This is a genomic window from Nocardia testacea NBRC 100365 (assembly GCF_000308775.1).
Taxonomy (GTDB): Bacteria; Actinomycetota; Actinomycetes; order Mycobacteriales; family Mycobacteriaceae; genus Nocardia; species Nocardia testacea.
Genome location: NZ_BAGJ01000043.1, coordinates 1 through 114,636, shown reverse-complemented (window position 1 = coordinate 114,636; position 114,636 = coordinate 1). Strand labels below are relative to the sequence as shown.

95 protein-coding genes and 3 pseudogenes are annotated in these 114,636 nt (G+C 67.9%); 56 read left to right on the top strand and 42 right to left on the bottom strand.

Annotated features, from left to right (window positions below):
- The first annotated feature begins 27 nt into the window (after nt 1-27).
- Nucleotides 28-18,426, top strand: a complete 18,399-nt coding sequence (locus ON38_RS06295; RefSeq protein WP_039823099.1) for an MFS transporter — start codon at nt 28-30, stop codon at nt 18,424-18,426.
- Between the two features lie 182 nt (nt 18,427-18,608).
- Here ON38_RS06295 and ON38_RS06290 read toward each other — a convergent pair whose 3' ends face one another.
- The 4 genes from ON38_RS06290 to hutU all read right to left on the bottom strand — a co-directional run bounded on the left by ON38_RS06290 (nt 18,609) and on the right by hutU (nt 23,618).
- On the bottom strand, nt 18,609-19,295 hold the full coding sequence (locus ON38_RS06290; protein WP_039823098.1) for an IclR family transcriptional regulator: 687 nt from the start codon (nt 19,293-19,295) through the stop codon (nt 18,609-18,611).
- Between the two features lie 52 nt (nt 19,296-19,347).
- A complete protein-coding gene (locus ON38_RS06285) occupies nt 19,348-20,502 on the bottom strand; it encodes a CaiB/BaiF CoA transferase family protein (protein WP_039823096.1) in 1,155 nt (384 codons plus the stop codon).
- A gap of 16 nt (nt 20,503-20,518) precedes the next feature.
- Nucleotides 20,519-21,670 carry an acyl-CoA dehydrogenase family protein gene (locus tag ON38_RS06280; protein WP_039823094.1) on the bottom strand — a complete coding sequence of 384 codons (1,152 nt, stop codon included), beginning with the start codon at nt 21,668-21,670 and terminating at the stop codon, nt 20,519-20,521.
- A gap of 271 nt (nt 21,671-21,941) precedes the next feature.
- Nucleotides 21,942-23,618 (bottom strand): urocanate hydratase, encoded by a 1,677-nt coding sequence (gene hutU / locus ON38_RS06275; RefSeq protein WP_039823092.1) that lies wholly within the window; start codon nt 23,616-23,618, stop codon nt 21,942-21,944.
- 244 nt (nt 23,619-23,862) lie between these two features.
- On the opposite strand from hutU, the gene ON38_RS06270 reads away from it, so the two are divergent.
- Both ON38_RS06270 and hutC read left to right on the top strand, forming a co-directional pair.
- Nucleotides 23,863-27,270 carry an NAD-glutamate dehydrogenase domain-containing protein gene (locus ON38_RS06270; protein WP_039823131.1) on the top strand — a complete coding sequence of 1,136 codons (3,408 nt, stop codon included), beginning with the start codon at nt 23,863-23,865 and terminating at the stop codon, nt 27,268-27,270.
- Between the two features lie 72 nt (nt 27,271-27,342).
- A complete protein-coding gene (gene hutC / locus ON38_RS06265; protein ID WP_039823090.1) occupies nt 27,343-28,098 on the top strand; it encodes a histidine utilization transcriptional repressor HutC in 756 nt (251 codons plus the stop codon).
- Between the two features lie 84 nt (nt 28,099-28,182).
- Here hutC and ON38_RS06260 read toward each other — a convergent pair whose 3' ends face one another.
- Complete coding sequence (locus ON38_RS06260) at nt 28,183-28,452, bottom strand: ferredoxin (protein WP_039823088.1); 270 nt, start codon at nt 28,450-28,452, stop codon at nt 28,183-28,185.
- Nucleotides 28,449-29,777, bottom strand: coding sequence for an NADH-ubiquinone oxidoreductase-F iron-sulfur binding region domain-containing protein (locus tag ON38_RS06255; RefSeq protein ID WP_051164429.1), 1,329 nt, complete (start codon nt 29,775-29,777; stop codon nt 28,449-28,451). Before ON38_RS06255 ends, ON38_RS06260 begins: the two co-directional genes overlap by 4 nt.
- A gap of 110 nt (nt 29,778-29,887) precedes the next feature.
- On the opposite strand from ON38_RS06255, the gene ON38_RS06250 reads away from it, so the two are divergent.
- Nucleotides 29,888-30,361, top strand: a complete 474-nt coding sequence (locus ON38_RS06250; protein WP_039823087.1) for a hypothetical protein — start codon at nt 29,888-29,890, stop codon at nt 30,359-30,361.
- 17 nt (nt 30,362-30,378) lie between these two features.
- On the opposite strand, the gene ON38_RS06245 is transcribed toward ON38_RS06250, so the two are convergent.
- The 6 genes from ON38_RS06245 to ON38_RS06220 form a co-directional block, all read right to left on the bottom strand.
- Nucleotides 30,379-31,248 (bottom strand): alpha/beta fold hydrolase, encoded by an 870-nt coding sequence (locus ON38_RS06245; protein WP_039823086.1) that lies wholly within the window; start codon nt 31,246-31,248, stop codon nt 30,379-30,381.
- Nucleotides 31,249-31,348: 100 nt separating this feature from the next.
- On the bottom strand, nt 31,349-31,720 hold the full coding sequence (locus ON38_RS06240; protein WP_039823127.1) for a Rieske (2Fe-2S) protein: 372 nt from the start codon (nt 31,718-31,720) through the stop codon (nt 31,349-31,351).
- A 203-nt stretch (nt 31,721-31,923) separates the two neighbouring features.
- Nucleotides 31,924-33,069, bottom strand: a complete 1,146-nt coding sequence (locus ON38_RS06235; protein ID WP_039823085.1) for an amidohydrolase family protein — start codon at nt 33,067-33,069, stop codon at nt 31,924-31,926.
- A 46-nt stretch (nt 33,070-33,115) separates the two neighbouring features.
- Entirely contained in the window at nt 33,116-34,207 is a 1,092-nt protein-coding gene (locus tag ON38_RS06230) for an amidohydrolase family protein (RefSeq protein WP_039823126.1), read from the bottom strand.
- 63 nt (nt 34,208-34,270) lie between these two features.
- Nucleotides 34,271-35,629, bottom strand: a complete 1,359-nt coding sequence (locus ON38_RS06225; protein ID WP_039823083.1) for a cytochrome P450 — start codon at nt 35,627-35,629, stop codon at nt 34,271-34,273.
- A gap of 161 nt (nt 35,630-35,790) precedes the next feature.
- Nucleotides 35,791-36,651 (bottom strand): mycofactocin-coupled SDR family oxidoreductase, encoded by an 861-nt coding sequence (locus ON38_RS06220; protein ID WP_039823082.1) that lies wholly within the window; start codon nt 36,649-36,651, stop codon nt 35,791-35,793.
- 563 nt (nt 36,652-37,214) lie between these two features.
- Between ON38_RS06220 and ON38_RS06215 the strand changes: the two are divergent.
- The 15 genes and pseudogenes from ON38_RS06215 to ON38_RS06145 all read left to right on the top strand — a co-directional run bounded on the left by ON38_RS06215 (nt 37,215) and on the right by ON38_RS06145 (nt 54,244).
- Nucleotides 37,215-38,694 (top strand): annotated as a pseudogene (locus ON38_RS06215) (AMP-binding protein).
- A gap of 111 nt (nt 38,695-38,805) precedes the next feature.
- Nucleotides 38,806-40,458 (top strand): FAD-dependent oxidoreductase, encoded by a 1,653-nt coding sequence (locus ON38_RS06210; protein ID WP_051164425.1) that lies wholly within the window; start codon nt 38,806-38,808, stop codon nt 40,456-40,458.
- Between the two features lie 63 nt (nt 40,459-40,521).
- Nucleotides 40,522-41,385 (top strand): alpha/beta fold hydrolase, encoded by an 864-nt coding sequence (locus ON38_RS06205; protein WP_039823080.1) that lies wholly within the window; start codon nt 40,522-40,524, stop codon nt 41,383-41,385.
- A 1-nt stretch (nt 41,386) separates the two neighbouring features.
- Nucleotides 41,387-43,057 (top strand): bifunctional 3-(3-hydroxy-phenyl)propionate/3-hydroxycinnamic acid hydroxylase, encoded by a 1,671-nt coding sequence (locus ON38_RS06200; RefSeq protein WP_039823078.1) that lies wholly within the window; start codon nt 41,387-41,389, stop codon nt 43,055-43,057.
- The gene (locus tag ON38_RS06195; protein WP_039823076.1) at nt 43,014-43,979 is read left to right on the top strand and encodes a 3-carboxyethylcatechol 2,3-dioxygenase; all 966 of its coding nucleotides are present in this window, start codon (nt 43,014-43,016) and stop codon (nt 43,977-43,979) included. Before ON38_RS06200 ends, ON38_RS06195 begins: the two co-directional genes overlap by 44 nt.
- Complete coding sequence (locus ON38_RS06190) at nt 43,980-45,779, top strand: FAD-binding protein (RefSeq protein WP_083872314.1); 1,800 nt, start codon at nt 43,980-43,982, stop codon at nt 45,777-45,779.
- A complete protein-coding gene (locus ON38_RS06185) occupies nt 45,776-47,080 on the top strand; it encodes an LLM class flavin-dependent oxidoreductase (protein WP_039823074.1) in 1,305 nt (434 codons plus the stop codon). The genes ON38_RS06190 and ON38_RS06185 overlap by 4 nt, the downstream gene beginning before the upstream one ends.
- Before the next feature lie 36 nt (nt 47,081-47,116).
- A complete protein-coding gene (locus ON38_RS06180) occupies nt 47,117-47,947 on the top strand; it encodes a coniferyl-alcohol dehydrogenase (RefSeq protein WP_039823123.1) in 831 nt (276 codons plus the stop codon).
- A gap of 40 nt (nt 47,948-47,987) precedes the next feature.
- On the top strand, nt 47,988-48,977 hold the full coding sequence (locus ON38_RS06175; protein ID WP_039823072.1) for a cyclase family protein: 990 nt from the start codon (nt 47,988-47,990) through the stop codon (nt 48,975-48,977).
- 10 nt (nt 48,978-48,987) lie between these two features.
- Nucleotides 48,988-49,602, top strand: a complete 615-nt coding sequence (locus ON38_RS06170) for an NADPH-dependent FMN reductase (protein ID WP_085995353.1) — start codon at nt 48,988-48,990, stop codon at nt 49,600-49,602.
- A gap of 125 nt (nt 49,603-49,727) precedes the next feature.
- Nucleotides 49,728-50,609, top strand: a complete 882-nt coding sequence (locus ON38_RS06165) for an alpha/beta fold hydrolase (RefSeq protein WP_051164423.1) — start codon at nt 49,728-49,730, stop codon at nt 50,607-50,609.
- Nucleotides 50,610-50,673: 64 nt separating this feature from the next.
- Nucleotides 50,674-51,525 carry an SDR family NAD(P)-dependent oxidoreductase gene (locus ON38_RS06160; protein WP_051164422.1) on the top strand — a complete coding sequence of 284 codons (852 nt, stop codon included), beginning with the start codon at nt 50,674-50,676 and terminating at the stop codon, nt 51,523-51,525.
- A 34-nt stretch (nt 51,526-51,559) separates the two neighbouring features.
- The gene (locus ON38_RS06155; RefSeq protein ID WP_039823070.1) at nt 51,560-51,757 is read left to right on the top strand and encodes a ferredoxin; all 198 of its coding nucleotides are present in this window, start codon (nt 51,560-51,562) and stop codon (nt 51,755-51,757) included.
- Nucleotides 51,758-51,816: 59 nt separating this feature from the next.
- The gene (locus tag ON38_RS06150) at nt 51,817-53,010 is read left to right on the top strand and encodes a cytochrome P450 (protein WP_051164428.1); all 1,194 of its coding nucleotides are present in this window, start codon (nt 51,817-51,819) and stop codon (nt 53,008-53,010) included.
- Nucleotides 53,011-53,044: 34 nt separating this feature from the next.
- A complete protein-coding gene (locus tag ON38_RS06145; RefSeq protein WP_039823066.1) occupies nt 53,045-54,244 on the top strand; it encodes a cytochrome P450 in 1,200 nt (399 codons plus the stop codon).
- Nucleotides 54,245-54,323: 79 nt separating this feature from the next.
- Here the strand turns inward: ON38_RS06145 and ON38_RS36995 are convergent, their stop codons facing one another.
- The 3 genes from ON38_RS36995 to ON38_RS06130 form a co-directional block, all read right to left on the bottom strand.
- A complete protein-coding gene (locus tag ON38_RS36995) occupies nt 54,324-54,701 on the bottom strand; it encodes a hypothetical protein (RefSeq protein ID WP_039823064.1) in 378 nt (125 codons plus the stop codon).
- A complete protein-coding gene (locus ON38_RS06135; RefSeq protein ID WP_085995352.1) occupies nt 54,698-55,165 on the bottom strand; it encodes a hypothetical protein in 468 nt (155 codons plus the stop codon). The genes ON38_RS36995 and ON38_RS06135 overlap by 4 nt, the downstream gene beginning before the upstream one ends.
- Nucleotides 55,166-55,349: 184 nt before the next feature.
- A complete protein-coding gene (locus ON38_RS06130) occupies nt 55,350-55,928 on the bottom strand; it encodes a TetR/AcrR family transcriptional regulator (RefSeq protein ID WP_039823063.1) in 579 nt (192 codons plus the stop codon).
- Nucleotides 55,929-56,016: 88 nt separating this feature from the next.
- On the opposite strand from ON38_RS06130, the gene ON38_RS06125 reads away from it, so the two are divergent.
- Complete coding sequence (locus tag ON38_RS06125; protein ID WP_085995356.1) at nt 56,017-56,850, top strand: class I SAM-dependent methyltransferase; 834 nt, start codon at nt 56,017-56,019, stop codon at nt 56,848-56,850.
- On the opposite strand, the gene ON38_RS06120 is transcribed toward ON38_RS06125, so the two are convergent.
- Together ON38_RS06120 and ON38_RS06115 are read right to left on the bottom strand one after the other, a co-directional pair.
- Nucleotides 56,738-57,808, bottom strand: a complete 1,071-nt coding sequence (locus tag ON38_RS06120) for a sterol desaturase family protein (protein WP_083872311.1) — start codon at nt 57,806-57,808, stop codon at nt 56,738-56,740. The genes ON38_RS06125 and ON38_RS06120 overlap by 113 nt on opposite strands.
- Nucleotides 57,809-57,850: 42 nt before the next feature.
- Nucleotides 57,851-58,597 carry an AraC family transcriptional regulator gene (locus tag ON38_RS06115; protein ID WP_051164421.1) on the bottom strand — a complete coding sequence of 249 codons (747 nt, stop codon included), beginning with the start codon at nt 58,595-58,597 and terminating at the stop codon, nt 57,851-57,853.
- 370 nt (nt 58,598-58,967) lie between these two features.
- Here ON38_RS06115 and ON38_RS06110 point away from each other — a divergent pair.
- Nucleotides 58,968-59,172, top strand: a pseudogene (locus tag ON38_RS06110) (zinc-ribbon domain-containing protein).
- Between the two features lie 68 nt (nt 59,173-59,240).
- Here ON38_RS06110 and ON38_RS06105 read toward each other — a convergent pair.
- Nucleotides 59,241-60,071: an SDR family oxidoreductase gene (locus ON38_RS06105; RefSeq protein ID WP_039823058.1), complete on the bottom strand. Its 831-nt coding sequence runs from the start codon at nt 60,069-60,071 to the stop codon at nt 59,241-59,243.
- Between the two features lie 75 nt (nt 60,072-60,146).
- Here ON38_RS06105 and ON38_RS06100 point away from each other — a divergent pair, with 75 nt between their 5' ends.
- From ON38_RS06100 to ON38_RS06085, 4 genes are all read left to right on the top strand, one after another.
- On the top strand, nt 60,147-61,724 hold the full coding sequence (locus ON38_RS06100; protein WP_039823056.1) for a methylmalonyl-CoA mutase family protein: 1,578 nt from the start codon (nt 60,147-60,149) through the stop codon (nt 61,722-61,724).
- Nucleotides 61,724-62,131: a cobalamin-dependent protein gene (locus ON38_RS06095; RefSeq protein WP_039823054.1), complete on the top strand. Its 408-nt coding sequence runs from the start codon at nt 61,724-61,726 to the stop codon at nt 62,129-62,131. The genes ON38_RS06100 and ON38_RS06095 overlap by 1 nt, the downstream gene beginning before the upstream one ends.
- Nucleotides 62,132-62,218: 87 nt before the next feature.
- Complete coding sequence (locus tag ON38_RS06090; protein ID WP_039823052.1) at nt 62,219-63,175, top strand: LLM class F420-dependent oxidoreductase; 957 nt, start codon at nt 62,219-62,221, stop codon at nt 63,173-63,175.
- 249 nt (nt 63,176-63,424) lie between these two features.
- On the top strand, nt 63,425-64,483 hold the full coding sequence (locus tag ON38_RS06085; protein ID WP_039823051.1) for a CaiB/BaiF CoA transferase family protein: 1,059 nt from the start codon (nt 63,425-63,427) through the stop codon (nt 64,481-64,483).
- A gap of 416 nt (nt 64,484-64,899) precedes the next feature.
- Here the strand turns inward: ON38_RS06085 and ON38_RS06080 are convergent, their stop codons facing one another.
- Complete coding sequence (locus tag ON38_RS06080; RefSeq protein ID WP_157181679.1) at nt 64,900-65,439, bottom strand: hypothetical protein; 540 nt, start codon at nt 65,437-65,439, stop codon at nt 64,900-64,902.
- Nucleotides 65,440-65,564: 125 nt separating this feature from the next.
- A complete protein-coding gene (locus tag ON38_RS37880; RefSeq protein ID WP_281004598.1) occupies nt 65,565-65,693 on the bottom strand; it encodes a hypothetical protein in 129 nt (42 codons plus the stop codon).
- Nucleotides 65,694-66,494: 801 nt separating this feature from the next.
- Between ON38_RS37880 and ON38_RS34685 the strand changes: the two genes are divergently transcribed.
- The 5 genes from ON38_RS34685 to ON38_RS06055 all read left to right on the top strand — a co-directional run bounded on the left by ON38_RS34685 (nt 66,495) and on the right by ON38_RS06055 (nt 70,369).
- Nucleotides 66,495-67,022, top strand: coding sequence for a DUF3558 family protein (locus ON38_RS34685; RefSeq protein ID WP_085995351.1), 528 nt, complete (start codon nt 66,495-66,497; stop codon nt 67,020-67,022).
- Nucleotides 67,019-67,756 (top strand): DUF3558 domain-containing protein, encoded by a 738-nt coding sequence (locus ON38_RS06070; RefSeq protein ID WP_083872307.1) that lies wholly within the window; start codon nt 67,019-67,021, stop codon nt 67,754-67,756. Before ON38_RS34685 ends, ON38_RS06070 begins: the two co-directional genes overlap by 4 nt.
- A gap of 45 nt (nt 67,757-67,801) precedes the next feature.
- On the top strand, nt 67,802-68,296 hold the full coding sequence (locus ON38_RS06065; RefSeq protein ID WP_039823044.1) for a hypothetical protein: 495 nt from the start codon (nt 67,802-67,804) through the stop codon (nt 68,294-68,296).
- A gap of 54 nt (nt 68,297-68,350) precedes the next feature.
- Nucleotides 68,351-69,523: a hypothetical protein gene (locus ON38_RS06060; protein WP_039823043.1), complete on the top strand. Its 1,173-nt coding sequence runs from the start codon at nt 68,351-68,353 to the stop codon at nt 69,521-69,523.
- An 84-nt stretch (nt 69,524-69,607) separates the two neighbouring features.
- Nucleotides 69,608-70,369: an ESX secretion-associated protein EspG gene (locus tag ON38_RS06055; RefSeq protein ID WP_039823041.1), complete on the top strand. Its 762-nt coding sequence runs from the start codon at nt 69,608-69,610 to the stop codon at nt 70,367-70,369.
- Nucleotides 70,370-70,415: 46 nt separating this feature from the next.
- On the opposite strand, the gene ON38_RS06050 is transcribed toward ON38_RS06055, so the two are convergent.
- Nucleotides 70,416-70,640 carry a hypothetical protein gene (locus tag ON38_RS06050; protein WP_039823039.1) on the bottom strand — a complete coding sequence of 75 codons (225 nt, stop codon included), beginning with the start codon at nt 70,638-70,640 and terminating at the stop codon, nt 70,416-70,418.
- A 141-nt stretch (nt 70,641-70,781) separates the two neighbouring features.
- A complete protein-coding gene (locus tag ON38_RS06045; protein ID WP_083872320.1) occupies nt 70,782-70,970 on the bottom strand; it encodes a hypothetical protein in 189 nt (62 codons plus the stop codon).
- Nucleotides 70,971-71,253: 283 nt separating this feature from the next.
- Between ON38_RS06045 and ON38_RS06040 the strand changes: the two genes are divergently transcribed.
- Together ON38_RS06040 and ON38_RS06035 are read left to right on the top strand one after the other, a co-directional pair.
- Nucleotides 71,254-72,147 (top strand): helix-turn-helix domain-containing protein, encoded by an 894-nt coding sequence (locus ON38_RS06040; protein WP_051164420.1) that lies wholly within the window; start codon nt 71,254-71,256, stop codon nt 72,145-72,147.
- Nucleotides 72,144-72,353: a DUF397 domain-containing protein gene (locus ON38_RS06035; RefSeq protein ID WP_039823036.1), complete on the top strand. Its 210-nt coding sequence runs from the start codon at nt 72,144-72,146 to the stop codon at nt 72,351-72,353. The genes ON38_RS06040 and ON38_RS06035 overlap by 4 nt, the downstream gene beginning before the upstream one ends.
- 100 nt (nt 72,354-72,453) lie before the next feature.
- Here the strand turns inward: ON38_RS06035 and ON38_RS06030 are convergent, their stop codons facing one another.
- Nucleotides 72,454-73,071 (bottom strand): hypothetical protein, encoded by a 618-nt coding sequence (locus tag ON38_RS06030; protein ID WP_039823034.1) that lies wholly within the window; start codon nt 73,069-73,071, stop codon nt 72,454-72,456.
- Between the two features lie 327 nt (nt 73,072-73,398).
- On the opposite strand from ON38_RS06030, the gene ON38_RS06025 reads away from it, so the two are divergent.
- Nucleotides 73,399-73,908, top strand: a complete 510-nt coding sequence (locus tag ON38_RS06025; RefSeq protein ID WP_039823032.1) for an anthrone oxygenase family protein — start codon at nt 73,399-73,401, stop codon at nt 73,906-73,908.
- A gap of 40 nt (nt 73,909-73,948) precedes the next feature.
- On the opposite strand, the gene ON38_RS06020 is transcribed toward ON38_RS06025, so the two are convergent.
- On the bottom strand, nt 73,949-74,599 hold the full coding sequence (locus ON38_RS06020; protein ID WP_039823031.1) for a Uma2 family endonuclease: 651 nt from the start codon (nt 74,597-74,599) through the stop codon (nt 73,949-73,951).
- Nucleotides 74,600-75,092: 493 nt separating this feature from the next.
- Between ON38_RS06020 and rox the strand changes: the two genes are divergently transcribed.
- From rox to ON38_RS06000, 4 genes are all read left to right on the top strand, one after another.
- On the top strand, nt 75,093-76,520 hold the full coding sequence (rox, locus tag ON38_RS06015; protein ID WP_039823028.1) for a rifampin monooxygenase: 1,428 nt from the start codon (nt 75,093-75,095) through the stop codon (nt 76,518-76,520).
- Between the two features lie 213 nt (nt 76,521-76,733).
- On the top strand, nt 76,734-77,765 hold the full coding sequence (locus ON38_RS06010) for a VOC family protein (protein WP_245563931.1): 1,032 nt from the start codon (nt 76,734-76,736) through the stop codon (nt 77,763-77,765).
- The gene (locus ON38_RS06005) at nt 77,762-79,009 is read left to right on the top strand and encodes a carboxylesterase/lipase family protein (protein ID WP_039823027.1); all 1,248 of its coding nucleotides are present in this window, start codon (nt 77,762-77,764) and stop codon (nt 79,007-79,009) included. Before ON38_RS06010 ends, ON38_RS06005 begins: the two co-directional genes overlap by 4 nt.
- Nucleotides 79,010-79,147: 138 nt before the next feature.
- Nucleotides 79,148-80,389 carry a cytochrome P450 family protein gene (locus ON38_RS06000; RefSeq protein ID WP_051164419.1) on the top strand — a complete coding sequence of 414 codons (1,242 nt, stop codon included), beginning with the start codon at nt 79,148-79,150 and terminating at the stop codon, nt 80,387-80,389.
- 3 nt (nt 80,390-80,392) lie between these two features.
- Here the strand turns inward: ON38_RS06000 and ON38_RS05995 are convergent, their stop codons facing one another.
- From ON38_RS05995 to ON38_RS05985, 3 genes are read right to left on the bottom strand one after another with little or no spacing between them, the layout of a single operon-like run.
- Complete coding sequence (locus ON38_RS05995; protein WP_245563930.1) at nt 80,393-81,055, bottom strand: TetR/AcrR family transcriptional regulator; 663 nt, start codon at nt 81,053-81,055, stop codon at nt 80,393-80,395.
- Nucleotides 81,052-82,659 carry an AMP-binding protein gene (locus tag ON38_RS05990; RefSeq protein WP_039823025.1) on the bottom strand — a complete coding sequence of 536 codons (1,608 nt, stop codon included), beginning with the start codon at nt 82,657-82,659 and terminating at the stop codon, nt 81,052-81,054. Before ON38_RS05990 ends, ON38_RS05995 begins: the two co-directional genes overlap by 4 nt.
- A complete protein-coding gene (locus tag ON38_RS05985) occupies nt 82,656-83,579 on the bottom strand; it encodes a crotonase/enoyl-CoA hydratase family protein (protein ID WP_039823024.1) in 924 nt (307 codons plus the stop codon). Before ON38_RS05985 ends, ON38_RS05990 begins: the two co-directional genes overlap by 4 nt.
- A gap of 108 nt (nt 83,580-83,687) precedes the next feature.
- Between ON38_RS05985 and ON38_RS33960 the strand changes: the two genes are divergently transcribed.
- The gene (locus ON38_RS33960) at nt 83,688-84,395 is read left to right on the top strand and encodes a DUF6924 domain-containing protein (protein ID WP_051164418.1); all 708 of its coding nucleotides are present in this window, start codon (nt 83,688-83,690) and stop codon (nt 84,393-84,395) included.
- Nucleotides 84,396-84,592: 197 nt separating this feature from the next.
- Nucleotides 84,593-85,462 carry an alpha/beta fold hydrolase gene (locus ON38_RS05975; RefSeq protein ID WP_039823023.1) on the top strand — a complete coding sequence of 290 codons (870 nt, stop codon included), beginning with the start codon at nt 84,593-84,595 and terminating at the stop codon, nt 85,460-85,462.
- 114 nt (nt 85,463-85,576) lie between these two features.
- Here ON38_RS05975 and ON38_RS05970 read toward each other — a convergent pair whose 3' ends face one another.
- Nucleotides 85,577-86,755, bottom strand: coding sequence for a ferredoxin--NADP reductase (locus ON38_RS05970; RefSeq protein ID WP_039823022.1), 1,179 nt, complete (start codon nt 86,753-86,755; stop codon nt 85,577-85,579).
- A 100-nt stretch (nt 86,756-86,855) separates the two neighbouring features.
- Here ON38_RS05970 and ON38_RS05965 point away from each other — a divergent pair, with 100 nt between their 5' ends.
- The 5 genes from ON38_RS05965 to ON38_RS05945 are packed head-to-tail and all read left to right on the top strand — an operon-like array spanning nt 86,856 to nt 91,592.
- A complete protein-coding gene (locus tag ON38_RS05965) occupies nt 86,856-88,259 on the top strand; it encodes a class I adenylate-forming enzyme family protein (protein ID WP_039823021.1) in 1,404 nt (467 codons plus the stop codon).
- Nucleotides 88,237-89,142 (top strand): acyl-CoA dehydrogenase family protein, encoded by a 906-nt coding sequence (locus ON38_RS05960; protein ID WP_039823020.1) that lies wholly within the window; start codon nt 88,237-88,239, stop codon nt 89,140-89,142. The genes ON38_RS05965 and ON38_RS05960 overlap by 23 nt, the downstream gene beginning before the upstream one ends.
- Complete coding sequence (locus ON38_RS05955) at nt 89,129-90,217, top strand: acyl-CoA dehydrogenase family protein (protein WP_039823019.1); 1,089 nt, start codon at nt 89,129-89,131, stop codon at nt 90,215-90,217. Before ON38_RS05960 ends, ON38_RS05955 begins: the two co-directional genes overlap by 14 nt.
- Before the next feature lies 1 nt (nt 90,218).
- On the top strand, nt 90,219-90,986 hold the full coding sequence (locus ON38_RS05950) for an enoyl-CoA hydratase/isomerase family protein (protein WP_039823017.1): 768 nt from the start codon (nt 90,219-90,221) through the stop codon (nt 90,984-90,986).
- 57 nt (nt 90,987-91,043) lie between these two features.
- Complete coding sequence (locus ON38_RS05945; protein WP_039823015.1) at nt 91,044-91,592, top strand: hypothetical protein; 549 nt, start codon at nt 91,044-91,046, stop codon at nt 91,590-91,592.
- A 182-nt stretch (nt 91,593-91,774) separates the two neighbouring features.
- On the opposite strand, the gene ON38_RS36785 is transcribed toward ON38_RS05945, so the two are convergent.
- From ON38_RS36785 to ON38_RS05935, 3 genes and pseudogenes are all read right to left on the bottom strand, one after another.
- A complete protein-coding gene (locus ON38_RS36785; RefSeq protein WP_174372392.1) occupies nt 91,775-92,158 on the bottom strand; it encodes a hypothetical protein in 384 nt (127 codons plus the stop codon).
- Between the two features lie 150 nt (nt 92,159-92,308).
- A pseudogene (locus ON38_RS37395) lies at nt 92,309-92,413 on the bottom strand (short-chain dehydrogenase); the annotation flags it as partial.
- Between the two features lie 160 nt (nt 92,414-92,573).
- Complete coding sequence (locus ON38_RS05935) at nt 92,574-93,338, bottom strand: SDR family NAD(P)-dependent oxidoreductase (RefSeq protein ID WP_039823012.1); 765 nt, start codon at nt 93,336-93,338, stop codon at nt 92,574-92,576.
- A 100-nt stretch (nt 93,339-93,438) separates the two neighbouring features.
- Between ON38_RS05935 and ON38_RS05930 the strand changes: the two genes are divergently transcribed.
- From ON38_RS05930 to ON38_RS05920, 3 genes are all read left to right on the top strand, one after another.
- Nucleotides 93,439-94,587, top strand: coding sequence for a thiolase family protein (locus ON38_RS05930; protein WP_039823010.1), 1,149 nt, complete (start codon nt 93,439-93,441; stop codon nt 94,585-94,587).
- Entirely contained in the window at nt 94,584-95,501 is a 918-nt protein-coding gene (meaB, locus tag ON38_RS05925) for a methylmalonyl Co-A mutase-associated GTPase MeaB (protein WP_051164417.1), read from the top strand. The genes ON38_RS05930 and meaB overlap by 4 nt, the downstream gene beginning before the upstream one ends.
- Before the next feature lie 217 nt (nt 95,502-95,718).
- Nucleotides 95,719-96,201, top strand: a complete 483-nt coding sequence (locus tag ON38_RS05920; protein ID WP_039823008.1) for a tetratricopeptide repeat protein — start codon at nt 95,719-95,721, stop codon at nt 96,199-96,201.
- Here ON38_RS05920 and ON38_RS05915 read toward each other — a convergent pair.
- The 4 genes from ON38_RS05915 to ON38_RS05900 are packed head-to-tail and all read right to left on the bottom strand — an operon-like array spanning nt 96,180 to nt 99,265.
- Nucleotides 96,180-96,590, bottom strand: a complete 411-nt coding sequence (locus ON38_RS05915; RefSeq protein ID WP_039823006.1) for a nuclear transport factor 2 family protein — start codon at nt 96,588-96,590, stop codon at nt 96,180-96,182. The genes ON38_RS05920 and ON38_RS05915 overlap by 22 nt on opposite strands.
- On the bottom strand, nt 96,587-97,669 hold the full coding sequence (locus ON38_RS05910) for an NAD(P)H-dependent amine dehydrogenase family protein (RefSeq protein WP_051164416.1): 1,083 nt from the start codon (nt 97,667-97,669) through the stop codon (nt 96,587-96,589). Before ON38_RS05910 ends, ON38_RS05915 begins: the two co-directional genes overlap by 4 nt.
- A 39-nt stretch (nt 97,670-97,708) precedes the next feature.
- Nucleotides 97,709-98,560 carry an acyl-CoA thioesterase gene (locus tag ON38_RS05905; protein ID WP_039823004.1) on the bottom strand — a complete coding sequence of 284 codons (852 nt, stop codon included), beginning with the start codon at nt 98,558-98,560 and terminating at the stop codon, nt 97,709-97,711.
- Between the two features lie 48 nt (nt 98,561-98,608).
- Complete coding sequence (locus ON38_RS05900) at nt 98,609-99,265, bottom strand: TetR/AcrR family transcriptional regulator (protein WP_030521084.1); 657 nt, start codon at nt 99,263-99,265, stop codon at nt 98,609-98,611.
- 183 nt (nt 99,266-99,448) lie between these two features.
- Between ON38_RS05900 and ON38_RS05895 the strand changes: the two genes are divergently transcribed.
- From ON38_RS05895 to ON38_RS05880, 4 genes are all read left to right on the top strand, one after another.
- Complete coding sequence (locus ON38_RS05895) at nt 99,449-100,447, top strand: acyl-CoA dehydrogenase family protein (protein WP_039823001.1); 999 nt, start codon at nt 99,449-99,451, stop codon at nt 100,445-100,447.
- Nucleotides 100,448-100,569: 122 nt separating this feature from the next.
- A complete protein-coding gene (locus ON38_RS05890; protein ID WP_039822999.1) occupies nt 100,570-101,358 on the top strand; it encodes an enoyl-CoA hydratase in 789 nt (262 codons plus the stop codon).
- Between the two features lie 196 nt (nt 101,359-101,554).
- Nucleotides 101,555-102,064 carry an MTB12 C-terminal domain-containing protein gene (locus ON38_RS05885; protein ID WP_039822998.1) on the top strand — a complete coding sequence of 170 codons (510 nt, stop codon included), beginning with the start codon at nt 101,555-101,557 and terminating at the stop codon, nt 102,062-102,064.
- A 355-nt stretch (nt 102,065-102,419) separates the two neighbouring features.
- On the top strand, nt 102,420-102,965 hold the full coding sequence (locus tag ON38_RS05880; protein ID WP_157181678.1) for an MTB12 C-terminal domain-containing protein: 546 nt from the start codon (nt 102,420-102,422) through the stop codon (nt 102,963-102,965).
- 94 nt (nt 102,966-103,059) lie between these two features.
- Here the strand turns inward: ON38_RS05880 and ON38_RS05875 are convergent, their stop codons facing one another.
- The 7 genes from ON38_RS05875 to ON38_RS05845 all read right to left on the bottom strand — a co-directional run bounded on the left by ON38_RS05875 (nt 103,060) and on the right by ON38_RS05845 (nt 108,987).
- On the bottom strand, nt 103,060-103,887 hold the full coding sequence (locus ON38_RS05875; RefSeq protein ID WP_085995355.1) for an acyl-CoA dehydrogenase family protein: 828 nt from the start codon (nt 103,885-103,887) through the stop codon (nt 103,060-103,062).
- A gap of 51 nt (nt 103,888-103,938) precedes the next feature.
- On the bottom strand, nt 103,939-105,027 hold the full coding sequence (locus ON38_RS05870) for an acyl-CoA dehydrogenase family protein (protein ID WP_039822993.1): 1,089 nt from the start codon (nt 105,025-105,027) through the stop codon (nt 103,939-103,941).
- A gap of 220 nt (nt 105,028-105,247) precedes the next feature.
- Nucleotides 105,248-105,664, bottom strand: a complete 417-nt coding sequence (locus tag ON38_RS05865) for a nuclear transport factor 2 family protein (protein ID WP_039822991.1) — start codon at nt 105,662-105,664, stop codon at nt 105,248-105,250.
- The gene (locus ON38_RS05860) at nt 105,648-106,862 is read right to left on the bottom strand and encodes a metal-dependent hydrolase family protein (RefSeq protein ID WP_039822989.1); all 1,215 of its coding nucleotides are present in this window, start codon (nt 106,860-106,862) and stop codon (nt 105,648-105,650) included. The genes ON38_RS05865 and ON38_RS05860 overlap by 17 nt, the downstream gene beginning before the upstream one ends.
- A gap of 2 nt (nt 106,863-106,864) precedes the next feature.
- A complete protein-coding gene (locus tag ON38_RS05855; protein WP_039822987.1) occupies nt 106,865-107,200 on the bottom strand; it encodes a hypothetical protein in 336 nt (111 codons plus the stop codon).
- Nucleotides 107,190-108,452 carry an aromatic ring-hydroxylating oxygenase subunit alpha gene (locus tag ON38_RS05850; RefSeq protein ID WP_039822986.1) on the bottom strand — a complete coding sequence of 421 codons (1,263 nt, stop codon included), beginning with the start codon at nt 108,450-108,452 and terminating at the stop codon, nt 107,190-107,192. The genes ON38_RS05855 and ON38_RS05850 overlap by 11 nt, the downstream gene beginning before the upstream one ends.
- Nucleotides 108,453-108,456: 4 nt before the next feature.
- Nucleotides 108,457-108,987 (bottom strand): carboxymuconolactone decarboxylase family protein, encoded by a 531-nt coding sequence (locus ON38_RS05845; RefSeq protein WP_039822985.1) that lies wholly within the window; start codon nt 108,985-108,987, stop codon nt 108,457-108,459.
- 344 nt (nt 108,988-109,331) lie between these two features.
- On the opposite strand from ON38_RS05845, the gene ON38_RS05840 reads away from it, so the two are divergent.
- Genes ON38_RS05840 through ON38_RS05820 form a run of 5 tightly spaced genes read left to right on the top strand, consistent with a single transcriptional unit; the run spans nt 109,332 to nt 114,607 of the window.
- On the top strand, nt 109,332-110,705 hold the full coding sequence (locus tag ON38_RS05840) for an ABC transporter substrate-binding protein (RefSeq protein WP_245563929.1): 1,374 nt from the start codon (nt 109,332-109,334) through the stop codon (nt 110,703-110,705).
- Between the two features lie 6 nt (nt 110,706-110,711).
- Nucleotides 110,712-112,838 carry a branched-chain amino acid ABC transporter permease gene (locus tag ON38_RS05835; protein WP_039822984.1) on the top strand — a complete coding sequence of 709 codons (2,127 nt, stop codon included), beginning with the start codon at nt 110,712-110,714 and terminating at the stop codon, nt 112,836-112,838.
- Nucleotides 112,816-113,529: an ABC transporter ATP-binding protein gene (locus tag ON38_RS05830; protein WP_039822982.1), complete on the top strand. Its 714-nt coding sequence runs from the start codon at nt 112,816-112,818 to the stop codon at nt 113,527-113,529. Before ON38_RS05835 ends, ON38_RS05830 begins: the two co-directional genes overlap by 23 nt.
- Nucleotides 113,526-114,233, top strand: coding sequence for an ABC transporter ATP-binding protein (locus ON38_RS05825; RefSeq protein ID WP_039822980.1), 708 nt, complete (start codon nt 113,526-113,528; stop codon nt 114,231-114,233). The genes ON38_RS05830 and ON38_RS05825 overlap by 4 nt, the downstream gene beginning before the upstream one ends.
- On the top strand, nt 114,230-114,607 hold the full coding sequence (locus tag ON38_RS05820; RefSeq protein WP_051164415.1) for a hypothetical protein: 378 nt from the start codon (nt 114,230-114,232) through the stop codon (nt 114,605-114,607). The genes ON38_RS05825 and ON38_RS05820 overlap by 4 nt, the downstream gene beginning before the upstream one ends.
- Nucleotides 114,608-114,636: the final 29 nt, after the last annotated feature.

Here is a 114,636-nt window from a genome sequence, read left to right as displayed (position 1 = left end):
AGCGAGGCCCCGAAGCCGTCACCACCGATGGCCCCCGCCCGTGGCGACGGGCTCGCCGCCGATCTGGTCGAAACCACCACCCTCGGTATGCCGAATCCGGTGATACCGCAGCAGCTCGCGGCTCCCGCGCTGCAAGTGACACCGTCGCCGCAGGCAGATATCTCGGGTACGGACGTGGATATCACGCTCGCGGAGGTTCCCGGCGCCGAGGTCGGGCAGCCGCAGGAAACGGTCCGAGCGTCCACGGGTGATCCGGCGGGAGTGCGCGCTGTTCAGCAGGGTGATCCGGCTTATGCACAGGCTGTTCGGCCGGGCGATCCGGCCGGGGTACCGGTTGCCGGGCAAAGCGATCCGGTGGCCGCCGAATCGCTGCTGCGAATCCACTGGCCCGTGGCGCTCGCGCAATCGGCCACGCACGTGGGCTGGGATACGACCTCCGTCGCGCCACCGGAAGTGGTGCGGCAGTTGGTCCATGCGATGACCTTCGCCGGATTCCGGGCCGCAGCGAACGAGGGTTGGCTGCTGCCCGGGGCTCAGGACCTGGGGGACCGGCTGCGCGAGAAAACCGGCGATGCGCTGCTCGACGGGATGGGGCAGTTGAACACCGCCGAACGAAACACGGTAGCGGAGGTACTCCGGGCACCGTCCGGCAAGCAGCAACCGACCGAGCACCAGATCGACGTGCTGGAACAGCTCATCCGCGCCGTCCACGCACTGTATCGCGCCGACGTGTCTCCCGAAATCGGGGCGCAGGTCTCGAATGTGGTGCGCCCGTCCTCGGCGAGCGCAGGTGAGCGGGCTGTCATCCCCCTCTCCGAAGCTGCCGATCCGGGCGGCACCATTACGCCCGAACTCCTGGTGGCCGCGGATTCGGCGGTTCGCGCGGCCGGTGCGGCGGTGGCTGCGGCCGGGCCGGTACAGGGTAGGGACGAGGAGATCGCGGCTTCGGCGGGGATTACCGGTGCCCGCACGGCTTCGATCGCGGTGCCGAAACCGGATCCGAACTCCACCCGGGATCTCCGGGCCTTGCGGCTGGGAGTTGTGGCCGCCTACAAGAAGCTCGAGGGCGCCACCGACGCCGATCCCGTGGTCGCGGCGCTTGCCGCCTCTCCCCTCGAGTTGTTCGGACGGTTCGTCGATCAGCTGTATCCGAGTCAGCGCACAGTCCTTGCTCTCCGATTCCGGCAGGGATTGACGGAGGACCAGGTCGCCTATGTCCACAACGGCCGGGCCACCACGGAGCCGCACTGGACCGCCACCACCGTCGGTGCCCTCGCCGCCGGTGGGCTACGCCGTCTGGCCCGCACGATCGCCGCGGAGCAGGGTATGCCGGGCACCGGTCGCGCCCTCACGAGCACCGAAGTCGCGGTCCTCGAAGCCACCGCGCGGGGCCTTTCCCGCGCGGTGATCGCCCGGCGCCTGAATCTGCCGCAGCGCACCTTGGCCGCGGTCACCCGGCAGACCGCCCAGAAACTGGGTGTCACCAATCGGGCGGCCTCGGTCGCCGAAGCGGTCCGGAGCGGGGAACTCGACCCCACTGGTTTCCCGGCGCCGGAAGGACGAGCGGTGGTGCGTCTTTCCGAGCGCGAATCCGCGGTGCTGGTACTCACTGCCAAAGGCCTGACGCCTGCGGCTGTCGCGGCGGCACTGTCCGTTTCACCGACCGATGTGCACACCCATCTCGGCGATATCGGCCGGGCACTCGGTACCCATATCCCCGCCGCCATGGTGGCGGCGGGGATCCGATCGGGAGTGCTCGAGGTCAACGGGACCCGATGGTCGCAATGGGACCGGACCGACGGTGGGACAGCAGCGGACGCACCGCATTCGAGCCCACCCGCGGTCGTCACCGCGGACGATGCTCTCGGGACGCCGGCTCCCGTCGACCGCGCCGTGCTCGATGCGCTCGCTGTCGCGTCCAACGACCGGGCCGGCGCGGGCGGCGAGTCGGTCGCGCAGGCGTTGAACCAACGGTACGGGCGGGACAACGTCGGGCGAATCGTAGCGATGCTGGGATGGGATCCGGCCCGGGGTACCCCGCCCACCCAGCTCGTGCGGCTGGCACACGCGATCCACTTCCGTGCGGTGGCGTTCGCCGGCGACGATCGTCGGCCGGTGCCGGCCGGACGGCCTGTCGCCGACCGGCTGTTCGAGGTAGCCCAGAACACGGTGCTCGAATGTCTCGGTGTCGTGTCTGTCCAGGACCGTCGAACGATCGGCGCCGCGATCAACGGATTGCACCGCGGCGACGATCCGACCGAGGAGCAACTCGCCGCGATCCAGCGACTCACGGCTGCGGTGCAACGGCGAGCCCGCCCCGGCGGATCCGAAGACCGACCCGATACCACCGCTGGAAAGAGGATGGTTTCGCCGGCGTCGAAGCCGTTCGTGGGAACGGACAGCGCCTACGCCGAGCCGGGGGTCACCGCGCCGGTGGGCGGCTTCGACCCCGCATTGGTCACCGCGATCGACTCCGCCGCACCCATCGGCTCGCACACCGTCATCGGCCGGGGTGGATCAGGCGACAGGAACAACGGCGTCGCGGCATCGCCGCGTACAGCGGACGGACGAACAAGTCCGGTCGTCCCGGGCAGCCGGGGGCTCTCCGAGGCAGTGGCGCATATCGTGTGCCTGGTCGGCAGTCTCACGCCCGTAGCCGGCGTGGCACCGGAACGAGTCCTCGCCGCCCTGCTGGGCCTCTCCCCGGAACAGGCCGCGGGGATACTGCTCCGGGTGAACTCCGCGCTCGCGGATGCGACCGAAGTGCCCGGGGAATCGCCGGGGCAACCGGGCCTGCTCGCGAGAAAGCTCCAGCTGTCGCCGACCCAGGTGGAGATTCTGCGGTTGCTCGCCGAGGGCCTGCCCGGCGGCACCGGCCGCACGACCGTCGTGCCGCCCGATACTCTGCGCGCTTTCCGAGGCCATGTCGCGAATCTGCCGGGCGCTGCCCTGGCGCGGCCGGAAGTCGAAGTCCTGCGCCTGTTCATGCAGGGCCACTCCGTCGAGTCCGCCGCCAGAGCATTGGATCTCGCGCCCGACATCGTCAGGGGGTACTTCACCAGTGCGGAGCACGGACTTCGAAGCCGGGGAGTGATTCCGACCGTCCTGGCCGCATTGCGCGCCGGGGTACTCGACAGCGACAACACACCGTACGAGGCAGTCGAACTCTCCGGGATCCAGGTACGGGCGCTCCGGGCCGTGGCGGCGGGCATGGCCGATGACGTGATCGGGGCCGGACTGGGCTTGGGGACGCGGCGCAGGCGCCGCCTCATGGCCGAGTTGTACGACAGGTTCGGCGTCGACAGCAAACTGGGATTGGCGCTGGCAGCCCATCGACACGGACTCCTCGAGGAGGTCGAACAAGGCCCTGGACCGGAGCGGGCACCGGGCGCGGCCGAGATATCACCGTCGGACACCGCCGAGGGCTATGTAGTGAGCAAACGAGGCGTCGGAACCATGGTGGCCGCGCGCGAGCAGTGGCCCACAGCGGCGAGCCAGAGCAGCAGCCTGTTCGGGCCCGGTGACCGGGTACCCGCCGTTTCCGGCGCCGAACGCCGCCCGGCGACGAACCCGTGGCAGAGCAAGGTCCTGAGGGGAGCAGCCGACGCGGGCCTCGCCTCGGAGAGCGCGCCGACACCGTGGTCGGCCGGGCAACGCGACGCAGGCAGCCCTCAGCGCGCCGAGTTCTCCACGGCGACGGACCCGGGGACCCCCACGTCGGCCGCGTCGACGCCACGGCGCAGCGCAACGACCCGCCCCGGCGACGAGCCGGGCGTCTCCGGTACTGCCCTCGAGATCCCGGAGCACGTCCGGCTGTGCCTGGTTCAGACCGTTCGCGCGGCGTGGGCGATCGGCTACGACGATGCGGATATCCCCGTCGATGACGCGGAGACCTGGAAGGACTTGACGGACAGTCTGCACGCTACCCCGACGAGGGTCACAGTGCCGGAGGGTTCCGATCCCCGCGCCGCTGTCGCCGGGATCCTCGACATGCTCGAAGACCCGGGCAACGCTGTCGAGGCGGTGGCCTTCGTCATCGACAGCGGTACGGAGGCCCACAGTTTTCTCGCAACGTCGGAAGGCAGGGGCCGAACCCTCATCTTCGACACCACGATTCGTGCCCCGCGCGGTGATTCGGACGATGAACAACCTGTCCGGCGGATGCCCCGGGTGCGCGACCGCGCGACCTGGGAGCGGGACTTCCCTGGCACCTTCCCGCACCTCGAGGACCTCTTCAGCCTGGATTTCGTCCGGGACGGCGGCCGGCTCCGGCCCGCACCCGATACCGATCGTGCCGGACCCACCGATGAACAACGTCGGCATCTGATCCACGGCGAGCCCGGCAGCACACCGGATCCGGCCGAGGAGCCGGTGACGACGCGAAAACTGTTCGTCGTCAACAAACCGTTCATCAATTTGTTGCTCGGCACGCCCACCCTGCCGGGTGGAGAGGTCGGGAACAAGCTGGGCAGTGTCGCCGCGTCCTACGCGGTGCCGTACGCGCTGATGAACGCCGGACAGTCGCCGGCGGTCGCCGCTCTGGCGGGTGCCGGTGCATGGCTTCCGCGCCTTCTCGACCCGCACGCCGGTCGTGTCGCCGATCGATCCGACCGGCGCAAAGTGATGCTCTGGGCGCAAGGGATCGGCGCGGGCGCGGCCGCTGCCATGACCGGGCTCATCCTTTTCGACGCGCCGCACCTCGGCGTGGGGGTCACCGCCGCGACACTGGTCGAAGCCACGGCGGCCGCCTATTATTTCCGCGCTTTCCAGGCGGTCACCGGGGACTTCCTCACCGCGGCCCAGCGGCCCGCGGCCAACGACCTGCGCAACCTCACCGGTTCCACGGCGGAGGCGACCGGTCAAGCACTGGGGCCCGGCTTGGTCGGGATGATTCCCGCCGGGCCGTTCGCTCTCAATCTCTTGTCGTACCTGACGAATTTCGAAAACGTCCGGAGATTGTCCTTCCCGCGCCAGTCCTTCGGTGAGCCGCGGAGTCTGTTCCGCGATATCGGTGAAGGCGCGCGGGCACTGTGGCAGGAGAAGTTCCTCCGGGAATACACAGCCATCGGGACGCTCAACAATGCGGCCTGGGCCATGATGGGTTTCCGTACCGCGACGGTGCTGGAGGCTTCCGATCTGCCGGGCTGGGCCACCGGTGCCGTGGTCGCCGCCCCCGCCGTGGGCGGCATGATGAGCGGCGTCCTGTCCAAGCTGACCCGCAATGTGGAGGCCACCACCTTCTACCCGGTCGCGCTCGCCAATATGGCCGGGTTCTTCGCCCTCCAGGCGGCGACGACCAACCCCGCCGTGATAGCGTCCGCGACCTTCGCGGACTCGCTGCTGATGTGGGCCCTGAACAGCCGGATCGCCAGCTACGAAATGGGCGCCTTCCCCTCGGAGATCCGCGGCCGTGCGGGCGGGGTGAAGGGTCTGTTCCTGGGAGCGGGCCCCGCCGCCGGCATGTTCGCGGCCAGCGCGCTCGTCGGCGGTGCGGCGGCCAACGTACACAGCGGTGACGCCCTGGCCGCCTTGGCCGCGACCATCAGCGCGGTGACCGCCGCCGGCTACGCCGTGGTCCTGTTCGTCCGAAAAGGCCAGGTGTTCTATCGGATCGTTACCCGCGGCCGTGGCCTGTTCGGCCGCCTCGTGAGGCCGGCCGAGACCGAGCCGGCTCACGCGCCCGCACAGGGCCCGGATACCGATCTCGTCGAGAATTGTGCCAAGTTCATCGGCCGGGTGCACCGCGCCATCGGTGCCCCGGCCCGGCCGCCGGCGCCCGACCATGCCGCCGCCGGGGCCGTCGAACTCCTCCGTGAGCTCGAGTTCGACGCCGACCGTCTCGTCACCGCGGCCGGCGAGATCATCCGCGACCTCGAATACGAGACCGACCCGCGCTGGAACGACGAGGACAACTGGCGGATCACCGAGGAAGTCCTCGGCACCCAGTTGCGTCCGATGAAGACCAGGGGCGCCGACCCGGTCGCCACCGCTGTCGAGATCATCCGCGACGGCAAGAACCGCATCGACCGGGCCGCCGTCACCGTCGACGGTCATATCCACTACATCGTGGCCGTCGAAGGACTCGACGGCCGAGACGAGATCCTCGTCTTCGACAGCCTCGTCGAGGACATCATTGTCGACGACACCGAGATCGCGCTGCGAGTCCGCAATGCCGACGGTGACGAGAACGGTGACAACAGATGGCAACCCTCCTACACGTCGTACCGGAAGGCTTTCGCCGCCTACTTCACCACCGAGGGCGGCGTCGCCGTCCCTGTTCGCCGTGACCTCGCCGGATTCCTTCCCCGCCGGCACCCCGTCGAACTCCGCGGCCGCCCCGCCGACGCCGAACTCACTCCCGAACAGATCCGGCAACTGATCGGACAGCACATCGGATCCGGAAATCCGGAGGAAGCCGTACGCCTGATCCGGAAGCAGTACGGTGCGAGGATCCAGGCGTGGGTATCGGCCAATATCGGTGACCCGCACGCGGCGCGGGCGATCACCGACGAGGCGTGTGTGCGTGCTGTCCGCCGCTTCGACCAGGCACGAACCGCGAGCGTCGAGGAGTGGGTCGTCCGTACCGCCCGCAACCTCATCGCGGAGCACCGCGGATTCATCCTGTTCCGGCGGCAGATCGTGGACATCTTCGTTGCCGGTGCGGACATCGATCCGGAGGGGGCGGCCGCCCGGGCACTGGCGGCGGCGGACCGTGGCCGGATACAGGATCACATCCGCTCCGCCCTCATCGACACACAACGCCGGAAAATAGCGGGCCTGTGGTCGCCGGAGGGCACCGAACCACTGCCGGCCGACCGCGTCGAGACCGAAGACCCGGTGCTCTGGGGCGCTGTTCGGAGGCTGGCCCGCGCAATCGCCGCCGAACACACGGTGGCCGGTGTGCCGGATGCGCGCGCAGAGATGCCCACCGAACCCACAGACGTCGAGACCACTCTGCGGGGAGAAGCCCTTGCTATTCCCGTCCTGGGACTCGAGATACTGCAACTCGCAGCCGAAGCAATGCTCCCGGACGAGATCGCCGACGTACTGGGCCTGCCCCGGGCGACTGTGGACGAACATCTGGCCCGCGCGGCCGATGAACTCGATGTCGAGGGTCTCGCCGCCACGGTGGATGCCGCCAAGCGGGCGCATCTCATCGCGGACGACCTCGGTGAGCCGCCACGTTCGGCGCCGAAGGTGCGCGCGGCACCGGCCCACCGGCGGACCCAGCTTCTGGAGTTGATCGCGGCGGGACGGACGAATCGGGAGATCGCGCAGCTCCTCGGCCTGACACCGGGCACCGTCGATGTGTACCTACATCGCCTCGAGAACGAGTTCGGTACCCGCACTCGCGCGGAACTCACGGCAGCGGCGGTCCGCGCTCGAATCATCCGAGACCAGGACGGTTCCGCGCAGGACCAGGCGAGGGTGATCGCCGAACTGGATCAGGTCGACCGAGACCTGATCGCGATGACCGCGAATGGCCTGTCGAACAGGAGGATCGCCGAAGTTCTCGGAATCCACGAGGTCAGTGTGGGCCGCTACTACCGGAGGATCCGCGAAACGCTGGGTATCGAGAGCAACACCACGCTGATCGCGATGGCCGCCCGATACGTCACGACCGGTTTCGCTACGGATGGCTCCACGCTGTCCGAGCGGGAGAGTCGGCTGCTCGGTCTCGTCGCAAGCGGCGTCCCCAATGCCGGAATCGCGAAAGCCCTGGGAATCGGCAACGTACCTGCGGTAAGGGCGCGTATCGCCGCCAAATCGGGTGTCCGAACACTGCACGAGATGGTCGAGATGGGACGTCGCGTCGTCGCGCCGAGCCGGTCCGGCTATGAGGCGATGCCGCTGTCGTCCACGTCGATCGAACCTGTCTACGACATCGAGCTCGCGTGGCCTGAGGTGGATGCCCGCGGCAGGTTCCGAGTGACCGGTGAGCAGTCTTTCAGAACTCGCAAAGGCATCGTCGGCGATCCGTTCGTTCTCCTCACGGACGGAAGGTGGGTCACCGCCGACGCCTGGCACGAAGAACTGCTCGGCGCGCTGCTCGAGCAGGGGGTGTCCCTCGACGAGATCGCCGGTTTCGGGACGTGGCGGATCAGTGGCCGGTTGGAGAGTCTGGATACCTTTTTCCCGGGGTTCGCGCAGTGGAACGGGGATCCGATGAATCCGGCCCAGATTCTCGACGCGCTGGAGCGCAGCCGCGCGGACCTCAGTGTGTGTGAGTTCGATGTGCAGTTCGGCGCCGAGCATCAGGGGCTGATGTGGCGGGACGCGGCAGCGGAAATGCCGGTCGGGCGGATTCTCGACCACTCGGGTGACGCCTACCAGCTGCTTTCCGGCTATTCGTCCGCCGCGGACGCGGCGGGCAACCGCTTCGCGTTCTGGACCGATCTCCTCGTCTGGGAATCATCCGCCGCGGGCGAGTCCATCACCATCCGGGTCAACGCGGCCCGAAGTGAACCCGCCGAGGCCACGTTCGTCCTGCGTACCGAGGGCGACTCGATCACCGCCGCAATCACCGCTCTCCGGCTGGGACAGGATCGAGGGCGGGCCGCGGCGGCGTGGGCGGTGGTACACGACAGGCTGACCGCTTGGCTGAACGAGTCGGGAGTGACCTGGGCACCGGGTAGTGAAACCGGGCCGACCGGGGATATAGCCGCCACTGCCGACCTCCCGGTGCCGGATACTGCGTCCGCACAGCGCTCCGAGTTGGTCGTTCGTGCCCAGCCGGAAGGTCTCTCCAGTCCGCACGCCACGGCGGAAGCCGTCTCCTGGCTGGCCGAGCAGCTGAGTGGTTGGCCCCCCGAACAGGTGGGCCGCGCCTACGCAGAACTCACCGCGCTGGTCGCCGATGCCGTCGAAAATCGGCGGGGCAGAATCCAGCTCGTCGCGGAGACGACGGGGGAGAGCGTACGCGTCACCCTTCTCGATACTCATGCGGCGGCGGTCCCGCGCAGCGCGAGCGGCGGCATTCCGACCCGCACCGGACTTTCCATCCTTCCCAGGATCGCCGCGCCTCTCCCCGGGACCACCTCACTCACCGACGATCGAACATCGATGCGCTCCGGCCTGGAGCTGTTCAAGCGTCATCCGCACGGCTGGTCCCAAGCTGTGTGGTTCGAACTCCCGAAGTCGCCAGCGCTCGGAGTACCCTCCGCTCCGATCTCCACACGAGAACCACGACTCGGCGAATGCCTCGACCGCACAGCGGAATTGATCACGTTGCGGGCGCGTCGCGAGGGTGACAATCGTCCGAACGATTGGCGGAAATTGCGGACCGACCTCGGCGCCCGGCTCATCGATGCCTCGGGCCCGGCCGACCCGTTGCGGGAGATCATCGACAGGGTCAAGGACCCGGCCAACGATATTCACACCACTGTCGTGCTCGTCGATGACGGCGAAACCATGCACGCCTTCACGGTGACCGCCGTCGGTGACACGGCGATCTTCTTCGATACCAATATCGACCACCGGACCAATCCGAACCTCACCGCCGCGGACCGCGAACTGGCCGAGCGGGACCGGCGTATTCCCCGCGTGCAGACCGAAAGCGAATTCCGGAATCGCTTCCCGAAGATCACGGGGATCTTCAAGGCCGAGTACACCGAGGACCCGGCGACCGGGGCACTCGAGGATTTCCACCGGGACCGGCCCGAACCCGCCGATGCCGCGACCCCACGCGACGGCGAGATCACCGGACCACCCCGGGTGGGCGAGAATTCGGGAGATGAAGCCGGCGATTTCGAATTGACCGATGCTCAGGCCGAGGCGCTGTGGGCGCTGACCGAGACCGAGGATCCGCACGGCACCGACGGCGGGTACCGGCTGTGGCTGCTGCCGGACCCCCGAGGTGAGGACACGCAGGCGAAAGTGGCCGTGCGGCGGACGATCGTCACCGACGATACCGACCCGCTCGCGGTCGTCGGCGATCTACTGCATGTCATACCCACCGTGGACGAGGGCGCGGGCTCCGAGGTGTCGCAGCCTCGAATCCTCTATCAGGGCGAGTATTTCGTTGTGCACGAGCAGATCGCCGGGACTCCGCTGACGATGGCCGACCTCGTGAGCACCGATATGTCGTTCCGCGGCGATATCGCCGGGCAGTTGTTCGCGCAGCAGACTGCCGGAGAACGACCCGAGATGTCGGTCGCCGAGTGGGAGACCAGGCTACATATCGCTCTGCGAAGCGTGGAGGCGAAGATCGCGGGCCTGCAACCCGGATCGATGTTGGGACCGGGGTCCGGGCTACTCGGTCTCCCGGCGCTGTCGAGAATGTTCGCTCCGAATCGAGACGCCGAGGCAGCCCAGCGACCGGTACACCTGCGCGGCACCGTTACTCTTGCCGACCTGGTCCGGACGCCGGACGGCACATTCGCGGGCCAGGGGCCGGCGCGACCCGACCTCGGACCTCCCGCCTGGGCATATGCCGCTTTCCTTGTCCGCAACCCGTGGCCGCCCGAGGTTCGGCCGCAAGTGCGATCATGGTGCTGGCAACAGGTGATGCGACAGTACGGTCGGCTCGCGGCAGCGGACTTCGAGCGCTATGTCGCGGTCGAGGCGAGGATCGCCGTTGTCGGCCGGGCACTACAGGTCCCACGGAATCTCGCCGCGCGCAGTGTGCGTAACAGCGACCTCCTGTCGGGATTTGCCCGGGATGTCGCGCTTGTGCACCGTGCAGCGGATCTGGCCCCGCCATCGGAGTCCGAATGCCAGTCCGCGCTCGACCTGCTCGCGGAACGGATCGCCCGCGGCTGGCCCGGCGCACGGGGGCGGTATCTCGTACCCGAGGTCGATGAACCGTTGCCGCCGCGACTCGGAGTACCGATCGGCCAACTGAATGGGGGCACCGACCTCGCGACGCTGTTGCGTCACCGGCAGAACGGGGCACATCGGTTGGAGGTGCATCGAATCGAGGGGAGGCTGTCGATCGAGGGTGGCCTACGCATGCACGCTGTGGTGATGACCGGCCAGGCCGAATTCGGCGACCTGACGATCTCGTTCGAATTGGACGGTAACGGCGATCTGGTCGCGTCCGTGGAACCGGGTCCGGCGTCGGAATTCGTTGCGGAGTACCGGTCTGTCCGCGGTGGCGCGGACCGCGGTTCGTTCCTCGATCTGGTGCGGCGTTTCGTGCGTGGGGCCGAGGCGGATGTTCTACGGATCAGAGTTGCCGACGATCCCGACAGTGCGGTCCTGCACGGCGAGGACCTGCTGCGGCAGGCAGGTTTCGAATCGGCCGACGACGCCGGACAGTGGTTGAGCGAACGCTGCGCGTGGGTACCGGTCGCTGCCGAACCCGTCGCTGCGCGATTGGAGCGACGTCTCACCCCCAGTCAGGTACTCCAGCTGATGGAGCAGGTACGGGTCACCTCCCCGCATGAGTCCGAAAACCAGTGCGGGGTTTGGCATCTTCCGCTCCCCGGCGCCCTGGGCAGCGATTCCGAGCCGATGGTGACGGTCCGGGTCTACCTGGAGGAGGCCCAGCAGCTGGGCTTCGATCTGGACACCACCGTCCTGTCGGCGTCCGAGACGTCCGACCTGTTCCATCAGGCGGGGGTCGGCGGTCCGCGTTCGCTCTACGACTCCGAAACATTCTCGTTCGGGCCGAATTTCCGGACTCGCGTGACAATCCACGAATACGTCTCGGGTCGCGAGGTCAAGGCCGACGAGGGCTGGGAGCGCACCACCGAGGACACCTTCGCGGAACTGTACCGGCTGCACAGCATGACCTCGCCCATGTGGCAACGTCAATGGGACGCGAGGCAGCAAGCTCGGATGATCGAACTGGAACAGGGCGACATCGACCACCGCTTGGATCAGCTGACCGGCGGTGTGCCGCTGTTCGTGACATGGAAGACGACCCTTCTCGGCGAACCGGAGGGCCGGATGGGATACACGCACGGGAACCCGATCCGGCGGAAGATGCGGCGCGGCGCGGACGGCAGAATCGGCTTCACGGATGCGAAACTCGCCCAATACGGTCCTATCGCCTGGGATTGGGCCCGCTACTACCTGGTGAACGACTGGGCCGACGATGCCGAACGTGAGGCTGTCGCTGCCGAGATCCGGACGATCCTCCTGCACCGATACGGCGCCGATATCGGCCCCCACCTGGTGGCGGATTTCCACCGCTATCTGTTGTTGGAGGCGCGCAAGTCGATCATCGGTGACGCCTATCGACTGCCGCGTAAGGTCGCGACGGGGTTGCTGACGGTCGACGAGGCGCTGCCGGCCTTCCATCGGAATATCAACCTGGTCCGTCTCGCGGCGGGTCAGGATTCGATGTCCGAGGACGCTGTTCGTGTGCTCCTGCTGGAATGGTCGTTGCGCACACTGATGCCTGACCAACCAACTGCCGAACGAGCCGAGCAACCGGTCGCTCCCGCGGCGGCGCCGCGGCGGTGGATTCAGCATTTCTTCGCCCAGGCCGACACGTATTCGGGACCGGAATACTCCGACAGGGACCCGACAGCATTGCGGTTCGTGCAACGTTGGGACGGACCGCTGCGACTGGAACCGAGCAGGGTGCGCACTGCCGGGGACATGCTCGTAGTGACCGCCGTGGTCACGCGGGGCACACGCATGAGCGAAGAACGGTACTTCCAATTCACGAAGGATGATTCCGGCCGGATCGTCGCGGACTACATAGGTGGGCCCTCGGCCTCGAAGGTCGACGGCCTCGCGCTCGATTTCGTGCGGGACGCGGGTGCGGAGATTTTGCGGGGGTATTTCTCCGACTTCCCAGGGGCGGCCCGCGCCGGCTTCGACTGGAACAGAGCCCACATCGGCGAGATGGCCGCTGTTCGCGAGGCTCTGCTGAATGCATTGGACCAACTGGAACGTCGTGAGCCGGTCCTGCCCGCTTCGGTAACGGAGATACAGCGTCGGCTGCGGTCGGGTACGGTTCCGACACCGCATGAATTACTCGAGGCCGGTCTGATCGATCTGGGAGTGGATCTCGACCGGATCTCCGAAGCCTGGCTTCTGTGTATCGACGTGGCGTCGGCTCGAGACGGCACATGGCGAGAACCGGACGTCACACCGGATGGCGTGGCACCCGCGGATCCGGCGCCCACACCGGAGACACTGTTCGCCACCATCGAGCGCGAGGGCGCCGGCACGATGGAGTGGGAAGTCGCCGCCAGACAGTTCCTGCGGGCCCGGTTGCGCGCACCGGACTGGCAGGGCCACAGCAAACGTGTGTGGCTCTTCCACGACGAGAACGGCAATCGGATCGTCGTGCACCAGCTGTTGCGGGCGGCCACCGACGACAAGGATCTGACGCGCAATCCGACCTCGGCGCAGCGGGATATCCGCTGGTATCACCGACTGGCCTTCGATGTTCCCGACGCTGTGGAACTCGCCGCCGACGCGACCGATGTTCCGGCCCGGGTGTACCGGTGGCGCGATTTCTATGTGGAGGAATTCGCCGAGGGACGTACTCCGGCGACCACCGACGACGACTGGAATACGACTCTGGACGGCATGTTCGAGGTCAAGCGCCGGCTTTCGGAGGTGGCGCTTCCCGACCATTTGCGTGTGCGGCCGGTCACCGAACATCTGTATCTCTACCTGGACCACCAGCGTCGCAACTACCGTGGCCGCGCGCCCTGGCTGGATCGACTGTTCCGACTGGCGCCGCACCAGGCGTGGTCGCCGGAGACCGATGATCAGGCCTGGCCGCCGAGCCTCAGCCACAACGATATGACCCTGGACAATGTCCGGGTAGCCGAAGACGGCACGATCATGCTGATCGACTGGGATAATGCCACCATCACGCATCCGCTCTGGGATTACGTGACGATGCTGTGGTCGAACTGGCCGCCCGATCGGGTCGACGCGGTCGAAGCCAGAATCCGGGAGGAGGTTCGGAACCGGTACGGACCGCGTGGCGAGGCGGAGCTGGAAAGGCTGCTGCTGATGGCGTGCCTCGATTCGCTCTACGCCGATTCGGTGACCTTCGTCGAGCAGATCGTGAAGGAGCCGGGCCGGGCCGAAACCCTGATCGCGCGGTTCTACTCCGACTATCGGCGGTTGTGCCGGCTGCGCGGCTGGCAGCCGGAAGAACCGGAGGTGGCCCGCACCCTGATACTGGCGGCGGTGAACGGGCTCAACGCCGAACGCGGCCTGCCGCCGCTGCCCGATTCGCCCGTAGTGCGGCCGAGCCGGCCGGCTGCCGGTTCGACCGGGCCGCGGGTCGCCATGCCACCGGCCGTACATCCCGGCGATCCGCTACTCGCCGCCGCGAACAGCGTGGTCGGTCAGCACTACGGACCGCACGGCTACGCCGTCGTACCGACCGATGTGCGGTCGGCCGACGAACCGGGCGGCCGCCGCTTCACCATCTCGGCGACGATCGTCGTCGATGGCGCGCGTGGCCCGGAGGAATTGGGCGATATGCGGTTCCACCTCCGGATGGACGACAGCGGCGATCTCGAGATGATGTTCGATCATCTCGAGATCGACACCGGTTTCGCCGGCGCCCGCTTCCTGCAGTACTTCGTGCCACGTATTCGCGAATCCGTCGGGGCCGGTGGCCGGATCATCCTGCCGGTCCACGGTCCGGCAGGTTTCCGGATGGCCGCGCGGCACGGTCTGCGGATGGACACGGATCCCGAGCATCTGGCCGAATCGCGGGAGAGCACCACGCACCTGTTGAGCGCCGACCTCCGCGGTACGGTTGCCGATCCGATGCTCGACCGGTTCGACCGGCCCGTCGAGGCACGTCCGACATTCGCCGAGCTGGCGAGGTATTTCGGTGTCCTGCCGCACGACTGGCCGGAGAACCGCCGCTGGTGGGGTGTGCTGGAGGGTGCGCCGGCCGGGGCCGGACCGGCCACTTCCGATACCGGGCCGCGGCCGATGACCCGGATGTCGCGGCTGTATTTCACCGTGGACGACCCGACCCTGACCGAACAAGAGATCGACCTGCTGATCACTCTGGTGCGTGACCGCGCCGACTTCGCCGGAAACCACCACGGCGTGTGGGTGATCCCGCTACCGGACGGCCGCCGGGTCGTCGTCCGGGTATCCCTCGACACCCCGAATCCCAACTTCGACCCTCGGATCGGCCTGGTCTTCGGCGAGGAGGCCGCGGTGTCGCTGTGCCGCAGAGCGAATGTCCGGGTTCCGCAGCTGCTGCACAGCGGTGCCCAGGAGGCCTACCCCGAGCGGTACATGATCCACGAGTTCCTCGATGGCCGGCACCCGACGCCGCAGGATCCGCTCCTGCAGACGGCCGAGGCGGTGTTCGGTGCGCTCGATCGGCTCCATGCGTTACACGAGACCGACTGGCGCGACATCACGCTCGAGCAGGATCCGCCCAGGAGCCGGGCCGAATGGGAGCGGCGGATGGCACGGGAGGTGGCGCGAATCCGGCTGGAGTTCGACGAACACGATCGGCTGCACGGTGAACTCGGGCTGCCCGGTCTCTACGAGGTGTTCGCGGTCCGGCCCGCCGCCGACGGCGATGTTCCGCTGGGTGCGCTGCACGGCGATCCGACCCTCGGCAACATCATCTTCCTGGGACCGGAGGGAGCGGAACAGCCGGCGCTGCTGGACCTCGAACTGTCCCAGCCGGGCCCGGCGGTGTGGGATTACGTGGCCTTTGCCGGGCGGAACAGCTGGCAATCGGATGCCGATCGCCGTGCGATCACGGACTGGTGCCGGGAGCGGCTGCGGCGCTTCTACGGCGACGCCGCGGCCGCCGATTTCGATCGTTATCGCGTGCTCGAGGCGTGGAAGTCCGTCGCGGGGGACAGTTTCCGGCTGCCGCTGCTGGTTGCCCGCGATCGGGATTTCCTCGACGAGGCGGCGCGAATCCTGCACCGCAATCTCGCCATAGTGTTCGAAGCGGCGCAGCAGCCGACGCCGACGTCGGCGCAGGTGCGGAACCTGCTGTCGCGGTGGGCGCAACAACCCCTGCCGGGCAACCGCGCCCAGGACCCGCCTCCGGGGGGACGGGAACCGGCGCCGGCCGCGCTGCCGCGGCTGGACCTTCGGGAGTATCTGCGGGCGGGTATCGGGAACCCCGGCGCAGAGGCGACACAGGTCCTGCGGAGCGCCGTCATGGGGCTGAGCCGTGCCGTTGGACCGGCTCGCCTCGAACCGGTCTCGGCCGAGTACGAACCGGTCGGCGACGCGGACCCGCAGGTCCGGAGTCGGATCCGGCTCCGGACCGTGGTGATGGACGGTTCCCGCGAATACGGTGAGGCGACGGTCTTTTTCGAGCTGGACCGGGCGGGCCGGGTCACCGCGAGGCTCGGCGAGGCAGACCCCGACTTCGAGCGCCTCGCCGACGATTACGGTGGTCCGCGTCTGCTCGGGCCCGCCGAGGATCTGGCGCGCCGGATGGGTGCCGACACGCTCGAGACCGTGGTCCGGGGCGCGGCCGCGGCCCGGGCGGCGCGCCACGGGTTCGACTGGAGCCGGCCGGGCGAGCCGGGCGCCCCCGGCACGGCCGGCGTGGAGACCGAGCGGGGATCCGGCGCGATCGGCCTGTTCGGCCGGCGCCTGGCCACCAAGGATCTGACCGACCCTTCGGCGGTGGTCGCGCCGATCGAATATCGCAGGCCGGCCCGGCGAGCACAGGGGAGCGCCCTGCTCGGGGATCTGCTGCGTGACCTCACCAAGCCGCTCGGCGGCCGCCGTATCCAGCTGAGCGAGGCCACCCGGATCCTGATCCGCGCCGAGATGCGGTCCCCCGACACCGTCGGCTATCACGCGCTTGTCTGGTGCGAGGTCGACAACAACGGAAACCCGGTGAAGGTCCGCCGCGTCGTGGCCACTCCGGGCCGCAAAGATCTGGCGGCCAATCCCGTCCACACGAAACTGCTGAGCGACGACCGGCGTTTCCGGCGTATCGAGCTGGACGAGGAGCGCGCGGAGGAGCTGGCCCGGCGGGCGGGCGCTCTGGTACCGACGACGCTTGCGCGCGCGGGCGAGCGATCGTTCCGGAGTATGGGCGCGGGTCGTGTCCCCACCACTACCGATCCGGACTGGCAGCAGACCTTACGTGGGCTGTTCCGGCAGCTGCGACGACTGCAGACCGTCGACCTGCCCGCCGACCTGGTGGCCCGGCCGCTGACCGAATACGAACAGTTGTTCCTGAGCATGCAGCGGGTCAAGTACGACGAACGGCAAACGGTTCTGGACCGGCTGTGGCCGATGCCGCACGAGATCTGGATCCCGGGCGAGAGTTCCTGGAAGGCGGGCCTGAGCCACGGGAACGCGACGTTCCGCAACCTGTGGGTCCGGGCGGACGGCGAGGTGATGCTGGACAACTGGAACCTCGCCGGCGTCCGGCACCAGCTGTGGGACTACGTCGAGATCTTCTGGAATCCGTGGCCGTGGGCGGCCATGGAGCGAGTGGAAACAATGGTGGAAACCGAGATCCGGGACCAGTACGGGGAGTCCGGAGTGCGGGAGTTCCGCCGGCTGCGGGCGATGGCTGTGCTCGACTCGCTGTACGGCGACTCCCATCACTTCGTGGAGAAGATCCGTCGTGATCCCCGGTCGGCCGACACCTTGGTTCGCCGGCTCTACTCCGACTACCGCTGGCTGTGGCAGTACGCCGAGGACAACGGGCTGTGGGCGGCACGTGGGGAGCGGCCCCTGAGCTACCGGCAGGTGTACGAGCTCATGATGTATGCCGCCGACCCGAGTCTGCCCCGGCCCGAGTTGCTCGCCGACGGTCCCGGCACGGCGCCGCGGGCGCGTACCGCTCCGCGTCCGGACCTGTCCGCTGTGCCCAGTATCCCGGACCTGCTCGCCGATCCGCCGCCCGAGCACGAATTGCGGGCGGCGCTGTCGGGACTGCAACAGCAGTACGGCCTCGATCTGGACTTCGAGTTGACTCGGGTGCAATATCTGCGGACCGGGCCCGGGGGCCCGGTGTCCGGCATCCGGATCCGGGGCGCCTTCGTGCTGCATCGCACGACCCCGATCGAAGCGGGCGATCTCGACCTGAGTATCGAGTTCGACGAGAACGGAAGTCTCTCTGCGCGTTTCGACGAGTTGTGGGTCGAGCCCTGGCACGGCGCCACCGGTTGCGGCCGGGATTTCGTTCCGCCCCTGCGCGATTACCTCCGCCGATCGGACGTCGAGGATTTCACTGTCACCGTCCGGGGACGGCGTGGCGCCGCGGCGGCCATCGCGCACGACCTCGACTGGGACTATTCGGATCGGGCCCGCCTCGGCAGGGCCATGCGCGCGTTGGGCGACCATATCCGTTCGAGACTCGCGCTGACCCAGGACGAGGGGTCTCTCTCCCCGGCCCTGCGGGCGCTGCTCTCCGATCTCGACCACGAATCGACCCCGCGCTATCCGACTCCCGCCGAGATCGCCCACCACCTACCGGCGAATGTGGATCCGGCCGAATTCTTCACCGGATTCCACTGGACGGGTCGTACTACCCCGTGAGCTGTCTGCGCCGCTTCCTACGGCGGCGCGCCGCCACGTCACGGCCACCGAATATGTCCGCTGTCGACGATGGTCGGCACGGTGGCGTTGTCGAGGTAGGCGAGGGACGAGCTGTGCGCCCCGAGAGAAACCGCCGATCACATTCTTCTGCGGTGGACCGTCATCCGGCGACGGGCGCACGGTCAGGCCGGGCCGGGGCCGCCGCTCGCGGCGTCGGGCCGCCCCAGTTCGATGGACAACCGGGCGCAGCGGTCGACGAGCACCTGCCCGTGCCCCGCGCAGGTGTCGTCGTCGAGTCGGAAGGTGGGCCCGACGACGCTCAATGCGCCGACGATCCGCCCGATTGCGTCGTAGATCGGCGCCGCCACACCGGTCGAATGGTCCTCGATGGTGTCGTGGGCGATCGCGTACCCGTGCGGCCCCACCTTCCCGAGCAGCGCGGCGCCCACCGCGGTCCCGTCCAGGGGGACGGTCTGCCCGACCCATCCCATGTGCCGGATCGCGTGCGTGCCCTCGACCTGTCCGAGGTATAGAGCGGTACCCCGGGGCCCGGGAGCCGACAGGTAGGTCGATTCCCGGGTGAGCTCGGCGATCTCGGCCATGGCCCGCCGCGCGCGCAGCAGCAGCTGGTTGTCGGCGATGGCCCGGGCGCCGATCTGGAGAAGGCGGGGGCCGGCGCGGTAGACGTTGTCCTCGCCGCGCCGGACGAACTCGGTCTGCTCGAGACTGCGGATCAACCGCAGCGCCGTACTCGTCGCCAGGTCGGCCGTCTTCGCGGCATCGGCGAGAGTCAGCCCGCCGTGTTCGATGATCGCGCCGAGCAGTTCGAAGGTGCGGCTCACACTGCGCGTCACATCGCCGGGTGCCATGTTTCACTCCAATACCGGGGGTGCCGGCGCGGCGGCCGGCCGTGCACCGAATCTAGCGGGGGTGGATCTCGGCGAGGATCTCGTCGTGGTGTTCGTCGAGCAGTGGACTCCGCCGAACCGCCGGTCGGTCGCTGTCACCGAACACCACCGGTTGGCGGACGTAGGACACGGTCCCCGCCACCGGATGCTCGAACGACTCGACAACGCCACGGTGGCGCGCCTGATCCGACCCGAGCGCCTGCTCGACGCTCCATACCTCCGAGCCGGCCAGGCCGGCGCCGTCGAGCACCTCCAGGATCTGCGCGACGGTGCGACCGGCGGCCCAGGACTCGATCTCCTTGCGCAGGGCCGGTTCGTTGCGGGTGCGCGCCGTATCGTCGGTGAAGCGCGGGTCGGTGATCAGCTCGGCCCGGCCCATGGTCCGGGCCAGCGTCTCGAACCCCTTCTGGCCGGCGACCGCGAGAACGAACAGACCGTCGTCGGCGCGGTAGGTGTCGAACGGCGTGGAGACGGGGTGCCGGTTGCCGACCCGCGCCGGTGTCGTACCGGTCGCCTGGAGCTGACTGTGCGCGGTGGGCAGCATCGTGAGCATGCTGTCGAACATCGCCACATCCAGATGCTGCCCGTGGCCGGTGGCGCGGGCAGCCAGCAGCGCGGTGCTGATGCCCCAGGCCGCGAACAGGCCGGCCACGGTGTCGCCGAACGATTCGCCCAGCCGGGTAGGTCCGGAGTCCGGGGTGCCGGTGATGCTCATGACCCCGGACAGGGCCTGCACCACGAGGTCGTAGGCGGCTGCCCGCGACATCGGGCCGTGCTGCCCGAAACCCGAGATCGAGGCGTACACGAGCCGTGGGTTGCGGGCCCGGGCCGCGGCGTAGTCGATACCCAGCCGCGTCGTGACCCCGGGCCGGAAGTTCTCCACCACGACATCGGCGCCGGCGATCAACCGCAGCAGTGTCTCCCGGTCCGCGGTGTCCTTCAGATCGAGTGCGATGGAGCGTTTGCCCCGGTTGAGAATGTCGAAATAGATGCTCTCGCCGTCGCGGAACGGTCCGAGGTGCCGGGAGTCCTCGCCGGCCTTCGATTCGATCTTCACGACGTCGGCGCCCGCGTCGGCGAGCAGTGCGGTGCAGAACGGTCCCGCGAGGACGCGGGACAGGTCGACGACGCGGATGCCGTCGAGTGGGGGCAGGGCAGGAGTGGTCATCACAGAACCTCGGTCTTCAGTAGGCGGTGGAACGGAGCGAGGGCGCGTTGCCCGCGATGGTCAGCAGCTGGATCTGTGAGGTGCCCTCGAAGATGCGCAGGATCCGGCAGTCGCGGTAGAGCCGTTCGATCTCCGATTCGCGCATGAATCCGGCGCCGCCGTGGATCTGGACGACCCGGTCGACGATCGCGGCGCAGGTCTCGGTCGCGGTGTACTTGGCGATCGAGGCCGCGCGCCGCAGATCGAGTCCGGCGTCCTTGGTATCGGACGCCCAGTCGGCGGTGACCCGCGCGGCCACGAGTTCGGCATCGCATTCACCCAGCAGTAGCTGGATCGCCTGGAACTCGGCGATCGGATGGCCGAACTGCCGGCGTTCGGCGGCGTAGCCGCGCCCGAGTTCCCAGGCGCGCAGGGCGATACCGTTGGCCATGGCGGCGACGTCGATACGGGCGCGGTTGAGGGCGGTGAGGGCGATATTGCCACCGCGGCCCTCGGCACCGATCACGGCGTCGTGCGGCAGCACCACATCGTCGAGGTACACCGTGTAGGTGGGCGCGGAGCGGATGCCCATTTTGTCCTGCGGCTCGGAGAAGGTGACTCCGGGTGTGCCCTGGGGGAGGGCGAAGGCCGTGATACCGCGGAATCCGGCGCCGGGATCGGTGGTGGCGAACAGGACGAGCAGATCCGCTTCGCGGGCATTGGAGATGAACGTCTTGGCGCCGGACAGGTGCCAGCCGTCGTCGGCGCGCCGCGCCACGGTGCGCATGGCTGCGATATCGGATCCCGCGTCCGGTTCGGTGAGCGCGAAACCGGCGAGGACCGCGCCGGCGGCCAGGCCCGGCAGCCAGCGGCGCCGCTGCTCCTCGGTGCCCCCCACCAGGATCGGTTCGAGACCTAGGTAGTGCGCGGTGTAGATCGATGCCAGCGCCGCGTCGGCCCGCGCGACCTCCTCGACGGCGACGAGCTGGGCCCGCGTGGACAGTCCGAGCCCGCCGAACTCCTCCGGCACCGAAATGCCCATCAGGTCCATTTCGGCGAGGCGGCGGATCAACCGAGCGGGGAACTCCCGGGTCTCATCGCGTTGCGCGGCCCCCGGGAGGACTTCGGCATTCGCGAACGCGCGGACGGTCGCACGGAATTCGGACAGGTCGAGGGTGTGGGTGGTCACGGGGACTCCTGGGGGAACTGGCGACGAGTTCGCTTAGTTTCATTTAGTGGAAGTCGAATGCCATTAGATGGCATGCAGTTGACTATGGCGTAGCGGGCGGTGCTTTGTCCAGCGCCGATTCCCTCCGGTTCCCGGCCCGGAAACGACGACGAGCGGCAGCGCACAGGCCGGTCACCTGTGCGTTGCCGCTCGTCACCCGCCCGGAGCGGCGCCGAGCGGGCGTGCTCACGCGTTCCGGCGTGAGCGATATGTGGTTATGTGGTGGTGGAGATCAGTCGTTCTCCCTCATCGGCACCCGGACCCCGCGGGTGCGCGCGGTCTCTATCGCATGGTCGTAACCGGCGTCGACATGCCGGATGACGCCCATTCCGGGGTCGTTGGTGAGTACGGCCTCGATCTTGGCGGCCGCCAGGTCGGTGCCGTCGGCGATACACACCTGCCCGGCGTGCACGGACCGGCCCATGCCGACTCCGCCGCCGTGATGGATCGACACCCAGGAGGCGCCCGAGGCGGTGTTGACCAGGGCGTTGAGCAGCGGCCAGTCGGCGATCGCGTCGGAGCCGTCGATCATGGACTCGGTCTCGCGGTAGGGCGAGGCGACGGACCCGGAGTCCAGGTGGTCGCGGCCGATGGCGATCGGCGCGGACAGTTCACCGGCGGCCACCATCTCGTTGAATTTCAGTCCCGCGAGGTGACGTTCCCCGTAGCCGAGCCAGCAGATCCGCGCCGGCAGACCCTCGAAGGCGACCTTCTCGCCCGCCATCTCGATCCACCGGCGCAGATGCTCGTTCTCCGGGAACAGTTCCAGGATCGCCCGGTCGGTGGCGGCGATATCGGCGGGATCACCGGACAGGGCCGCCCAGCGGAACGGGCCGAGGCCCTCTTCGAACAGCGGGCGGATATAGGCCGGGACGAAACCGGGGAAATCGAAGGCCCGGTCGAAACCGGCCTTGCGGGCCTCGTCGCGGATGGAATTGCCGTAATCGAAGACCTCGGCGCCTTTGTCCATGAAGCCCACCATGGCCTTCACGTGCGCGGCCATGGATACGCGCGAGTTCTTCGTGAACTCGGCCGGATCCTTCGCGGCCATCGTCTTCATATCGCCGAAGTCGACCCCGAGGGGTAGGTAGGACAGCGGATCGTGCGCCGAGGTCTGGTCGGTGACGATATCGATCGGCGCGTCCATCTCCAGCAGTGCCGGGAAGACCTCGGCCGCGTTGCCCTCGAGGCCGATGGACAGGGGGCGCTTCGCGTCCCGGGCCTCGACCGCGAGCCGCAGCGCGTGCGCGAGGTCGTCGGCCTTGGTGTCGAGGTACTTGTGCGCGATCCGGCGGTCGATCCGGGTGACATCGCAGTCGACGCAGATCGCGACGCCTTCGTTCATGGTCACCGCGAGCGGCTGCGCGCCGCCCATACCGCCGAGGCCCGCCGTCAGGGTGATGGTGCCCGCCAGGCTGCCGCCGAAGCGTTTGCGGGCGATGGCGCCGAAGGTTTCGTAGGTGCCCTGCAGAATGCCCTGGGTGCCGATGTAGATCCACGATCCCGCGGTCATCTGGCCGTACATGGTGAGGCCGAGATCCTCGAGGCGGCGGAACTCCTCCCAGTTGGCCCAGTCGCCGACCAGGTTGGAGTTCGCGATGAGGACACGCGGCGCCCATTCGCTGGTGCGGAAGACGCCGACCGGCTTACCGGACTGCACCAGCATGGTTTCGTCGTTCTTCAGGATCTTCAGGGTGGCGACCATGGCATCGAAGGCGGCCCAGCTGCGGGCGGCCCGGCCGGTGCCGCCGTAGACGACCAGGTTGTCCGGGTGTTCGGCGACATCCGGATCGAGGTTGTTCATCAGCATGCGCAGCGCACCCTCTTGCTGCCAGCCGAGGGTGTTCAGGCCGGTGCCGCGCGGGGCCCGTACGGGCCGGGCCTCGTGGCCGGGGGAGGTGATGTCCATGGTGCTCCTCGTGGTCGGGCGGTGCTCTCCGCGTGCTCGAGTGGGCGACTGTGCCGCCGGTGCCGTCCGTATCCGGTTCGGCTCGTGTTGTGCGCTGGCTCACGCGCAGTGACGATGTCTTGTATATTCCTGTCTATACAACCTCATGTCAAGGCGCCCTCTGCCACCAGCCCCGCACCCGCCGGTGTCCGACCGGATACCACGGCGACCCGGACGCCCCGTGAAACAAGCGAAAGGTCCCGAGATGCACACCGGCCACACCGAAACCGATCCGACTCCCGCCCCGGACGAACTCGGCGACACGCTGCACCGGGGCTATCGGACCTGGGATCGCCACCTGCTCGCCGGCGCCGACCCCGAGTCCCGCGCAGCGCTCGCCGCGCTGGTCTCCGGACTCCCGGTCGCCTACAAACACGATGTCGCACCGGAGCAGGCCCGGGTCGACCTCGGGGTCCTCGCCGGGCTCACCGACAGCGCGATCGAGGCCCGTCTCGTCGCCGACCCCGCCGGATCGGGAACCCATCGCCTGGTGCTGTACGTCGGCGGGAGCCCGGCCGCGCTGAGTGATCTCGTGCCCCTGCTGCACAGCCTCGGCGCCCGCATCCTGGATGAACGCCCCTACCCACTCGTCTCGCCCGCGAACCTGCCCTGCTGGATCTATGTGTTCACCCTGCGCTACCCGATCGCGCCCGCCGCGGATTCCGGCGAGTTCGCGGTCCGGTTCGGCGCGGCGGTTCGCGCGCTCTGGTCCGGGCGAACCGAGCCGGATCGGCTGGGGGAGTTGATCGCCCGCGCCGGTCTGCGTTGGCGGGACGTATCGGTCCTGCGGGGCTACGCCGAATACCTACGTCAGGCCGGATTCCCCTACAGCAGCGTCTATGTCGCCGATACGCTCTGTCGCCACCCGGCCGTCGCCGCCGCACTGGTCGATTACTTCGCCGCCCGGTTCGATCCGGCAACCCCGTGCGCCGACGGCGGTGAGGCGGCCGCCGCGCGGGTCTCGGCATCGATCGAGGAGGTGCGCGGGCTGGACGAGGACCGGATCCTGCGCGCACTGCTGAGCGTTGTGCGCAACACCGTGCGCACCAATCACTTCGTCACCCCCGAGCCGGAAGTGCTGGCCCTGAAATTCGATTCGCGCCGCATCGAGGAGCTTCCCGAACCCCGGCCCCGGTACGAGATCTTCGTCCACTCGCCGGCCGTCGCGGGGGTGCATATGCGGTTCGGGCCCGTGGCCCGGGGCGGGCTTCGCTGGTCGGATCGGCGCGAGGATTTCCGCACCGAGGTCCTCGGGCTGGTGAAGGCCCAGGCGGTGAAGAACGCGGTCATCGTGCCGGCCGGCGCCAAGGGCGGATTCGTACTCCGCCGGCCCCCGGTGCCGACCGGGGAAGCCGACCCCGATCGCCGAGCCAGGCAGGTCGCCGGTACCGCCGGATATCGCGCGTTCATCCGCGGCCTGCTCGACCTCACCGACAATATCGACCGCGCGACGGGTGAGGTCCGCCCACCGCGCGGTGTGGTGCGCCACGACGGCGACGATCCTTATCTGGTGGTGGCCGCGGACAAGGGCACGGCCACCTTCTCCGATATCGCCAACGAGGTGGCGGCCGAATACGACTTCTGGCTCGGGGACGCCTTCGCCTCCGGTGGTTCGGTGGGCTACGACCACAAGGCGATGGGCATCACCGCACGTGGGGCGTGGCACAGTGTGGAGCGCCGCTTCCGCGAAGCCGGCCTCGATATCGGCGAAGCGGGTTGCACGGTCGCGGGTATCGGGGACATGAGCGGGGACGTCTTCGGCAACGGCATGCTGTGCAGCGAGCACATCCGCTTGGTCGCGGCGTTCGATCACCGGCACATCTTCCTCGACCCGGATCCCGACCCGCGGCGTTCGTATGCCGAGCGCGCCCGGCTGTTCGCGCTGCCGAGATCCTCGTGGGCGGACTACGATTCCACGCTGATCGGCCCGGGCGGCGAGGTGCTGGACCGCACATCGAAATCGGTGCGGATCACCGCAGAGGTCCGGCGGGTGCTCGGGCTCGGGAACGAGGTCACCGAACTGACACCGCCGGAGCTGATCCAGGCGATCCTGCGGGCACCGGTCGACCTGTTGTGGAACGGTGGAATCGGAACCTATGTCAAAGCCACCGCGGAATCACATGCGGAGGTCGGGGACAAGGCCAACGACGCGGTCCGGGTGAACGGCCGCGAGCTGCGGGCGCGGGTCGTCGCGGAAGGCGGAAACCTCGGTCTCACGCAGGCGGCCCGGATCGAGTTCGCCCGCGCCGGTGGCCGAGTGGGCACCGATGCCCTCGACAATTCGGCGGGTGTGGACTGTTCCGACCGCGAGGTCAACATCAAGATCTTGCTCGACGATCTGATCGGATCCGGCGCGCTGAGTCCGCAGGCGCGGCCGCGACTGCTCGCCGAGATGACCGATGAGGTGGCCGAACTGGTGCTGGCGGACAATATCTCCCAGAACGAACTGCTCGGTACGGCGCTGGCCGACGCGCCGCAGCAGGCCGGGGTACACGCACGCCAGCTCGCGGCGCTCGAGGCAGCCGGTGAACTGGATCGCGCCCTCGAAGTTCTGCCCGACGCACGGGCGATCGCGGTGCGGCAGCGGGTCGGCGAAGGATTGTCGGCGCCCGAACTGGCGACGCTGGCGGCCCACGCCAAACTCGACCTGAAACGTGCCCTGCTGGCCGGTGAACTGGTCGATCACGAGGTGTTCCGGCCCGTGCTGCGGGCCTACTTTCCCCGGCCCCTGCGTGAAGCGCACGCGGAGGCCGTCCATCGGCATCCACTGCGCCGTGAGATCGTCGCCACCGCGTTGACCAATACGGTGGTCGACCGCGGCGGCATCACCTATGCCTTCCGGCTCGCGGAAGAGGCCGGCGCGAGTGCGGACGACGCGGTGCGCGCGTTCAGCGTCGCGACCGCGGTCTTCGGACTGCCGGAGCTGTGGGCGTGCATCGCGACCGCGTCCGTACCGAGCGCGCTCGCCGACGAACTGGTCCTCGTCACGCGCCGGCTGCTCGACCGCGCGGCCCGCTGGCTGCTGCAGCGCCGACCACAACCCTTGGCGGTCGGCGCGGAGATCATGCGGTTCCGGGACCGGATCGAATACGCCTCCACCATGCTCGACGGCTGGCTGGCCGGTGCCGACCGCACCGATCTGCGGACCCGGACCCGCGCCCTCGCCGAACGCGGGGCGCCCGAGGAGCTGGTCCACGATGTCGAACTGGTGCTGGACCGATTCGGCCTGCTCGACGTGGTGGAGATCGCCGAACTCGCCGACTGCGAGGTGGCCGTCGCCGGGGAGCTGTACTTCCTTCTCTGCGAACGTGTCGGTCTGGTGCGCCTGCTGCACGGGGTCTCCGGGCTGAGCAAGGAGAGCCGGTGGGACGCGCTGGCGCGGCTGTCGCTGCGCGACGAACTGTACGACAGCGTCCGGGCCGCGGCATCGGACGCACTGAGCCATGCCGTACCCGGTGATACCGCAGAACAGATTCTGGCCGACTGGGAGGAGCGCAACGGATCCCGGCTGCGCCGGGCCCGCGGCGCGCTCGCGGAGATCGACGAATCGGGCCGGCGGGACCTCGCGGCGCTGTCCGTCGCTTCGCGGCAACTGCGCCGGATGACGGCCTGAGCCCGGCGGTAGACTTCGCTGGCCGAGCCGGAGCACCCGGCGGTGGGATCTTCCGAGGAACAGGGGCAGGGTATGGCAGTCGCCGATGTCGACGCGGAACTGGCCGTGCTGTTCCACGAGACCGGCGGCGAATCCGTGCCCGCCTACGAGCGTGTCAAGAAACTCGTCGCGGAGAGCATCCGCTCGGGCCGCTGGGCCGAAGGTGATCAGTTGCCGTCCGAGAACCAGTTCGTCACCGCTCTCGGTCTGTCCCGGATGACGATCAATCGTGCCCTGCGGGAGCTGACGAGCGACGGGTTGATCGTCCGGATGATGGGGGTGGGCACGTTCGTCGCCCGCACCAAGACGGCCTCCCCGCTGTTCGAGGTGAAGAACATCGCCGACGAGATCCAGCAGCGTGGGCATCGCCATCGCACCGAGGTGGTGTTCGTCCGCGAGGAGGACACCGACCATTCGCAGGCGTTCCTGCGCGACGATGTCGGCGCGCGCATCTTCCACTCGCTGCTCGTGCACTACGAGGACGATGTCCCGATCCAGGTGGAGGATCGGTTCGTGAACCCCGCCCAGGCACCGGAGTACCTCGACCAGGACTTCACCGCGCTGACCCCGAACGACTATCTCACCCGGGTGGCCCCGCTGGTGCGCGGTGAGCATGTGGTGGAAGCGGTTTCGGCCACCCCTCAGGAGTGCCGCCTGTTGCGGATCGAGCGCACCGAGCCGTGCCTGTTGATCCGCCGCCGTACCTGGTCCGAACGTGGCCTGGTGAGCGCCGCACGTCTCGTCCACCCGGGTACGCGCAGCAGGTTGGAGGGCGAGTTCTCGCGCTGACCCACCCGCCGCGACGGCCCGGGTCTGCGGCGTGGGAAACGAATACACGGCCGACCGGCCGCGTTGCGATCCCGGCCGGATCGATTATTCGAGGGCGGGCCGTGCCGGTGGGTCCGGCAATGTGTCACCTGCGGTGGGCGCGCCGTTCGCCCGGTTCGGTTCGGGCAGTACGGTGATCGCGTGTACGGGGCAGTCCAGCAGGGCCCGGTGCACGGCGTCCTCGTCGGCGGGGGCGATGGCCGGGCCCCCGGCGAGCGAAGCGTAACCCCAGTCGTCGAGTGGGAAGTGTTGCGGCGCGTGTTTGGCGCAGATCCCGAAACCGTCGCACAGCGTGCGGTCGAGTTTGATCTTCACAGCAGGGCCTCCGTTTCCACCCGGTACGGCACGAGGCCGGTGGCGATTCCCGCCGCGCACTCCGGGCAGCGGTTGTCCACATGCGCGGCGACTTCCCGCGGGAACCGTTCCAGCAGGCTCGCCGCGGTATTGCAGGCGGCGTCCAGGGTGCCGCAGGCGCCGCGTCCGCGCAGTACCGACGACCAGCGGCGCAGCCGTCGCAGATCGTCGGCGCCGGCGCGGCCCGCGGTCAGCGCGGTGGCGACCGCGGCCATGGCGGCGGTGCCGTTGAAACAGGAACCGCACTGTCCGGCGTTCTCCCGGTCGAAATAGTTGAGGACCCCCGAGGCCACCGCCACCGGGCATTCCGTGGTGATGAGGGCGATCGCCCCACAACCCAGACCCGCGCCGGCCCGCCGCAGGCTCTCGTGGTCCAGGGTGAGGTCCAGGACCGTCCGGTCCAGCAGGCCGGTGAAGTAGCCACCGATCAGGGCGCCGCGCAGCTCGGTCTCGGCGACGCCGTGCAGAGCGAGTAGATCGCGGAACGCGAGGCCGTGCGGTAGTTCGTAGAGCGTGGGCGGGCGGCCCCCGGCCGTGACCGTCGCCAGGAAGGTGCCGGGGGACAGAGCGGTACCGGTGGCGCGGTAGGCGTCGGCGCCCCAGCGGTCCAGGAACGGGAGATTGGCCAGCGTTTCCACATTGCTGACCAGGGTGGGCAGCCCGGCGACGCCGGATTCGAAAGGGCGCGGCGGTTTATCGGTGGGTTTGGCCGGTCCGCCGTTGACGGCCCGGACCGCCGCGGTCTCCTCGCCGGCCACGTAGCCGGGATCGACCCGCACCACCGCGAGCTGCGGGCCGTCGGGCAGCGCCCCGCCGAGTTCGTCCAGCGCCGCGGTGACGCACCGTGCGGATTCGGGGTCGGAGAGGTAGAGGTATGCGCGCCGCGCACCCACCAGCGCGGCCGCCAGCCGCACCCCGTCCAGCACCAGATGCGGACGATTGCGCAGCAGCCAGCGGTCCTTGAACGACGCCGGTTCGCCCTCCTCACCGTTGGCCAGGACCACGGTTTCGGTCCAGCCCGCGGGTGCTCCCGCGCCCATCCGGCTACCGCCGCGGACACCATGCACCTTCACCGCGAACGGGAATCCCGCGCCACCCCGCCCCCGCAACCCGCTGCGTTCCACCTCGTCCGCCAGCGCCGCCACCGACCCGACCGGGCGGTAGCCGCCGCGGTCCCGGTACTCGTACGCGGTTTCCACCGCGCCGCCGGTGAGGAGCAGACGTGGTTCGCTACCGGGATAGGGAACCGCGGCCGGGCCCCCGGCCGACGAGAACAGGTGCTGCATCATCCCTCCTGGATGGGCGCGGCGCCGGGCCGCTCGAATCGGGCGTATCTCCGCATCGGCCGCGCCCGTACACCGGTGGCGGACGGGCTGCGCCCGTTAGGCTGATACGCATGCGAACTGCGGTGCTGCGGGTGAACGTGGACCCGGCCGGTGAACTCTCCGCCGACTCGCTGGCCCGGGGTACGGCCGAACTGGCCGCGGGCCTCGCCGAATCCGGCGCCCGGCTCCTGGACCGGGACCTCACCGCCGCGCCGCGCGGTCGCCGGGAACTGCAGGTACTGCTGGATACCGCCGACGCCGCGGCCGATACCGAGCGGGTGGTCGCGGAATGCGCGCGGGTTTTCGGTACGGCGGCGGTGCCGGGTGTGGTCACCTATGTCAGTCGCGGTACCGATGCCGACGCGCACGGCGTCCTCGCGGGATTCGGGCTCACCGGGGAGATCGTCCGGCTGCCCGGCCCCGAGGGTTACGACATCCTGCAGGTGCTGCTGCACGAAGCCGATCTGGAGCGGGTCCCGGAAAGCCGGATCCACACCGCGCTGGAGGCCTCCACCAACTGCGAGGTCCGGATCCGGACGAGCTGAGGGCGCGGGCGGCGCGGTCATCGATCGCCCAGGAATTCCAGGATCTGCGGTGCCGCCAGCACCCAGGTGTCGAACATGTTGTACTGCTGCACCCGGCCCCGGGCCCGGTCCTCCATCGCGCGCTCCCACGCGTCCTCGGGCCATGGCGGATCGATGAGGACGGACCCCTCGATGAGGCAGCTCACCTCGAGTGAGGTCCGTTTGGGATGATCCAGATCGTTCGCCCCACCCCGGATGATCAGGGTGGGCACCCGGATTCGTTCGAACATCTCGTCGTCCACGCCCGGGATCGTCTGTCCCGGTTTCGGCACGTAGGCGTTGAGCCAGCGCAGCGACAGTTTCACGAACTCGGCCGGGTCCAGCGCCCGCAGCCGCTGCTCGTTGTCCGGGTTCTGCGCGATCCGTTCCCGCCACTCCCGCATCCGCAGCAGTCCTTCGATGCCCAACCCCCGCACCGCCTGCAGGCCGGGCAGCACGTAGTAGGCACCGAGATTGACGGTGCCGTAGACCCCGCCGACGATATTCCACAGCACGAGACCGGTGACCAGTTCCGGAAACAGCATGGTGGTGAGCATCGAATCGCGGGCGCCGCCGGACCCGCCGGCCAGGATCACCGGACCGGTATCGAGTTCGGCGAGCAACCCGGCCAGGGTTTCGGCACGCATATGTGATTCGGTCTGCCCGAAGAACTGGACATCGGAGGCGCCACAGTTGGGCCGGTCCCACAGCAGCACGCGGTAGCCGCCGGCGACCAGTGCCTCGGCCAGCGGCCGGAGCCCGGGAATGTCCTTGCTGTAGCGGCCACCCGGAGTGAGCACGATGAGATCTCCGGTCGTGCCGAGGATCTCGTAGACGACCTTGCCGCCGTTCACCGTTACCGCGGGCATCGCACACTCCTGAAGGGTTCGGGGAGTGGACCGGGCGGGCACTCCCGCGGCCGGCCGAACGGGCCGGCCGGGTCGTCGTAGGTTCTCCGGCGGTGCCGGATCAGGCGGTGACCAACACGTCGTCGCCGACCACCCGCACCGGATAGGTGCGGATACTCCATTCGGGTTTCACCGCGGTGGTGCCGGTGGCCAGTTCGAAACCCCACTGATGCCACGGGCAGTAGATGAACTCGTTGTCGCGCACCATCACCGAATCGCCGGGGACGGAGTCGTCGACCACCGTGCGCCCGCGGGCCCGTCCCGCGCACAGCGGGCCGCCTTCGTGCGGACAGTAGTTCGCGATGGCGTAGAAGGTGCCGTTGACGTTGTACACACCGACCCCGTGCCGGCCGATCGGCACCACTTTGGACGATCCGGGCGGGATCTCGTCCACCGTGGCCACCACGTGTTCGCGCCCTTGGGCGAGCCGGATCGGTGCGTCTTCGGTCGCCCCGGGATGTGCGGTGCTCGTCGGCTGTGCGCGTTCGGCCACCACGGGCTGTCCGGTGCTCTCCGGTTGCGCGCCTGCGCCCGTCCCGCCCCGGCCCGTGCCCGCCGGCTGTGCTCCTTCGCCGCCCACCGCGGCCTGCTCGCCCGGAACGGGACCCGCGGCGGACGTCTCGATTTCCTCCGCCATCAGTGGACCCGCTGCTGTCCGGGCAGGGCCGGTACGGTCTCCGGCAGATGGTAGGTCTCGATACCGTTGCGGAACATGACGTTCTCCCGGGCCGCGGGCGGTAGATGTTTCACCAGCCAGCGCGGGTCGTCGAAGGTCCAGTGCGGATAGTCCGAGGAGTACAGCAGGATCTTGTCCGCTTCCATCCATTCGAACGCCCGGGTGAGTTCGGTCTTGTCCTCCGGGTAGTCCAGCGGCTGGGTGGTGAACCGGATGTGCTCCTTCACATACTCCGACGGCTTGCGGGTGATCGACATGAACGAGCCACGAGCCGCGTAGATCGCGTCCATCCGCCACATGAGCGGCAGGATCCAGGTGAACGCGTGCTCCACGAAGACGATGCGCAGCGCCGGGAACCGGTCGAAGACCCCATCGAAGATCAGGCTCATGATCTGGTTCGCTGCCAGCAGCGAGTAGGTGACCATGAAATCGTGGTTGTAGCTGGGGAATCCGACCGGCGGCATGGGCATGGTCTCGTAGGCGCCGCGGCTGAGATGGCAGCTCACCGGTAGATCGTGTTTCACCGCGGCCGCCCAGATCGGGTCGTAGCGGGCATCGCCCCACGACGGCCGAGGTTCGGCCTTGATGAGGATCTGCGCCATGTATTCGTGTCCGGCCCAGTGCTCGATCTCGGCGACCGCGGCCCGCGGATCGTCGATGGCCACACAGATCGAACCGCGCCAGCGGCGATGCCAGTTGTTGTGCGCGTCCAGCCATTGCGCGTCCAGCCATCGGTTCACGGCGGTGGCCATCGCGGCGGTGGCCTCGGGCAGCCGGGTCGCCTTCACCGTCGGTTCCAGGATGACGATATCCGAGCCGGCGTCCATGATGAGCTGGCGGAACGCCATATCCGGGTCGCTGCCGGGGAATTCGCCGTTCGCGGGGAAGGTGTCCACCCGCATGGCCTTGGAATGGGCGTAGTCCGGTGCGTCGTAGACGATGGTGTCACCGACGCGGTGACTCAGGAAGAACGAGGTACGCCACGGTTCCGGGATATGGTCCACCAGATCGCCCCGCCGGGGGACCGGGTGGACATCGGAATCGACGACGCGTACCGGAACCAGTTCCGTAGCGGGGACCCGCGTCAGGTCCTGTGCCGTGGTCATCACGCCTCCTCGGGCACTATCGCGGATTCGGCCGCGCGCAGCAGCATCAGCCGACGGCGGTGACCGCGTCGATATCGATGCTGTACAGGGCGGCGGCATTGCGCCAGTAGACTTTTTCGCGCTGCTGCGGGATCAGCGCGACGGGCAGGGAATCGGTATCGCCGCTGTGCCAGTGCGGGTAGCTGGACCCGAACATCACCATGTCGTCCTTGCCGGTGAAGTCCAGCCATTCGGCGGCGTGGGGAGCGTCGCCGGGGCCGTCGATCGTGGCGTGTACGAAATACACGTGGCCGGGCAGATAGTCGCTGGGCATCCGCGGTGCCCACGGGGTCTGCTCGAGGTGGGGCCGGCCGAAGGTGTCCATGCGCCAGGTGAACGGGGTCAGCAGATCCGCGCCGCCGTCGGCCCAGACGAATTTCAGGCCCGGATACCGCTCGAACACGCCCTCCGCGATCATATTCATGAGGTGGTAGAGGTAGCTCAGCCCCGCGAACCCGTAGTACTGCTCGTAGGTCCGGGTGTGCCCCGACGGGGTGGGCGGCAGACCGATGCTCTCCCCGGTCTCGAGATGCGCGGCGACCGGCAGATTCGCCGCCGCGGCCGCCTCCCACAGAGGCCAGAACTGCGGTTTTCCGTACACTTCCCGTGATTGCAGCGGGATGCCGAGCTGCACGATCTGCGGATGGCCGCCGAGCCGATCGATCTCGCGCAGCGCTCCGCGCAGATCCTCGGGGTTGACCCGCAGGGTGCCGCGGAACCGATCCCGGTAGGTGCCGCTGTCGAGCCAGCGCGACACCATCATGTCGTTGTGGGCGGACAGGACCGCGGTGGTGAGATGCCGGTCGGGCAGGATGCCGCGGGTCATCGGATGCAGCACCGCCACATCCACCCCGCGCTCTTCGAAGAGGTGCTGCCCGACGAATTCCGGGTCCGACCCCGGATACCCCTTGTGTGGTCCGCGAGCACCCCTGACGTACTCGCCGCCCGGTGCGCCGTACCAGTCCATCTCCGCGTCCGGGATACCGCGGCTCTTGAACGGTTCGTTCAGATAGGAGCGCATATCGTCGTTGGAGCGGAAGAAGATGTGCACGCTGGTATCGATCACCGGAGTGCGGGTGCCGTCGGGCAGGTCCTGCATCGCGATCACCTCGTCGGAAAGAGGTACCGGCCGAACCCCGCGGCGCCGGCCGGTACCGTGCGGTCAGTAGTCGATCACTGCGGCGTCGGGCCGCTCGGTCACCGGGGCGGCCAGGCCCTGTTCGTCGCAGATCCGCTGCAGGTGCTCCAGGGTTTCTTCCAGATTCGGACCCAGCCGTTCACCAGGGGTGAAGGTGGCGGGCAGATTCCGCATCCCCTGGATGACGCCGATGGTGTCGTAGTGCACCGTGCCGGCCGGGTCGCAGGTGTAGTCGCGCATCCGGTCCAGTACCGCCAGCAGCATGGACTTGAACACCGTGCGCGCCACATTGGAGCCGATGCACCGGTGCACCCCGAGACCGAAACTGAAGTGCCGGTTACCCTTCCGGTCGAGCACGATCTCGTCGGGATCCGGGAAGATGGACTCGTCCCGGTTCGCCATCGCCCAGGACAGCCAGAGCCGGTCGCCCTCGCGGAATTCGGTGTTCTGGTAGGTGCAGTCGTCGGCGATGGTGCGGCCGTCACCCGGCGCGGGGGTGAAATAGCGGAGGAATTCCTCGGTGGCGGAATCGAGCAGTTCGTCGCGGTCGCGGCTCAATTCCTCGCGTTGCGCGGGATGCTCCGACAGCCACTCCAGCGAATGCGCGGTGAGCGCGGTGGTGGTGTCGAATCCACCGCCGATGAGCAGGCCGATCATGCCGAGCAGTTCCATATCGGGGGCCGGTTCACCGTCGATGCGCAGTTCGGTGAGGGCTTTGATCAGGCCGGGACGCGGGTCGGTCTTGGCCTCGTGCAGGCTGGTGAGGATATCGATACCCATGGTCCGGTGCATTTCCGCGACCCGCGCGGCATCGGGGGAATCCTCCGGGGTGTACACCGAGGCGTGCACCGGATCGCTGTACACCGACCACTTCTTCAGCGGAATGCCCAGCATGGCCAGGGTCAGCACCGCGGGCACGATATTGGCCAGATCGTCCACGAAATCGATGCGGCCCGTTTCGATCTTCTCGTCCAGGCAGGCCCGCACGATCTCGTCGATGAAGGGCTGCCACCGTTTGACCGCGGCCGGGGACAGGTACGGGTTGAGGACGGACCGGTAGGTGCGGTGTTCGGGTTCGTCCATCTCCAGCATGCCGCCGCGGACCATGGCGGCCCGGCGCGGTTTGGGAATGGAGATGCCCTGGTAGCCGCGACGCTCGTTGTGCACGTCGTGATCGACCGAGACCTCCGGGCAGCGGGCCAGTTCGAATACGGCGTTACCGCTGGCGGCCACCCAGTGCCCGTCGTAGGTGTCGGTCCACGCCACCGGGCATTTCGCGTGCATCTCATGCGTGATTTCGGTGAACTGCTCGCGGTATTCGGGGGTGTGCCGATCGAAGTGGTACCGGTTCTGTTTGCGCTGGTCGTTATCCGTTGATGTCACGGTCTGTTGTCCCTCTGCTGGTCACTGGGGGTGGCGAACCTTCGCCGGGGTCCGGAACTCTGCGCCGCTCCGGGAGTCGGATGCCGACTCGCCACCGGGGGCGGCGCGCGCATCGATCGCCTCTGGGCGCGCGCCGCCGGTACCGGCGTGGCCGGGCGGGGTCAGAGTTTGTGGTCGTACCACTTCAGGTAGCCGCCGGCGTCGACGCGCAACTGCATCCCGGTGACGAAGCGGGCTTCGTCGGAGACCAGGAACAGGATGGCGTTGGAGATGTCGACCGGCTCGATCCACGGTGTCTTCATGGCCTGCTGGACATAGAAGGCCGGCTCCGCGTCGGCGCGGGTGGGGTTCTCCAGATCCGGCCGGAACGAGCGGTACATCGGCTCGCTCTGCAACATATCGGTGTTGCAGTTGGTGGGGTGCACGACATTGGCGCGGATCCCGCGGGTGGACAGGTGCCGGGCGATATCGAAGACGTAGTACGACAGTGCGCGTTTGGAATGCACGTAGGCCATACCGCCGAGGTCCGAGCCGGGGTTGTCGACCTTGCTGGTGTCCACCATCGCCGCAGTCGAGCCGGTGGCCACGATGGAGGCGCCCTCGCCGAGGTGGGGGAGTGCGACCTGGATGGCATTGATGGTGCCGACCAGGTTGGTGTTGATGACATCGGTCCAGGCCTGGATATCCGGTGTGCCCTTCATACCCGCCACGCCGGCCTGGGCGATCACGATATCGAGCTTGCCGAATTCCGCGACACCCGCGTCCAGCGCTGCCTTCAGGGCGACGGCGTCACGGACATCGGTCTGGGACGCGATGATGCGGCGGCCGGTCTTCTCGACCAGGCGCACGGTTTCCTCGAGGTCCTCGGGCGAGGCCAGCGGGTAACCGATCGTCGACATGTTCTGGCAGAGGTCGACCGCGATGATGTCGGCGCCTTCTTCGGCCAGTCGTACGGCGTGGCTACGGCCCTGACCGCGCGCGGCGCCCGTGATGAATGCGACTTTGCCTTCGACACGTCCCACAGCATTCCCTTTCGATCTGTTTCCGGGAGCCACCTGCCCGGTGCGCCGGACCGCCGGGAGCGGGCACGGGGCAGGGTGCGCGGCGCGCGCCGCGCGTCGATCCGGCCGCGGCCCTGATTCGGTGTCGACCCGGCACCGCCGGGTACCGGCTGCGGACATACGGCTGTTCTCGTATGCGAAAAGAACTGCGTTTTCGCATACGAGAACGGTACTCTACCAGTGGGCTCAGCGGCAAGGTTTCGGAAGAAGCCTGGTCGATCGACCGATACCGGCCGACGTGGCCATTCGGCTGCTGATGGCGGGTAGTGGTGTTCGACCCGGCCGAAGGCCTGTGGCGAATTTTCGTTCGCTTCGAAAGAGAATTTTATTTTCACCAGTCGGCGGATTCGACTCCGACGCGCTCGCGCGGGTGCCTCGTCCGGGGCGCCGAGCATCCCGCCGGCGCGGAAGGGGTGAACCGATATGTCCGACCGAGGTATTCGAGGTGGGGTCCGGTGACCCGGGTCGTGGCCGCGGACCTGCGCGCCCGGTACATCGCCGAGGGCTGGTGGACGCGCGACACCATGGGAGATCTGCTGAGCCGCGGTCTGGCCGCCGCGCCGGCGACCGAGTTCCGGGTGCATTCCGAGGTGCGGCCCTGGCGGGGAACCTTCGCCGAGGTCGAGCGGGTGGCCCGGCGATTGGCGGCGGGTCTGCGATCCCGGGGTGTCGGGCCGGGTGATGTGCTGGCGTTCCAATTGCCCAACTGGATGGAAGCCGCGGCGACCTTCTGGGCGGCGTCGTTCCTGGGGGCCGCGGTGGTCCCGATCGTGCATTTCTACGGACGCCGCGAGCTCGGCCATATCCTGCGGGTCGCCCGGCCGATGGTTTTCATCACCATGGCCGAGTTCGGCCGGACCGTCCACGATCCGGAGGTCTGCGCCGAGGTCCCCATCGTCGGCGTAGTGGGGCGCGACTTCGACAACCTGCTCGCCGGCGAGCCCATGCCCGGGGTGCTGCCCGCCGACCCGGCCGGCCCCGCGCTCATCGCCTTCACCTCGGGGACGACGAGTGCGCCCAAGGGTGTGGTGCACAGTCATCAGACACTGGGCTGTGAATCGCGGCAGCTCGCGGAACGGAACAGGGAGGACCGCGGCGACCAGTTGACCGCCACCCCGGTGGGGCATTTCATCGGAATGGTGGGCGCGTGCCTGCTTCCGGTGCTGCACGGGCGACCGGTGAATCTGCTGGATGTCTGGGATCCGGGCCGGGCGCTGGCCCTGATGCGCTCCGGCGGGCTCGTGGTGGGCGGCGGCCCACCGTATTTCGTGACGAGCATGGTCGAGCATCCCGACTACACCCCGGAGCATCTCGCGCATATGCGCTATGTGGGATTGGGGGGGTTCGGCGGTACCGGCCGCCGTGACGCGGATGTTGACCGATCTCGGCGTGATCGCCTTCCGCGCGTACGGCAGTACCGAGCATCCCTCCATCACGGCCTCCGCGCTCGATGCCCCCGAGCGGGAGCGGCTCACCACCGACGGCCGTCCGATGCCAGGGGTGGAGATCGAGATCGCCGCGGACGGCGAGATCCTCAGCCGCGGACCGGATCTGTGCCTGGGCTATACCGATCCCGAGCTGACCGCGCGGGCATTCGACGCCGACGGCTGGTACCACACCGGCGATATCGGCGTCCTGGATGCCGACGGCTGCCTGACCATCACCGATCGCAAGGCCGATGTGGTGATCCGCGGTGGCGAGAACGTGGGCGCGCGCGAGGTCGAGGATGTGCTCGACGCCATGCCGCAGGTCGCGGAGTCGGTGGTGATCGCCCTGCCCGACGTCCGGTTCGGGGAGGTGGTGGGCGCGGTGCTGCGCCTGCGGCCGGGGTGTGAGCTCCCGTCCCCGGCGGAGGTGCGGGCCTTCTTCGAGCGGGCGGGGGTGGCGCGGCAGAAGTTGCCGGAGCGGTTGTTCGAGGCCGCGGAGTTCCCGCGGACCCCCAGCGGCAAGATCCAGAAACATTTGATCCGAAAGGGTATTGCGGCATCCAGCCAGCGAGAATAGTATTCTCGCAAAGGGAGATTACCATTTTACTCGCGCCGGCCCGGCCCGTGCTCCGCACGGCAGCCCGCCGGGACCGGCGCCTCTCCGCCTGCTCGCCGAAAGGACAGCGCAGTGCCATCGCATCAGCCCTCGGCTGCCGAACCCGATCCGTCGAACCCCTGGGACGAGGAGACCGATGTGGTCGTCCTGGGCACCGGGGCCGCCGGGCTCACCGCGGCCCTCGCCGCGGCCGTCGAGGGCGCGTCGGTGGCACTGTTCGAGAAGGCGGCCACCGTGGGCGGGACCAGTGCGGTCTCCGGGGGCCTGGTCTGGATCCCCGCCCACACCCGGGCGGACCGGGAGCTCACCGTCGCCGACGCACTGACCTATCTGGACGCCCAGTCCCTGGACTCGATGGACGACGAACTGGTCGAGGTTTTCGTCCGCACCGGTGCGCGCATGCTCGATTTCGTCGAAGAGCACAGCGCCGTGAAATTCGAAGTGGCCGAGGGGTTCCCCGATTACAAACCGGAGCTGCCGGGCGGCCGGCCCGCGGGCGGCCGGTCGCTGGGGCCCGCGGCCTACGATCTGGCCCGGCTCGGCGAATGGCGGGAGCGGATCACCACATTCCCGCTCGACTGGAGCAATGTCGGATTCGACGCCGAGACGCGGGCCCGGCTGCGGGCCGTACTCGGTGACGCCACAGCCGATGTCTGCGTGGCGGGGCAGGCGCTGGTCGCCGGCCTGCTGGAGGGCGTTCTCGCCGCCGGGATCACCCCGCGCACCGGATCCCGGGCCGTGGAGTTGGTGGCCGCGGACGGCGCGGTGGCCGGGGTGCGGCTCGATATCGCGGGCGAGCCGCTGCGGGTCCGGGCCCGCCGCGGCGTGGTCCTGGCCACGGGCGGGTTCGAATGGGATCCCGGCCTGGTCAAGGCATTCCTGCGCGGTCCGATGACCGGTCCGGTATCGCCACCGAACAACACCGGCGACGGGCTGCGGATGGCCATGGCGCACGGTGCCGAACTGGGAAACATGGGCGAGGCCTGGTGGGTGCCGGTGGTACAGCTGCCCGGCGACACCATCGACGGCCGGCAGCGCAGCCGCAGTGTCCGGCTGGAACGCACCCGGCCGCGCAGCATCATCGTGAACCGGGCCGGTAGGCGATTCGTCAACGAAGCGGCCGAATACAACTCGATGGCGGGGGCCTTCCACTACCTGGACCCGCGCGGCGGCTACGTGAACAACCCCGGATGGATGGTTTTCGACGCCGAACATCTGCGCCGCTACGGCTTCCTGGGGGTCGAACCCGGCGGTGTGGCGCCCGACTGGTTCTGCGAATCGGCCGATCTCGCCGAACTCGGTGCCCGGACCGGTATCGACCCCGAGGGTTTACGGCGCACCGTCACCGCCTGGAACCGGGCCGTCGCGGCGGGGTCCGATCCAGATTTCGGCCGCGGTGCCAGTGAATACGACGGGTACTGGGGCGACCCGGACGCGGAAACCGTTGCCGGGCGCACGCTCGGGCAGATCGATACCGGCCCCTACTACGCGGTACCGGTGACCGTGGGTGCCATGGGCACCAAGGGCGGGCCGCGCACCGATCGCGACGCGCGGGTCCGGCATATCAGCGGTGCCGTGATCCCCGGGTTGTACGCGGTCGGCAATGCGATGGCCGGGGTGACCGGGCGCGCCTACGGCGGCGCCGGCGGAACCATCGGGCCCGGGATGGTCTGGGGCCTGCGCGCCGGGCATCACGCGGCCACCGGCGAGTCGGTGAAGTACTGAGCGGAAACGGGCGACCGGACGGCGTGATCGCCGCGGGGCCGGCGGACAGAGCGGAAGGTAGCAGTGTCGGAATACGAGAGTGTGTGGTGCGACCTGCAGGGTGTCGCGTTCAGCCAGGGATACCTGGATGTGGAAGGGGTGCGTACGCGCTACCTGCACGCCGGCGACCGGACCGGACCGGCGCTGGTTTTCCTGCACGGGTCGGGCGGGCACGCCGAGGCCTATGTCCGGAATCTGGCGGCGCATGCCGAGCACTTCTCCACCTGGTCGATCGATATGCTCGGCCACGGGTACACCGATAAACCCGGTCATCCGCTGGAAATCGAACACTATGTGCGGCACCTGATCTCGTTCCTCGATACCATCGGCGCCGCCCGCGCCCATATCAGCGGCGAATCGCTCGGCGGCTGGGTCGCCGCGCGGGCCGCCTACGACCATCCCGGCCGGATCGACAAGCTGGTGCTCAATACCGCGGGCGGCTCCCAGGCCGATCCGGAGGTCATGCAGCGGATCATCACCCTGTCCATGGCGGCGGCCGCCGACCCCACCTGGGACACGGTGCAGGCCCGGATCAAATGGCTGATGGCGGACAAATCCAAGGATTACGCCGATATCGTCGCCAGCCGGCAGCGGGTCTACCGGCAGCCCGGCTTCGTCGACGCCATGCGCGACATCATGGCGCTCCAGGATCCGCGGATCCGCGCCCGCAATCTGCTCGGGCCCGACGAGTACGGCGGTATCACCGCCCCGACGCTGGTGGTGTGGACCAGCGACGATCCCACCGCCGACGCCGCCGAGGGTAAGCGGATCGCGTCCATGATCCCCGGCGCCCGCTTCGAAGTGCTCCCGGAGTGCGGGCACTGGCCGCAGTACGAGTCGCCGGCGGAGTTCAACGCACTGCATCTCGAATTCCTGCTGGGTGGATGATATGAGAACCGAAAACGGCAGTGGGCCGGAGCATTTCGATGTGGTGATCGTCGGTGCGGGACCGGTCGGGCTGACCATCGCCAACACCCTGGGCCGCTACGGTGTGCAGACCCTGCTGGTGGAGGAACGCCCCACCCTCATCGATTACCCGCGCGGTGTCGGTATCGACGACGAATCGCTGCGCACCCTGCAGGCCACCGGACTGGTGGACCGGATCCTGCCGCACACCAACCCGAACCAGATCATGCGGTTCGTCGACGGGCGGCGGCGGCTCCTGGCCGAGATCGCGCCCACCGACCAGCAGTTCGGCTGGCCCAAGCGCAGCGGGTTCATCCAGCCGCTGGTCGACGCCGAACTGCTGGCCGGGCTCGACCGCTTCGACTGTGTGCGGATCCGCTGGTCCACCGCCTTGCGCGAATGCGACGACACCGGTGACGAGGTACGGGTGCTGCTCGACACCGCCGAAGGCACGCAGCAGGTGCGCGCCCGCTATGTGGTCGGCTGCGACGGCGGGCGCAGCACCACCCGGCATGCGATGGGCGTGAGTTTCGAGGGCACCACCTCACCGACCCGCTGGTTGGTGGTCGATATCGACGGCGATCCGCTCGGACATCCGAATGTGGAGGTGGGGGCGGACCCGGCGCGGCCGAATGTCTCGATCTCGCTGGCCCACGGCATCCGGCGTTTCGAATTCCTGCTGCACGCCGACGAATCCGACGCCGACGCCGAGTCACCGGAGTTCCTGGCCCGGCTGCTCGCGCCGTTCGTCCCGCATCCCGAGCGACTCGACGTGATCCGCCGCCGGGTCTACACCCACCATTCCCGCATTGCCGGTGAATTCCGGAAGGGCCGCCTGCTGCTGGCCGGCGATGCCGCGCATCTCATGCCGGTCTGGCAGGGCCAGGGCTACAACAGCGGCATCCGGGACGCGGCCAACCTCGGCTGGAAGCTGGCGGCGGTGGTGTCGGGGGTCGCCGGTGCCGGTCTGCTCGACACCTACGATCAGGAGCGGCGCAAACACGCCCGGGCCATGATCGATCTGTCCACCATGGTCGGGCGGGTCATCTCCCCGACGAACCACCGGGTCGCCGCGGTGCGCGATGTGCTGGTGCGGGGGTTGGCGCTGGTGCCGCCGCTGAAACGGTACGTGCTGGGCATGCGGTTCAAACCCATGCCGCGCTACGACCGTGGCGCCGTGGTGCACGGTTGGTCGCGCTCGCCGCGGTCCGCCGTCGGCACCCTGTTCATCCAACCGCGAGTCGCCACCCGGGCCCGGCCCGGGGTACTGCTCGACGAGGCCCTCGGCCCCTGGTTCGCGGTGCTGTGCTGGAACAACCAGCCCCGGAAAGTGCTGGGCGACGCGGAGTTCGAGCTCTGGAAGGCGCTCGGCGCGCGTTTCGTCGAGGCGCGGCCCGCCACCCAGCTGCACTGGACCGGACACGACGATCCGGATGTGGTGGTCGTCGGAGACAGCACCGGCGCATTGAAGAAATGGTTCGACGCGCAGCTCGATTCGGTGCTCTTCCTGCGCCCGGACCGCTGTATCGCGGGCGCCTCCATCGCCCAGCACGCCCCCGAACTCGGGGCGGCGCTGCGCCGAACCCTCGAACTCTCTCCGGGAGGTACCGATGCCGCTGGCCGTGTGCTGCGTCTCGCACAGCCCGCTTCTTGAGCTACCCGGGCCCGGCCCCGAACTCCGCGCGGAAGTCGGGGCGGCGCTGGACCGGGCCCGGGATTTCGTGCGGTCCTTCGACCCGGAACTGGTGGTCCTGTTCGCTCCGGACCACTACAACGGGTTCTTCTACAAACTCATGCCGCCCTTCTGCGTCGGGACGGCGGCGACCGCGGTGGGAGATTACGGGACCCACGCCGGACCGCTGCGCGTGCCCGAGGCTCGCGCGCTCCGGCTGGCCGAAGCGCTGCTCGACGCCGGGATCGATATCGCGATATCGGCGCAGATGTCGGTCGATCACGGCACCGTGCAGCCGCTGCAACGATTGTTCGGCGACGCCACCGCCCGGCCGGTGATCCCGGTGTTCGTGAATTCCGTGGCGACCCCGCTCGGCCCGCTGCGCCGGGTGCGGGCGCTGGGTACCGCGGTCGGCCGTCACCTCGCGACCCTGGGCACCCGTGTGCTGGTCATCGGCTCGGGCGGGCTGTCGCACGACCCACCGGTACCGCAGCGGGCGACCGCCCCCGAACCGGTACTGGAACGGATCGTGTACGGCCGCCCGATGAGCACCGAGCAGCGGGCCGCCCGGCAGACCGCGGTGATCGCGGCCGCCCGGGATTTCGCGGCCGGCGACAGCCCGCTGCGAGCGCTGAACCCGGAATGGGACCGCGCATTCCTCGAACTGGTGGACACCGGCCGCCTGGCGGCCGTCGACGACTGGGACAACGGCGAGATCACCCGCGTCGCGGGCAATTCCGCGCACGAGGTCCGCACCTGGGTGGCGGCGTTCGCGGCTCTGGCCGCGCACGGGGCGTATCGGACCGAGGTGCGCTACTACCGGCCCGCGCCCGAGCTCATCGCCGGTTTCGCCGTGCGTACGGCCCGGCCCGCCGATGAACCGGCCGACGACAGAAGGCGATGAGTGAGCACCGACGAGACGGATTTCGACGAAACCGTCGATCTGCTGGTGATCGGATCCGGCGGCGGCGGGATGAGCGCCGCACTCCGTGCCGACGCGCTGGGCCTGGACACCCTGGTGGCGGAGAAGGCCGGCCACTACGGCGGTTCGACCGCGCTCTCCGGCGGCGGTATCTGGGTGCCCAACGCGCCGGCACAGCAGCGCGACGGCTTCGCGCTCGACCCCGACGCGGTGGTCGGCTATCTGCGGACCATCACCGGTGGACTGGTCACCGACCGGCGGTTGCGTGCCTACGTCGAGAAATCGCCGGAGATGATGGCCTTCCTCGAAGAGCGCAGCCGGTGGCTGGAATTCGTCTGGAAACCCGGCTACGCCGACTATTACCCCGAACTCGAGGGCGGATCGCCGCAGGGCAGCACGATCAATGTGCCGCCGATCGATCTGCGGGTGCTCGGGGACGAGGAAGCGAAGCTGCTCAAACCGCTCGCTCTCGCGCCGAAGGGTATCTGGCTGGGGCCCAAGGATCTGCGGCTGTTCTATCAGGTCCGGCAGAACTGGCGCGGGAAGGTGGTGATGCTGAAGCTGATCTGGCGGATGTTCCGGGCCCGGGTATTCGGTGACCGGATCGCCGCCATCGGTCAGTCCCTGATCGCCCGGCTGCGCTTGGCGATGAAGGAACGCGATATCGCGCTGTGGCTCGACTCGCCGATGACCTCGCTGATCACCGGCGCGGACGGACAGGTGACCGGCGCGGTGGTGGCCCGGGACGGAGCACCGATCCGGATCCGCGCGCGCCGTGGTGTGATCCTGGCGACGGGCGGTTTCGACCACGATATGGCCTGGCGCAAAGCGGAACTGCCGGAGGTCGAACAGGACTGGAGTTTCGGTAACCCGGTGGCCCTGGGCGACGGGATCCGGGCCGGTCAGCGGGCCGGCGCGGCCACCGACCTGATGGACGAGGCCTGGTGGTTCCCGGCCATCCAGTGGCCGGACGGCCGCATGCAGTTCATGCTCAACGAGCGCATGATGCCCGCCCAGTTCATCGTGAACGGGGCCGGTAAACGGTTCATCAACGAGGCCGCGCCCTATATGGATTTCGGGCACGCCATGATCGCGGGCCAGCGCACCGGGGTGACCCATATTCCGTGCTGGCTGATCACCGATCACCGGTCCTGGCACAAGTATGTGATCGGCGGGCATCTGCCGATTCCGAAGGTGCCGTTCGCGCCGGTGCCGACCGGATTCGCGATGGTGCCGGCCTGGCTGGAGTCGGGCGTGGTGAAAGCCGCGGACAGTTTCGCCGAACTGGCCGCGAAGATCGACGTTCCCCCCGCCGAACTCGAGGCCACCGCGGCCCGGTTCAACGAACTCGCCCGCGGCGGACACGACGACGATTTCCAGCGCGGCGACAGCGTGTACGACAACTACTACGGCGACCCCACGCTGCCCAACCCGAATCTGTTCCCGCTCGGGAAGCCGCCCTATTACGCGTTCCGGATCGTCCTCGGTGATCTCGGCACTTCGGGCGGGCTGCGCACCGACGAGCACGCCCGGGTGCTGCGCGCCGACGGGTCGGTGATCGACGGGTTGTACGCGGTCGGCAACACCTCGGCCGCGGTCATGGGCCGCAGCTACGCGGGCGCCGGCGCCACCATCGGCCCGGCCATGACCTTCGGATACATCGCCGCCGAGCACTGCGCGGGGCGAGCACTGTCCGGGGAAGCGGGGGATGCCGGCGACGGGGCGGTCCGGCCGGCCGGAGGAAATGACGTGACCACCGAATCCACTGGAGGTAATCGATGAAAATATCCCTCTTCTACGAGTTCGCCCTGCCGCGGCCCTGGAGCGACGACGACGAATTCGAAATTTTCCAGGACGGGCTGACCGAGGTAGAAGCTGCGGATAAGGCCGGTTTCTCCACCGTATGGCTCACCGAACACCATTTCCTCGAGGAGTACTGCCACTCCACCGCGCCGGAGATGTTCCTCGCCGCCGCCAGCCAGCGGACGCAGAACATCCGTCTCGGCTTCGGTGTGATGCACCTGCCGCCGGGGATCAACCATCCGGCCCGGGTCGCCGAACGGGTCGCGACACTCGACCATCTGTCCGGCGGACGGGTCGAATTCGGTACCGGTGAATCGTCGTCGGTGGGTGAGCTCGGTGGATTCAATATCGACCCCGCCGATAAACGCGGCCAGTGGGAAGAAGCGCTCGACGTCACCCTGCGGTGTATGACCGAGACCCCGTTCACCGGGTTCAAGGGCCGGCACATCGAGATGCCGCCGCGCAATGTCATCCCGAAACCGCGCCAGACCCCGCATCCGCCGCTGTGGGTCGCCTGTACCCGTCCGTCGTCGGTACAGATGGCGGCGCAGAAGGGGATCGGTGCGCTGAGCTTCGCCTACACCGGCCCAGGTCCGCTCGGCGAACGGGTGCGCGGCTATTACCAGGAGTTCGGGGAGAAAGCGGCACCCACCGTCCCGCAGATCAATCCGAACATTCTCGCCATCGGCGGTGACCTGTCGATGATGGTGGCGCGCACCGATGACGAGGCCGTGAAACGGCTCGGTGTGGGTGGCGGCTTCTTCTCGTTCGGGATCATGCACTACTACATGACCGGTATGCACACCCCCGGCCGCACCGGGGTGTGGGAGAAGTACCTCGACGCGGTGAAAGAGGACGAGACCCTCGCCTACGGTCCCGGTCGCGGTGCCATCGGAGGTCCGGAGACGGTGCGCGAATTCCTGCGCGGCTACGAGGAGAGCGGGGTCGACGAGATCATCCTGCTGCTCAATCCGCGCAGCCACGAGGGCACCATGGAGTCCATCGAGATCATGGGCAAGGAAATCCTGCCCGAATTCATCGAACGCGACGAGAAAGCCGTGGCGGCCAAGGCCAAACGGCTCGAGCCGGTGATCGAGAAGGTCGAGCAGCGCCGGCGGCCGTTGGCCGCGCCGGACTTCGACGAGCAGTACTCGTTCGGCGGTCTGCCCACCGGCCGCGGCGGCAAGTTCACCGCCAGTGAGATTCCCGAGGCGATGGCCGAGATCAACGAGGGCCGCGTGCAGGCCGCTGCGCGGCTCAAAGAACAACAGCAGGGCTGACCGGCCGCGGTACGACACGAGAGCGAGGTGCCGGTGGTGGAGACGATCGACCAGCGGTGGCGTTACGACGGTAAACGCGTGGTGGTGACCGGTTGTGCCTCCGGTATCGGGGCCTGCGTGGTCACCCAGTTGCGGCAGCTGGGCGCCGAGATCGTCGGGCTCGACCTGCTGCGTCCCGGCACCGAACTCGACGAGTTCTACGAAATGGATCAGGCCGACCCGGCCTCCATCGACCGCGCGGCCGCCGCGGTCGGCACGGAGGTTGACGCGCTGTTCAATATCGCGGGCGTGTCCTCCGGGATCGGTGACCCGCTGCGCGTGGTCACCATCAACTTCCTGGGCCTGCGTCATTTCACCGAAACCCTGGTGCCCCATATGGCGTCGGGTTCGACGGTGGTCAGTGTCTCCTCACTGGCCGCCGCCGGGTATCTGGACAACCGGTGGGCGGTGAAAGGGCTGCTGGACACCGGTTCCATGGCCGCGGGGATCGAGTGGTGCGCGGCCAATCCGGACGCGCTCGCCGACGGCGGCTACCGGCTGTCGAAAGAGGCGATCATCCTCTATACGGTGCGGCGGTCGGTGGAACTGGCCACCCGGGGCATCCGGATGAACTGCACCGGCCCCGGCGTCACCGAAACCCCGATCCTGGACCAGCTGCGCGGCGCGTACGGCCAGGACTATCTCGACGGGATCCCGAAACCGCTGGGCCGATCGGCCGATCCCGTGGAGCAGGCGGCAGCACTGCTGTTCCTCAACAGCCGGGCCGCCGGCTACATCACCGGCCAGGTGCTGTGGGTCGACGGCGGAAATCTCGCCGGACGCCTGGCGAACGAATTGGCCGGACCCGTTCCCGCGCAGACGGAATGAAGACCGGCGGCTATCGAATACGAGCAGAAGGAGGAGCAGCGTGGCTACTCTGACCGATTTCCGGAAAGCCGGAGACAGCGTGCGCAACTGGGGCCGCTGGGGCGCCGACGACGAACTCGGCACGCTGAATTTCATCACCCCGGCCAAGGTCGCGGCAGCCGCCCGGCTGGTCCGGCACGGGAAGGTCTTCCCGCTGGGAATCGATTTCGGCTCCAACGGACCGCAGGGCGCGTTCAAATTCCGGGCAAACCCCACACACGTGATGACCGTCGACGGCGGCGACGCGGCGACGCTGGTCGAATACGGCCCGAAATGGCTCCAGAACTCCGTGGCCGGTGAGCTGGCCGGATTCTTCGCCGACAACCCGTTCCGGTTCAACGACGATATGCTCATCATGCCGTTGCAGGCCGCCACCCAGTGGGACGCCTTCTCGCACGTCTACTACGACGACAAGCTCTACAACGGATTCCCGGCGAATTCGGTGACCAGTATGGGCGCTTTCCACTGCGGTATCGAGAAAGTCGACTGCAAAGGCATCACCGGCCGCGGTGTACTGCTGGACCTGGTGAAATATCGAGGCGCGGAGGTATTCCTCGAAGTCGGCGAGCCGGTCACCGGTGACGAACTCGACGAATGCGCGAAACGACAGGGCGTGACCATCGAATCCGGCGATATCCTGCTGGTGCGCACAGGCTGGTGGAACCGCTTCCTCGAGGCGGGCGACGGATCCGAGCCCTATGCGGGCCTGGACTGGACCTGCGCCGCCTGGCTGCACGAACACGAGATCGCCGCGGTGGCCGCGGACAACCTCATGGTGGAGAATCCGGTGTCCGGCGTCGACGGCACCTTCCTGCCGCTGCATATGCTGTGCCTCCGCGATATGGGCCTGATGCTCGGCGAATACTGGGATTTCACCGCCCTGGCCGCCGATTGCGCGGCCGACGGAATCTACGAATTCCAGCTGATCGCACCGCCGCTGCGGGTGGTGGGCGCGGTGGGCTCACCGATCAATCCGATCGCCATCAAATAGGAGACCGGTCATGACCTTGGGAAGCACAATGGTGGAGCGCACAGGATCCGGCGCGGATACCCGGCCGTTCGTCGTCGGCCTCGGCGGGACGTTGCGGGCGAATTCCTCGACCGAACGGGCGTTACGCCACTGCCTGGACGAGGTCGAGAAGCGAGGCGGCCGTACCGCCCTGTTCAGCGGCCCGGATATCGATCTGCCGATGTACAACCCGCACGACCCGGCCCGCACCCCGCAGGCCATCGCGCTGGTGGAGGCATTACGTGCCGCCGACGCGGTGATCGTCGGGTCGCCCGGGTACCACGGCGCGATCTCGGGCCTGGTGAAGAACGCGCTGGACTACGTCGAGGATATGCGCACCGATCCCACGGTCTACCTGGACAACAAACCCTGGGGCTGTATCACCTGCGCCTACGGCTGGCAGGCCGCGGTCGGCACGCTCGGCCAGCTGCGCGGGATCGGTCACGCCCTGCGCGCCTGGCCCACTCCCATCGGGGTCGCGATCAATTCGGCCGACAAGATCTGGGACGACACCGGGGCCCTGTCCGACCCCGGGGTGCGCGGTCAGCTCGAGCTGCTGGCCACGCAGGTGCTCACCAGCGCCAAGGCGACCGGGGGCCCCGCATGAGCGGGGCGAACCCGAAGACAGTCGGACACGCCCACACAGCGTCTCCGGGCGCGTTCGATGAGCGCAGGAGGAGAGCCCCGGGCCCGGAAGCGGTGACGGGGTCCGATCGCCACGGGCCCGTCGCAGTGCCCGGCCGCGACGATCCGGGCGATTACGCGCACCGCACGATCGTCGTGGACGGGTTGCGCACGCATTTCCTCGAAGCGGGTGCCGGTGAGCCGGTCGTCCTGTTGCACGGCGGGGAATTCGGGGCGAGCGCCGAAATATGCTGGGAGAGAACCATCGGCGCGCTCGCCCGGCGCTACCACGTATACGCCCCGGACATGCTGGGGTTCGGCGAATCGGCCAAGGTCGTCGATTTCACCGACGGCCGGGGGATGCGTATCCGGCACATCGCGCGATTCTGTGCCCTGCTCGGTATCGAATCCGCCTTCTTCGTGGGCAATTCCATGGGCGCGGTGAACCTGCTGACCGATACCACCGCCGAGCGGCCGGTCCTGCCGGTGCGCGCCATGGTGACCATCTGCGGCGGCGGGCAGATACAGGCCGGCGAGCATATGCAGGCACTCTACGATTTCGACGCCACCGTGCCCGCCATGCGCCGGATAGTCACCGCGCTGTTCGCCTCGCCCGCCTACCCGGCCGACGAAGTCTACCTGGGCCGCCGGTTCGATTCGGCGACCGCGCCCGGCGCCTGGGAGGCGATCGCGGCCGCGCGCTTCCGGCGGCCCGGCGCGCCTCCACCACCCGGCCCGGGCGACCGCCGGTTCGAGCGGATCCGGGTGCCGACCCTGGTGATCGAGGGCGGCGCCGACAAACTCCTGCCACCCGGTTGGGCCGCCGAACTGGCGGCCCGTATCCCGGACGCGCACTCGGCGGTCGTCGACGAGGCCGGGCACTGCCCGCAACTGGAACAACCCGAAACGGTGAACGCGCTGCTCCTGGATTTCCTGGACCGGAATTCCGCCGGATGCACGCCGGCCCCCGATTACGCGCGCAGTGGATGACCCGCGGTTTCGCGGGGGTCCACCGGAGGTCCACGGAACGTCGTTACGAGAGGAACGCAGCGCAATGAGCAACGAGTTGGCGGGCAAGGTCGCGGTGGTGACCGGTGCGGCGACCGGGCTGGGCAGCGCCATGGCCGAGCGGTTCGCGGTCGAGGGCGCGCATGTGGTGGTGGGTGATATCGACGCCGACCGCGGCGCCGCCGTGGCCCGGCGCTGTGGTGCGGGGGCCCTGTTCCGGACCACCGATGTCGCCGACCCCGAACAGATCGCCGCACTCGCCGACCTCGCCGTGCGACGCTTCGGCGGCCTGCACATCATGTGCAACAACGCCGGTATTTCCGGGAAGATGCATCGCAGCATCCTGGACGACGATTTCGCCGATTTCTACCGGGTGATGTCGGTCAATGTGCTCGGTGTGATGGCGGGGACCCGGCTGGCGGCGCGGCATATGTCCGAACACGGCGGCGGCTCGATCATCAACCTCTCCTCGGTGGGCGGGGTGCAGGCCGGCGGCGGGGTGCTGGCCTACCGCGCCTCCAAGGCGGCGGTCATCCATTTCACGAAATCCGCCGCGATCGAACTGGCGCAGTACGACATCCGGGTCAATTGCATCGCCCCCGGCAATATCCCCACCGATCTGCTCGCCAAGGCGTCCACCACCATGTCGCCGGAGAAGGCGGAGCGGATGACGCGGGCCATGCGGGAAATGATGAACCAGGATCGCCCCCTGGCGCGCGAGGGCACCCCCGAGGATGTCGCCGAAGCGGCCGTCTATTTCGCCGGCGACCGCTCCCGCTATCTCACCGGCACCGTGCTGACCGTCGACGGCGGTACCACCGCCGGTAAACCGCTGCGCGCCCGTAGATCCGATCCGGCGGCCAATGGAACCGCTGCCGCCCCCGCCGGAACATCGTGAGCCGGCCGGATCCTCACCACCAGGGAGAAACGTCATGAAAGTGACTGTCGAACAAGGGAAATGCATTGCCGCCGGGCATTGCGTGATGGCGGCCGACGCGGTGTTCGATCAGCGCGAGGACGACGGCATCGTCGTGCTGCTGGACGAGAACCCGCCCGCCGAACTCGCCGACGAGGTGCGCGAGGCCGCCGCCGTGTGCCCCGCCATGGCCATTCACGTCCACGAGGAGTAGCAGTGTCGAATTCATCCGGGTCGCAGACCCCGACCCACGCTTCCGATACCGGGCAGGTCCTGTCCTATCCGCTGGATCGCGCTCCCGGCTGCCCGTTCGCGCCGCCGCCGGAGGTGCTCGGACTGATCACCGAGCGCCCGCTGAGCCGGGTCCGCATCTGGGACGGCAGTACGCCGTGGCTGGTCACCGGATACGCCGAACTCAAAGCGTTGATGTCGGATCCCCGGATCAGCGTCGATGATTCCCGGCCGCACTTTCCGCACTGGAACGAAGGCATGCTGGAGCTGGTCAACCACCGGGCCAAATCGGTGTTCAACACCGACGGCGAGGAGCACAGCCGGTTCCGCCGGATGATGACCAAACCGTTCACCGTCAAACGCGTCGACGCTCTCCGCCCGGCCATCCAGCAGATCACCGACGACCATATCGACGCCATCCTCGCCGGTCCGCGACCCGCCGACCTGGTGGAGGCGCTGGCGCTACCGGTGCCCTCCCTGGTGATCAGCGAAATGCTGGGCGTGCCCTACGAGGACCACGAATTCTTCCAGCAGCACGCGACGACCGGAGTCTCCCGCTACGCCACCAAGGAGGAGTCGGCGAAGGGCCGGGTCGGCCTGGCCCGGTACCTGATCGACCTGATCAAGGCCAAGATGGAGAATCCGGCCGAGGATATGGTCACCGAGCTCGCCGAACGCGTCACCGCGGGCGAGATCTCCATGAAGGAAGCCGCCCAGATCGGGACCGGCGTCCTCATCGCCGGGCACGAGACCAGCGCGAATATGATCTCCCTGGGTACCCTCGCCCTGCTCGAGCATCCCGAGCAACTCGCACTGCTGCGCGATACCGACGATCCCAAGGTCGTCGCGAACGCCGTCGAGGAACTGCTGCGCTATCTGAGCATCATCCAGAACGGTCAGCGCCGGGTCGCCCTCGACGATATCGAGATCGGCGGGCACACGATCAAGGCCGGTGAGGGCGTGATCATCGACCTCGCCCCCGCCAACTGGGATCCGAACCAGTTCCCGGAGCCGGACAAACTCGATCTCACCCGCCCCGCCCGGCTGCACGTCGGTTTCGGTTTCGGACCGCATCAGTGCGTGGGCCAGCAGCTGGCCCGGGTGGAACTGCAGATCGTCTTCAAGACGCTGCTGCGCCGGATTCCCACCATGCGCCTGGCCATTCCGCTCGAGGACGTCGAATTCAAACACGACAAGCTCGCCTACGGCGTGTACCGCCTACCCGTGACGTGGTGACCACGCCGAACAATTTCCGGAGAGGAGACGCCCGGTGACGACCAGCGCGCCCAGCGACGTCTATTACGACCCCTACGATGTCGAGCTCAATGCCGACCCGTATCCCATGTTCAAGCGGCTCCGCGAAGAGAGGCCGCTCTACTACAACGAAACCCACGACTTCTTCGCCCTGAGCCGTTTCGCCGATGTGAATGCCGCGCTGATCGACAAGGACACCTTCAGCTCGGCACGCGGCGCGATCATCGAACTCATCAAAGCGAATATCGAGATCCCGCCGGGCGTGCTCATCTTCGAGGATCCGCCCGTGCACACCATGCACCGCAAACTGCTCTCGCGCATGTTCACCCCGCGCAAGATCTCCGCGCTGGAGGAGAAGGTGCGCGAATTCTGCCGGCGCAGCCTCGATCCGCTCGTCGGGACCGGCCGTATCGATTTCATCGCCGATCTGGGCGCGCAGATGCCGATGCGGACAATCGGCATGCTGCTCGGAATTCCCGAGGAGGATCAGGAGGCGGTCCGGGATTTCGCCAACGACCAGATGCGCACCGAAGAGGGCAAACCGATGCAGGTCTCGGCGGAGAGCCTGGCCAGCGGTGAACTCTTCGAGAAATACGTCGACTGGCGGGCCGAGCACCCCTCCGACGACATCATCTCCGAACTGCTCGGTGTCGAATTCGAGGACGAGACCGGCACCCTGCGCCACCTGACGCGCGCCGAGGTGCTCACCTATATCAATGTCGTGTCCGGGGCCGGTAACGAGACCACCACTCGGCTGATCGGCTGGGCGGGCAAGGTCCTCTCCGAACACCCCGACCAGCGCCGCGAACTCGTCGATAACCCGTCGCTCATTCCCGCCGCCATCGAGGAACTGCTGCGCTACGAACCTCCCGCGCCCCATGTGGCCCGCTATGTGACCCGGGATATCGAATTCCACGGTACGACGGTGCCCGCGGGCAGCGCCATGATGATGCTCATCGGTGCCGCCAACCGTGACCACCGGCAATTCGCCCCCGACGGCGACGTATTCGATATCCACCGGGAGGCCAGGCCGCACCTGGCCTTCAGCGTGGGCACCCATTTCTGCATGGGTTCGGCACTGGCCCGGCTGGAGGGCCGGATCGCGCTGGAGGAGATCCTGAAGCGGTTCCCGGAATGGGAGACCGACGCGACGAATGCCAAACTCTCGCCGACCTCCACGGTGCGCGGCTGGGAGAGTATGCCGGCCACGTTCTGACAGCCGGGGCGGCGTGGGGGACCATTCCGCCCCGTTCGGCGCCGGCCGACGAGCGCTTACAACGCGGGACCGGCCGCGGTCACCGGGAGCGGCGGCCGCCGCCTTTTCCGCGGTCTGTTATCCCCGGATGGCCGGTTTCGGCCTTGGTGACCCACAATGTCCGCTGCTCATCGTCGATGGCGTACCAGATCCGTGCCCCGCTGGTGACCTCGTACTGCCACTGTTCCAACTCGGTGCCGCCGATTTTCACCGCGCCCAGAGTCGTCTTCAGCCGGTGTTGACGCCCTGGATTCTGCACACTGCGTGGCTCGGAGGTGATTGCGACCCAGGCGCGATCCAATGCATCGAGCGCCTGCCGCTCGAGTTCGGACCAACCGCGAGCGGTGTCTGTGTTGTGCAGGAGTACCCGCCATGGTTTGGGGCGAGGGACCTCGTCGCCTCGCTTGTGACGGATCATCTGCGCTTGCCCGGCCGGTCGACCTCCACGAACTCGGAGGTATCGAACGGACCACTCAGCTCCGCCACCAACGCCGGGTCCGTGTAGATCTCGGCCGTGTGCTTCCACGCGATCAGATCCCTGAGGAACGGAAGGTAGTGCCCGGTATCCGCGCCGGCGAGCAGATCGTCGAGGAGTTCTCCGATCGCTTCGGGCCGGTGTTCGGCCGGTAGCCAGCGTAGCCAGGGTAGTTCTTCGGCAAGGACGTCCTCGGCCAATTGCCGGTTTGCTTTCGCTACCAGGCCGAGCGACCGGGCGGCGAGCCGGAGTGCGCCGTCCATGGCGCGATACCGCTCATCACGCATCAGGACGACGTTCTCGGCATCGCGGCGCTCCAAGAGCACGTCGGCGTCGGCGAGTAGTGGGAAAACCGAGGTCTGCTTCCGCACCAAATCGCTGAACGGCAGGCTCTTCATCGCGCTCATATGTCCGAGATTAGCACAGTGCTGAACTAGTTCAGCACTTCTTGATCAGGGTTTCGGCGGCGACCTCGATTGCGGTGGCGTGCCGGGCCACGATTCTGTCTCCCAGGTAGAACCTCGGCGGCTGTGTCACCCATGGTCCGGGGGTGGTTGGCGGTTTCAGTAGATCCGCTTCGATACTTGATTTTCAGAGGGTCGCTACGTGGCGTTCCAGCACGGTGAGAATCGTCGCGCGGTCGACGGATCCGTGTGGCGTGACCGTGTCCAGTGACAGACCCGAGACCAGCGCGGCGAGGTGCGCGGCGGCGGGAGCGGGGTCGGCGGTCCCGGTCGCGGCCACCGCGTCGGTGAGTACCTGCCGCAGATCCGCGGCCATCTGCCGGACCACCGGTGCGAACGCGGGGTCGAGCCGGGAGGCGGCGATGATCTCCAGCAGGACGACCGCTTCGCGATGGCGTTCCTCGTCCAGCGGTACCAGTTCCGCGAGCACGGCGAGCAGGTGCCGGCGGGCCGCCTCGCGGTCTCCGTTCCCGGGCGCGCGATGGCGGGTCAGCCGCTGCCCCATCCGGTCGCCGACCTCGGTCGCGACGGCCACGACCAGCGACTCGTGGTCGGCGAAGTAGTGCCGCACCGACCCCACATTCAAGTCGGCCTCCACCGCGACCTTCCGGAAGGTCGCGGCGGTGATACCGCCGCGCACGATCAGGCGCAGCGCGGCGTCGACGATATGGCGGCGGCGCGCCTCGGCATCTACTCGGACCGGCACCGGCCCAGTCTAGAAAATCGGTTCAGGTTTCTATCGCAGGTGTGATAGAAACGGTCGCTCCTGCTACCGACCCCTGGAAGGGCCGATGATGGACGAGGCCGCGGCGATTGCCGCCAACCGGGCGAACTGGGACGATCGCGCCGAGGTCCACCGGCGTTCGCGGATGTACGACGTGGATGCCTTCGTGGCCGACACCGGGCGAATCTCCCCGGTGGTGCGCAACGATCTGGCGGTGCTGGCCGCGCATCTCCCGGAATCCGGGGTACGGGATCGGTCCCTGTTGCATCTGCAGTGTCATATCGGCATCGACACACTCTCCTGGTCCCGCCTGGGCGCGCGCGATGTGCACGGGCTCGACTTCTCGCCCAACTCGCTGAGCCACGCCGCGCGGATCGCGCGGGCCGCCGGCCGGGAGATCACCTTCGTGGAAGGCGACGCGCGGTTCGCCTCGGCCGTGCTGGACCGCCGGTTCGACCTCGTCGTCACCAGTGCCGGAACCATCGTGTGGCTACCCGAACTGGACGACTGGGCGCAGTCGATCCACGACCTACTCGAACCCGGCGGAGTGTTCCTGATCCGCGACGACCATCCGATCCTCGGGTCCATGGAATTCGAACCCTGGGAGGTCACCGACGATTACCTGGGCGGCGGTGGCCACCGTACCTACATCGAATCGGGCAGCTATACCGAGGATTCGGCCGGGCAGATCGCGCACGACGCCGTATCCGAGTGGCGGCACGGATTGGGCGAGGTGGTGGGGGCGCTGCTGCGGGCGGGGCTGCGGATCACCGCGGTCGAGGAACTGCCGATCATGGATTGGCCCGCCTTTCCCGACCTCGTGCCGTGCCCGCAGGGGTGGACGTTGCCGCCCGGGGCCCCGCGGATCCCGCTGAACTTCGCCGTCGTGGCGAGGCGGGCGTGATATCTCCGATCTCAGCTGATCGGCGGTCAGGCGAGGGTGCCCCGGACGGTTGCCGTCGTCTCCGGGTCGTCTCGGGCGTAGCGGCGGCGGTGGACTCACAGCCCCCGCGCCGGGTGAACGGTTCGGTGAATTGGGCGAGATAGCCGACGGGGTAGTCCGGCTTTGCGGCCATGCCCAGATCGGAACTGCCGAATCTGCGTTCGGGATCGTAACGATAGGTGCCCAGCAGGTGGTCCCAGGTCAGGGTGAACAGCCCGAAGTTGACATCGCCGATCCCCGCCCACTTCAGGTGGTGGAAGCGGTGGCCCGCATTGAGCGCGAGTACGTGGGTCAACGGGCCGACACTGTAGTCCGCGTTGGAGTGTTGCAGAAGGAGTTGCACCGCCACGGCCAGCGACAGTGCCGCCGCGACCGGCACCGGGATTCCGGCCAGCAACAGCGGAGTGACGCCGGCAGCCGTTTCGATCGTCTGGTGCAGGGGGTGTTTCATCAGGCCGTTGAGGCCGTAGAAGCGGGTGACGCTGTGGTGTACGGCGTGGAACCGCCACAGCAGCCCGACCTTGTGGCTGGCGTAGTGGGTGAGGGTGATTCCCAGGTCGGCGATCAGGATCGCGATCAGCACCTGGACGACGAACGGCCAGTGCGTGGGCCAGAATCCGTTGCCGGGGACGAGTGCGGCCAGTGCGGGGACGGCGAGAACACCGGCCAGGACCAAGGTTTCGTTGACGAATGTATGGACGGTGTCGCGCCGGGTGTCGCCGCGGGCGGAGTTCCACGTGTTCTCGTACGGCAGCAGACGTTCGGCAGCGAAGGAGAGGGCGATGGCGACGATCAGCAGGGCGAGCAGCCAGGCCTTGGGCGCGCCGCCGGCGGCCAGAGCGATCCCGGTGCCGTTCACACCGAGCAGCATCACCGGTACGTAGCCATAGCGGACAAAGGTTCGGACAGGGAGGAACATGTTCTCAGCGTCGTCCGATCGCGGACCGTGAGCTTGTAGAAATCAGCTGAGCCGCGAGCGGCCCGGTGGGCGCCAGCCGCCCGCGGCCAGTGCTTCGGTGGGTGTGATACCGAATAGATCCCGGCAGGTCTTCGTCAGATGCGCGCTGTCGGTGAAGCCGGCCGCGTGGGCCGCCTCCGTGAGTGTCCCGCCCGTGCGGACCGTGCGGGACGCCAGCTGTAGTCGAGTCCAGCGCCGCCACGCCGCGTACGGCAGCCCGATGTGCTGGGTGAACAGATGCGACAGCCGGCTCGGTGAAATGGCGACGGCCGCGGCCAGTTCTCCCAGCGTCGGTGGGGGACCGGCCGCGGCGGCCACCCGCAAGGCCTCGGTCACCAGGGGGTGCGGGGACGGGCTCGAGGAACGCGGTGCGGGGTCCGCCGACGGAGCCGTGGCAGTCGTGCGCGGCACGGCGGCGGTTATCCAGCTGGTGACGGCCTCGAAGGGCAGGCCGTGCAGCCGGGCGAGAGCGGCGCGCCCGGCGATACCGGCGGAGTCGAGATAGGCGATGAACCCGGTGGCGGAGTCGGAGGCGCGCACTTCATGGCGTACGCCGGGTGGGATGATGGCCGATCCGGCGACGGCGGTACACCCCGTCGCGTCGGTGAGCCGGACTTCGCCGCCGGTCACGAGCAGAACCTGGACGGCGGCATGGGAATGGGCCGCGGTATCGCCGATCTCGCCCGTGAAGGCCATCAGCCCGGGGGTGAACACCACGCCACCGAGCCAGCGCGGGCCGGGCTCGGTCACCCCGGTGCGCCCGGGTGCGGCGGATGCGCCGAGTCGGACGTCGCGGCATCGGTCACCGGACCCGTACTCGATAACCGGACCATCGGCTCAGTGTAGGTATTCTCGCGGCCCCGAGGCGCCTCCTCTCCCAAAGAAGGGCCGGCAGGAGCCCGACCTCTACTGCTTGGGGGCGCCACACCGGCGGCCGGACTCTCCCCACCTCCACTGTCCGCGGGGGCGCATTACCGCCCGCACGTCCTGCCGGCCCGTGACGGGCCTCGGCCCCGGTGCACACGCACTTCCCGGACCGGTCCGATAAGACAAGGGGCGGTGGGGCGGCACACACGCTGTAACCGGCGGTATTCATCGACCGGCCCTCTACGCTGAGCTGATGTTCTTCATCTTCGGTTTTCGGCACCAAACGGCGGAACCTCGGCCTCGGCGGCACCCGGACGTGCCCGCGCTGTCACAACACGACGCAGTGGCTGCGGGTGCAGGAGTTCAAGCAGTTCACGGTGTTCTTCGTGCCGGTCGCGCGCTGGAAGCGCCGCTCACTCGAGGTGTGTGGGATCTGCGGCACCGCGGTCGAAGCCTGAGCGCCGGCGCCGTTCGCCGGTACGAATGCCGTACGGACGCGCCCCGACCGGCTCACGCCCGTTCCGGCTCAGTCGAGGAACATATCCGGGATCGGGTTCGTGCCGCCGCCGTATTCCGCGAGGTCGATCCGGCCCGATTCGATGAGGGCGGCCGCGTCGATATAACAATTGCCGGTGTTGTATCGAGCTTCTCGCGAGAGGACCTCGGCAGCGGCATCGCCCATTATCCGCGGATCGCGGGATCGTTCCAGCAGATTCATGCCGTCGGGCAGGTTCGCCACCGCCGAGGTCGCGATATAGGTCTGCGGCCACAGGCAGTTCGCGGCGATGCCGGTGTCGGCGTACTCGGCGGCCCAGCCGAGGGTCAGCAGGGTCATACCATATTTCGAGAGCGTGTAGGAGGGGTGCGCGCCCAGCCAGCGGGGGCTGATGTTCAGGGGCGGGGCGACGGTGAGGATATGCGGGTTGGGGGCCTGTCTCAGGTGGGGTAGGCAGGCGCGGGTGAGCAGGAAGGTGCCGCGCAGGTTGATCTGCTGCATCAGGTCGAACTTCTTGGCCGCGAGCTGCTCGGTGGGTTCGGTGGCGATGGCGCTGGCATTGTTCACGCAGTAGTCGATCCGGCCGAACCGTTCCAGCGCGGTCTCGACGACCCGCGCGACGTCCTCCTCGACCCGTACATCACCGACCACCGCGGCCGCTTTCCCGCCGGCCGCCTCGATCTCGGCGACCGCCGTGTGCACGGTGCCCGGCAGCCTCGGATGCGGTTCGGCTGTTTTCGCCAACAGGACCACGTTCGCGCCGCGCCGGGCCGCCGCGAGGGCGACGGCGAGGCCGATACCGCGGCTGGCGCCGGAGATCACCAGGGTCCGGTCGGTGAAGATCTGCTGTTCGGTCGGCATGTCACTCCTGGTCGATTACGCGTTCGCGCGAAGCGGTATTGGCATTCTCATTTTCTGCAAGTATCGTATTCAACGATGAACGACGCAGTCCATACCTCCTCGGGTATCCCGCTCGACCCGGTCTACGGACCGGACGACCGGCGTACCGAACCACCCGCGCCCGGCGCGTTCCCGTTCACCCGGGGCAACTACGCCACCGGATACCGGGGACGGCTGTGGACCTTCCGGCAGTACTCGGGATTCGGCACCGCCGAAGAGTCCAACCGGCGCTATCGCTATCTGCTGGACCAGGGCGGCACCGGCCTGTCGGTCGCCCTCGACCTGCCCACGCAATGCGGTTACGACTCCGACGATCCCGAAGTGGGGGAGGAGGTCGGCCGGGTCGGTGTCGCGGTCGATACCCTCGCCGACGCCGAGATCCTGTTCGACGGCATCCCCCTGGACAAGATCAGCACCAGCTTCACCATCAACGGCACAGCCGCGATCCTGCTCGCTTTCTACGTCGCCGCCGCGGAGAAGAAGGGCGTGCCGCGGGAGAAGCTCACCGGCACCATCCAGAACGACATCCTGAAGGAATACGCCTCACGCGGCACCTGGATCTGGCCCCCGCAACCCTCCCTGCGGCTCATCGCCGACACCATCGAGTTCTGCGCCGCCGAGGTCCCGCGTTTCAATGCCATCTCGGTGGCCGGCGCGCATTTCCGCGATGCCGGCGCGACCGCGGTCCAGGAGATGGCGTTCACTCTCGCCGACGGCGTCACCTACTGCGATACCGTCGTCGAACGCGGCCGGATGAGTATCGAGAAGTTCGCCCCGCAGATCTCGTTCTTCTTCTACACCCACGGCGATTTCTTCGAGGAGATCGCAAAATACCGGGCCGGGCGCCGCCGCTGGGCGACCATAGTCCGCGAACGCTACGGTGCGACAACGGATAAAGCCTCGATGTTCCGCTTCGGCTGTGTAGCCGGCGGCGCCTCCCTCTACGCCCCGCAGGCGCAGAACAATCTGGTCCGCGTCGCCTACGAGGCGATGGCGGCCGTGCTCGGCGGCGTGCAATCCATGTTCACCGCCGCCTGGGACGAACCGTTCGCCCTGCCCAGCGAGGAATCGGCGACCATGGCGCTGCGCACCCAGCAGATCCTCGCCTACGAAACCGGCGTAACCCGGGTGGCAGATCCGCTGGGCGGGTCCTATTTCGTGGAAGCGCTCACCGACAAGACCGAGGCGGCCATCCAGGAGATCATGACCGACCTGGAGACCCGGGGCGGTATGGTCCGGGCCATCGAGGACGGCTACCTCCAGGGTCTGATCGCCGACGAAGCCTACAAACTGCACCAGGACATCGAATCCGGCGCGAAACCGGTGGTCGGGGTGAACAAATTCGTCTCCGACGAACCGGCCCCCGAGATCTCCACCTACGAACTGGATTCCGAGGGCCGCGAGACCCAGCTGAAACGGCTGGCCCGGGTGAAGGCCGAACGCGACACCGCCGCCGTCCGCGAGACCTTGGCCGCGCTCTCGCGAGGCGCCGAAGGAGACGACAACCTCATGCACCGGCTGATCGACTGCGCCAACGCCTACTGCACCGTCGGCGAGATGACCGCCGCCCTCAAATCCGTCTGGGGCGAATTCCAGCAGCCGGTGGTGTTCTGATGGCCGCGCGCGTACTGGTCGCCAAACCCGGTCTCGACGGCCACGATCGCGGTGCCAAGATCGTCGCCCGCACCCTGCGCGACGCCGGCTTCGAGGTCGTCTACACCGGGATCCGGCAGCGGATCGAGGACATCGTCTCCATCGCCGTCCAGGAGGACGTGGCAGTGGTGGGCCTGAGCATTCTGTCCGGCGCGCACGTCGCCCTGACCCAGCGTGTGGTCGACGCATTGCGCGCCGCCGACGCCGCCGATATCGCGGTCGTGGTCGGCGGCACCATCCCGCAGGGCGATATCGAGAAATTACGGACCGTCGGCGCGGCCGCGGTCTTCCCGACCGGCACTCCGCTGGACGTACTGGTCACCGAGATGCGGGCGCTCACCGGAACCCCGGCGCCGCCCTCACCCTGACCCCCGGACGCCGCGTCGTCCGGGCCCCGGAGCCGCCGCCGTGACGGTGGGCGGCGGCTCCACCCGAATCATGAGAGTGGAGGAATCGTGCGGATCGGCGTGATGATCGGACCTGAGCGCGGCGACACCGCGCGCAAGGCCGCCCGGATGATCGACGACATCGAATGGGCCGAGGCGGCCGGTATGGACACCGCCTGGATTCCCCAGATCCCCACCGACTTCGACGCGCTGGTCACCGTGGCCCTGCTCGGCGCGGTGACCGAACGGATCGAGCTCGGTACCGCGGTGGTCCCGCTCCAGGCGCAGCACCCCATCGCCCTGGCCCGCCAAGCGTTGTCCGCGCACGCGGTCGCCGGCGGCCGGCTCGCCCTCGGAGTGGGTCCGTCACACCACTGGATCGTGCAGGACATGCTCGGCCTGCCGTACGAGAAACCGGCCGCCTACACCCGCGACTACCTCGAGGTCCTGAACCCCGCCCTGAACGGCCCCGGCACCATCGAGGTGTCCAACGGCAGCTTCACCGTGCACAACCCACTCGACCTCGGCCCGGTGGCACCCCTGCCCGTCCTGGTCGCGGCGCTGGGTCCGGTCATGCTGCGTATCGCCGGCGAGCACACCGACGGCACCATCCTGTGGATGGCCGACGAACGCGCCATCGCCGACCATATCGCCCCCCGCATCACCAAAGCCGCCGCCGACGCCGGTCGCGGCGCCCCGAGAATCATCGCCGGACTGCCCATCTGCCTGTGCGCGTCCGGCGAGATCGCCACCGCCCGTGAACGCGCCAACCGCATCCTGGGCGAAGCCGAGGTCTCCCCGAACTACCAACGCCTGCTGGAACAGGGCGACGCCCGCGATATCGGCGATATCTGCCTCGCCGGAGACGAGGACGCCATCGCCGCCGGCCTGCGCCGCTACGCCGAGGCCGGCGCCACCGATCTGTCCGTCCGCCTGCTGCCCATCGGTGACACCCGCGACGAACTGATCGCCTCCAAACGACGCACCCGGGAGATGATCGCGCAGATCGCGAAGGACCTCCGATGATGCGATACCCCCGCCGGCCTCCGCGGATCGTATGGGCTCGCTCCGAGGATGGAATACCTTCGCTTCCACACCGGCCTCCGCAGAGCGCATCAACCCGCTCCGGGAGACCTTCCATGATGCGATACCGCCGCCTTCGTAGCGGCCTCCGCAGGCCGTATGAGCCCACGCCGAGGGAGCTCCGATGATCGGATATTTTCGCCTTCGTTCCGGTCTTCGCGGGCCGTGTGAATCCGCCACGGAGGCAAAGCGATGAACGCCGGCCCGCTGGCCGGTATCCGGGTGCTCGAGGTGGGCACCATGCTGGCCGGCCCCTACGCCACCATGATGCTGGCCGACTTGGGCGCCGATGTGGTGAAACTCGAACCACCGGGCGGCGATATCTCGCGCAAGGTCGGGGATTCCTATTTCGCGAGCCTCAACCGCGGTAAACGCAGTATCTGCCTGGATCTGACCGCCGAGTCCGGGCAGCGCCGGCTCGGGGAACTGGCCGCGGACGCCCATGCGCTGCTGGTGAACCTGAAACCCTCGGCCATTCGAAAGCTCGGCCTCACCTACGAAGCACTGCGGAAGTACAACGACAGAATCGTCTGCGTCGCGCTTACCGGCTTCGGCCTCGACAACGGCGACGACCCTGCCTTCGACTACGTCGTGCAGGCGGCCACCGGTGTCGCTGCGCTCACCGGCGATCCCGCCGGACCGCCCACGCTGCCCGGCTATTCCTCCGCCGACAATTCCACCGGCCTGACCGCCGCACTGGGTTTGCTCGCCCAGATCGTCTCGGGTCGGGGTGGGCAGATAGATGTCTCCTTGCGTGATGTGATGCTGTCCCAGCTGAACTATCACGCGGCCGCCTACCTGGACAACGGTGTGGAACCCCAGCGTCGCCCGTTCGGGGCCCACTCGTATTACGTCCCGGCCCAGCTTTTCCCGACCGCCCAGGGGTATCTCGCGCTGTTCATCACCCACGACGGGTTCTGGAAACTCTTCGCGGATGAGGCCGGGCTGGCCGGATTCGAGACCATGGCCGAACGGGTGAGCAGCCGCGAATCCGTTCTCGGCATGGTGACCGCCGTACTGGCCACCGACACCGCGGCGTCCTGGGAGGCGCGGCTGCGGCCGCTCGGTGTCCCGGCCGCGGCGGTGCGCACGCTGCCGGAAGCGCTGGAGGCGACCCCGGACATGGTCGTGCGGGCCGGGGGACACCGGCTCGTCGGATCGTCGATACATGTGGCGGGGTGGACCCCGGACTATCGGCCACCACCTCGACTCGGTGAGCACAACGCCGCCGGCGACAGCACGGCCGCGTAGCCGGACTCCGCCGGGCGCGAATTACTGCCTGAGCCTGCTACCGACCAGCGCGCTATCGGAGGCCCGCCACCGGCCGCCCGACTGACCAACCTCCCTGGACACCACAAATAGTCGTCGTAGAGGTCGTCGTTCACGAGCGGTGCGAGTTCTTCGACGGTGAGCTTTTGGGGCGCGAAGCCTGGCCATTGTGATCGGAGTCTCGAGCCCCTACCTGCAGCGGGATTCCAAGAACCCCACCGGCCCGGCTCTGGCTTTCTGTCCGCGGTAGTGGACACCTTCACTGATGGTCTGCGCGCGGGCGGACTCGGCTCAGCGGATCGGGGGCACATATCCATACGAACCGACCGCACTTTCGCCGCCCGGTGGAGGCGGTCGGTTCCACATCATGGCGGCCGGTTCGTCCGAAGGGACTGATTTCAATTCGAGGTGAGCACCGCACCGAGGTCCGCCGCCAGCGCCTCCGCGATGGCACGAGCGCCGGGCTCCAACTCGGCGCGCCCCGCCCGAGGTCCGCTGACGCCTTCCCGTTCCGACATATTCGAGCCGAAGACAGCCGCGCTGACGAAGACGTTGCTCTTCCGAAAGGCACTCGACGCGGTGTCGTCCGGAGCGCCCCAGGATTCGAAGGATTCATCCCCGAGACCGGTTGTCTCACTGCCTTTCGTGGCATCGAGTGCCCGATCGAAATGCCGTTCCGTGGCCTCGACCGCATCATCGCCCAACCTCAGTGAGAACGACAGGGTGATGGTGCGCTGAAGAGGCTCTCCGGCCGACCAGGGCTCGATCTTCTGATACTGCGCGGTACATACCTTGACGGGTCCTTCCGGGCCGGAGAGTCCCGCGCTCTCATCTTCGAACTCGACCGTGTCGCTGAACAGCGCGCCCGTATAGGAGCGGATAGCGTCCATTGCCGGACCTGCCACCTGAGTGCAGGAATCTGTCAGTCCACCGAACATCGGCCCTGCTCCGGTGTCTCCGGCGTCCTGGGGTCCGCAGGCCGTCACGGTCCCGAGAATCATCAGTGCACTCACCGTGGTCGATCGCAGCCATCCGGAACGGCTCTGCCTCGGCCGCCAGCGATTCATCCCTCGACTCCGTCCTGCTTCCAGCCGTCGTCCTGATTGTCGTACTCGTACGACTCAGTGGTTGGCCAGGTGCTCTTGCCCTCGGCGTTCACCATCAATCCTGCCGGGTTGGTAAGGCAAGCCACACCGCCAGTGCAGCCGGTGCACAACCCATCAGGTACGGCGCGATGGATGCACCCAGGACCAGCGGTTGCGCAGATGAGCGGTTGAAGTGCGACGCGACCCCGGCGAGTGCACGGATACCGGTGCGAATCGACTTAGACATCACGGATGACAGACAAACACACTTGTCCGCAGGGTCGACAGTTCCGAGTTGGGATACCACCAGGGCATGGACTTCGCTCCGGCAGTTCACCGACGGAGATCAAGGCCTTCGCTGCGAACGATGACGCACTCGACTCCGAGCGGAAAAGGCGGTGCTACTTGGGTGTGGATTCATCGGCGCTGGTCATGGCGCGAGCGGCGCATACCGCCCACCGCTCCCATGGCGGCGTACACAACGGCCCGGCCCCGCGATGGGAAATCGTCGACGACAGCGTTGCGTCGGAGCGCCTCATCGAACAATCCGACAAAGGGAACCGATCCGCTTCGGGCGGCGTCTGATCTACTGGATCGCTGATCGACCGGTGCGAGGAGTGGTATGAAGAGCCGGCACCGGGCCGTCTGTGGCCCCCGGTGTGTTGGGGTCGGGCCCGGTTTGCGCAGTTTTCTCATTGTCTTCGCCCGATCGGGGGTGATCTGCCCGCCGGCCAAGGTCGCTGGCCGGATGGGTGTCCCCGAAGTCCTATCTATGGAGTTGGGGTGCAGGTGCTTTCGCGCCGGAAGCCCCGGCGACCCCGCGGGCCGCACGCCGGGATGACAACGTCGTGGGGCCGAGCGATTGGCCCGACGATTTCGACGAATACCGGGAACAGCGGACGGCTGCAATGAGAAGAACACTGATGATGGCACTACTCTCTGGAGTCGTCGCGGCGACGATCACTTCCTGTGGTGGCGCCGAGGATACGGCTGAAACGCCCGTCGCCCATCCCTGTGATATCCCCGCCGCAGCTCTGACCGAAGCGGGAATCGTCCCGCAACCGTTGATGACGGAGCCCTTCGGAACGGAATTCTCCGGCTGGGAAGGCTGTATCTGGAAGTCGACCGCCGGGTGGTATGACGCGGCAGTGTACTTCGGCCCGACTTCGCTGGACGAGTTCCAGCAGGACCGGCGCTACCAGGATTACCAGGTGGCCGGGCCCGCCACTGTCGGCGACCGGACGGCACTCGAATTCGGCGACACACTCGACCCGGAGCGCAAAGAGCGCTGTTACTTCGGTGTGGAACTCCAGCAGGGAATGGCACTCGTCTGGTCGCGTCTGCCGGTCGGGCCGGGTGGAGGAGCGGCGAGCGGCGATATCTGTGCGGAAGGGGAGCGGGTCGCCGGAGCGTTGAGCCCCTACCTGCCCGAATGACGGTGTTCAGCCGCGCACGCCGCGCTCACCGACGGATCGTTCGGGCTGGGCGCGGCGCCCGTCGCAGGTTGAGTGGGGGTTACGGGGTGGGTAGGGTCGGCGTGGATGCGGGGGGCCGGCCGGTTCCCGGCTCGCTATGGAATGCCGGTGTCGGGAGGTTCGTGATGGCCGCTTTTCGGTCGGTTCGGGGGATTCTGTGCGGGGTGGGGATTGTGCTGGTGGTTGCGGGATGTGGTTCCGGGAGCGGAGGGACAGCATCTCCGGTGACCACGACGACCGGGTTGCCCATTGCGGCGGAGGCGCCGTCGTCGTTCGATCCGTGTACCGATATCCCGCAAGATGTGCTTGATTCGGAGAGCCTGCGGCGAGGGATCACGGATGCAAATGTCGACGGGTCGCGAGGGATCAAGTGGCGAGGATGCCGATATGTGGCGCCGGACAGCTACGCGGTGGGGATCACCACCACGAATCTGACGTTGCCTGTGGTGCGCGACAACGACCAGTTCGTGGTGCGCCAGGAGTACACGATCGACGGCCGGGCGGCGATGGCGGTGGATGCGGCCGGCGATACCGATGTGCGGGCGTCCTGTTTGTTCTATGTGGAGATGGCGGGGGGCAGCCTCGAACTCTCGATGGACAATCCGTCATCGAACGATAAGACCGGCCATCTGGATACATGCGAACTCGGGCTGGGACTGGCCGAAAAGCTGGCTCCCTTGATCCCGGATTCGTAGCGGCGGGGGAGTCGTTGGTTGTGATCAGCGCGAGGAAGGTCGGGAATGAGTGAGGAAGCGGCGTCGCGTCCCCTGGAGGATCTGCTGACCGAGGCGCGAGAGGGACGTTTGTCGGTGAATCTCGGGGAAGGTTTGCCGGATGCGGTTCGGGTGAATGCCGAAGAGTTCGTGTACATGGAGCGTGACTGTGAGGGATTCAAACTTTTGATCCGAGAACTGCAGAGCATCGCCCGCGACATTTTCAAGCGTGATCGATGGGATATAGGAGAGACGAGCCAGGGCCTTTCTTCGGCAGTGGTTCTCGTCGATCGTTTCCGTACCAAGGCGCAGAATGCGGAAGACGGAAATGATGTTCACGCGATTCTCGAGCAGCATTATCGGATCGTCGAGGATATTCAGGAGTTGCACCGGGTGATCGCGCAGCGGTACATGGATACCGATGAGTCGTTTGCCGGTCGGTACAACGAGCTGATGGCAGGAGCGCCGCCGATCACCCCGCTGGCGATGCCTCCTACGTTCCCTGTGACCCAGGGCCGATAGGAGAACCGTGATACGGCCGCGAGGTGTGTCAGTCCGTTCGAAACAGGGGGAAAGGTGACCTTTCAGAACGAGAATCCGAGAATCGGTGATCCAGAGCAGCCCAATGGGTTCACCCACACCCAGATCAACGAGGCATTCAAACCGTTGAGTCCGGGCGACCACGGTATGACGGCATCCGAGCAGTATGGGCAGATCGCTGCTCAGTGGGAGAGCGGGGTCCAGGTGTTCGCCGCGCGTATCCGCCGGTCCAGCGCGGCGGCCTGGGAGGGACCGGCGGCGGAACAGTCGCGGCAGGCGATCGGCAATTACGCGACCCGGGCCGAAGACCTGGTCCCCGCGCTGAACGCGCTGGCTGTTCAGGTCTACGACTCGGTGGTGTCGATCATGCGCACCCAGAACAACTTGCCCGACGTTCCGGCGGAGAAGTCGCCGTGGAATCCGAGCGGTTGGTCGTGGCTTCCGTTCTACGAGGACACCGATCGCAGCGACGCCGAGGAAACTGCTCGGCAGGTGATGGGGGACAACTATGTCACCGGCTTCGTCGCGGCCGACACGAAGATTCCGGTCCTGCCTGTCCCGGTGAATCCGACGCAGCCCCTGCACACCGATCTGCCCACCGGTACCGGCGACCAGCCCAGCTTAGGCGGTACATCCACCGACCAGGGCAGTAACCCCAACGGCACGGATATCGGAGGACCGCAGGAGGAGAGCCCCACAGGAGAAGAACCCGGTACGGAACAACCGGCCGACGATCCGGGAACCGGACAGCCGGAAGATCCGGACACCGAGCAGCCGGGGACGACGCCCACTGGAACGACCCCGTCCACCACCGAGAATCCGATATCCACCTCGCCCAGCACCACCACTGTGCCGAGCGCCACCTCGACCACTCCCGGACCGGGCACTCCGGGTTCTCCGAGCGGCAGTCCGGTGACCACCGGCGACCCCGGCCGCAGTGTGCCCGGCACACCAAATGCCACCGGTACTCCCGCGGCAGCAGCTACCGGCGCGACCAATTCCGGCGCGGCGCGCAGCGGTATGCCCGGAATGATGTCGCCGGGGGCAGGTCGCGGACAGCAGGGGGCGGACGATGAGAAGCACGAAATACCGGACTATCTGATCAACGCCGAGAACACCGACGAACTGCTCGGTGAATTGCCGCCGACGATTCCCGGCGGGGTGCTGGGCGCCGACGTACCGGCCGCGCGGCCATCGGAACGCGACTGATCGATCGTCTACCTGCCCGCGGGCACACACCGGCGGCGCCGAGTCACCGGCGACCGTCACATACTCGAGGAAACGCCACCGACAATGAGCACCTGGATCTGGGAGCCGGACGATTTCGCCGCGCTCTGGTACCGCGACGGGATCGACCGGTTCCCACGTCCGTTGCATTATCTGAGCCGCTACAAGACCCGTAACCCGTTCGAGGCGCATGCGGCGGCTGTCCGCGCGCGGTACGACCGGGACGAGCGCGAACTGATCCGGCGGGCCCTGCACACCGTGTCCGACGGTGACCTGCGGATCGAGATCCTGGGTGCCTCGACCGCGACCACCAAGGGCCGGATTCGCGAGTACCGGGTGGTCGGCGCGCGCACCACGCATTACGGGGTAGCGCTGGCGCAGTCGGTGATCGACGGTGTCGACGGCTCGATTCATGCCCAGCTGTTCGCTGCCGAACAATTGCCGAAGCGCCTCGCCGGTCTGGTGCCGTCGCGTGATCCTGGTCGGGAAGCGGCGGCGACATTCCATGTCGACGATCTAGCACCCGGTCATGAGGGACGGCAATCCTTCCGGCGCGGTCCCGGCGAACAGTATCGGCGTCTCGCACAGCGGCCCGCGGACGGCGGGGGTATCGCGGGATTGCGGGTCGGATCGATTCTGGATCGCCCCGAACCCTGGTACCGAGCCCAGTGGTACGACCTCACCGGCGACGGCCGCTACCTGGAGAAACGGACGCGCGAACACGTCACGGTGCGGCCGGCCGGCGCCGCCGATCTCGCGGCCGGGTTCGCCGACTGGATCGATCGCGCGCTGCGCCGGCTGCGCGAGGACGAACCGGATACTTGGTAGCGCCCTCTGCGCGGGTAGATATCTCCGCGGCAGCGCCGAGCCGCCGTTATCCATCGAGGTAACACGCGATATCGACGAGAGTGGGCGCCTCGTACAGTGGTTCACCATCCGCGGCGTCCAGCAGCGTCCATCCGCCCGCGGTGCCCGGTTCGCGGGCGAGCCGGTAACCGAGGCTCTCGGCGCGCGCCGCGACCACATCGAACGAGGCGAGGTGATGGTCGCGCTCCGGCGATTCGTTCAGCGTTCTTTCCCGGTGCCCTGCGCCGGCCACCGGCGCAGGGCGTTCGACACGCGCACAAGGATGGTGATGTCGGTCGGCGGTTGCCAATTTCTCCCTTTCTGTATGGAATGTGCGCCGGCAATACGGCGTGGCAATTGTTCTTTCACGGCGTATTTCCTTTGTTCGGCCGGGTCAGTAGCCCGAGAATTCCTGATCACCGGGGATCATTCTGCGTGCCTCGATCAAGCGCGCCCGGGCTTGTCTTTTGATCGGGCAGGCCACCGCCGGGCACTCGATATGGGTCTGCATCACCTGGTGGGCGTGCTGGACGGTCATTACCGGTACGGGCCGGTGGTCGGTCACCGGTACTCCGAACTGCATGGTCACCTCGCGACGTAGGGGATGGTCTGGTCGGCCGGCGAACACGGACTGATGCCTCCGGTTTCGCCGAGCCGGTGCGGGCAATATGGGAAATTCCGCCACGGATGTTTCCATGTCCCTGTCCGCGTATTCAGTGAATCATCCACTTCCCCGATTGTGAATCGGTACGTAAGATTCAGTCGCACAATGGAATTGCTCCGGGTGGATAGGTAATTCCAAACAGTTCGACTGTTCCATTCGAGTTGGAATAACCGCGAGTAACGCTAACGAAGGGGAGAGACCTGTGTCGATCGAATCGAACGCCACGAACCCACCGACCCTGCCGCGCCGGGTACTGGGCCGCCGCCTGCGTGAACTGCGCGAGGTGGCGGGGATGAGCCGCGCGAACGCGGCCCGCCGGTGTGAGATGGGTGCGCAAACGCTGTGGCGCTTGGAAACCGGGCGCAACAGCGAGACGAAGAAGATGGTGGTCAACGCGCTGTGCGATACGTACGAGGCGAGTGCCGAGGACCGCCGCGAACTGCTGTGGCTGGTCGATGAGTCCCGCAAGGACGGGTGGTGGCAGTCGTACGCCGATGCGATGGTGCCGGAGGTCGAAATGTATTTCGGTCTCGAAGAAGCGGCGTGCGAGGCCTTTACGTGGCAGACGGCGACTTTGCCGGGGCTGCTTCAGACTGCAGGATACCGCCGTGCGCTGTGGGAACTTGCGAAGTCACTCGGCAAGCCGGTTGATCTCGACCGTGAGATCATGCTGCTGCAACGACGGCAAGAGCGGCTGCATGATACGTCCGGTTTCACCCTGTGCGTCGCGCTGAGCGAGTTCGTACTTCGGCACCCCACGGGTGGTCTCGAGACTATGGCGGACCAGTTGGACCATCTGGTCGAGATGTGCGCAATGCCGAACGTTTCGCTGCGCGTCGTACCTATTCTTTGCCCGGACCATCTCGGGCTGACGGCCAAGGACTTCATATACCTGGAGTTTCCTGACCATCTGAATCCGGTGCTGACCGAACCACCTGTGGTCTACGTCGAAGGCTTCAGCGGCGCGTTGTACCTGGACAAGCAGAGTGAGATCGCCCAGTATCAGGCAGCTCGTAGTTCCATTCTGCAAGTAGCATTGGACGAGCGAGACACACAGCGCCTCATCGAGGCGACGGCGAGGGAGTATCGGGCATGAGCTTTGACCTATCCAACGCAGCCTGGTTCAAGAGCAGCCGTAGTGCCAGCGGCAAGGAGTGTGTCGAGGTCGCCCACTTGCAGCTGGGGATGGTAGGTGTACGGGATTCCAAGAACCCCACCGGCCCGGCCCTGGTTTTCGGTCCGGGGGAATGGGATACCTTCACCGCTGGTCTGCGCGCGGGTGGCCTCGGTCCGGCTGACTGAGCACTCCGGGTGCCCCGGACGTATCGGCCGCACTCACGCCGCTCGGCTGGAGCGCGGCCGGTTCTGTATCGCGTCGACCGGCCCACCCGGAGGCGTGGCTTCAATTCGAGGCGAGCACGGCGCCGAGTCCGGCGGCCAGCGCCTCCGCGATGGCGTGAGCTCCCGGCTCCACATCCGAACGTCCCGCTCGGGGCCCGCCGATACCTTCCCGGTCGGACATGTTCGAGCCGAGAACGGCCGCGCTGACCAAAACATTGCTCTTCTGGAAGACCTTCACCGTAGTATCGTCCGGAGTACCCCAGGCTTCGAAGCATTCATCACCGAGACCATCTGTCACACTGCCCTCTGTATCGCCGAGGGCCCGATCGAAATGCCGCTTCGTGGCCTCGACCGCGTCATCACCCAGCTTCAATGAGAACGACAGGGTGATAGTGCGGTGCAGCGGCGCCCCGGCCGACCATGGCTCGATCCTCCAATACTCGGCGGTGCACACTGTGACAGGCATTTCCGCCCTGGACAGTCCCGCGCTCTCATCCTCGAACTCGACCGCGTCGCTGAACAGTGCGCCCGTGTAGGCGCGGATCGCACCCATCGCCGGCTCGGCCACCTGAGCGCAGGAGCCGGCCGGCCCACCGAACATCGGCTCCGCTCCCACCTGCCCGGCCTCCTCGACCCCGCATCGCGTCACCGCCACGAGAACCAACAGCGCATTCACCATGGATGATCGGATTCCACGGAAACGACTGTGCATCCGCCGCCAATAAATCTTTTCTCGACCCCTCCCGTTTCAAACCGTCGTCCTGATCGTTGTACTCGCGGTGGTGAACCAGGCACCTTGCAAGCGGAGCTCGTCGGCAAAATTGCAGGATGCTCGGTTGTGTCGCGAGCTGTTCGGCCGCAGGAACACCCCCTCGCCGGCGAATGTGGAACCCCACATTTCCAGCGCTGGTGGGTGGGTGCGGCCGTCGGTACGGTTGCCGTGTTCCGGGTCGCGCATGCGCACCTCGAATACGGCATCGGAATCCTTCGAACGAGGTGAGACGGCATGGACGGACTACGGACCGTCGTATTGATCGCGGCCACCGTGGCCACCGGCCTGATGGCGGGAGTGTTCGGCATCTATGCAGTAGCGATCATGCCCGGCCTCCGCACGACCGACGACCGCACCTTCATCGGCGCGTACCAGGCGATCGATCGCGCGATCATCAATCCGCTGTTCCTGGCCACCTTCCTGGGCGCCCTGATCCTGTCGATCGCGGCAGCGCTGCTGAACCTCGGTGGCGACAGGCGCTCGGTGCTGTTCTGGGCGGCGGCCGCGGCAGTGCTCTACCTGGTGGCGGTGGTGATCACCTTCGCCGTACATCTGCCGCTCAACGACGCGCTGAAGGCCGCGGGCGCGCCCGCCGACCTGGCCGATCCGGCAGCGGTACGGGAGGCGTTCGCCGAGGCGCGGTGGGTGGCCTGGAACATCGTGCGCGCAGTGACGAGCACGGCGGCGTTTGTCTGCCTGGGCTGGGCGCTGGTGTTGTGGGGGAGAGCCCAGGCCGTGAGCTGATTCTCCTGTCCGCCGACGAATACTCCCGGCGCCCCGATACTCAGAACGCCAGGGCGGCCCACGGGATATCGATCGGGAATGGATACCCGAACCGCACCCCTGCGGGATCGGTGTGCAGCCATTCGCCCACGAGGCGATAGTCGGATCGGTGCAGGGGACGGACGCCCTCGGGCAATGTGGCCACCCCGGTTTCCAGGCCATAGGCTCGGATCGTCGCAATAGCGCTGATATCCGGACGCAAAGTCACCTCCCAATACCAGAAGATGCCCGCGGCGGCGTATCGACTCTTCTTGGCCTCGATATCGGACTGTGTATTGGACGGCGACAGAACCTCACCGACGAGTACCGTATCGGCGGCGCGCACATCCTGATACGCCGGAATACATCGATGCACGAGAAAGTCCGGGGTGAGAAAGTCCGATTTTCCGCTGGTCCCGAGAAACACATTGGTTTCGGACTCGACCTCCCAGCAGCGTTCGGGTTGCGTGGACATGCAGTCACGCGCGCAGCGCTCGATCTCGTTGACCAGGCGTCGAGTGAACTTCTGGTGTTCGCGCGGCCCACGCTGCACCCACACCACCCGCCCGTCCCAGAGCTCGATCTGGTCCGCCAATTCTTCGGGCAAACGCTCGAGTTCCTCCCAGGTCATGTACTCGGGGAGGTCGGGCTTCTCGATCCGGGGCGAGGACATGTTCGAATTGTATGGCGTGCGCAGCCGGACTGCTGTCCTGCTCGCGGCCGCCGTGGCGGCCGAGGTGTGCACCGTGACGAGCGCAGCGGCGTCCGTATGCGTGGATTGCGCGTCGGTTTCAGGTGGCTTCGTGGCGCGAAACCGGCACCGAGACGCGACGCACGCGGACCCGGCATCGCTACGCATACCGGAGCAGTATCGGATCATCAGTAACCAGGGTGCTGTCCGCAAATGCCCGCCATTTGCGCAGTACGTGCCAAGTCTCCGCTTCGCCGAGACCGGACAGCGGGTCATCGGGAAGTCCGCTGAGCGGCTGAACAAATTTTCTCGCCCCCTCAACATATATCGCACAGGGGGACTTGCGGCAAGACCCGGGGTATGGCGCAGAATAACCGGCCGAAGGCCAAGACCTGCGGAAATGCGCAGGCTGGGCGGTGTATGGACCGTGCCAACGTCTGACGGAACTCCGAACTCTCAGTGGATGGGGTGGCTTGTGTTCGATGTGATCATTGCCGGCGGTGGCCCGACCGGTTCGATGCTGGCCGGAGAGCTGCGCTTGCACGGTGTCCGTGTGCTCGTACTGGAAAAGGAGGTGCGGCCGCCCTCGTTCGTCCGTTCGCTGGGCCTGCATGTGCGCAGTATCGAGGTGATGGATCAGCGTGGTCTGCTGGAGCGGTTTCTCGCGCGTGGCCGCAAGCACCCGCTCGGGGGATTCTTCGCTGGTATCGCCAAGCCCGCACCGGAAGGTCTGGACAGTGCGCATGCCTACGTGCTCGGTATTCCGCAGACCGTCACCGAGCCCCTGCTGGCCGAGTACGCCGCCGAACTCGGGGCGGAGATCCGGCGGGGCAGCGAGGTGGCCGGGCTGAGTCAGGACGAGCACGGAGTGGACGTCGTACTGGCCGACGGTACGCGATTGCGCGCGCGGTACCTCGTGGGTTGCGATGGTGGCCGCAGTACGGTGCGTAAATTGCTCGGTGTCGATTTCCCGGGCGACCCGTCCCACAACGACACGCTGGTGGGCGAAATGGAGGTGACCGAGGACCCGGCCACGATCACCACCATCGTCGCCGAGATTCGTAAGACGCAGCTGCGTTTCGGTTTGGGTCCGCTCGGCGACGGGGTGTATCGCGTCGTCGTTCCCGCGGCCGAGGTGGTCGAGGACCGTTCGGTCACCCCGACACTGGAGGAGTTCGCGCGGCAACTGCGGGTGTTCGCCGGCACCGACTTCGGTGTGCATTCGCCGCGGTGGCTGTCCCGTTTCGGCGATGCCACCCGGTTGGCCGAGCGGTATCGTGTCGGGCGGGTGCTGCTGGCCGGCGACGCGGCGCATATCCATCCGCCGATGGGCGGGCAGGGTCTCAATCTCGGCATCCAGGACGCGTTCAACCTCGGCTGGAAACTGGCCGCCGAGATCAACGGCTGGGCGCCGGCGGGATTGCTGGACAGCTATGAGAGCGAACGGCGGCCCGTGGCCGCCGACGTGCTCGACAACACCCGCGCCCAGGCGGAGTTGATGTCCACCGAACCCGGCCCGCAGGCGGTGCGCCGGCTGTTGGCGGAATTGATGGACTTCGAAGAGGTGAACCGCTATCTGATCGAAAAGATCGTCGCGATCGGTATCCGCTACGACTTCGGCGAGGGGCATGAGCTGCTCGGCCGGCGTCTGCGTGATGTGCGATTGGGGCGCGGCCGCCTCTACGAGTTGATGCACGCGGGTCGCGGCCTGCTCCTCGACCGGACCGGACGGCTCTCGGTCGCCGGGTGGGCGGACCGGATCGACCACGTCGTCGATATCAGCGCGGAACTCGACGTACCCGCTGTGCTGCTCCGCCCCGACGGCCATGTGGCATGGGTCGGCGACGAGCAACAGGATCTGCTCGAACATCTGCCGCGCTGGTTCGGCGCGGTCGGCAGGTGAGGGGACGAGCGCTCACCCCTCTCGGCAAGTTCCTGCTGAGCGAGGTAGGTCGTGTTGTGCACAGGTCGGCAGAGCGGGCGAGTGAAGGTGTCGGCGGCGAGGTCGATCGGACCGCCGGGTCATCTGAACATGACCACGGTAGGAGGTCTGATGGGTGGGGCGCCGAGGTCCCGGCTCCGCAGCGGCCATCCGACGACTGCACAGAGGAAAACCGTGACCGCCGACCCAGCCGGACCCGAACTGCTCGACGGGCTTCCGGCTCGCGGGGCGTCCGAATCCGCCACCCCGGAGCCCTCCGGTGTCGGATTGCGGCGTAAATGCGCGGATGACGCGGCCGTGGACCCACAGCGCACGACGATTGTCGCCATGGGACACGACATCAACGGTTTTCACCACGTCGGGATCGTCAATCGCGACCTGGACACCATGGAGGCGACGTACCGGGCGTTCGGGTTCACGCTGAGCCCGCGGTCGCGGCATATGTTGTCCGAGCGGCCGGGGGCGCCGCTGACGGCGGGTTGCACGGCGAACATGTGCGCGCTGTTCGGTGATTCGTATATCGAACTGCTCGGCATCGTGGACGATTCCGCCCCCGACCCGTGGCATACCAAGCAGATGGTGGAGCAGCACGAGGGGCTGCGGATTCTCAGCTTCGAGACCGCGGACGCGGAGGGCACCGACGCGCGACTTAGTGCGGCCGGGCTGCGTACCTCCGGGGTGCTGGATCTCGAGCGCCCGGTCGACACCGAGCATGGCCCGGCGGTATTGCGGGCCCGCTCGGTCCATCTGGACCCGCGGTCGACGGCCGAGGGTTATATCGGGGTCGCCCAGCACCTCACCCGTGAATACGTCCTGCAGCCGCGTTATCTGACCCACCCCAATGGCGCCCTCGGGCTGAGCGCCTTGCTGATCGTCGCCGCCGATGTCGAACTCGACGCCGTGGTAGGGCGTTATCGGCACGTGCTCGGGGTCGTGCCGGAGACCGCCGGACCGGCGACGGTGCTGACCTGTGGCACCGCGCGGGTCGAGATCGTGCCCGCGTCGGCCGCGTCGGAGGTGCTCCCCGGTGAGATCGTGCCGGCACCGTCGTATCTGGCGGCGCTGACCGTTGTGGTCGGCGATATCGGCCGGGCCCGGAAATTCGTCGAGGATGCGGGCGCCGAGACACGGACCGCCGGCAGCGGATTCTTCGTTTCCGGCCGGGATGCATGCGGTAGCGGCCTGTTCTTCAGCGCGACACGATGATCGTCGACACCACCGGCGGCAAGGTCCGAGGGACCGGGTCCGGCCCGGTCACCGCATTCCGCGGAATCCCCTATGCCCGCGCCGCCCGATTCGCGCCACCGGCGGCGGTATCTCCTCGGGCCGGAGTCTTCGATGCCGTGCGACCCGGCCCGGCGGCGCCTCAGCTGCCCTCGCGACTGGCCGCGGTGATGGGTGATGTCGAGGTCGCGCAGGCCGAGGACTGCCTGACACTAAATGTGTGGACGCCGCCGGGCGGGGGCTCCCGGGCCGTGCTCGTCTTCCTGCACGGTGGCGGATTCGTCAGTGGTTCCGGCGGATTGCCCTGGTACGACGGCGCCGAATTGGCGGCCCGCGAGAACATTGTGGTGGTGACCGTCAACTACCGACTGGGTGCCCTGGGATTCCTGTACCTGCCGGGGGTGAGCCCCGGTAATCTCGGACTGCTCGATCAGCTGGCCGCGCTGCGTTGGGTCCACGACAATATCGAGGGCTTCGGCGGGGATCCCGGCGCGATAACGGTCGCCGGTCAGTCCGCGGGGGCGCTGTCGATCCTCACCTTGCTCGCGGGCGACCGCGCGCACGGTCTGTTCCGCCGAGCCGTATTGCAGAGCACCCCGGCGGGAATGAACCCGCTGACAATCGACGAGGCCGAGCGCGTCGGTGCGCTGGTACTGGAGGAACTCGCCATCGCACCGCGCGATGCCGGTCGGCTCGCCGAGGTACCCGTGGCCGCGCTGCTCGCCGCGCAGTCCGCGATCATGCGACGGACTGCCGATCCTGCCGAACCCGTTCCACCGTTCCGCTTGATCGCCGACGACGCTCTGGTTTCCGCCGATCCGATCACCGTGGTCGGAATGAACGGCGGGGAGGTCGAACTGATGGTCGGCACCACGCGCGACGAGGCGGCCGCATTCGCTCCCGGCGATCCGGCGCTGGTGCGGGCGGTGACCGAGCGGCTGTTCGCGGGGCCGGCACGCCGACTCGCGCTGCTGCTCGCCGGGCGAAACGCGCCGTGGCTCTATCGATTCGACTGGTCGCCTCCCGGCAGTCCGTTCGGCGCATGCCATTGCCTCGAGCTCCCTTTCGTTTTCGGCAACTCCGCCGCCTGGCGGCAGGCGCCGATGCTGGGTGGGCGACACCCGGCCCGCCTTACCGAGCAGGTCATGAGCGCGTGGGCCGGTTTCGCGCGGGAAGGCACCCCGGGCTGGGCGCGTGGAACCACTCATCGGCTCGATGTGAATTAGCCTCACATAGGGCAGGCAGGCGCCGGCAGCCGGCGTGCTGTGCCCCACGGGGTCAACGTATCCATTGATCGCGGGTCACCGAGTCCAACTGCGTCTGTTCGCCGATACCGCGCCGATCTTGTGCCTAGGATTCGTCCGGTGACGAATTCCGACCAGCTTTCACCCCCGGCTCCGCACAGCTCACCGACCGGTATCGACGGCCCACGGATCCCGCTGTATGTACCGGAGTTCGCGGTGGATCCGCACACTACTTATCGCGCGATGCGGGAAAAGTACGGGTCCCTGGTTCCGGTGGAGGTGGCGCCGGGGGTGCCCGCGACGCTGGTGATCGGCTATTACACGGCACTGCGTATCTTCGGTGATCCGGACCATTTCCCGGCCGATCCGCGGATGTGGCAGCGCGATATTCCCGCGGATTGCCCGGTACTGCCGCTCATGCAGTGGCGGCCGAACGCGCGGCGCAACGACGGCCGCGAACACGCACGTTACCGGCAGGCCATCGTCGCGGGGCTCGCCGAGGTCGACCCGTTCGGCCTCCACGCGACCGTGGAGCGGATAGCTGTTCCGCTGATCAACTCCTTCTGTGGCGACGGATCCGCGGATCTGATCCGGCAGTACGCGTTTCCGCTCACCTTCGCGGTGTTGAACGCGATGCTGGGCTGTCCCACCGAGATCGCGCAGCGGGCCGCGGCCGGTATGGCGGCGATGTTCGAGGGCGTCGGCGCGGAGGAGGGAGCCCAGGTGCTGATGAAATCGCTGGCGGATCTGGTCGAACTCAAACGCGCCGAACCCGGCGATGATGTGACGACACGGATGATGCGGCATTCGAGCGCATTGACCGAGCCCGAGATCATGAACCAGGTGGGCACGCTCTACGGGGCCGGTATCGAACCGCTGCAGAATCTGATCATCAACGCGCTGCGGCTGATACTCACCGACGAGCAGTTCGGGGGCCGGGCGCTCGACGGAAGCCTGTCCACCCGGGACGCTCTGGACGAGGTGCTGTTCAACGATCCGCCGATGGCGAATTTCTGTTTCACGTTCCCGAAACAGCCGATCCTCATCGACGGGGTCTGGTTGCCGGCCCATCAGCCGGTCGTCATCAGTATGGCCGCCTGTAACACCGATCCGGTGATCGGGTCGAACCAGCATGCGGGCAACCGCGCGCATCTGGCCTTCGGCGGTGGGCCGCACGTCTGCCCGGCGAGTTCGCTGGCCTATCTGATCGCGCAGGACGCCATCGATCAGTTGCTCGACGGCCTACCCGAGATCCGGCTGGGGGTGCCGGCCGGCGAGCTGACCTGGCGTACGGGTGCGTTCCATCGCGCATTGACCGCGCTACCCGTGGTCTTTCCGCCCTCACCCCCGCTGACGGTATAGCCGTCAGCTCCCGCGCAGCCGGTCCACGCTGTGCAGCCAGTCGTCGATGATCCGGTCGGCCATGGTCGGGTCGGCGCGCATGAGGCGGGTCAGTTCGAGGCCGCGCACGAGGGCCATGAGCGTTTCGAAGGCCGTACGTGCCGCCTCGGGATCGGCGATGCCCGCATGCTGCCGGAACATCGCTCGGAGTGCGGACCCCAGCCGTTTCTCCGCCGGTAGCAGCGCCGCGCGCAGTTGCGTATCGGTGCGGGATGCGGCCCAGAGCTCGAGGGCGGCTTGGAAGGGCGGTCCGGTCATCGCCGACCGGATCGCCCGCACCAGCTGTGCCAGGGCCTCGGGGCCGTCGCCGAGATCGGCGACGACTTCACCGAAGTGCCGCAGGCGTATGTCGGCGATGTGGTGGATCGCGGCGACCAGGAGTTCCGATTTGGAGGGAAAATGATGGAGCAGCGCGCCCCGCGATACGCCGGCCGCCTCCTGGATTCGTTGAGTGGTCGTCCCGGCGTAGCCGTGTTCCACCAGACATCGCATCGTGGCGTCGAGCAGCGCCTCATGGGTTCTCGCATGCTGCTCCCTGCGGGTCGCGATTCCCGCGCGCGCCGGGGGTACCGAAGCCGGCCGCGCCGAACCGCCCCCGCGCGCGACGCGTGCCGGTTTCCGGTTCACAATGCTTCCAGCCGGCCGTCGGCGATCAGGTCGCGCAGCCGGAATTTCTGGAGTTTGCCCATGGCGTTCACCGGGAAGCTCTCGGTGACGTACCAGGATTTGGGCGTCTTGTGCGGAGCGAGCCGTTCCCGCAAGTAGTCGTGCAGCTCCGCGGGGGTGGGGGAAGGCTGCGCCGGATCCGGCCGGACCACGGCGGCCACATTCTCGCCCCAGATCTCGTCGGGCAGACCGAGTACCGCCGCGTCGGCGATCGCGGGGTGCGCGGTCAAGGCCTGTTCGATCTCACGGGGGTAGATGTTCTCCCCGCCGCGGATGATCATATCCTTGAGCCGCCCGGTGACCCGGATGTATCCGCGGGCGTCCATCGTCCCGAGATCGCCGGTGTGCACCCGGCCCTCCTCGTCGACCGTCCGCGCGGTCTCGGCGGGCATATCCAGGTATTCGATCATCTGCTGGTATCCGCGGGCGCAGATCTCGCCCTCGACCCCGATGGGCTGCACCGCACCGGTGCCGGGATCCAGGATGCAGACCTCCACTCCGGGAAGGGGCCGGCCCGCCGTGAACCGGTTGTCCTCGCGGGTGTCGGCCGGACTCGTCTGGCAGACGACCGGCCCGAGTTCGGTCTGTCCGTAGACCGCGCTGGTCGCGGCGCCGCAGACCTTCGCCCAGGCGTCGACGAGGGTCGGCGGGACGGCATCGCCCCCGGACATGACGACCCGTAGCGCACCGAGATCGAAATCGGCCAGCCCGGGATGCGCGAGCAGGGCGTGCAGCATCGCGGGTACCCCACCGTAGATCTCGGCGCGATGATCCTGGATCGCCGTCAGCATGGTTGTGGGATCGAAGATCTCGGCGAGCACGAGCGTGGCCCGCTGGTACAGCGAACCCAGGGCGGCCAGACCACAGCCCGCGGTATGGAACAGCGGCAGCGCGGTGGCGAATGTGGCCCCCGGAGACCCGCCGCAGCGGTCGCGGACGAACGCCGCGTTGGTCACCATGGATCGGTGCGCGAGTACCGCCGGCTTCGCGCGACCGGTGGTGCCGGAGGTGAATTGGATCTGGGTGGCCGACCGCGGATCGACAACCGGCAGTTGCGCTCGCTTCTCGGTGCGGCGTACCTGGTCGAGCCACCCCTCGAAGGCGATGGATTCGCGCACTGCGGGTACCGCGGGCAGCACGGCACGGATCAGCGCGGCCATATCGGTGCCGCGGAAGCTTTCGGTGTAGAAGACACCGGCGGTATGCGACCTGGCGAGTGCGTATTCGAGTTCGGGTCCGCGCAGCGCGGGATTGGTCGTGACGAGTACCAGACCACCGAGTGCGGCGCCGTACTGGAGTACGAGCCATTCGGGGACATTCGGTGCCCATACCGCGATGTGTTCACCCGGCCGGAAACGGTCGAGCAACCAGGCTGCCGCACGTTCGGCATCGTCGCGCAACTGCGCGTAGGTCCAGGTGCGGGCGTCGCGCTCGGGCGCGACCGAGACGAGCGCGAGCCGTTCCGGTGCCTCGGCGGCCGCCTGCTGGAGCAGTTCGCCCACGGTGAGCTCGAGTACGGGGCTGCTGGTGTCGATCGGCCATACGGATCGGGTGAGCGCGGTCATCGGCCGCGTTCCGCCGTGGCGGCGGCCTTCTCGTCGAGTTCGCGTTTCATACGGGCGATTTCGTCGTCGGAGGGGATCTCGCCGCCGCCGTCGGGGATGAAACGACCGGTATCACGCCACCGGACCGCGGCGTCGAAACCGTGTTGCTGGGCGAAGTCGACGAACCAGCGGCCCTCGGGGGAGTGGCGGGTGATGCCGTCGAAGAGGACGGCGAGGTTCTGGGTGGTTTGCAGGCCCATGTTGTCGTATGCCTGGTTGATCATCATCTTCTGCATGACCAGCTGGTTGGTCGGGACACCGGCCATCCGGTCGACGAGGTCTTCCACCGCGGTGTCGAGTTCGGCCGCCGGTACCGCGTCGATGACCAGCCCCCACTCCCGGGCCCGGACCCCGTCGATGGTGTCACCGGTGAGCAGCATGCGTTTGGCTCGCTCGGCACCGAGGCGATACACCCACATCGCGGTCGTGGGGCAGCCCCACACCCGGGCCGGCATATACCCGATCCGCGCATCCTCGGCCATCACGACCAGGTCGCAGGACAGGGCGATATCGCTACCGCCCGCCACCGCGTAACCGTGCACCTTGGCGACGGTCGGCTTGGCCGAGCGCCAGAGCGAGAAGAAGTGGTCGGTGTTGGCTTTCATCATCCGGAAGTCCTTGATCGGATCCCAGACCGCACCCTGATGTTCTTCGCCGCCTTCGGCGTAGAGCTTCAGATCGTAGCCCGCGCAGAAGGCGCGCCCGGCGCCCTGGATCACGATGACCCGCACGGAATCGTCGTCATTCGCCGCCGCGACGGCCTCGCCGATCTCGCGGGCCATCTCGCCGGTGATCGCGTTCAGCCGGTCCGGGCGATTCAGGGTGAGGTAGGCGCGATGGTCGCGGACTGCGTAGTCGACCGTATTACCGGCGAAGGTCATCTCGGCGTTCCAATCTCGGCGGCGGCGGTGCCGAGAACGCTTTCACAGTCTGATTGGACTGTCAATAAGCGGACGCCGGGTGTCGGCCCGGTGCTCTACCATCGCCGGATGTCGTTCACCCTGCGCCAGTGGCATACCGATACCGGCGAACCCGAGCCGGAACCCTCGACGGGGCTCACCCCGGTAGCACACCGAGAGGCATACGGTCCCTGGACATTCGAGATCCGCAGTGACCTCCCACTGTCCCCGATCGACTGCGAGCGGATCATCGCCTCTGTCGTCTCGCCGGACGGTGCCGGACAGCGAGACGAGGACATCGCGGCCGATGCGGCCGCGCGGGCCGGCGCGGAACTCACCGAAGCGCTCGGTACGGGGCGCAGACTGGACGACCACCTCGAAGACGACGGGTCGCTGTTCATCCGGACCGGCTTCGGTGACGACGATGCGTGGCGGGTCGTGGCAGCATTGGCGATGGCCCCCGGCGCGGGCGAGGACGCGGAATTCGTCGCCACACTGACCTGCATCGATAATCCGGAGAACGACGGCTTGTCGATCGACGCCCTGCTCGAGAAGATCGGCGATCGGCCGACCTATTACGTCTTCCTCGCCGACACCGTCACCCTCACCGACCCCGAACATCCGATCCTCGCCGTCGACACCGGCCCGGCGGAGACCGGACACGTTCGCGGCCGGACGGTCCGAATCCTCCCGTCGCAGATGTGGGGTATCGAGAACAATCTGTCCATCGCGAATATGGACTTCGCGGACTTCGCCGACGCCGCAGACCCGGACGGTGTGTTCCGCGGCTTCGCCTGAGTGCCTGCAGTGGTCGCAATCGAAGGTGCCGCCGACGCAACTCGCTGCGGCGGAACCCGGTGTGTGGCCGGTGGCCTCGCCTCGTCGGCCCTCCCGGCGTCCGTGGTGAGCTCAGGTGGCGGGAACAGACAGTCCGGGATCTCGGCCGACCGGTCCGGGGGCGATGAGTTATCGGCCCGGAAACCGTCGTCACCGGTATGTCGACGCATACTCTCGAAACCGCCGGTGCCGATATCGTCTACGACGTACACGGCCCGCTGCCCACCGCCGGGGGACGGCCGCCGCTGTTCATGATCGGCCAGCCCATGGAGGCTGCCGGATTCCGGGCGCTCGCCGTGCACTTTCCCGACCGCACCGTCGTCACCTATGACCCGCGGGGCATCGGCCGCAGCGTCCGCAAGGACGGCCGCGTCGACCACGTGCCGGAGGTCCAGGCGGAGGACGTGCATGCCATGGTCGAGGCCCTGGGTGCCGGTCCCGTCGAGATGTTCGCGAGCAGCGGCGGTGCGGTGACCGCGCTCGCGCTCGTGGCGGCCCACCCCGGCGACGTGGTCACCCTGGTAGCGCACGAGCCGCCGCTGATCCCGGTGCTGCCCGATGCCGCGGCCGCCGAACGGGCCCGCGCGGCCGTGCGTGACGCATACGAAGCGAAGGGTTTCGGTGCCGGGATGGCGGCCTTCGTCGCGATGACCTCATGGCAGGGCGAGTTCACCGACGAGTATTTCGCGCAACCGGTCGCCGACCCGGCTCTGTTCGGGATGCCGACCGAGGACGACGGTTCCCGTGACGATCCGCTGCTGTCGGACCGCTCCTGGGCGGTCAGCGGCTATCGGGTCGACCCCGCGGCAGTGGTCTCCGCGCCGACCCGCGTCGTCATCGCGATGGGAGTGGAGACCGGGGATACGTTCACCGGCCGTACCGCGAAGGCCGCCGCCGAACTGTTCGGTCGGCGCGTGGCCGTGTTCCCGAGTCATCACGGCGGCTTCCTCGATGGAGAGTTCGGGTATGCGGGGGAGCCCGAGAATTTCGCGCGCAGGCTGCGCGAGGTTCTCGACGATCAGGAGTGAGCGCACCGGGCCGTGGTCCGATCGTTCTCGGGGTGCCGTCGAGCCGGAAGGAAGCCGGTGCCGGGAGGTTCCGGCGACACTGCGGGTTCCGTGCCCGGCGGTACGCGCCGGGGTTCATTCGTAGCGGACGGTCACCGACGGGGTATCGGGGACGGCCTGGCACGTGAGGATGTAACCCTCGTCGAGGTCGTCGTCGGTGAGGGCGTCGTTCACCCGCATGGTCGCCTTGCCCTCGGTGAGTCTGGCCATGCAGGTGGCGCAGTTACCGGATTCGCAGGAGAACGGCGGAGTGAGCCCGGCTCGGCGGGCGCTCTCCAGCAGGGTTTCGCCCTCGCGGCGTGGGACGGATTTCTTCTTGCGGTTGAGGAAGATCGTCACCGTGCCCTCCTCGGCGGCGGATACCACGGGGGCGGACCCCGACGCGCCGGTGCTCGCCGCCTGTGCCACGGGTCCGCTCCCGGCCGCCGGAGTGGCGGGCGCACTCGACGTGGCCGCGGTGGCGCCGACCGGAGCCGGAGGGTTCGGGGTGCCGGCCGCGGTCGGATTCGTGGCGAAGGCAGTGGGCGCCGCAGGTGGGTTCGAGGCGGCGGCCGCGGGTTTGGCCGGAGCGCCGCCGAACCGTTCGGAGAAGATTCGGCCCGGGCCCGGTAGTGCGTTCTCGACGAGTTCCATGAAAGGTTCCGGGCCGCAGATGTAGGCGTCGCCCGCGGTGTGGGGACCGACGAATTCGAGGACCTTCGCGGCATCGACGTAACCGTGTTCGTCGTCGCGGTGCCGGAGGACCGTCAGCCGGCCGGGGTAGCGGGCGACCAGTTCGTCGAGCGCGGCTTCGAAGATGGCCGAGGGCCGGTCGCGGTCGGCGCACAGCAGCCGGACGGGCCGATCGGTGGTGGCCAGGGTGGTCTTGGCCAGCGAGATGATCGGGGTGATACCGCTGCCGCCGGAGAAGCCGAGGACGGGGACATCGCCCTCGCGCAGGCAGAAACGGCCGGTGGGCACCGTCAGTTCGACTTCGTCGCCTTCGCTGAGGTTGTCGTGCATCCAGTTCGACACCAGGCCGCCGGGGACGCGTTTGACGGTGGTCATGAACTCGGTGTCGGTGTGCGGGCAGCTGGACATGGAGTACGAGCGGAACAGCGGTTTGCCGTCGACGACGACCTTGAACGTGCAGAACTGACCGGCCTGATAGGAGAAGGGACCGTCGTGCGGTTCCAGCACGAAGGTGCGGGTGTCCGGTGTCTCCTTCACGATCCGGGTCACCTTCGCGCGCCGGAACAACGGTGGTCTCGCCATGGTCGCCTCCTTCTGGTATTAAGATTCTATCCAAGCGAGAATATTATTCTCAAATTCGGATAGGAACAGTCATGAAGTGTTACCGGAGCGGGGGACGCAGATGACGGGTCCCACAGTGCTCGCCTTCGAGGAACGCGAGTACACCCGTGCCCAACTGGATTCGGCGGCCGACGACCTGGCCGAAGCACTCGCGCAACAGGGAGTGCGCGCCGGGCAGCGCGTGGCGCTCATGTCCTCCAACCGTCCGGAATTCGTGACCGCGGTGCTGGCCGTCTGGCGGGTGGGCGCGGCGGTGGTCCTGCTGAGTCCGGCGTGGAAACGCGCCGAGGTCGCTCACGCCCTCGAGATCACCGGCGCGCAGCACGCGCTCGGCGACCACCCGGTGCTGGCCGAGCTCACGGACATGATCTCCCTGGACGATCCGGTCCCGGCGGCCGCCCGCACCTTCGCCCGCCCCGATCCCGGGAGCGACGCGGTGCTGGTGTTCAGTTCCGGGACCACCGGTATGCCGAAAGCCGTCCGCCACACCCACGCGTCGTTCGCGGCCGCGGTGCGGCATTGGCGTGATGCGCTGCGCCTCGGCTCGGGCGACCGGATCCAGGTGGCCACGCCACCGTCGCATATCCTCGGCATCCTCAATATCGTCACCGCGCTGGACTGCGGTGCCTGGGTGCGGTTGCACCGCCGATTCGACCTGGACCGGGTGCTACGGCATATCGAATCGGACAAGATCACCATCGAGATGGCGGTCGCGCCGATCGCGCTGGCGATGGCCCGGCATCCCGCGCTCGAATCCTACGATCTGTCCTCGCTGCGCTACATCATGTGGGGCGCGACCCCGGTGACGGCGAGCGTCGCCGAAACCGTCACCCGGCGCACCGGCGTCACCTGGCTGCCCGCCTATGGGGCGAGCGAGCTTCCGGTGATCGCCTGTAATCCGATCGAATCGCCGCGCCTCGATTCCGTCGGCAAGGCCGTCCCGGGGGTCAGCGTGCGGGTGGTGTCGCTGGCGGACGGGCGGCCCGTCGCACCGGGGGAGGACGGCGAGATCCAGTTGCGCGCCGAATCGGTGATGGCGGGTTATTTGCCTGATTCGGCCACGGCGGGGGCGTTCGACGACGGCTGGTATCGCACCGGTGATGTCGGGAATCTGGATACGGACGGCTGGCTGCGGCTCACCGACCGCTCCAAGGAAATGATCAAGGTCCGCGGATTCCAGGTGGCCCCGGCCGAGATCGAGACCGTCCTGCACGGGCACGACGCGGTCGCCGACTGCGCGGTGTTCGGCGTGCCCGACGGCGCGAACGGTGAGGCCATCGTGGCCGCCGTCGCGCTCGCGGCCCCGGTGACGGCCGAGGAACTGATGACGACCGTGCAGGAGCGGCTGGCCGGGTACAAGCGGTTGCGGCAGGTGCTCTTCGTGGACGAGATCCCGCGCCTGCCGTCCGGCAAGGTGCTGCGGCGAGTGCTGAAGGAGCGGTATGGACGTCCGGCTGACGAATGAACAGCGGCAACTGCGGGACGCGGCCGCGAAACTGGCCGACGAACTCGGCCCGGGTTCGGTGCTGGATCTGGCCGATACCCGCCGCCGCACCCGGTTGGCGGACGCGGTCGCGGGCGCCGGTTTCCGGGAACTGCGTTCCGACGGCGCCTCCGGGGTGGAGGTGGCGCTCGTGGCCGAGGAGTTCGCGCGCGGACTGGTGGATGTCCCCTTCCTGGGACCGGTTCTCGCCGATGATCTGCAGGGCCGGCTCGACGGCGACACCGCGCGGTGGACGGTCGCGCACACGGGCGTCGCGATCGACGCCTCCGGATGTGACCGGGTGCTGAAGCTGAAGGGCCACGGTGTCTTCGCCGGGCCGGTCGGCGACGAGGTAGCCGGTGCGGATCTCACCCGGGCCGCGGGTGCGGCCGCGGGCCCCTGGGAACCCAGGGGCGATATCTCGGCCGGGCACCGGGATCGCTGGCTGGCCCTGGCGCTCACCACCACCTGCGCCGATCTGGTCGGTGCCGCGCGCGGCGCCCAGCGACTCGCGGTGGAGTACGCGAAAGTTCGGACCCAGTACGGGAACACCATCGGCTCCTATCAGGCCGTCGGGCACCTGCTGGCGGAGAGCGAGGCCCTGATCGAGGGGTCGACAAGTGTGCTGTGGCACGCCGCCTGGGCGGTCGACGAGCTCGAGCCCGAGCAGGCCCTGCGGGCGGCGCGGATCGCCAAGATCTATGCCGCCCGCGCCGCGCGGACCGTCTGCGAAACCGCGATCCAGGTGCACGGCGGTATCGGCAACACCTGGGAATGCCTGGCCCACGTGTATCTGCGGCGGGCGCTGGTGTCCACCGAACTGTTCCCCGTACGTCTGGAGGAGGCCGGCCTTGGACTTTCGTGATTCCCCGGAGGAGGCGGCGTTCCGGGAACGCCTGCGCGACTGGCTCGCCGGAGTGGCGGGCACCTATCCGACCTCTGGCGACGAGTACTGGGCCCGGCAGGGTGAATGGCATTCCGAGCTGTACCGGGCCGGCTTCTTCGGGCTGTCCTGGCCCAAGGAGTACGGCGGCCAGGAACTGCCACCGGTCTACGACGTGATCCTGGACGAGGAACTGGCGATCGCCGGCGCGCCGCCGCGGCCGAGCCTCGGGTATCTCATCCAGGGGCTGGGCCACCATGCGAGCCCGGAACTGTGCCGTCGTTTCCTGCCCGGCATGATCGACGGAAGCCAGCGCTGGTGCCAGGGTTTCAGCGAACCGGGCGCCGGATCGGATCTGGCCTCCCTCACCACCACGGCCACCCGCGACGGTGACGACTACGTCATCCACGGGCACAAGATCTGGACCAGCTATTCCGATGTGGCCGACTGGTGCCTGCTGCTGGCCCGCACCGACCCCGCCGCGCCCCGGCACAAGGGGATCTCGGCATTCGTGGTGTCGATGAAACAACCGGGGGTCCGGCAGCGGCCGCTGGAGATGATGAGCGGGGTGACCACCGAATTCGGGCAGGTGCTCTTCGACGGCGCCCGGGTCCCGGCGGATCAGATGGTCGGGGCGCCCGGCGAAGGCTGGAAACTGGCCATGACCGTGGTCGGGCACGAACGCGAACCGTCCACCCTCGGATATGCCGCCCGCTACGGAAAGCTGGTGCGCCAGCTGGCGGCGCGCACCGACGGCCCGCCGCCCGATGAACTCGCCTGGGCCGCGGTCCAGGCGGAGATGTTGCGTTTGCACGTGCGGCGACGGCTGTCCGAACAACTGGACGGGGTGACCCACGGACCGCAGGGGTCGCTCGACAAATTGCTCATGACCTGGGTCGACCAATCGGTCGGTCATGCCGCGCTGGCCGTGGCGGGCACGGCCGACCAGGAGATGTTCGGCGCCTACCTCTACAGCCGCGCGCAGAGCGTGATGGGCGGGACATCACAGATCCAGAAGAACATCATCGCCGCGCGCATCCTCGGACTGGGAGCCTGAAATGTACGACATGCCACCGGAAATCGACGTTCGCGCCGACGGCCCGCTGCGAATCATCACCCTCAACCGCCCGGACGCGCTCAATGCCGTGGACGACGCGCTGCACACCGGGCTGGCCCGGTTGTGGCCGCGCCTGGCCGAGGACTACGACGCCCGGGCGGCGGTACTCACCGGTGCCGGTAAGGCATTCTCGGCGGGCGGTGATTTCGCCTACCTCGAGGAGTTGGGCCGCGATACGGTGCTGCGGGAGAAGACCATCGCGCACGGCCGGGATATCGTGCTCGGGATGGCGCGCTGCCGGGTTCCGGTGGTCGCCGCGGTCAACGGTCCCGCCGTCGGTCTCGGCTGCAGCCTGGTCTCACTGAGCGATATCGTCTACCTCGCCGAAACCGCCTATCTCGCCGACCCACATGTCCAGGTCGGGCTGGTGGCCGCCGACGGCGGTCCGCTGACCTGGCCCCTGCACACCAGTCTGCTGCTGGCCAAGGAGTACGCGCTCACCGGCGCGCGTATCCCGGCGGAACGCGCGCGGGAGATGGGCCTGGCCAACCATGTGGTGTCCGACCCGCTGGCCGAGGCGCTGGCCTGCGCGAAACGGATCGCGGAAATGCCCCGGCAGGCGGTGGAGGCGACCAAGCGGGTCTTGAACATCCAGCTCGAGAAATCGGTGGCGGCCACTCTGGACTACGCCACCACCGCGGAGTACCAGTCGTTCCAGACCGACGATTTCCAGGCGACGGTCGCCCGGCTCAACTCCGGGAAGAAGTAGCTTCCGCGGGACGAATACCGCAGTGGCCGTGTCGGTTCCGGTCTCTATGCTGAGCGGATGGACGCACCAGCCTGCGAGCACCACCCGTGGCCGGAATTCCGCCCGGTCACCGAATCGACCTGGGAAGGGGTTCTCGCGGAGAACTGGGCGACCGGTGCTCCGGAACTGACGTGGAGCGTCTACTTCGACGGCTACCCGGACGGGAGATCCGGAGTGGAATTCCACATCGAGTCGATCCCGTTCACCGTGTCGTCGTGGCGTGGACTCGAAGGCGCCCGGGCCGAATGCGAGGAGTTCGGCGAGCCGATCGAGGCCTACCTCTTCGACGGCGAACACAGCAATTTCGATTATGTGCGGATTCGGGTGCTGCATCAGGCCGGAACGACGGTGCGATTCGAGATCCACCTGGGCTGGTGTGAGGTGGACCGGGTCAAAGTGAACGACGAGGACGATTGGGCGGATATCGACCGGCTGCGGGTGGTGGTGGATGCCGAGTTCAAGGGCGTGACCGTCCAGGCGCCGGAGCACCGATTGGCCGATTTCATCGATACCACCGGTCTGGTGTTCGACGCTTCCCACGACGTCTATCGGCCGTCCGGCGAGTGATTCCGCCACCGATTTCGCGAACCGCCCGGTGGTCATGAGCAGCGGGCGGCTCATCGCCGTCCGTCTCCGAATACCCGCGCTGTCAGACGTTCTCCCAGGCGACGGAGGTCGACCGTGGAAACGCTCGGGCCGGCGTTCGCCGTCATGACCCGGTGCGCCTACCGCTGTCCCGCACGGGCTGATCAGTCGCCGCCGCCACCACTGTCGCCGCCCCCGCAGCCGCTGTATCCGCCGGAGCCTCCGCCGTAGCTCCCGCCCCGGTCGTGACTGTCCCAGGGGTACTTCGAGCCCGGGTGTTCGGCTTCCCAGGCCCGCTTGTCCGCCGCGCGCCGACGCTGTCGCTCCTCCCGCTGCTTCCTTTGTTCGGCCTTCTTGCGCTTTTCCCGCGCTTCGTCCCAGGCCATGCCCAGCAGCGCTATGAGAAGGAGCCCGCCGAGCCAGGCCACAACGATCAGGAAACCTCCCAGCGCGCCCCACCACCCGCGCTCACCCAGATCTTCGGTCAGCGTGAGGACGGGAGACACGGTCGCGAGCACATAGAGAAACATGACTGAATAGGTCAGCATCAGCACCCCCGCCGCTTCCCGGCTGTATGTTCACCACCCTAGCCGGTGAAATACGGTGCTGCGAAGCCTATTTCCTCCTGTGGTCGGGAATGGAGTGCCGCTACCCTGCACCCGAACTCCGGTCCCGGGCCGGAAAAGCCGCGGAGGCCGGCCTTCGGTGAGGACAACCCGGGACGGGCTCGAGCAGTTCACCGCGATATTATCCGGCCGCAGGTCGGCGGCCGGGCCGAGATAGAGGCGTTCGACGGCGACCTTTCCTGGCAGGGAAACCCGCCGCCGAGGCGGTGGGTATCGCTGCCGGTGCGCGCGGCCGGTCCGGAGTCCGCGTCGCGGCCGTCCGTCGCCGGGAATCGCGCAGCGGAGGACGCCGACAGTCCCGGTCCGGACGCCGCACCGCCCGGTTCGGCCGGCTCGTTCACTTCGGGGGGAACCGCAGGCCGCCGTCGAGGCGGATGACCTCGCCGTTGAGATAGTCGTTCTCCACGATCGACTGCACCAGCTGCCCGTACTCCGGCGAGCGGCCCATCCGTTTCGGGAACGGGATCTGCGGCGACCAGTACTGTTCGAGCTGGTCCGCGGCTTTGCCGTAGGCGGGGGTATTGAACGTGCCCGGGGCGATGGTCACCACCCGGATACCGAGCGGGGACAGATCTCGGGCCGCGACCAGGGTCATTCCGATCACACCGCCCTTGGCCGCGGAGTAGGGCAGCTGACCGATCTGTCCCTCGTATCCGGCGACCGAGGCGGTGTTGACGATGACACCGCGCGAACCTTCTTCGGTGGGTTCGGATCGGGCGATCGCGGCGGCGGACAGGCGCATCACGTTGAACACCGCGATCAAATAGAACTCGATGGTGGTGCGGAATCCGTCGAGCGGGAGGGGGCTGCCGTCCTTGCCGACCAGGCGCCCGCCGCTGGCGGGTCCGCCGTGGGTGTCGACCGAGATACGCAGCGGCCCCAGGGATTGCGCCTCTTCGACGGCGGCCTGTACCGATTCCTCGCTGGTGGCGTCGGTGTGCACATAGCGGATACCGAGCTCTTCGGACAGTTCCTTGCCCTTGTCGTCGGCGACGTCGGCCACCACGACCTTGGCGCCGGCCGCGTGCAACCGCCGGACCGTGGCCTCGCCCAGTCCGCCCGTGCCGCCGACGACAATCGCCGAACTTCCCTCGATCTGCATGACGCTACCCTCTCTTGCGATTATCGCTCTCGGATTGAGAGAATACTATTCTCATGTATATCGGCAAGATCGTCGACGTGGGGGAAACTGGAGAGAGCTGATGCCTGAAGCCGTGATCGTATCCGCGCTGCGTACCCCGATCGGGACCGCCGTCAAGGGCACGCTGCGTGAAACCACCGCCTTCGACCTGGCCCATCACGTGGTCGAGGCGACGACCGAACAGCTGGAGACCGACGCGCCCATCGACGATCTCGTGCTGGGCGAGGGGCGCTACGGCGGCGGGGTGATCGCCCGGCACGCGGCGATCACCGCCGGTCTCACCGGGGTGCCGGGCCTGGCGCACAACCGCCACTGCGCGGCGGGTATGGCGGCGGTGCAGACGGCAGCGGCCGGTATCCGCGCCGGAATGGATCGGCTGGTGCTGGCCGGCGGAGTCAATGCCGATTCCACCGCGCCCAGGGCGCGGTTCCGGGTGGGGCCCGACGAGTGGGCCGATCCGTGGACCTCACCGTCGCATCCGGACCGGCCGGATGCGCCGAACCTGGACATGTCGATCACCGTGGGCTGGAACACCGCGGTGAAATCCGGTATCTCCCGGGAGGATCTGGACGCCTGGGCGCTGCGTTCGCACCGCAACGCGATCGCGGCCATCGACGAGGGACGTTTCGACGCCGAGGTGGTCCCGATCGATACGCCGTTCGGGCAGTTCGCGGTCGACGAACATCCGCGGCGGACGACCACCTTGGAAAAGCTCGCCTCGCTGAAGGTGCTGCATCCCGAGATCGAAGGGTTCTCGATCACCGCGGGTAACGCGGCGGGCGCCAACGACGGGGCCGCACTGCTCACCGTAGCCAGTGATGAACTGGGGTTGCCGGCGCTGGCCACCATCCGTTCCTGGGCGTCGGTGGGTGTCGACCCCGCCGATACCGGTCTGGCACCGATCGAAGCGATCACCGCAGCCGCGCGCAAAGCCGGTATCGCACTGGGGCAGGTGAAACTGTTCGAGATCAACGAGGCGTTCGCCTCGGTGCCGATCGCGGCCGTGCGGGCCCTGGACCTGGACCCGGACCTGGTCAATGTCAACGGCAGTGGCTGCTCGCTCGGGCATCCGGTGGCGGCGACCGGGGCGCGCATGATCGTGACCACGGTCCACGAATTGCGCCGCCGCGGTGGCGGTCTGGCGATCGTGGCCATGTGCGCGGGTGGGGGAATGGGTTCGGCGACGGTGCTCGAGGTCGCCGCGCCGTGAGCGATGACGGGACCGCCGGGGGCAGGTCCCCGGCGGAACTGATCGCCGCCGCGCGCGCCGGTTCGGTGCGCGCGGCGGGGCGTCTGCTCACCCTGATCGAGGGGGGCCGGCGCGATGAGGTGCTGCGGTTGCTGGAACCGGCCGCCGGCCGGGTCGTCGGGTTCACCGGCCCGCCCGGGGCCGGTAAGTCGACCACCATCGCGGCGGTCGTGAGCGCCTATCGCGCACGGGGCCGCCGGGTCGCCGTACTGGCCGTCGACCCGTCCTCACCGTACAGCGGCGGCGCGCTGCTGGGCGACCGTATCCGCATGGCCGCTCATATCGACGACCCGCAGGTGCTGATCCGGTCCATGGCCACCCGCGGGCACCTGGGCGGCCTGTCGGCGGCAGTACCCGCGGCGATCCGGCTGCTGGCCGCGCTGTCCTACGATCTGATCGTCATCGAATCGGTGGGCGTCGGGCAGTCCGAGATCGAGATCGCCGCCGTGGCCGATCCCACCGTCGTGGTCCTCACCCCGGGCGCCGGGGACGCGGTGCAGGCCGCGAAGGCGGGGCTGCTCGAGGTCGCCGACCTATTGGTCGTGAACAAGGCCGATCGTGACGGCGCCGAGCGGACGGTTCGCGAACTGCGCGCGGAAACCGATGTCCCGATTCTCACGGCCGTCGCGGCGAACGGAACCGGTATTCCCGAACTGGTCGACGCCGTCGACGCCCACCATCGCACCGATACCACGCAGCGCCGTGCCGCCCGGGCGCGGGTCCAGATCCTCTCCCTCGCCTACAGCCGATTGCGCGTCCATCCGGGACTCGGTGCCCTCGCCGACGCGGTGGGGGCGGGCGAATGCGACCCCTATACCGCCGTCGATCAGCTGATGCGGCCGGTCCGTGACGGGTACCGGCCTGCCACCGAGTGATCTGTGCGAAAAGCAGGCCACGCCCCACCCTCGTGCGTGCCCGCGCTTATCCGGTGAACCGATGGTCGGCGCACTCCGGATTCCCGCGCGGGGACAGAGCTTGTCGTAGTGCTCCGGCACCATAGGTCTGTGTCGGAGCCGAACAGCCGGTCCATGCCCGGCGGGCGACGCCACCGCCGCGCGGCCGACGCAGGCGAGACCACGATGAGGGGGACTCATGGTGCTGCTGGAGAACCGTGACGGGGCGATCGATACCGAAACCCGGATCCGCCGTGCGGCGGAGGCGGGCATCGCCGAGGCGATGAACGATCTCGCGATCCTGCTCACGGACAGGGGAGAGACCGTGGCGGCCGAGACATGGTTTCGCCGCGCCGTCGCCGCCGGCTGTCGTGCAGCGATGTGCAACCTCGCGGTCGTACTGGAAGGCAGGGGCGAGACCGGTGAGGCCGAAGCCTGGTTCCGGCGTTCCGTGGGCGCCGGCAACCATCACGCGATGTATGCCGTCGCGCGTCTCCTGAAGGCGCGGGGCAGCGCCGAGGAGGCCGAGATCTGGTTACGGCGTGCCGTGGCGGGGATCCGCCCCGGCGATCCACGGAGCGCGAACCCGACCAGCGGCGGCCCGGTTCGCGGACCTCGATCTCGCGTACGGACTCGGGATTCGGCCTGCTGTCCTCGGTATCAGCCACCCGCGGGCCGGTAGTCCGTGTGGAGCCGGGTCAGCCGCTGGGTCCGGATGCGCCATTCGCCGTCGACCTTGGCGTAGGTCTCGTGATAGTGCCCGAAACCGTGGACGCGCGTTCCGTCCGGCCAGATCAGCCGGTCCTCCAGCGCCCAGATGCCCTGTGCCGTCGTCTCGGTCAATACATCGATCTCGGGTGAGTGCCCGTGGTGGATGGTCAGCGCGTCGCCGATGCGGGCGGTGAGGAAGGTGAGGAACTCGTCGGCCCCGGTGATCACCTCGCCACCCGACCCGGCGAGGTCGATGACGACGTCGTCACAGAACAGCGCGCGCAACCCGGTCCAGTCCTTGGTGTCCATCAACCGGAAATAGCGTGCTTTGAGCGTGCGCAGTGCTTCGTGGTCGTTCATCGTCGTCCCAGGTCGGCGGTGATGGCCGGTAGGTCGAGGACCGTGCGGATACCCGGCGGCGCCGCGCAGACGGGCGCGACGGCGTTGACCGCGCGGTTGGCGGTATAGGAGGGGGAGTGTTCGGCCATCTCCGCGAGCGGGAAGGGGAACACCATATCGATCTCGAGCGGAGCGTCCCCGTGTACCGACAGATGCCAGCCGGTCGGGCGGATGTCCCAACCCGTTTCGGCGTCGGCGCCGCAATGCCAGACTGCCCGGAAGGATACGACGGTGTGCCCGGCGCGCCGTCCGGCGATCGTGATGCGCTGGGCCGCCACCGTGCCTTTCTCGATGGTGCCGGCCGCGATCTCGAACGTATGCCCCGCGGTGGCGACCTCACCCGCCGCGGTGACCTCGTCGAGGGGCAGGCCGATCCCGTCGGCGAGCAACCGCAGCGACGGTCCGAACCCCGCGCGCAGATGGTCCAGCCGAGCGCGCGCGGAATCGGCCGGGGGGCCGCCGAAACCCATGACGTCGAACAGAATGCCCGGCGAATTCCGTTGTGACAGGTCGGCGTATTCCTCGATGGCCAGGGAGTCGAGCCGGCGCTGGATCGAGGTGAGTACCAGCGGTACCGCCTCGGTGATGAATCCCGGGCTGCTCCCGGTGCTGTGGATCGAGGTGGCGCCGGCCGCGCAGGCCGCCTCCACCCGGGCCCGGACCCCGGGATCCATACTGGGCGGATGATGGAAGAGGCCGACGGTGGTGACGATATTCGTGCCCGCGGCCAGGATCGCGCACACCTCGTCGATATCGCAGGTCCGCGGCATGTAGAGCACGCAGTCGGGGCGCCGCGCCAGGATCTGTTCGAGATCGGCGGCCGCCCGGATTCCGGTCGGTGTGTCCAGACCGCAGAGTTCGGCGGCGTCACGTCCTTGTTTGTCCGGCGACTGCGAGTACAGCGCGGCCAGTTCGAGATCCGGATGCGCGATGACCGCGCGCAGGGCGCGGCGGCCGATGGTGCCGGTGGCCCATTGGGCCACCCGGTACGGGCCGCCGGAGTCGCGGGCGGCGGGGGAGGTGAGGGTACTGGGGTCCATCGGTTCTCCGTGGGGGGTGGGCTGGTCGCCGGAGGCCGGTCAGGGACGGAAGCGCAGGAGGGCTTCCTGCGCGAACGAGGCCACCAGGGTGCCGTCGGCGGTGAGGACGTCACCGCGCCCGTAGGCGCGGCCGTGGGCCAGCACCGTGCCGTGGTGCCGTAGCAGCAGCCAGTCGTCGCAGCGGAACGGCCGGTGGAACCAGAGGGTGTGCGAGGTGGTGGCCGAGGTGAATTCGGTGCCGTTGCCGCTGTGCTCGAATCCGTCGACCTGGCGCAGCACCGTACCGATCACGTTCAGATCGGTCGCGTAGGCCACCAGCCCGGGGGCGAGTTCGGGCCCCACCTCGGGGGTGCGCATCCACAATTCGTATTCGGCGGGGCCCACCGATTTGTCGCTCAGATCGGTCAGCGAGCGGGTCTCCCACGGGATGAGCCCGATCTCGATCCGGTGCTCGGGTCCCGGCAGCGGCGACGGCGCCGCGATCTCCTGGCTCTGCCGGCCCTCCTCCATCGCGGTCATGGAAACCAGCGCGGTGGCGATCACATCGCCCTTCTGCCGCGCCACGATGGTGAAGGTCGCGAAGGAGCGGCCGCGGTGCTGCGGCTGCACCACGTAGTACACCGGGGCATCGCTCTTACCTTCGCGCGCGAAGATCACATGTACGGATTTCACCGTCTTGTCCGGGCAGGCGAACACCGCCGCGCGCAGGAACTGCGCCAGCAGCTGGCCGCCGAACAGACGGTGATACTCGAGTTCTTGATTGGGGCCCTCGAACACCGACAGGGTGGCCTGTGGGTCGGGGGCGGGCGCGTCGTCGTCACCGGCCTGTGGCGCGGTCGGCCGCAGGCGCAGGTCCATGCAGGCGAGAAGGTCGGTCCAGAGATCGGGCATACAGCGAGTGTAAGCCCGTTTCTCTGATTTGGAGAACGTTATTCTCGCTCAGTCGGCGTGTGCGAAGCCCCGGGCGCAGAATTCCCAGATCTCCTCGGCGGAGATGGGATACGCGGTCTCGTCGTCGATACCGCCGTTGGACTGCGCGGTGAACATGACCGTCTGCATCACCATGGCCGCCATCCGGCGCGGATTGACCTCGCTGCGCAGCAGGCCGGCCTTGTCGGCGTCGATCATGAGCTCGGTGAACAGTGCCAGCAGCGGGGTATGCGCGACCTTCACCTGGGCCGGATGGCTGACCAGCAGCTGCGGGGCGAAATCGGTGAACAGCGGACGCTGTGCGGTCGGATCGGGGCGGCACAGTTCGTAGAGGAGCTCCACGGCCAGTTGTAGCCGTTCCAGGGCGTTGTCCTTACCCGCCGCGGCCGCACGGATCTGTTCGGCGGTCCGGCTCAGGGCATCCTCGAACAGGGCCAGCAGCAGTTCGTGTTTACCGTCGAACTGCAGGTAGAAACTGCGCAGCGACTGTTTCGACCGATCCACGACCTCCTGGACCGTGAAATCGGTGGTGCCCTTCTCGGTGATGATCGCCTGGGCGGCATCGAGGAAACGCTGGACCCGCTGTTCCGCGCGTAGTTTCGCGGTGCGGATCGAGCGTTCGACGGCGCGCTGCTTCCAGGCCGGTTCTTCGCTCGGGCTGGTCACCGGATGGCCCGTCCGATCCCATCGATCCCATCTGTGGAGAACATGAGTGCACTGTACCGGAGAACGTCCCATGTCTGGGCAGGCACGTCCCGTGTCCGCACCCTTGAGGAGACTATTAATTTCATCTCAAGAGAATGCTATTCTCCTGAACGTAACGCAACCCCGCCACAGGAGGCAGCCCGGATGCTCTTCGAGTTCGATGCCGATCAACGGCTGCTGCGCGATACGGTCCGGGAAGTCACCGCCAAGGAATGCCCGCCCACGGTGATCCGGGAGATCGTGGACGCCGGTGCGGATCCGGGCCGGCTGTGGAAGACCTACGTCGAGCTCGGGTGGACCGAACTCGTAGAACCGGAAGCGGCGGTGGAACTCGCTATCGTGCTCGAAGGGCTGGGCCGGGCGACCGACCCCACGCCCTACCTTGCCACGATGACCCAGTTCGCGCCGCTGGCCGGGGACTTCGCCACTGCCGACGGTACCGGCGCCGCGGTGTTCGAAGGGGTCACCGCGACCCGCGACGGCGACGGCTGGCTGTTGAACGGCAGCGCCGCCCCGGTCCTGGACGGCGACCGGTGCGATCGTCTCGCGGTGGTCACCGAAGCCGGAGTGTTCGTGGTCCCCGCGCATACCGTCACCGCCCGGCGGACCGCCGCCTTCGATCCGGTGCTGCACCTGGCGGAGGTCACCTTCGACGCGGTCCGGGTCACCGACGGCGACCGCACCGCCGCCGACCCCGAACGTGCTCGCCAGCTGGCGCTGACGGGTCTGGCGCTGACCACGGTGGGCGCCTGCCAACGGGTCCTCGACATGGTGCTCGAACATATTCGCACCCGGCACCAATTCGATACCGCTATCGGCGCGTTCCAGGCGGTCCAGCACAAGGCGGCCGATATGCATCTGGCCGTCGAACGAGCCAGGGCTCTGGGGTATTTCGCGGCGCTGTGCCTGGCCGAAAACGATCCGCGGCGAAAACTGGCGGCCGCGATGGCCAAGGCGGCGGCGGGTGAATGCCAGTCGACGGTGTTCCGGCACGGGGTGCAGCTGTTCGGGGCGATGGGGTTCACCTGGGAGAACGATCTGCAATTCGCGATCAAGCGGGCCAAGGCCGGTGAACTGCTGTTCGGCGGAGCGGCTCGGCACCGCGCGGTGGTCGCCGCGGAATACCTCGCCACCGCACGGTGATCGGCGACACCATGGGATCGCGTCTTCGGCGGTCGGCGATCCGCCGACCGCGGGCGGCGCAGTGAACGGAAGACGTGCGCCGGCTTCGTGGCCGGCGCGACCCGGAACCGAGGAGTACTGCTTTGCCGTATATCGACTACGAGGTCGCCGACAAGATCGCGACGATCACGCTGAACCGGCCCGAGGCCGCCAATGCCCAGAACTCGGCGCTGCTGGACGAACTGGATGCCGCCTGGACCCGGGCGGCCACCGACGACGAGGTGGTGGTCATCGTCCTGAACGCCGCCGGCAAGCATTTCTCGGCCGGTCACGACCTCAAGGACGACAGCTGGCCGAAACCGGAGAAGATCACCCTCGACTGGATCTATCAGACCGAGAGCCGGCGGTACCTGGAGTACACGTTGCGGTGGCGCAATGTGCCCAAACCGTCGATCGCGGCGGTCCAGGGCCGGTGTATCGCGGGCGGGTTGATGCTGTGCTGGCCGTGTGATCTCATCATCGCCGCCGATAACGCGTTGTTCTCCGATCCGGTGGCGATGATGGGGATCGGCGGGGTCGAATACCACGGTCACACCTGGGAACTCGGGGCGCGGAAAGCCAAGGAGATCCTGTTCACCGGCCGCGCGGTGACCGCGCAGGAGGCCGCGCAGACCGGCATGGTGAATACGGTGGTTCCGCTGGCGGAGCTACCGGCCAAGACGGCGGAACTGGCGGCCCGGATCGCGAAGATGCCGCCGTTCGGGTTGCGCCAGGCGAAGCGGGCGGTGAATCAGACACTCGACGTGCAGGGTTTCTACGCGGCGGTGCAATCGGTGTTCGATATCCATTCCACCGGGCACGGGAACGCACTGAGTGTGAGCGGTTATCCGATTCTGGTCGACCTCGAGCAGATGAAATCGAATATCGAGTAGATATGCCGCTCGGGGGATCGATCCGTTCGCCGCGGTATCGATCCCCCGATATCGGAAAAGTGATCACCGAAAAGGAAACCGGCGATCAGGGATTCTTCGACACGGGTAGCGTAACCGATTACGACGACCCGGAACCCTGTTTTCGAATTTCCCTGATGGACAGCGATTCGACGCGTTCATCGGAAAGGTTTCCGCCATGCGTTCCACCAGCACCCGGCGTAGCGCCGCGCTCATCGGCCTGATGGCCCTGACGGCCACTGCCGTCATCGGCTGCGGTGATTCCACCGACGATGCCGCCGCCGCCACTTCGGCTCCGGCCGCCACCACTTCGGCCGCGCCCGCCACGGCCTCCCCGGAGACCCAGAAGGAGATCACCGACGCCTTCGTCACTTTCTTCGACGGGAAGGCGCCGGCCGCCACGCGGGCGGGGCTCGTCGAGAAGGGTGAGGCGTTCGCGCCGATGCTGGAGGGTATGGCCGCCGACCCCCGGGCCTCCGGAACAAGTGTTACCGTCTCGGCGGTTCAGCTCGTCGACGACAAGACCGCGGAGGTCACCTATACCCTGCTGCTGGGCGGAAACCCGGTGTTGCCGGACCAGTCCGGACAGGCGATCAAAGAGGGGGACACCTGGAAGGTCGCGGCAATGACGTTCTGTTCGCTGCTGGCCGTCCAGGGCAGCGGCGAGCCGAATCCGGCGTGTAGCTGATCGTCGCTCCCCGCACGGCGTTGTTCCCGCTGGTCGGGGAAATTCTCCGCGCGCGGGCGACGCCACCGGGCCCGGGCGCGGTGTACCGATCGCGCAGAATCGGTACACCGCCCGGGCCCGCGGCGGTCGCGGGAGTGTCGACATGTGCTCGGGTCAGGGGGCTCGGAACAAACCACCACGGGGTGCCGACCCGACGAAGCACGTTCCGGTGGGGGCCGCTGTTTACCGGATTTCCATCCGTTCAAATGCTCCGAATTCGCCTCTACCCCAGTGTGTCCCGGGCTAAGCTCGCCGCGACATCCGCGGAAACCGTGTTTCCCGGATGCGCTTCATCACTCTGCAGAAAGACGAATCGATGTCACGAAGACACCGGGTGGCGCGTATTGCCGCCGCGGGCGGGGTCGCGCTCGCCCTGACCGCGGTCACCGGCTGCGGTAATTTCTTCGGCCCCGACAACTGTTATGTGCTACCCAGCGCGGAAACCACCGGAGCAGGTGAGAAATCCGCGACCTCGGCGGGATCCGATACCGGGGTCGCGGCCACCGAATCACCGGCCGCCGCGAGTGCCGCCATCGTGGGTGCGTACACGACATTCTTCGCCCCGGCCACCTCCACCGCGGACCGTATCGCTCTGGTGGAGCGCGGTACGGAATTCGAAACCGAGATCTCGGGAATGGCGAATCATATCCGTACGGCGCTCACCACGGTGGAAGTCACCAATGTGGTCCTGGCGCAACCCGGGAAGGCCGAATTACGTTTCACCCTCAACATTTCCGGCAGCCCGGTGGTGGACGGGCAGGTCGGCCACGCGGTCCGTGAGGCGGACGGCTGGAAGATCGCGTCCTCCACCATGTGCGGCCTGGTCGCGATCTCCGGGGGAGTTTCGCAGGCCTGCGCCTGATCCATCGACCCGGCAGCCGGAACGCCCCGTGGGCGTCGTTGAACCGGGACTCCGAGCCACCGCCCTGGCGCGCCGGCCAGGGTGAGACGGCGATTCACAGATGCGCGAGCCGTGGCGCGTACCCCAGATCGCGGAGTATCGCGCCGGCCTCCCGGGTGAGTTCCCGGGTGGTGCCGAACAATCCGTCGAGGACCAGAACGCGCTTGTAGTGGCGATGGAATTCATGTTCCGCGGTGAAACCGATTCCGCCCAGCACCTGCTGACAATGCCGGGCCGTCAGCAGCGCGGCCCGACCCGCGGCGGCCTTCGCCAACAGGGCGGCGAGCGCCTCGGAATCCTCGGGGCGGGGGCGGTGCAGGTCCGGATGCGCCGGATGATCGGCATCGCCGGGCGAGACCGCGAGCGTGGCCTCCGCGCCCTCGACAGCGACCAGGGATTCGGCCAGGCGGTGCCGCACGGCCTGGAACCCCGCCACCGGCTTACCGAACTGATGGCGCTCCAGCGCGTGACGGCGGGCCGGCTCGAGCATGGCCCGCGCCGACCCCACCAGCCACCAGGCCAGGGCGCGGCGCGCGGCGTTCGTCGCCGTAGCCGGTAGGACCGGGAGTGTTCCGGTGCTGTCACTCGTGCGCACCAGCGGAAGCTCGGGGTCGACGAGTTCGGTTGCGCCCGGCGGTCGTTCGTCGACCCAGCGCACCCGGAAGCCGCCGGCGAACGGCAGTGGAATCCGCTCGCCGAGCGGCCGGCCCGCCGCGTGCGCGATCACATCGTCGAGCAGCGGGGCGTGGGCGCCGGTTTCACCGAGCAGCCGGAAGACCAGAGGAACGGCGATCTCGGCGATCTCCGCAGGACCGGTGAGCAGATCGTGCCAGCCCAGTTCGCACAGTGCCGGATACAGGGCGGCGCCGGTGACCGCGCTCATCGTCTTGCGGAGCGTATCGGTGAGCAGGATCTGTTCGTCGGTATCCACCGCTCACTCCTTCCCCAGATCGAGCAGACGGCGGGCGATGATGTTGCGCTGGATCTCGGCCGTGCCGCCGTAGATGGTCGCCGCGCGCGAGTACAGGAACTCCGAACGCCATTCGGTCTCGTCGAGCTCGACGACGCCCGGGAGCAGGTCGCGTGCGGTATCGAACAGCTGCTGTTCGGCGGTCGCCAGCAGCACCTTGTCGACAGAGGTGTCCGGTCCGAGCGCGGCGCCACCGGCCAGCCGCCGCTGGGTGGCCCGGGACCGGCAGCGCACAGTGTGCAGCGCGAGGTAGGCGGCGCCGAGATCGGCGTCGTCCCCGGCCGCGGTCTGATCCAGCACCCGGTCGAGGCGGGTGAACAGGTGGGCGATGCGATGCCAGAAACAGGTGGACCGCTCGTAGGGCAGCAGATCCATGGCGACCCGCCAGCCGTCACCCGGCCGGCCCAGCATCCGGTCACCGCTCACCACCACCTCGTCGAAGTACACCTCGGCGAATTCGTCGACGCCGTGCATGGTGCGCAGCGGTCGCACGGTGATTCCCGGGGTGTCCATATCGACGAAGAACGCGGTGATTCCGTCGTGTCCGGGGCCGGTGCGGGTGAGCAGGACACAGCGGGCGGCGAACTGCGCCAGACTGGTCCACACCTTCTGGCCGTTGACCACCCAATCCGATCCACGTTGTTCGGCCCGGGTGCGCAAGGAGGCCAGATCCGAGCCCGATCCCGGTTCGGAGAACCCCTGGCACCACTGTTCGCTGCCGTCCAGCAGCCGGGGCACCATCGTGGCGGCCAGTTCGGGCCGGGCATAGGAGATCATGGTGGGCGCGAGTACCTCGACCATGGAATAGATGCCGGGTTCGGCCAGACCGCGGGTGGCGACCTCCTCGCCGAGCACCGCCCGCAACAGCGGATCGCCGCCGAGACCGCCGACTGCCGCGGGCCAGCCGTAGCGCATCCAGCCCCCGTCGAACAGCGCCCGCCGGACCCGGGCCAGCTGCGCGACCTGCGCGTCGAAACCGGGCTCCGGGCCGGGGGAGAGGTCGTGTCGGTCCAGCCAGGCGCGAAGTGCCGACCGGAATTCGGCGACCTTCATACCGTCTCCCCGGGTATGGGTGAGGCCCCTGCGTGGTGACGCTGCGTGACCGCCTTCGGGCCTGACCCGCTCATGCTGTGCCGATGGGGTGTGCGCGAGGGCCCTGCGTGGTGACGCTCCGCTGCCGCCTTCGGGCCTGACCCGCTCATGCTGTGCCGATGGGGTATGCGCGAGGGCCCTGCGTGGTGACGCTCCGCTGCCGCCTTCGGGCCTGACCCGCTCATACCGTGGGCCGCTCGAAGGCGTGCGGGATTCCGGAGTCGTGGATACCGCTGCGCCGGATGAAGGTCATGGCGCGGGTCCGCAATCGCCAGCCCTGCTCGGTGCGCAGATAGGTATCGCTGTAGTAACCGATCCGCATATCGTGGCTCGAATGCTCCACGAAGCACAGCGGCTGGGTGCCGGTGCCGGTATCGCCGTCGAGTTCGATCAGCGGGGTGCCGGTGAGGAACAGCCCCTTGGGCGCGGCGTCCACCAGTTCGGGGAACACGTCGAGGGTGTAGGTGTCGCCGAAAGCGCTGTAGGTGCCGTCGGGGGTGAACACGCCGATCAGGCCATCGATATCGCCCTTGGTGATGGTCACCGCGTAGCGGGCGAGTAGTTGCTGGATCTCGATCAGGTCATCGGTTGCCGCCATAGACCTTCCCGCCTTTCATCACGAACCGCACCTGCTGGGTGACGGTGATATCGGCCAGGGGATCGCCGGGGACACCGATCACATCCGCCAGCAGTCCCTCGGCCAGCCGGCCGCGATCGTCGACCTGGATCAACTCGGCCGCGGTGACCGTGGCCGCGCGCAGCACCGACAGCGGATCCAGTCCCCGCTCGACCAGGGCAACCAATTCGTCGGCGTTGCGGCCGTGCGGGATGGCCGGCGCGTCGGTGCCGACCGCGATCTTCACTCCGGCATCGAAGGCCGCCTTCACCGAAGTGCGGGCACGGGGGAACATTTCGGCGGCCTTGGCCTGGAGTTCCGGTGCCGCCTTGGATACATCCATGGCGTCGGCGAGCCGGGTGGTCGGCACCAGGTAGGTGCCTTCGCGGACCATGAGGTCGATGGCCTCCTCGTCCACCAGGAACCCGTGCTCGATACAGTCGATACCGGCCCCGACCGCCTCTTTCACCGCGTCCGCGCCGTGGGTGTGGGCGGCCACCCGGAGGCCGCGCCGGTGCGCTTCGTCCACGATCGCCCGCAGTTCCTCGGTCGAATAGTGCTGGGCGCCGGGCGCGCCCGTCAGCGACATGACGCCGCCGGACACACAGACCTTGATCAGCTGGGCGCCGTGTTTGATCTGGTACCGCACCGCCTTGCGTACCTCGTCGACACCGTTGGCGATCCCTTCCTCCAGCGTCAGTTTCAGTACATCCGGCGCGAACGCGGAGAACATGGTGGGGTCCAGGTGGCCGCCGGTCGGGGTGATGGCATGTCCGGCGGGCACGATGCGCGGTCCGTCGATCCAGCCCGCGTCGATGGCCTTGCCGAGCGCCACATCCAGCAGGTAACCACCGGTTTTCACGAAGAGACCGAGATTGCGCACCGTGGTGAAGCCGGCACGCAGCGTGCGCCGGGCATTGCCCACCGCGCGCAACATGCGCAGTGGCGGATCGTCCTGCACCGAGGAGGTCAGGCCGGTTTCGCCCCGGCCGCCCATCAGCAGGTTGACCTCCATATCCATCAATCCCGGCAGTAGGACCAGATCGCCCAGCTCGACGACCTCGCCCTCGGGCCCGCCCCCGACCCCGACTATCCGGTCACCCTCGACGCGCAATATGCCGGGCCGGATGATCTCGCCGGTGTCCACATCGAGCAACCCGGCGGCTCGCAGCGTCAGCACGGTTACACCACCGGCTCCCGCACGATATCGAGATAGGCGGCGCCACTGTCGGGCACCCGCGGCTGCTTCCACACCTCCACCGGGAACGAGGCCATCACCAGTGACTGCAGCAGATGGAACAGATTGCGGGCGTCCTCGGGCAGATCGTCGAGGTCGAACCGGTCGCAGTAGGCGATGGCGTCCTCGAGCCGCGCCATTCCCGCGTCGTAGAACTCCTGCATCTCCGGCATCGTGGAGGCCAGCCGTTTGGCGTAGCGCTCGGGTTCGGTGGGCAGGATCCAGTCCTCGAACCGCGCCAGATCGGCGAATTCGGCGGGCAGTTTCGACTCAGTTGCCATTGCGGTACTCCTCGACTTTCTTCTGGGCGGTCTTGTGCAGGTGGCGCAGCAGGATCTCCTGGTCGTTGAGCGGGAAATCGGTGACGGTGCGGGTCGCGATCATGGTCTGGGTGGCCTCGAGGGTGTTGGCGTCCTGTAACGCGTATTCCTTGAAGGTCACCCCGGCCAGCTCCTGCGCCAGGCGTTCCCGGGCGGTCTTGGCGGGCACGAAGTACAGGTTGGCCTCGAAGATGTGCTTGTTCACCGCGGTCGGCCAGTAGTGGTAGGTGAGGTACCAGCCCGGCGCCCAGAACAGCAGCGAGAAATTCGGCCAGATCTCGAACTCGTCCACCCCCCATGCCTTGTGCCCGCTGGGGTTGATGCCCACGGGCAGCGGGTCCAAGCCCTCGATATCGGGCCGGTCCCACGGACCGAACAGGCCGCTGCGCAGCACGCGCTCGATCGGCTTGACCATGTTCAGGTCCTTGGGCGGCGCCATCCCGCCCCAGGAGGAGATCATGGAATGCGGAGCCTGCAATTCGTAGTGCAGCGCCTCGTAGCCGTAGCCGGCGAGTTTGTCGGCCTCGTCCTTGACCGCCTGCTTCATATGCAGGATCGGCGCGTGATAGAACTCGGCGAAGGCGTCGATGAACAGCTTCCAGTTGCTGCCGACCTCGGCGCGGTAACTGAATACCTCGGTCATCTCGTGGAACGGATAACCCTCGAGGCCCTTGATCATCGGGCCGAGGAAGGTGGTCAGCGGTTCGGCGTCCGGGTCGAGGTTGATGAAGATGAACCCCTCCCACACCTCGCAGCGCACATCCTTGAGGCCGTAGTCGGCGCGATCGAGACCGAAGAACTCCTTCTCCTGCTGGACGAAGGTCAGCTCGCCCTCCAGGCTGTAGCGCCAGGCGTGGTACTTGCAGGTGAACTGTTTGCAGAAGCCCGAGGTTTCCTCGTTGGGGAAGTCGTCCCAGACGAGTTTGTTGCCCCGATGGCGGCAGACGTTGTGGTAGGCGTGGATCTGATCGTCGTTGCCGCGGACGATGATCAGCGAGGTGCCGGCGGCGGAGAGTTCCTTGGTGAAATAGCTGCCCTTGCGCGGCAGCCGTTCCACCCGGCCGACATTGAGCCAGGTCCGTTTGAAGATGGCGTTGCGCTCGTCCTCGTAGAACTGCGGGTCGATGGAATCGCTGTAGTCGACCGGTTCGGTGCCCAGATCCGGGTAATGCTCGGTCCAGCTACCCGCTGCCGGTTTGTTGAAGTGTGCCAAGGGATTACCTCTCGTACTCGGAACGGACGCCGAAGGTGTTGAAGGCCGCGGCGAGCGTGCTGTAGGTGCCGATGGTGAAGATCAGGTCCATGCGCTGCTGTTCGTCGAGATGTGCGCACAGCGCGTCCCAGGTGCTGTCGGCCAGGTTCGATTTCTCGTCGAGTTCGTCGACCGCCCGCAGGATCAGCTGATCGAGCGCGGCGGTGGCCTCGCCCCGCCGGACCGCGTCTATCTCGGCTTCGGTGATGCCCTCCGCGAGGGCGGCTTCCCGGTGGTGGTTCCACTCGTAGACGCAGTCCCTGCGGTGCGCGACCCGCAGGATCGCGAGTTCGCGCAGGCGGGCCGGCAGCGCGGACCGGAACAACAGATGGACGTTCAGGGTCAGGAACGCCTTGGTGAGCGCCGGATGCCGGACCAGCGTCGACAGGGCGTTGCTCGCCGATTCCGGATTGCGCAGCCGGCGCGGGAGCATCACCCGGAGCGCGGCGTCGACTTCGTCGTCCCACTCCTCGGCGGGTAGCGGCGGTACACGCATCGCGCCTCCTCTCGATGAGAATGGTATTCTCGCTTTCGGATAACAGATTTCCACGCGGCGGCCGGTTAGTCAACGCGAGGGTCTACGGACAGGTCGTGGCCACCGTGTAGGCCGGACCGCGGCCGACGGCCGAGCGCGCCCGCGAAGACCGCCGACCGCTGGGGTGCCCGAAAAACAGGATATTGATTCTCGATAAGTGAGAAGCTAGTTTTCATTCACCGAGAGCTATGGATTCGGCCCGGCCGACCGGGAAGTCTCGCCGCGGAGCTCGGTGCGCGGGGCGGACGTTGTACCGCCCGATCACGATCGGCCGGCCGATGGGGGCCGGCGCAGAAAGGACCGTCGTGAGACCGAAGCGAATAGCCGCCGGCCTGATCGCCGTGGCATTGCTCGCCACCGCCGGTTGCGGAGGCCGCACCGGAACCGAGACCGAGAACGCCTCCTCCGGTGACTCGGTGGTCGCCGATTTCGGGGACCTGACCGGTGTATGCCGGGACGGCGACGCCTCCGGGGCACCGACCCAGGGCGTGACCGATACCGAGATCACCGTCGGCGTCTTCTCCGATGTCGGCTATTCGAAGAACCCCGAATTCGTCGACGCCGCCGAGGTGTTCACCTCGTGGTGCAATGCCGCGGGCGGGATCAACGGCCGCACCATCACCACCCAGACCCACGACTCCAAGGTGATGGCGGTACGCCAGAAGATGGTGGAGGCCTGCCGGACCGATTTCGCGCTGGTGGGCGGTGGTGCCGGACTCGACGGCCTCGGTGTGAAGGAACGTCTCGAGTGCACCCTGCCCGATATCCCGGCACAGGTCTCCCAGCAGCCCAACCTCGGCACCGATCTGCAGGTGATCCCCTCACCCAGCACCTACGCCCACTACGACCCGTACAACGCCTTCCGGCGGTGGCTCACCAAGGAGGCCTACCCGCAGTCGGCCGGTGCGGTCGGGATCATCAACGGGGACTCACCGGTCACCAAGGTCCTCGGTGACAAGGCCGTCGAATCGCTGAAGGCGATGGGCGCGAACGTGATCTACAACGAGCTGTACCCGGTGGGCGGGGTGACCGACTGGACACCCTACGCGCAGGCCATCAAGAACGCCGGGGTTCGCGGGCTGATCTGGTACGGCGAGGACGCGCCGCTGGCAAAACTCGAGGAGAAGCTGACCTCGATGGACTACAAGCTCGACTGGATCGACCCGAACAACAACGCTTTCCGTCCCGACTACGTGGACCTGCTCGGGCGTTCGGCAAGTTACCAGAACAACCTGGTGGACCTCGGTGGCGTGGTGGCGCCACAGCTGGCCGGCGAATCGGAGGCCATGCGGCAGTTGCAGGATCTCTACCAGAAGTACGCGCCGGACGCGGTGATCACGCTGCCGGCCGTCCGGGCCTTCTCGGCCTGGCTGCTGTTCGCGAAAGCGGCGAGCAGCTGTGGCGCCGAGCTGACCCGGACCTGCCTGATCGAGGCCGCGCAGAAGGAGAACGCCTGGACCGGCGGCGGGCTGCACAGCCCGAACGACCTCACGAACAAAGACGCCCCGCCGACCTGCTTCAACGTCATGCAGGCGACGCCGGACGGCTGGAAACCCGTGGAGTTCGGTGCCGACAACGGACTGTTCCGCTGCAACACCCCGCCCTACCGCTACACCGGTAACTACGGCGAGCCGATGACGCTCGCCGATGTCGGCAAGACCATGGCGGACGTCGAGTAATCGATCATGGATCAATTCCTCGCCTTCGGGATCGTCGGGCTGAGCACCGCCGCCGTCTATGCCGTCATCGGCAGCGGTCTGGTGCTCACCCATACGACCACCGGGATATTCAACTTCGCGCACGGCGCCGCCGGCATGATGGCGGCGTTCTCGTACTGGCAGCTCACCGCCGGGTGGGATGTCCCGGTTCCGGTCGCCCTGGCGATCGTGCTGCTGGTCCTGGCGCCGCTGTCCGGTCTGCTGGTGGAGCGGGCCCTTCGGGCGGTCCAGGGTCTCGGTGACGCGGAGAAACTGGTGATGACGGTCGCGCTGCTGAGCGGGCTCATCGCCACCGCGCGCTGGATCTGGGATCCGATGCAGGCCCGCACTCTGCCCACCTTCTTCGCCGAGACCGAACCTCTCCGGATCGGCTCGGCCACCGTCACCTGGCATCAGGCGCTCACCATGCTGGTGGCCGTCGCCGTCGCGGTGGGTCTGCGGGTGCTGCTGTTCAACACCCGCACCGGGGCGGAGATGCGGGCCACCGTCGACGATCGGGCGCTGGCCGGCCTCACCGGCGCGGATCCTGTCCGCGCCAACCGGGTCGCCTGGATCCTGGGCATCGAATCGGCCGCCGTGGGCGGCATTCTCATCGCTCCGACGGTCTCGCTGGATGCCGCCACGCTGTCGCTGCTCATCGTCAGCGCCTACACCGCGGCCATTTTCGGCCGCCTGCGCAGTTTGCCGATGACGTTCCTCGGGGCCGTCGTGGTCGGGCTGATGGAGAGCTACCTGGCCGGATACCTGCCACAGAACGAGTACCTGCCGGGTCTGCGGCTGGCCGCCCCGGCGCTGTTGCTCCTGATCGCGCTGCTGCTGTTCCCGCACGGCCGATTGCGCGGCCGTGACCGCAGACTCAGCCCGGTGCCCACTCCCTCGCGCGGCGGTGCGCTGTTCTTCGCCGGTGTGATCGTGCTGCTCGGGCTGATGGTCGCCACCACTCTTGGGGAAAGCGATCTGCTCGCCTACGGTCCGATGTTCGCCTTCGGTGTCGTCGCGCTGTCGTTCGTGCCGCTGTCCGGTTACGCGGGGCAGGTCTCCCTGGCTCAGCTGAGCATGGCGGGTATCGGCGCCGTCGCCTACGCCCACCTGGCCCCGGGCGGCCAGTGGTGGGGGTTGGTCGGGGCGGTGCTGATCGCGGCCGTCGCGGGGGCGCTGGTCGCGGTGCCGGCGCTGCGCTTGTCCGGGGTATATCTGGCCCTGGGCACAGCGGCCTTCGCGGTGATCCTGGACCGTTGGATCTTCACCCTGCCCGCGTTCGAGATCGGCGGCGTGCGGATCGCGTTCTTCGACCAGGGCTCGGTGGAAGTGGCGGGGGTGAACCTGTTCGGGCTGAAACTGGACGAGACCGCGCAGATCACCGTGTTCGCGGCGGTCTGCCTGGCGCTGGCCACCCTGGGCGTCGCCATGCTGCGCCGCGGGCGTTTCGGCCGCCGGCTCATCGCCCTGCGTGACAGCGAGGCCGCCTACGCGACGCTCGGCGGTAACCTGCTGCTCGCCAAGGTCGCGGTCTTCGCGCTCAGCGCGGGACTGGCCGGACTAGGGGGTGCGCTGTACGGCATGCAGATCGGGTCGGTGACACCGGAACAGTTCAATTTCGTGGCCGGGATGCCGATCTTCCTGGTCGCCGTGTTCGCCGGGCTCGGCGCGCTGGGCAACGGGCTGTTCGTCGGCGTCGCGCTCTACGGACCGCTGCTGGCGGTCCCGGTACTCTTCCCGTCCAGCGAGAACCTGATCCATGTGATCCCGGCGCTGGCCGGTATGGCCTTCGGTGGCGGGGTGGTGAGCCACGGCGCCGTGGCGCGGATGCGGGAGGGTTTCGAGGCGGCCATCCGCAACCGGGTGGCCCTGGCCGCCATGATCGGTATCCCGGTGGTGCTGTGGCTGCTACGGCTGGCCGGTGCCGTCGACGGCTGGATCCTGTTCTGGGGCTCGGTGCTCGGCGTTTTCGCGGTCCGGATATGGGCGAACAACCGGGAACAGCGGGCCGCCGCGAGCGAACCGGATGTACCGGTCGAATGGTGGGGTGTGAAACGCCCGTGGCGAGCCACGGACAAGGAGGTGCTCGACCATGCCGTCACTGCTGCACGTTAGCGATGTCACCGTGACCTTCGGCGGCCGGCGGGCTCTCGACGGTGCCGGGCTGCGCGCCGAGGCCGGGCAGGTCACCGGCCTGATCGGCCCCAACGGAGCGGGGAAGAGCACCCTGTTCGATGTGATCTGCGGATTGCGGCGTCCCGCGGCGGGCCGGGTCCGGCTGGGTGAGAAGGACATCACCCGGCTGGCTCCGGCGCGCCGGGCCCGGCACGGGATGGCACGCACCTTTCAGCGGCTCGAACTGTTCGGCCGGCTCTCGGTCCGCGACAACCTGCTCGTGGCCGCCGAACTCGGCCCGCACCGGCGGCGCGCCGCGCAGCTCACCGACGAGATCATCGACCGCCTCGAACTGGGCGCCCGCGCCGGCGATCTCGCCGACGCCCTGCCCACCGGCCTGGCCCGGCTCGTCGAAGTGGGCCGGGCGCTGGCCGTGCGGCCCACACTGCTGCTGCTCGACGAACCCGCCGCCGGGCAGGACAGTACGGAAACGGACCGGTTCGCCGGGCTGCTGCGTTCGGTCGCCGCCGACGGCACCGCCGTGGTGCTGGTCGAACACGATATGGGCCTGGTGATGAACGTCTGCGATCACGTGTACGTCCTGGACCTCGGCACGGTGATCGCCGACGGGGCCCCGGAGCGGATACGCGCCGACGAACACGTCCTTGCCGCATACCTGGGGGCCGCATGAGCACCTTGCTGGAACTACGCGGTATCCGCGCCGCCTACGGGGCGATCACCGTATTGCACGGTGTCGATCTGAGTGTGCGCGCGGGCGAGGTGGTCGCGCTGCTCGGCCCCAACGGCGCCGGGAAGACCACCACGCTCTCGGTCGCGGCCGGGGTGCATCCGATCGCGGACGGGGAACTCCGCCTCGGCGGCCGCGTGGTGAACGGCGTCGACCCCCGGGATCTGGCTCGCGCGGGGGTCTGCCTGATTCCCGAGGGCCGGGGCATCTTCCCGAACCTCACCGTGCGCGACAACCTGCTCATGATGACCTTCACCGGCCGACCCCGCGAACAGATCGAGGAGATCGCCTTCGCCCGTTTCCCGATCCTGGCCCAGCGGGCCGGACAGACCGCGGGCACGCTCTCCGGCGGTGAACAGCAGATGCTGGCACTGGCGCGCGGACTGGCCACCGATCCGGCGGTGCTGATGCTGGACGAATTGTCCATGGGTCTCGCGCCGCTGGTGGTGGGCCGCCTCTACGAACAGGTCGCCGAGATCGCCCGCCAAGGCGTCGCGGTGCTCGTCGTCGAACAGTTCGCCGCCGCCGTACTGGATATCGCCGACTCCGCCGCCGTCCTGGTGCGCGGCCGCGTCGAATATCAGGGCCCGCCCGATCAAGGGCTCCGCAACGAATTGGCCACTCTCTACCTAGGAAGTTCCGCATGACCGACTCGACCCGGGCCGACCGTTTCGTCACCGAGCTCGCCGAACTGAAGATCCCCGACCCCGCCGCCGGCCGCGGCGCGCTGTGGTTGCGTGTGGGCGTGGCACTGCTGATCCTCGGGCCGGTGGTGACGCTGCCGGCATACCTGATGTCGCACAACACCTCCGACGCACTGGTCCAGCGCGACGCGCTCGTCATCGCGCTGGCCGGGGTGGCGCTGAGCATCGTGGGGGCGACACTGTTCCTGCGCTACTCCTTGACCGGGGTGCTGCGGTACTGGATGGCCCGGCAGTCCTACGACCTGGCCCTGCTGGCCGAGCGGTTGCCCGGGGCGGCCGAGGAGGAGCCCGGGGAGGTCGCGGTGTCACAGCGGTGAGAGCTTGCGGCCTACCGCAGTGAACTGCT

Coding starts and splice junctions, on each gene's coding strand:
- ON38_RS05915 (WP_039823006.1), bottom strand. CDS start 96,590: ATGAACGACCACGAAGCACTGCGCACGCTCAAAGCACGCTATTTCCGG.
- ON38_RS06055 (WP_039823041.1), top strand. CDS start 69,608: ATGAGCACCTGGATCTGGGAGCCGGACGATTTCGCCGCGCTCTGGTAC.
- ON38_RS06105 (WP_039823058.1), bottom strand. CDS start 60,071: ATGCCGACCGAACAGCAGATCTTCACCGACCGGACCCTGGTGATCTCC.
- ON38_RS06080 (WP_157181679.1), bottom strand. CDS start 65,439: ATGTTCGGTGGACTGACAGATTCCTGCACTCAGGTGGCAGGTCCGGCA.
- ON38_RS33960 (WP_051164418.1), top strand. CDS start 83,688: ATGTCGTTCACCCTGCGCCAGTGGCATACCGATACCGGCGAACCCGAG.
- ON38_RS05930 (WP_039823010.1), top strand. CDS start 93,439: ATGCCTGAAGCCGTGATCGTATCCGCGCTGCGTACCCCGATCGGGACC.
- ON38_RS06295 (WP_039823099.1), top strand. CDS start 28: ATGGCCCCCGCCCGTGGCGACGGGCTCGCCGCCGATCTGGTCGAAACC.
- ON38_RS06070 (WP_083872307.1), top strand. CDS start 67,019: ATGACGGTGTTCAGCCGCGCACGCCGCGCTCACCGACGGATCGTTCGG.
- ON38_RS05825 (WP_039822980.1), top strand. CDS start 113,526: ATGAGCACCTTGCTGGAACTACGCGGTATCCGCGCCGCCTACGGGGCG.
- ON38_RS06285 (WP_039823096.1), bottom strand. CDS start 20,502: ATGACCACTCCTGCCCTGCCCCCACTCGACGGCATCCGCGTCGTCGAC.
- ON38_RS05960 (WP_039823020.1), top strand. CDS start 88,237: ATGGACGTCCGGCTGACGAATGAACAGCGGCAACTGCGGGACGCGGCC.
- ON38_RS05985 (WP_039823024.1), bottom strand. CDS start 83,579: ATGACCTTCGCCGGTAATACGGTCGACTACGCAGTCCGCGACCATCGC.
- ON38_RS06100 (WP_039823056.1), top strand. CDS start 60,147: ATGAACGACGCAGTCCATACCTCCTCGGGTATCCCGCTCGACCCGGTC.
- ON38_RS36995 (WP_039823064.1), bottom strand. CDS start 54,701: ATGATCCGTCACAAGCGAGGCGACGAGGTCCCTCGCCCCAAACCATGG.
- ON38_RS06155 (WP_039823070.1), top strand. CDS start 51,560: ATGAAAGTGACTGTCGAACAAGGGAAATGCATTGCCGCCGGGCATTGC.
- ON38_RS06035 (WP_039823036.1), top strand. CDS start 72,144: ATGAGCTTTGACCTATCCAACGCAGCCTGGTTCAAGAGCAGCCGTAGT.
- ON38_RS06005 (WP_039823027.1), top strand. CDS start 77,762: ATGATCGTCGACACCACCGGCGGCAAGGTCCGAGGGACCGGGTCCGGC.
- ON38_RS06120 (WP_083872311.1), bottom strand. CDS start 57,808: ATGTTCCTCCCTGTCCGAACCTTTGTCCGCTATGGCTACGTACCGGTG.
- ON38_RS06255 (WP_051164429.1), bottom strand. CDS start 29,777: ATGCAGCACCTGTTCTCGTCGGCCGGGGGCCCGGCCGCGGTTCCCTAT.
- ON38_RS06230 (WP_039823126.1), bottom strand. CDS start 34,207: ATGCAGGACCTGCCCGACGGCACCCGCACTCCGGTGATCGATACCAGC.
- ON38_RS06020 (WP_039823031.1), bottom strand. CDS start 74,599: ATGTCCTCGCCCCGGATCGAGAAGCCCGACCTCCCCGAGTACATGACC.
- ON38_RS05910 (WP_051164416.1), bottom strand. CDS start 97,669: ATGGACCCCAGTACCCTCACCTCCCCCGCCGCCCGCGACTCCGGCGGC.
- ON38_RS05945 (WP_039823015.1), top strand. CDS start 91,044: ATGGACGCACCAGCCTGCGAGCACCACCCGTGGCCGGAATTCCGCCCG.
- ON38_RS06270 (WP_039823131.1), top strand. CDS start 23,863: ATGCACACCGGCCACACCGAAACCGATCCGACTCCCGCCCCGGACGAA.
- ON38_RS06170 (WP_085995353.1), top strand. CDS start 48,988: ATGACCTTGGGAAGCACAATGGTGGAGCGCACAGGATCCGGCGCGGAT.
- ON38_RS06135 (WP_085995352.1), bottom strand. CDS start 55,165: ATGAGCGCGATGAAGAGCCTGCCGTTCAGCGATTTGGTGCGGAAGCAG.
- ON38_RS05830 (WP_039822982.1), top strand. CDS start 112,816: ATGCCGTCACTGCTGCACGTTAGCGATGTCACCGTGACCTTCGGCGGC.
- ON38_RS06160 (WP_051164422.1), top strand. CDS start 50,674: ATGAGCAACGAGTTGGCGGGCAAGGTCGCGGTGGTGACCGGTGCGGCG.
- ON38_RS06250 (WP_039823087.1), top strand. CDS start 29,888: ATGCGAACTGCGGTGCTGCGGGTGAACGTGGACCCGGCCGGTGAACTC.
- ON38_RS36785 (WP_174372392.1), bottom strand. CDS start 92,158: ATGCTGACCTATTCAGTCATGTTTCTCTATGTGCTCGCGACCGTGTCT.
- ON38_RS06290 (WP_039823098.1), bottom strand. CDS start 19,295: ATGGCACCCGGCGATGTGACGCGCAGTGTGAGCCGCACCTTCGAACTG.
- ON38_RS06030 (WP_039823034.1), bottom strand. CDS start 73,071: ATGGTGAATGCGCTGTTGGTTCTCGTGGCGGTGACGCGATGCGGGGTC.
- ON38_RS05895 (WP_039823001.1), top strand. CDS start 99,449: ATGCTCTTCGAGTTCGATGCCGATCAACGGCTGCTGCGCGATACGGTC.
- ON38_RS06045 (WP_083872320.1), bottom strand. CDS start 70,970: ATGCAGTTCGGAGTACCGGTGACCGACCACCGGCCCGTACCGGTAATG.
- ON38_RS05870 (WP_039822993.1), bottom strand. CDS start 105,027: ATGAAGGTCGCCGAATTCCGGTCGGCACTTCGCGCCTGGCTGGACCGA.
- ON38_RS05835 (WP_039822984.1), top strand. CDS start 110,712: ATGGATCAATTCCTCGCCTTCGGGATCGTCGGGCTGAGCACCGCCGCC.
- ON38_RS05965 (WP_039823021.1), top strand. CDS start 86,856: ATGACGGGTCCCACAGTGCTCGCCTTCGAGGAACGCGAGTACACCCGT.
- ON38_RS06245 (WP_039823086.1), bottom strand. CDS start 31,248: ATGCCCGCGGTAACGGTGAACGGCGGCAAGGTCGTCTACGAGATCCTC.
- ON38_RS05820 (WP_051164415.1), top strand. CDS start 114,230: ATGACCGACTCGACCCGGGCCGACCGTTTCGTCACCGAGCTCGCCGAA.
- ON38_RS05975 (WP_039823023.1), top strand. CDS start 84,593: ATGTCGACGCATACTCTCGAAACCGCCGGTGCCGATATCGTCTACGAC.
- ON38_RS06185 (WP_039823074.1), top strand. CDS start 45,776: ATGAAAATATCCCTCTTCTACGAGTTCGCCCTGCCGCGGCCCTGGAGC.
- ON38_RS06095 (WP_039823054.1), top strand. CDS start 61,724: ATGGCCGCGCGCGTACTGGTCGCCAAACCCGGTCTCGACGGCCACGAT.
- ON38_RS05885 (WP_039822998.1), top strand. CDS start 101,555: ATGCGTTCCACCAGCACCCGGCGTAGCGCCGCGCTCATCGGCCTGATG.
- ON38_RS05845 (WP_039822985.1), bottom strand. CDS start 108,987: ATGCGTGTACCGCCGCTACCCGCCGAGGAGTGGGACGACGAAGTCGAC.
- ON38_RS05875 (WP_085995355.1), bottom strand. CDS start 103,887: ATGAGCGCGGTCACCGGCGCCGCCCTGTATCCGGCACTGTGCGAACTG.
- ON38_RS06085 (WP_039823051.1), top strand. CDS start 63,425: ATGAACGCCGGCCCGCTGGCCGGTATCCGGGTGCTCGAGGTGGGCACC.
- ON38_RS06065 (WP_039823044.1), top strand. CDS start 67,802: ATGAGTGAGGAAGCGGCGTCGCGTCCCCTGGAGGATCTGCTGACCGAG.
- ON38_RS05970 (WP_039823022.1), bottom strand. CDS start 86,755: ATGGCGAGACCACCGTTGTTCCGGCGCGCGAAGGTGACCCGGATCGTG.
- ON38_RS06235 (WP_039823085.1), bottom strand. CDS start 33,069: ATGACCACGGCACAGGACCTGACGCGGGTCCCCGCTACGGAACTGGTT.
- ON38_RS06025 (WP_039823032.1), top strand. CDS start 73,399: ATGGACGGACTACGGACCGTCGTATTGATCGCGGCCACCGTGGCCACC.
- ON38_RS06125 (WP_085995356.1), top strand. CDS start 56,017: ATGGACGAGGCCGCGGCGATTGCCGCCAACCGGGCGAACTGGGACGAT.
- ON38_RS05935 (WP_039823012.1), bottom strand. CDS start 93,338: ATGCAGATCGAGGGAAGTTCGGCGATTGTCGTCGGCGGCACGGGCGGA.
- hutU (WP_039823092.1), bottom strand. CDS start 23,618: ATGGACATCACCTCCCCCGGCCACGAGGCCCGGCCCGTACGGGCCCCG.
- ON38_RS05855 (WP_039822987.1), bottom strand. CDS start 107,200: ATGGCAACTGAGTCGAAACTGCCCGCCGAATTCGCCGATCTGGCGCGG.
- ON38_RS05950 (WP_039823017.1), top strand. CDS start 90,219: ATGTACGACATGCCACCGGAAATCGACGTTCGCGCCGACGGCCCGCTG.
- ON38_RS05905 (WP_039823004.1), bottom strand. CDS start 98,560: ATGCCCGATCTCTGGACCGACCTTCTCGCCTGCATGGACCTGCGCCTG.
- ON38_RS06200 (WP_039823078.1), top strand. CDS start 41,387: ATGAGAACCGAAAACGGCAGTGGGCCGGAGCATTTCGATGTGGTGATC.
- ON38_RS05920 (WP_039823008.1), top strand. CDS start 95,719: ATGGTGCTGCTGGAGAACCGTGACGGGGCGATCGATACCGAAACCCGG.
- ON38_RS05990 (WP_039823025.1), bottom strand. CDS start 82,659: ATGACCGCGCTCACCCGATCCGTATGGCCGATCGACACCAGCAGCCCC.
- ON38_RS34685 (WP_085995351.1), top strand. CDS start 66,495: ATGAGAAGAACACTGATGATGGCACTACTCTCTGGAGTCGTCGCGGCG.
- hutC (WP_039823090.1), top strand. CDS start 27,343: ATGGCAGTCGCCGATGTCGACGCGGAACTGGCCGTGCTGTTCCACGAG.
- ON38_RS06195 (WP_039823076.1), top strand. CDS start 43,014: ATGCCGCTGGCCGTGTGCTGCGTCTCGCACAGCCCGCTTCTTGAGCTA.
- ON38_RS05865 (WP_039822991.1), bottom strand. CDS start 105,664: ATGGCGGCAACCGATGACCTGATCGAGATCCAGCAACTACTCGCCCGC.
- ON38_RS05880 (WP_157181678.1), top strand. CDS start 102,420: ATGTCACGAAGACACCGGGTGGCGCGTATTGCCGCCGCGGGCGGGGTC.